Origin of the sequence: Prochlorococcus marinus XMU1412, from assembly GCF_017696315.1 — a bacterium.
Taxonomy (GTDB): domain Bacteria; phylum Cyanobacteriota; class Cyanobacteriia; order PCC-6307; family Cyanobiaceae; genus Prochlorococcus_A; species Prochlorococcus_A marinus_AF.
Window position 1 is genome coordinate 320,519 of sequence record NZ_JAAORJ010000004.1, and the last position, 113,129, is coordinate 433,647.

General features: G+C 31.5%; 138 protein-coding genes, 1 tRNA gene and 1 pseudogene (1 of these 140 cut by a window edge). 72 read left to right on the forward strand and 68 right to left on the reverse strand.

Going from position 1 to position 113,129, the window contains the following annotated elements; translation table 11 throughout:
- Together HA152_RS10010 and HA152_RS10090 are read left to right on the forward strand one after the other, a co-directional pair.
- Positions 1-478 (forward strand): EamA family transporter (locus HA152_RS10010; RefSeq protein WP_245211238.1); only part of this gene is annotated, 478 nt, incomplete at its 5' end.
- 77 nt (positions 479-555) lie between these two features.
- Positions 556-678: a hypothetical protein gene (locus HA152_RS10090; RefSeq protein ID WP_257470883.1), complete on the forward strand. Its 123-nt coding sequence runs from the start codon at positions 556-558 to the stop codon at positions 676-678.
- On the opposite strand, the gene HA152_RS10095 is transcribed toward HA152_RS10090, so the two are convergent.
- The gene (locus HA152_RS10095; protein WP_257470884.1) at positions 675-809 is read right to left on the reverse strand and encodes a hypothetical protein; all 135 of its coding nucleotides are present in this window, start codon (positions 807-809) and stop codon (positions 675-677) included. The two genes, HA152_RS10090 and HA152_RS10095, sit on opposite strands and share 4 nt — an antisense overlap.
- A 119-nt stretch (positions 810-928) precedes the next feature.
- On the opposite strand from HA152_RS10095, the gene HA152_RS10015 reads away from it, so the two are divergent.
- Both HA152_RS10015 and HA152_RS08190 read left to right on the forward strand, forming a co-directional pair.
- Positions 929-1,204 carry a cupin domain-containing protein gene (locus HA152_RS10015; RefSeq protein ID WP_209135385.1) on the forward strand — a complete coding sequence of 92 codons (276 nt, stop codon included), beginning with the start codon at positions 929-931 and terminating at the stop codon, positions 1,202-1,204.
- Positions 1,205-1,295: 91 nt separating this feature from the next.
- Complete coding sequence (locus HA152_RS08190; RefSeq protein ID WP_209135388.1) at positions 1,296-1,466, forward strand: hypothetical protein; 171 nt, start codon at positions 1,296-1,298, stop codon at positions 1,464-1,466.
- 65 nt (positions 1,467-1,531) lie between these two features.
- Here HA152_RS08190 and HA152_RS10100 read toward each other — a convergent pair whose 3' ends face one another.
- Positions 1,532-1,663: a hypothetical protein gene (locus tag HA152_RS10100; RefSeq protein WP_257008698.1), complete on the reverse strand. Its 132-nt coding sequence runs from the start codon at positions 1,661-1,663 to the stop codon at positions 1,532-1,534.
- Positions 1,664-1,946: 283 nt separating this feature from the next.
- On the opposite strand from HA152_RS10100, the gene HA152_RS08200 reads away from it, so the two are divergent.
- The 3 genes from HA152_RS08200 (at position 1,947) to HA152_RS08210 (ending at position 3,291) form a co-directional block, all read left to right on the forward strand.
- Positions 1,947-2,126: a hypothetical protein gene (locus HA152_RS08200; RefSeq protein WP_209135392.1), complete on the forward strand. Its 180-nt coding sequence runs from the start codon at positions 1,947-1,949 to the stop codon at positions 2,124-2,126.
- Positions 2,127-2,733: 607 nt separating this feature from the next.
- Complete coding sequence (locus tag HA152_RS08205; protein WP_209135394.1) at positions 2,734-2,901, forward strand: hypothetical protein; 168 nt, start codon at positions 2,734-2,736, stop codon at positions 2,899-2,901.
- 63 nt (positions 2,902-2,964) lie between these two features.
- The gene (locus tag HA152_RS08210) at positions 2,965-3,291 is read left to right on the forward strand and encodes a DUF805 domain-containing protein (protein ID WP_209135396.1); all 327 of its coding nucleotides are present in this window, start codon (positions 2,965-2,967) and stop codon (positions 3,289-3,291) included.
- A gap of 13 nt (positions 3,292-3,304) precedes the next feature.
- On the opposite strand, the gene HA152_RS08215 is transcribed toward HA152_RS08210, so the two are convergent.
- Entirely contained in the window at positions 3,305-3,631 is a 327-nt protein-coding gene (locus tag HA152_RS08215) for a restriction endonuclease subunit S (RefSeq protein ID WP_209135398.1), read from the reverse strand.
- 214 nt (positions 3,632-3,845) lie between these two features.
- On the opposite strand from HA152_RS08215, the gene HA152_RS08220 reads away from it, so the two are divergent.
- The 3 genes from HA152_RS08220 (at position 3,846) to HA152_RS08230 (ending at position 5,489) form a co-directional block, all read left to right on the forward strand.
- Complete coding sequence (locus HA152_RS08220) at positions 3,846-4,064, forward strand: M protein (RefSeq protein WP_209135400.1); 219 nt, start codon at positions 3,846-3,848, stop codon at positions 4,062-4,064.
- Between the two features lie 84 nt (positions 4,065-4,148).
- Positions 4,149-4,304: a hypothetical protein gene (locus HA152_RS08225; RefSeq protein ID WP_209135402.1), complete on the forward strand. Its 156-nt coding sequence runs from the start codon at positions 4,149-4,151 to the stop codon at positions 4,302-4,304.
- Positions 4,305-4,382: 78 nt separating this feature from the next.
- Positions 4,383-5,489 carry a fatty acid desaturase gene (locus HA152_RS08230; RefSeq protein ID WP_209135404.1) on the forward strand — a complete coding sequence of 369 codons (1,107 nt, stop codon included), beginning with the start codon at positions 4,383-4,385 and terminating at the stop codon, positions 5,487-5,489.
- Positions 5,490-5,492: 3 nt separating this feature from the next.
- On the opposite strand, the gene HA152_RS08235 is transcribed toward HA152_RS08230, so the two are convergent.
- A complete protein-coding gene (locus HA152_RS08235; protein WP_209135406.1) occupies positions 5,493-5,645 on the reverse strand; it encodes a hypothetical protein in 153 nt (50 codons plus the stop codon).
- 236 nt (positions 5,646-5,881) lie between these two features.
- Here HA152_RS08235 and HA152_RS08240 point away from each other — a divergent pair, with 236 nt between their 5' ends.
- Entirely contained in the window at positions 5,882-6,091 is a 210-nt protein-coding gene (locus tag HA152_RS08240; protein WP_146629779.1) for a hypothetical protein, read from the forward strand.
- Entirely contained in the window at positions 6,084-6,236 is a 153-nt protein-coding gene (locus HA152_RS08245) for a hypothetical protein (RefSeq protein WP_209135408.1), read from the forward strand. The genes HA152_RS08240 and HA152_RS08245 overlap by 8 nt, the downstream gene beginning before the upstream one ends.
- 127 nt (positions 6,237-6,363) lie before the next feature.
- Here the strand turns inward: HA152_RS08245 and HA152_RS08250 are convergent, their stop codons facing one another.
- On the reverse strand, positions 6,364-6,516 hold the full coding sequence (locus tag HA152_RS08250) for a hypothetical protein (protein WP_209135410.1): 153 nt from the start codon (positions 6,514-6,516) through the stop codon (positions 6,364-6,366).
- 189 nt (positions 6,517-6,705) lie between these two features.
- Between HA152_RS08250 and HA152_RS10105 the strand changes: the two genes are divergently transcribed.
- The 3 genes from HA152_RS10105 (at position 6,706) to HA152_RS08260 (ending at position 8,530) form a co-directional block, all read left to right on the forward strand.
- Positions 6,706-6,837, forward strand: a complete 132-nt coding sequence (locus HA152_RS10105; RefSeq protein WP_280634303.1) for a hypothetical protein — start codon at positions 6,706-6,708, stop codon at positions 6,835-6,837.
- 248 nt (positions 6,838-7,085) lie between these two features.
- A complete protein-coding gene (locus HA152_RS08255; protein WP_209135412.1) occupies positions 7,086-8,252 on the forward strand; it encodes a fatty acid desaturase in 1,167 nt (388 codons plus the stop codon).
- 116 nt (positions 8,253-8,368) lie between these two features.
- A complete protein-coding gene (locus HA152_RS08260) occupies positions 8,369-8,530 on the forward strand; it encodes a hypothetical protein (RefSeq protein WP_209135414.1) in 162 nt (53 codons plus the stop codon).
- A gap of 50 nt (positions 8,531-8,580) precedes the next feature.
- Here HA152_RS08260 and HA152_RS08265 read toward each other — a convergent pair whose 3' ends face one another.
- Complete coding sequence (locus HA152_RS08265; protein ID WP_209135416.1) at positions 8,581-9,198, reverse strand: DUF938 domain-containing protein; 618 nt, start codon at positions 9,196-9,198, stop codon at positions 8,581-8,583.
- Between the two features lie 581 nt (positions 9,199-9,779).
- On the opposite strand from HA152_RS08265, the gene HA152_RS08270 reads away from it, so the two are divergent.
- Both HA152_RS08270 and HA152_RS08275 read left to right on the forward strand, forming a co-directional pair.
- Positions 9,780-9,887 (forward strand): high light inducible protein, encoded by a 108-nt coding sequence (locus tag HA152_RS08270; RefSeq protein WP_011132751.1) that lies wholly within the window; start codon positions 9,780-9,782, stop codon positions 9,885-9,887.
- Positions 9,887-10,027: a high light inducible protein gene (locus tag HA152_RS08275; protein WP_209135418.1), complete on the forward strand. Its 141-nt coding sequence runs from the start codon at positions 9,887-9,889 to the stop codon at positions 10,025-10,027. The genes HA152_RS08270 and HA152_RS08275 overlap by 1 nt, the downstream gene beginning before the upstream one ends.
- A 603-nt stretch (positions 10,028-10,630) precedes the next feature.
- Here the strand turns inward: HA152_RS08275 and HA152_RS08280 are convergent.
- Positions 10,631-10,837 carry a high light inducible protein gene (locus HA152_RS08280; RefSeq protein ID WP_025959514.1) on the reverse strand — a complete coding sequence of 69 codons (207 nt, stop codon included), beginning with the start codon at positions 10,835-10,837 and terminating at the stop codon, positions 10,631-10,633.
- A 1,006-nt stretch (positions 10,838-11,843) separates the two neighbouring features.
- Here HA152_RS08280 and HA152_RS08285 point away from each other — a divergent pair.
- Positions 11,844-13,049, forward strand: coding sequence for an LptF/LptG family permease (locus HA152_RS08285; RefSeq protein ID WP_209135420.1), 1,206 nt, complete (start codon positions 11,844-11,846; stop codon positions 13,047-13,049).
- A 68-nt stretch (positions 13,050-13,117) separates the two neighbouring features.
- On the opposite strand, the gene HA152_RS08290 is transcribed toward HA152_RS08285, so the two are convergent.
- The 3 genes from HA152_RS08290 to HA152_RS08300 all read right to left on the reverse strand — a co-directional run bounded on the left by HA152_RS08290 (position 13,118) and on the right by HA152_RS08300 (position 14,939).
- Positions 13,118-13,702: a DUF1543 domain-containing protein gene (locus HA152_RS08290; RefSeq protein WP_209135422.1), complete on the reverse strand. Its 585-nt coding sequence runs from the start codon at positions 13,700-13,702 to the stop codon at positions 13,118-13,120.
- Positions 13,703-13,786: 84 nt separating this feature from the next.
- A complete protein-coding gene (locus tag HA152_RS08295) occupies positions 13,787-13,930 on the reverse strand; it encodes a hypothetical protein (RefSeq protein WP_199534085.1) in 144 nt (47 codons plus the stop codon).
- A 532-nt stretch (positions 13,931-14,462) separates the two neighbouring features.
- On the reverse strand, positions 14,463-14,939 hold the full coding sequence (locus HA152_RS08300; protein ID WP_209135424.1) for a carbon storage regulator CsrA: 477 nt from the start codon (positions 14,937-14,939) through the stop codon (positions 14,463-14,465).
- Positions 14,940-15,133: 194 nt separating this feature from the next.
- Here HA152_RS08300 and HA152_RS08305 point away from each other — a divergent pair, with 194 nt between their 5' ends.
- The gene (locus HA152_RS08305) at positions 15,134-15,514 is read left to right on the forward strand and encodes a DoxX family protein (RefSeq protein WP_209135426.1); all 381 of its coding nucleotides are present in this window, start codon (positions 15,134-15,136) and stop codon (positions 15,512-15,514) included.
- A gap of 27 nt (positions 15,515-15,541) precedes the next feature.
- Here the strand turns inward: HA152_RS08305 and HA152_RS08310 are convergent, their stop codons facing one another.
- Complete coding sequence (locus HA152_RS08310) at positions 15,542-15,736, reverse strand: hypothetical protein (protein WP_209135428.1); 195 nt, start codon at positions 15,734-15,736, stop codon at positions 15,542-15,544.
- 347 nt (positions 15,737-16,083) lie between these two features.
- Here HA152_RS08310 and HA152_RS10110 point away from each other — a divergent pair.
- The 7 genes and pseudogenes from HA152_RS10110 to HA152_RS08345 all read left to right on the forward strand — a co-directional run bounded on the left by HA152_RS10110 (position 16,084) and on the right by HA152_RS08345 (position 21,700).
- Positions 16,084-16,265 (forward strand): annotated as a pseudogene (locus HA152_RS10110) (DUF3804 family protein).
- Positions 16,266-18,446: 2,181 nt separating this feature from the next.
- The gene (locus tag HA152_RS08320; RefSeq protein WP_209135431.1) at positions 18,447-18,650 is read left to right on the forward strand and encodes a hypothetical protein; all 204 of its coding nucleotides are present in this window, start codon (positions 18,447-18,449) and stop codon (positions 18,648-18,650) included.
- Between the two features lie 76 nt (positions 18,651-18,726).
- A complete protein-coding gene (locus HA152_RS08325; RefSeq protein WP_187151187.1) occupies positions 18,727-18,882 on the forward strand; it encodes a hypothetical protein in 156 nt (51 codons plus the stop codon).
- Between the two features lie 263 nt (positions 18,883-19,145).
- Positions 19,146-19,286 (forward strand): hypothetical protein, encoded by a 141-nt coding sequence (locus HA152_RS08330; protein ID WP_209135433.1) that lies wholly within the window; start codon positions 19,146-19,148, stop codon positions 19,284-19,286.
- A gap of 813 nt (positions 19,287-20,099) precedes the next feature.
- Complete coding sequence (locus HA152_RS08335) at positions 20,100-20,246, forward strand: hypothetical protein (RefSeq protein ID WP_209091391.1); 147 nt, start codon at positions 20,100-20,102, stop codon at positions 20,244-20,246.
- A gap of 79 nt (positions 20,247-20,325) precedes the next feature.
- Positions 20,326-20,844, forward strand: a complete 519-nt coding sequence (locus HA152_RS08340) for a hemagglutinin (protein WP_209135436.1) — start codon at positions 20,326-20,328, stop codon at positions 20,842-20,844.
- A 1-nt stretch (position 20,845) separates the two neighbouring features.
- Entirely contained in the window at positions 20,846-21,700 is an 855-nt protein-coding gene (locus HA152_RS08345) for an LOG family protein (protein ID WP_209135438.1), read from the forward strand.
- 559 nt (positions 21,701-22,259) lie between these two features.
- Here the strand turns inward: HA152_RS08345 and HA152_RS08350 are convergent.
- Both HA152_RS08350 and HA152_RS08355 read right to left on the reverse strand, forming a co-directional pair.
- On the reverse strand, positions 22,260-22,418 hold the full coding sequence (locus HA152_RS08350) for a hypothetical protein (protein ID WP_209135440.1): 159 nt from the start codon (positions 22,416-22,418) through the stop codon (positions 22,260-22,262).
- A gap of 77 nt (positions 22,419-22,495) precedes the next feature.
- Positions 22,496-22,660, reverse strand: coding sequence for a hypothetical protein (locus HA152_RS08355; RefSeq protein ID WP_209135442.1), 165 nt, complete (start codon positions 22,658-22,660; stop codon positions 22,496-22,498).
- 299 nt (positions 22,661-22,959) lie between these two features.
- Here HA152_RS08355 and HA152_RS08360 point away from each other — a divergent pair, with 299 nt between their 5' ends.
- A complete protein-coding gene (locus HA152_RS08360; protein ID WP_209135444.1) occupies positions 22,960-23,130 on the forward strand; it encodes a hypothetical protein in 171 nt (56 codons plus the stop codon).
- Positions 23,131-23,157: 27 nt separating this feature from the next.
- Here HA152_RS08360 and HA152_RS08365 read toward each other — a convergent pair whose 3' ends face one another.
- Positions 23,158-23,466 carry a hypothetical protein gene (locus tag HA152_RS08365; RefSeq protein WP_209135446.1) on the reverse strand — a complete coding sequence of 103 codons (309 nt, stop codon included), beginning with the start codon at positions 23,464-23,466 and terminating at the stop codon, positions 23,158-23,160.
- 322 nt (positions 23,467-23,788) lie between these two features.
- On the opposite strand from HA152_RS08365, the gene HA152_RS08370 reads away from it, so the two are divergent.
- Positions 23,789-24,505, forward strand: coding sequence for a dienelactone hydrolase family protein (locus tag HA152_RS08370; RefSeq protein ID WP_209135448.1), 717 nt, complete (start codon positions 23,789-23,791; stop codon positions 24,503-24,505).
- Between the two features lie 183 nt (positions 24,506-24,688).
- Entirely contained in the window at positions 24,689-25,117 is a 429-nt protein-coding gene (locus HA152_RS08375; RefSeq protein ID WP_209135450.1) for a cupin domain-containing protein, read from the forward strand.
- A 68-nt stretch (positions 25,118-25,185) separates the two neighbouring features.
- On the opposite strand, the gene HA152_RS08380 is transcribed toward HA152_RS08375, so the two are convergent.
- A complete protein-coding gene (locus tag HA152_RS08380) occupies positions 25,186-25,563 on the reverse strand; it encodes a DsrE family protein (protein ID WP_209135452.1) in 378 nt (125 codons plus the stop codon).
- Between the two features lie 162 nt (positions 25,564-25,725).
- Positions 25,726-25,917, reverse strand: coding sequence for a hypothetical protein (locus tag HA152_RS08385; RefSeq protein ID WP_245211240.1), 192 nt, complete (start codon positions 25,915-25,917; stop codon positions 25,726-25,728).
- Between the two features lie 158 nt (positions 25,918-26,075).
- Here HA152_RS08385 and HA152_RS08390 point away from each other — a divergent pair, with 158 nt between their 5' ends.
- Positions 26,076-26,234: a hypothetical protein gene (locus tag HA152_RS08390; protein WP_209135457.1), complete on the forward strand. Its 159-nt coding sequence runs from the start codon at positions 26,076-26,078 to the stop codon at positions 26,232-26,234.
- 93 nt (positions 26,235-26,327) lie between these two features.
- Positions 26,328-26,510, forward strand: a complete 183-nt coding sequence (locus HA152_RS08395; RefSeq protein WP_025924847.1) for a hypothetical protein — start codon at positions 26,328-26,330, stop codon at positions 26,508-26,510.
- Between the two features lie 322 nt (positions 26,511-26,832).
- Here the strand turns inward: HA152_RS08395 and HA152_RS08400 are convergent, their stop codons facing one another.
- The gene (locus HA152_RS08400; RefSeq protein ID WP_209135459.1) at positions 26,833-28,125 is read right to left on the reverse strand and encodes a porin; all 1,293 of its coding nucleotides are present in this window, start codon (positions 28,123-28,125) and stop codon (positions 26,833-26,835) included.
- Between the two features lie 598 nt (positions 28,126-28,723).
- Between HA152_RS08400 and HA152_RS08405 the strand changes: the two genes are divergently transcribed.
- The gene (locus HA152_RS08405) at positions 28,724-29,080 is read left to right on the forward strand and encodes a hypothetical protein (RefSeq protein WP_025924859.1); all 357 of its coding nucleotides are present in this window, start codon (positions 28,724-28,726) and stop codon (positions 29,078-29,080) included.
- 466 nt (positions 29,081-29,546) lie between these two features.
- On the opposite strand, the gene HA152_RS10115 is transcribed toward HA152_RS08405, so the two are convergent.
- Together HA152_RS10115 and HA152_RS08410 are read right to left on the reverse strand one after the other, a co-directional pair.
- Positions 29,547-29,678: a hypothetical protein gene (locus HA152_RS10115; RefSeq protein WP_257470888.1), complete on the reverse strand. Its 132-nt coding sequence runs from the start codon at positions 29,676-29,678 to the stop codon at positions 29,547-29,549.
- Between the two features lie 4 nt (positions 29,679-29,682).
- Complete coding sequence (locus HA152_RS08410; RefSeq protein ID WP_025893323.1) at positions 29,683-29,865, reverse strand: hypothetical protein; 183 nt, start codon at positions 29,863-29,865, stop codon at positions 29,683-29,685.
- Between the two features lie 227 nt (positions 29,866-30,092).
- Between HA152_RS08410 and HA152_RS08415 the strand changes: the two genes are divergently transcribed.
- Positions 30,093-30,230 carry a hypothetical protein gene (locus tag HA152_RS08415; RefSeq protein WP_209091429.1) on the forward strand — a complete coding sequence of 46 codons (138 nt, stop codon included), beginning with the start codon at positions 30,093-30,095 and terminating at the stop codon, positions 30,228-30,230.
- Positions 30,231-30,364: 134 nt separating this feature from the next.
- The gene (locus HA152_RS08420; RefSeq protein ID WP_158078868.1) at positions 30,365-30,508 is read left to right on the forward strand and encodes a hypothetical protein; all 144 of its coding nucleotides are present in this window, start codon (positions 30,365-30,367) and stop codon (positions 30,506-30,508) included.
- 227 nt (positions 30,509-30,735) lie between these two features.
- On the opposite strand, the gene HA152_RS08425 is transcribed toward HA152_RS08420, so the two are convergent.
- A complete protein-coding gene (locus HA152_RS08425) occupies positions 30,736-30,930 on the reverse strand; it encodes a hypothetical protein (RefSeq protein ID WP_209135461.1) in 195 nt (64 codons plus the stop codon).
- 201 nt (positions 30,931-31,131) lie between these two features.
- Here HA152_RS08425 and HA152_RS08430 point away from each other — a divergent pair, with 201 nt between their 5' ends.
- The 4 genes from HA152_RS08430 (at position 31,132) to HA152_RS08445 (ending at position 32,339) form a co-directional block, all read left to right on the forward strand.
- Entirely contained in the window at positions 31,132-31,287 is a 156-nt protein-coding gene (locus HA152_RS08430; RefSeq protein WP_209135463.1) for a hypothetical protein, read from the forward strand.
- Between the two features lie 82 nt (positions 31,288-31,369).
- On the forward strand, positions 31,370-31,555 hold the full coding sequence (locus HA152_RS08435) for a hypothetical protein (RefSeq protein ID WP_025923503.1): 186 nt from the start codon (positions 31,370-31,372) through the stop codon (positions 31,553-31,555).
- Positions 31,556-31,705 (forward strand): hypothetical protein, encoded by a 150-nt coding sequence (locus HA152_RS08440; RefSeq protein WP_156095684.1) that lies wholly within the window; start codon positions 31,556-31,558, stop codon positions 31,703-31,705.
- 175 nt (positions 31,706-31,880) lie between these two features.
- A complete protein-coding gene (locus HA152_RS08445) occupies positions 31,881-32,339 on the forward strand; it encodes an EVE domain-containing protein (protein ID WP_209135465.1) in 459 nt (152 codons plus the stop codon).
- 6 nt (positions 32,340-32,345) lie between these two features.
- Here HA152_RS08445 and HA152_RS08450 read toward each other — a convergent pair whose 3' ends face one another.
- From HA152_RS08450 to HA152_RS08460, 3 genes are all read right to left on the reverse strand, one after another.
- On the reverse strand, positions 32,346-32,597 hold the full coding sequence (locus HA152_RS08450) for a DUF2811 domain-containing protein (protein WP_209135467.1): 252 nt from the start codon (positions 32,595-32,597) through the stop codon (positions 32,346-32,348).
- Between the two features lie 313 nt (positions 32,598-32,910).
- The gene (locus HA152_RS08455; protein ID WP_209135469.1) at positions 32,911-33,282 is read right to left on the reverse strand and encodes a DUF1818 family protein; all 372 of its coding nucleotides are present in this window, start codon (positions 33,280-33,282) and stop codon (positions 32,911-32,913) included.
- 2 nt (positions 33,283-33,284) lie between these two features.
- Positions 33,285-33,521 (reverse strand): DNA-directed RNA polymerase subunit omega, encoded by a 237-nt coding sequence (locus HA152_RS08460; RefSeq protein WP_079298258.1) that lies wholly within the window; start codon positions 33,519-33,521, stop codon positions 33,285-33,287.
- A 99-nt stretch (positions 33,522-33,620) separates the two neighbouring features.
- Here HA152_RS08460 and HA152_RS08465 point away from each other — a divergent pair, with 99 nt between their 5' ends.
- Positions 33,621-35,189: an Hsp70 family protein gene (locus HA152_RS08465; protein WP_209135471.1), complete on the forward strand. Its 1,569-nt coding sequence runs from the start codon at positions 33,621-33,623 to the stop codon at positions 35,187-35,189.
- Between the two features lie 7 nt (positions 35,190-35,196).
- Here HA152_RS08465 and pyrR read toward each other — a convergent pair whose 3' ends face one another.
- A complete protein-coding gene (pyrR, locus tag HA152_RS08470; protein WP_209135473.1) occupies positions 35,197-35,733 on the reverse strand; it encodes a bifunctional pyr operon transcriptional regulator/uracil phosphoribosyltransferase PyrR in 537 nt (178 codons plus the stop codon).
- A 137-nt stretch (positions 35,734-35,870) separates the two neighbouring features.
- On the opposite strand from pyrR, the gene gpmI reads away from it, so the two are divergent.
- On the forward strand, positions 35,871-37,493 hold the full coding sequence (gene gpmI, locus HA152_RS08475) for a 2,3-bisphosphoglycerate-independent phosphoglycerate mutase (protein ID WP_209135475.1): 1,623 nt from the start codon (positions 35,871-35,873) through the stop codon (positions 37,491-37,493).
- A 22-nt stretch (positions 37,494-37,515) separates the two neighbouring features.
- Positions 37,516-37,743 (forward strand): preprotein translocase subunit SecG, encoded by a 228-nt coding sequence (secG, locus tag HA152_RS08480; protein ID WP_011863548.1) that lies wholly within the window; start codon positions 37,516-37,518, stop codon positions 37,741-37,743.
- Between the two features lie 69 nt (positions 37,744-37,812).
- Here the strand turns inward: secG and groL are convergent, their stop codons facing one another.
- Together groL and groES are read right to left on the reverse strand one after the other, a co-directional pair.
- On the reverse strand, positions 37,813-39,450 hold the full coding sequence (gene groL / locus HA152_RS08485; protein ID WP_209135478.1) for a chaperonin GroEL: 1,638 nt from the start codon (positions 39,448-39,450) through the stop codon (positions 37,813-37,815).
- Positions 39,451-39,501: 51 nt separating this feature from the next.
- Positions 39,502-39,813, reverse strand: a complete 312-nt coding sequence (gene groES, locus HA152_RS08490) for a co-chaperone GroES (protein ID WP_002806275.1) — start codon at positions 39,811-39,813, stop codon at positions 39,502-39,504.
- 218 nt (positions 39,814-40,031) lie between these two features.
- Between groES and atpD the strand changes: the two genes are divergently transcribed.
- Entirely contained in the window at positions 40,032-41,492 is a 1,461-nt protein-coding gene (gene atpD / locus HA152_RS08495) for a F0F1 ATP synthase subunit beta (protein ID WP_011863550.1), read from the forward strand.
- Between the two features lie 40 nt (positions 41,493-41,532).
- The gene (gene atpC, locus HA152_RS08500; protein WP_209135480.1) at positions 41,533-41,937 is read left to right on the forward strand and encodes an ATP synthase F1 subunit epsilon; all 405 of its coding nucleotides are present in this window, start codon (positions 41,533-41,535) and stop codon (positions 41,935-41,937) included.
- A 3-nt stretch (positions 41,938-41,940) separates the two neighbouring features.
- On the opposite strand, the gene HA152_RS08505 is transcribed toward atpC, so the two are convergent.
- From HA152_RS08505 to HA152_RS08515, 3 genes are all read right to left on the reverse strand, one after another.
- A complete protein-coding gene (locus tag HA152_RS08505) occupies positions 41,941-42,417 on the reverse strand; it encodes a 30S ribosomal protein PSRP-3 (RefSeq protein WP_209135482.1) in 477 nt (158 codons plus the stop codon).
- A 106-nt stretch (positions 42,418-42,523) separates the two neighbouring features.
- Positions 42,524-42,682: a hypothetical protein gene (locus HA152_RS08510; protein WP_187151134.1), complete on the reverse strand. Its 159-nt coding sequence runs from the start codon at positions 42,680-42,682 to the stop codon at positions 42,524-42,526.
- Positions 42,683-42,735: 53 nt separating this feature from the next.
- The gene (locus tag HA152_RS08515) at positions 42,736-44,061 is read right to left on the reverse strand and encodes an aminopeptidase P N-terminal domain-containing protein (RefSeq protein ID WP_209135484.1); all 1,326 of its coding nucleotides are present in this window, start codon (positions 44,059-44,061) and stop codon (positions 42,736-42,738) included.
- A gap of 71 nt (positions 44,062-44,132) precedes the next feature.
- On the opposite strand from HA152_RS08515, the gene HA152_RS08520 reads away from it, so the two are divergent.
- The 4 genes from HA152_RS08520 to HA152_RS08535 are packed head-to-tail and all read left to right on the forward strand — an operon-like array spanning position 44,133 to position 48,634.
- On the forward strand, positions 44,133-45,116 hold the full coding sequence (locus HA152_RS08520) for a CNNM domain-containing protein (protein ID WP_209135486.1): 984 nt from the start codon (positions 44,133-44,135) through the stop codon (positions 45,114-45,116).
- Entirely contained in the window at positions 45,113-46,354 is a 1,242-nt protein-coding gene (locus tag HA152_RS08525) for a GTP-binding protein (RefSeq protein WP_209135488.1), read from the forward strand. Before HA152_RS08520 ends, HA152_RS08525 begins: the two co-directional genes overlap by 4 nt.
- A 7-nt stretch (positions 46,355-46,361) precedes the next feature.
- Positions 46,362-46,940, forward strand: a complete 579-nt coding sequence (locus HA152_RS08530; protein WP_209135491.1) for a nicotinate-nucleotide adenylyltransferase — start codon at positions 46,362-46,364, stop codon at positions 46,938-46,940.
- A complete protein-coding gene (locus HA152_RS08535; RefSeq protein ID WP_209135493.1) occupies positions 46,937-48,634 on the forward strand; it encodes an NAD+ synthase in 1,698 nt (565 codons plus the stop codon). The genes HA152_RS08530 and HA152_RS08535 overlap by 4 nt, the downstream gene beginning before the upstream one ends.
- On the opposite strand, the gene HA152_RS08540 is transcribed toward HA152_RS08535, so the two are convergent.
- From HA152_RS08540 to HA152_RS08590, 11 genes are all read right to left on the reverse strand, one after another.
- Positions 48,631-49,689, reverse strand: a complete 1,059-nt coding sequence (locus HA152_RS08540; RefSeq protein ID WP_209135495.1) for a DUF3326 domain-containing protein — start codon at positions 49,687-49,689, stop codon at positions 48,631-48,633. The genes HA152_RS08535 and HA152_RS08540 overlap by 4 nt on opposite strands.
- Before the next feature lie 27 nt (positions 49,690-49,716).
- Complete coding sequence (locus tag HA152_RS08545; protein WP_209135497.1) at positions 49,717-49,908, reverse strand: hypothetical protein; 192 nt, start codon at positions 49,906-49,908, stop codon at positions 49,717-49,719.
- Entirely contained in the window at positions 49,905-50,231 is a 327-nt protein-coding gene (locus tag HA152_RS08550; protein ID WP_209135499.1) for a 2Fe-2S iron-sulfur cluster-binding protein, read from the reverse strand. The genes HA152_RS08545 and HA152_RS08550 overlap by 4 nt, the downstream gene beginning before the upstream one ends.
- 16 nt (positions 50,232-50,247) lie before the next feature.
- The gene (locus tag HA152_RS08555) at positions 50,248-51,198 is read right to left on the reverse strand and encodes a F0F1 ATP synthase subunit gamma (RefSeq protein ID WP_209135502.1); all 951 of its coding nucleotides are present in this window, start codon (positions 51,196-51,198) and stop codon (positions 50,248-50,250) included.
- A gap of 19 nt (positions 51,199-51,217) precedes the next feature.
- Positions 51,218-52,735, reverse strand: a complete 1,518-nt coding sequence (atpA, locus tag HA152_RS08560) for a F0F1 ATP synthase subunit alpha (RefSeq protein WP_209135504.1) — start codon at positions 52,733-52,735, stop codon at positions 51,218-51,220.
- Between the two features lie 30 nt (positions 52,736-52,765).
- Positions 52,766-53,308: an ATP synthase F1 subunit delta gene (gene atpH / locus HA152_RS08565; protein WP_209135506.1), complete on the reverse strand. Its 543-nt coding sequence runs from the start codon at positions 53,306-53,308 to the stop codon at positions 52,766-52,768.
- Positions 53,308-53,820, reverse strand: a complete 513-nt coding sequence (locus tag HA152_RS08570) for a F0F1 ATP synthase subunit B (protein WP_209135508.1) — start codon at positions 53,818-53,820, stop codon at positions 53,308-53,310. The genes atpH and HA152_RS08570 overlap by 1 nt, the downstream gene beginning before the upstream one ends.
- A complete protein-coding gene (locus HA152_RS08575; protein ID WP_209135510.1) occupies positions 53,817-54,278 on the reverse strand; it encodes a F0F1 ATP synthase subunit B' in 462 nt (153 codons plus the stop codon). The genes HA152_RS08570 and HA152_RS08575 overlap by 4 nt, the downstream gene beginning before the upstream one ends.
- A gap of 68 nt (positions 54,279-54,346) precedes the next feature.
- Positions 54,347-54,592 carry an ATP synthase F0 subunit C gene (gene atpE / locus HA152_RS08580; RefSeq protein WP_002805169.1) on the reverse strand — a complete coding sequence of 82 codons (246 nt, stop codon included), beginning with the start codon at positions 54,590-54,592 and terminating at the stop codon, positions 54,347-54,349.
- Between the two features lie 164 nt (positions 54,593-54,756).
- The gene (gene atpB / locus HA152_RS08585; protein WP_209135512.1) at positions 54,757-55,482 is read right to left on the reverse strand and encodes a F0F1 ATP synthase subunit A; all 726 of its coding nucleotides are present in this window, start codon (positions 55,480-55,482) and stop codon (positions 54,757-54,759) included.
- A gap of 21 nt (positions 55,483-55,503) precedes the next feature.
- Positions 55,504-55,980, reverse strand: coding sequence for a hypothetical protein (locus HA152_RS08590; protein WP_209135515.1), 477 nt, complete (start codon positions 55,978-55,980; stop codon positions 55,504-55,506).
- Between the two features lie 268 nt (positions 55,981-56,248).
- Here HA152_RS08590 and HA152_RS08595 point away from each other — a divergent pair, with 268 nt between their 5' ends.
- From HA152_RS08595 to HA152_RS08605, 3 genes are all read left to right on the forward strand, one after another.
- Entirely contained in the window at positions 56,249-57,487 is a 1,239-nt protein-coding gene (locus HA152_RS08595) for an FtsW/RodA/SpoVE family cell cycle protein (RefSeq protein WP_209135517.1), read from the forward strand.
- A gap of 82 nt (positions 57,488-57,569) precedes the next feature.
- Entirely contained in the window at positions 57,570-58,226 is a 657-nt protein-coding gene (locus HA152_RS08600; protein ID WP_209135519.1) for a cytochrome c biogenesis protein CcdA, read from the forward strand.
- Positions 58,227-59,513 carry a cytochrome c biogenesis protein ResB gene (locus HA152_RS08605; protein ID WP_209135522.1) on the forward strand — a complete coding sequence of 429 codons (1,287 nt, stop codon included), beginning with the start codon at positions 58,227-58,229 and terminating at the stop codon, positions 59,511-59,513.
- Here the strand turns inward: HA152_RS08605 and queF are convergent.
- Positions 59,510-59,920: a preQ(1) synthase gene (gene queF / locus HA152_RS08610; protein ID WP_209135524.1), complete on the reverse strand. Its 411-nt coding sequence runs from the start codon at positions 59,918-59,920 to the stop codon at positions 59,510-59,512. The two genes, HA152_RS08605 and queF, sit on opposite strands and share 4 nt — an antisense overlap.
- Positions 59,921-60,098: 178 nt before the next feature.
- Between queF and HA152_RS08615 the strand changes: the two genes are divergently transcribed.
- Both HA152_RS08615 and HA152_RS08620 read left to right on the forward strand, forming a co-directional pair.
- Positions 60,099-60,344 (forward strand): hypothetical protein, encoded by a 246-nt coding sequence (locus HA152_RS08615; RefSeq protein ID WP_209135526.1) that lies wholly within the window; start codon positions 60,099-60,101, stop codon positions 60,342-60,344.
- Between the two features lie 24 nt (positions 60,345-60,368).
- Positions 60,369-60,707 carry a P-II family nitrogen regulator gene (locus tag HA152_RS08620; protein ID WP_025894986.1) on the forward strand — a complete coding sequence of 113 codons (339 nt, stop codon included), beginning with the start codon at positions 60,369-60,371 and terminating at the stop codon, positions 60,705-60,707.
- 1 nt (position 60,708) lies between these two features.
- On the opposite strand, the gene HA152_RS08625 is transcribed toward HA152_RS08620, so the two are convergent.
- Positions 60,709-61,521, reverse strand: coding sequence for a TlyA family RNA methyltransferase (locus HA152_RS08625; RefSeq protein WP_209135528.1), 813 nt, complete (start codon positions 61,519-61,521; stop codon positions 60,709-60,711).
- Between the two features lie 290 nt (positions 61,522-61,811).
- Between HA152_RS08625 and purB the strand changes: the two genes are divergently transcribed.
- Together purB and HA152_RS08635 are read left to right on the forward strand one after the other, a co-directional pair.
- On the forward strand, positions 61,812-63,107 hold the full coding sequence (purB, locus tag HA152_RS08630) for an adenylosuccinate lyase (RefSeq protein ID WP_209135530.1): 1,296 nt from the start codon (positions 61,812-61,814) through the stop codon (positions 63,105-63,107).
- 48 nt (positions 63,108-63,155) lie between these two features.
- Positions 63,156-64,541, forward strand: coding sequence for a class II fumarate hydratase (locus tag HA152_RS08635; RefSeq protein WP_209135532.1), 1,386 nt, complete (start codon positions 63,156-63,158; stop codon positions 64,539-64,541).
- A 10-nt stretch (positions 64,542-64,551) separates the two neighbouring features.
- Here the strand turns inward: HA152_RS08635 and HA152_RS08640 are convergent, their stop codons facing one another.
- Positions 64,552-67,278, reverse strand: coding sequence for a DEAD/DEAH box helicase (locus HA152_RS08640; protein WP_209135534.1), 2,727 nt, complete (start codon positions 67,276-67,278; stop codon positions 64,552-64,554).
- Positions 67,279-67,417: 139 nt separating this feature from the next.
- On the opposite strand from HA152_RS08640, the gene HA152_RS08645 reads away from it, so the two are divergent.
- From HA152_RS08645 to bioA, 5 genes are read left to right on the forward strand one after another with little or no spacing between them, the layout of a single operon-like run.
- Positions 67,418-68,557: an aminotransferase class I/II-fold pyridoxal phosphate-dependent enzyme gene (locus HA152_RS08645; protein WP_209135536.1), complete on the forward strand. Its 1,140-nt coding sequence runs from the start codon at positions 67,418-67,420 to the stop codon at positions 68,555-68,557.
- Positions 68,554-69,267, forward strand: a complete 714-nt coding sequence (locus tag HA152_RS08650; protein WP_209135538.1) for a hypothetical protein — start codon at positions 68,554-68,556, stop codon at positions 69,265-69,267. Before HA152_RS08645 ends, HA152_RS08650 begins: the two co-directional genes overlap by 4 nt.
- A complete protein-coding gene (locus tag HA152_RS08655; RefSeq protein WP_209135540.1) occupies positions 69,260-70,018 on the forward strand; it encodes a methyltransferase domain-containing protein in 759 nt (252 codons plus the stop codon). The genes HA152_RS08650 and HA152_RS08655 overlap by 8 nt, the downstream gene beginning before the upstream one ends.
- Complete coding sequence (gene bioD / locus HA152_RS08660) at positions 70,015-70,680, forward strand: dethiobiotin synthase (protein WP_209135542.1); 666 nt, start codon at positions 70,015-70,017, stop codon at positions 70,678-70,680. The genes HA152_RS08655 and bioD overlap by 4 nt, the downstream gene beginning before the upstream one ends.
- The gene (bioA, locus tag HA152_RS08665) at positions 70,681-71,982 is read left to right on the forward strand and encodes an adenosylmethionine--8-amino-7-oxononanoate transaminase (protein WP_209135544.1); all 1,302 of its coding nucleotides are present in this window, start codon (positions 70,681-70,683) and stop codon (positions 71,980-71,982) included. It abuts the gene before it with no gap.
- 8 nt (positions 71,983-71,990) lie between these two features.
- On the opposite strand, the gene HA152_RS08670 is transcribed toward bioA, so the two are convergent.
- Both HA152_RS08670 and HA152_RS08675 read right to left on the reverse strand, forming a co-directional pair.
- The gene (locus HA152_RS08670; protein ID WP_025889355.1) at positions 71,991-72,248 is read right to left on the reverse strand and encodes a DUF3143 domain-containing protein; all 258 of its coding nucleotides are present in this window, start codon (positions 72,246-72,248) and stop codon (positions 71,991-71,993) included.
- A gap of 16 nt (positions 72,249-72,264) precedes the next feature.
- The gene (locus HA152_RS08675) at positions 72,265-72,705 is read right to left on the reverse strand and encodes a J domain-containing protein (protein ID WP_209135546.1); all 441 of its coding nucleotides are present in this window, start codon (positions 72,703-72,705) and stop codon (positions 72,265-72,267) included.
- 89 nt (positions 72,706-72,794) lie between these two features.
- Here HA152_RS08675 and rsmG point away from each other — a divergent pair, with 89 nt between their 5' ends.
- Positions 72,795-73,508 (forward strand): 16S rRNA (guanine(527)-N(7))-methyltransferase RsmG, encoded by a 714-nt coding sequence (gene rsmG / locus HA152_RS08680; protein WP_209135548.1) that lies wholly within the window; start codon positions 72,795-72,797, stop codon positions 73,506-73,508.
- Positions 73,509-73,510: 2 nt separating this feature from the next.
- On the opposite strand, the gene HA152_RS08685 is transcribed toward rsmG, so the two are convergent.
- The 12 genes from HA152_RS08685 to rpsT all read right to left on the reverse strand — a co-directional run bounded on the left by HA152_RS08685 (position 73,511) and on the right by rpsT (position 88,803).
- Positions 73,511-74,704 carry an aldo/keto reductase gene (locus HA152_RS08685; RefSeq protein ID WP_209135550.1) on the reverse strand — a complete coding sequence of 398 codons (1,194 nt, stop codon included), beginning with the start codon at positions 74,702-74,704 and terminating at the stop codon, positions 73,511-73,513.
- 10 nt (positions 74,705-74,714) lie between these two features.
- On the reverse strand, positions 74,715-75,074 hold the full coding sequence (locus HA152_RS08690) for a ferredoxin (RefSeq protein WP_209135552.1): 360 nt from the start codon (positions 75,072-75,074) through the stop codon (positions 74,715-74,717).
- A 9-nt stretch (positions 75,075-75,083) separates the two neighbouring features.
- A complete protein-coding gene (locus HA152_RS08695) occupies positions 75,084-75,476 on the reverse strand; it encodes a DUF1257 domain-containing protein (protein ID WP_025946412.1) in 393 nt (130 codons plus the stop codon).
- The gene (locus HA152_RS08700) at positions 75,463-75,678 is read right to left on the reverse strand and encodes a DUF2997 domain-containing protein (protein ID WP_209135554.1); all 216 of its coding nucleotides are present in this window, start codon (positions 75,676-75,678) and stop codon (positions 75,463-75,465) included. The genes HA152_RS08695 and HA152_RS08700 overlap by 14 nt, the downstream gene beginning before the upstream one ends.
- 149 nt (positions 75,679-75,827) lie before the next feature.
- Positions 75,828-76,595, reverse strand: coding sequence for a HEAT repeat domain-containing protein (locus HA152_RS08705; protein WP_209135556.1), 768 nt, complete (start codon positions 76,593-76,595; stop codon positions 75,828-75,830).
- 212 nt (positions 76,596-76,807) lie between these two features.
- Complete coding sequence (gene rlmN / locus HA152_RS08710) at positions 76,808-77,854, reverse strand: 23S rRNA (adenine(2503)-C(2))-methyltransferase RlmN (RefSeq protein WP_209135558.1); 1,047 nt, start codon at positions 77,852-77,854, stop codon at positions 76,808-76,810.
- Positions 77,855-77,883: 29 nt separating this feature from the next.
- Entirely contained in the window at positions 77,884-78,036 is a 153-nt protein-coding gene (locus HA152_RS08715) for a high light inducible protein (protein WP_011863593.1), read from the reverse strand.
- 54 nt (positions 78,037-78,090) lie between these two features.
- Positions 78,091-82,191, reverse strand: a complete 4,101-nt coding sequence (locus tag HA152_RS08720; protein ID WP_209135561.1) for a DNA-directed RNA polymerase subunit beta' — start codon at positions 82,189-82,191, stop codon at positions 78,091-78,093.
- 35 nt (positions 82,192-82,226) lie between these two features.
- Positions 82,227-84,131: a DNA-directed RNA polymerase subunit gamma gene (locus HA152_RS08725; protein WP_209135562.1), complete on the reverse strand. Its 1,905-nt coding sequence runs from the start codon at positions 84,129-84,131 to the stop codon at positions 82,227-82,229.
- A gap of 38 nt (positions 84,132-84,169) precedes the next feature.
- Entirely contained in the window at positions 84,170-87,463 is a 3,294-nt protein-coding gene (gene rpoB / locus HA152_RS08730; protein WP_209135563.1) for a DNA-directed RNA polymerase subunit beta, read from the reverse strand.
- Positions 87,464-87,682: 219 nt separating this feature from the next.
- Positions 87,683-88,492 (reverse strand): TatD family hydrolase, encoded by an 810-nt coding sequence (locus tag HA152_RS08735; RefSeq protein WP_209135564.1) that lies wholly within the window; start codon positions 88,490-88,492, stop codon positions 87,683-87,685.
- A 17-nt stretch (positions 88,493-88,509) separates the two neighbouring features.
- On the reverse strand, positions 88,510-88,803 hold the full coding sequence (rpsT, locus tag HA152_RS08740) for a 30S ribosomal protein S20 (RefSeq protein WP_209135565.1): 294 nt from the start codon (positions 88,801-88,803) through the stop codon (positions 88,510-88,512).
- 120 nt (positions 88,804-88,923) lie between these two features.
- On the opposite strand from rpsT, the gene hisD reads away from it, so the two are divergent.
- Complete coding sequence (gene hisD / locus HA152_RS08745; RefSeq protein ID WP_209135567.1) at positions 88,924-90,210, forward strand: histidinol dehydrogenase; 1,287 nt, start codon at positions 88,924-88,926, stop codon at positions 90,208-90,210.
- A 6-nt stretch (positions 90,211-90,216) separates the two neighbouring features.
- On the opposite strand, the gene rpiA is transcribed toward hisD, so the two are convergent.
- Together rpiA and HA152_RS08755 are read right to left on the reverse strand one after the other, a co-directional pair.
- Positions 90,217-90,912, reverse strand: coding sequence for a ribose-5-phosphate isomerase RpiA (gene rpiA, locus HA152_RS08750; RefSeq protein ID WP_209135845.1), 696 nt, complete (start codon positions 90,910-90,912; stop codon positions 90,217-90,219).
- 65 nt (positions 90,913-90,977) lie between these two features.
- Entirely contained in the window at positions 90,978-92,108 is a 1,131-nt protein-coding gene (locus tag HA152_RS08755; protein ID WP_209135569.1) for a trypsin-like peptidase domain-containing protein, read from the reverse strand.
- 159 nt (positions 92,109-92,267) lie between these two features.
- On the opposite strand from HA152_RS08755, the gene rimP reads away from it, so the two are divergent.
- The 4 genes from rimP to infB are packed head-to-tail and all read left to right on the forward strand — an operon-like array spanning position 92,268 to position 97,921.
- A complete protein-coding gene (gene rimP / locus HA152_RS08760) occupies positions 92,268-92,735 on the forward strand; it encodes a ribosome maturation factor RimP (protein ID WP_209135572.1) in 468 nt (155 codons plus the stop codon).
- A 34-nt stretch (positions 92,736-92,769) separates the two neighbouring features.
- The gene (gene nusA, locus HA152_RS08765) at positions 92,770-94,173 is read left to right on the forward strand and encodes a transcription termination factor NusA (protein WP_209135574.1); all 1,404 of its coding nucleotides are present in this window, start codon (positions 92,770-92,772) and stop codon (positions 94,171-94,173) included.
- Positions 94,170-94,442 carry a YlxR family protein gene (locus HA152_RS08770; protein ID WP_209135576.1) on the forward strand — a complete coding sequence of 91 codons (273 nt, stop codon included), beginning with the start codon at positions 94,170-94,172 and terminating at the stop codon, positions 94,440-94,442. Before nusA ends, HA152_RS08770 begins: the two co-directional genes overlap by 4 nt.
- Positions 94,443-94,498: 56 nt before the next feature.
- On the forward strand, positions 94,499-97,921 hold the full coding sequence (gene infB, locus HA152_RS08775) for a translation initiation factor IF-2 (protein WP_209135579.1): 3,423 nt from the start codon (positions 94,499-94,501) through the stop codon (positions 97,919-97,921).
- A 13-nt stretch (positions 97,922-97,934) separates the two neighbouring features.
- On the opposite strand, the gene HA152_RS08780 is transcribed toward infB, so the two are convergent.
- Complete coding sequence (locus HA152_RS08780; RefSeq protein ID WP_209135581.1) at positions 97,935-98,174, reverse strand: DUF3493 domain-containing protein; 240 nt, start codon at positions 98,172-98,174, stop codon at positions 97,935-97,937.
- A 54-nt stretch (positions 98,175-98,228) separates the two neighbouring features.
- Here HA152_RS08780 and HA152_RS08785 point away from each other — a divergent pair.
- The 4 genes from HA152_RS08785 to HA152_RS08800 all read left to right on the forward strand — a co-directional run bounded on the left by HA152_RS08785 (position 98,229) and on the right by HA152_RS08800 (position 102,731).
- Positions 98,229-98,300, forward strand: a tRNA-Thr gene (locus HA152_RS08785).
- An 18-nt stretch (positions 98,301-98,318) separates the two neighbouring features.
- On the forward strand, positions 98,319-99,872 hold the full coding sequence (locus HA152_RS08790) for an ArnT family glycosyltransferase (RefSeq protein ID WP_209135583.1): 1,554 nt from the start codon (positions 98,319-98,321) through the stop codon (positions 99,870-99,872).
- A 41-nt stretch (positions 99,873-99,913) separates the two neighbouring features.
- On the forward strand, positions 99,914-101,005 hold the full coding sequence (locus HA152_RS08795; RefSeq protein WP_209135586.1) for a glycosyltransferase family 2 protein: 1,092 nt from the start codon (positions 99,914-99,916) through the stop codon (positions 101,003-101,005).
- A 106-nt stretch (positions 101,006-101,111) separates the two neighbouring features.
- A complete protein-coding gene (locus tag HA152_RS08800; protein ID WP_209135588.1) occupies positions 101,112-102,731 on the forward strand; it encodes a photosystem II high light acclimation radical SAM protein in 1,620 nt (539 codons plus the stop codon).
- Between the two features lie 15 nt (positions 102,732-102,746).
- On the opposite strand, the gene clpS is transcribed toward HA152_RS08800, so the two are convergent.
- Positions 102,747-103,064, reverse strand: coding sequence for an ATP-dependent Clp protease adapter ClpS (gene clpS / locus HA152_RS08805; RefSeq protein WP_209135590.1), 318 nt, complete (start codon positions 103,062-103,064; stop codon positions 102,747-102,749).
- 32 nt (positions 103,065-103,096) lie between these two features.
- Complete coding sequence (locus tag HA152_RS08810; protein ID WP_209135592.1) at positions 103,097-104,323, reverse strand: LL-diaminopimelate aminotransferase; 1,227 nt, start codon at positions 104,321-104,323, stop codon at positions 103,097-103,099.
- A gap of 297 nt (positions 104,324-104,620) precedes the next feature.
- Here HA152_RS08810 and HA152_RS08815 point away from each other — a divergent pair, with 297 nt between their 5' ends.
- Positions 104,621-106,447: an Rne/Rng family ribonuclease gene (locus HA152_RS08815; protein WP_209135594.1), complete on the forward strand. Its 1,827-nt coding sequence runs from the start codon at positions 104,621-104,623 to the stop codon at positions 106,445-106,447.
- Positions 106,404-107,021, forward strand: coding sequence for a ribonuclease HII (locus tag HA152_RS08820; RefSeq protein ID WP_209135597.1), 618 nt, complete (start codon positions 106,404-106,406; stop codon positions 107,019-107,021). Before HA152_RS08815 ends, HA152_RS08820 begins: the two co-directional genes overlap by 44 nt.
- Here HA152_RS08820 and HA152_RS08825 read toward each other — a convergent pair.
- The gene (locus tag HA152_RS08825; protein ID WP_209135598.1) at positions 107,007-107,525 is read right to left on the reverse strand and encodes a DUF1997 domain-containing protein; all 519 of its coding nucleotides are present in this window, start codon (positions 107,523-107,525) and stop codon (positions 107,007-107,009) included. The two genes, HA152_RS08820 and HA152_RS08825, sit on opposite strands and share 15 nt — an antisense overlap.
- 49 nt (positions 107,526-107,574) lie before the next feature.
- Between HA152_RS08825 and pheA the strand changes: the two genes are divergently transcribed.
- The gene (gene pheA / locus HA152_RS08830; protein WP_209135600.1) at positions 107,575-108,420 is read left to right on the forward strand and encodes a prephenate dehydratase; all 846 of its coding nucleotides are present in this window, start codon (positions 107,575-107,577) and stop codon (positions 108,418-108,420) included.
- A 1-nt stretch (position 108,421) separates the two neighbouring features.
- Here pheA and HA152_RS08835 read toward each other — a convergent pair whose 3' ends face one another.
- The 5 genes from HA152_RS08835 to fusA all read right to left on the reverse strand — a co-directional run.
- On the reverse strand, positions 108,422-109,357 hold the full coding sequence (locus HA152_RS08835; protein ID WP_209135602.1) for a methyltransferase domain-containing protein: 936 nt from the start codon (positions 109,355-109,357) through the stop codon (positions 108,422-108,424).
- Positions 109,358-110,014, reverse strand: a complete 657-nt coding sequence (locus HA152_RS08840) for an LON peptidase substrate-binding domain-containing protein (protein WP_209135604.1) — start codon at positions 110,012-110,014, stop codon at positions 109,358-109,360. It abuts the gene before it with no gap.
- 55 nt (positions 110,015-110,069) lie between these two features.
- Positions 110,070-110,390: a 30S ribosomal protein S10 gene (rpsJ, locus tag HA152_RS08845; protein WP_002807536.1), complete on the reverse strand. Its 321-nt coding sequence runs from the start codon at positions 110,388-110,390 to the stop codon at positions 110,070-110,072.
- Between the two features lie 100 nt (positions 110,391-110,490).
- Positions 110,491-111,690, reverse strand: coding sequence for an elongation factor Tu (gene tuf / locus HA152_RS08850; protein WP_025923574.1), 1,200 nt, complete (start codon positions 111,688-111,690; stop codon positions 110,491-110,493).
- 45 nt (positions 111,691-111,735) lie between these two features.
- Positions 111,736-113,129, reverse strand: partial view of an elongation factor G gene (gene fusA, locus HA152_RS08855; protein WP_209135606.1) — the 3' portion only. Its footprint extends 682 nt past the window's final position; only the last 1,394 of its 2,076 coding nucleotides appear in the window; its start codon lies off the right edge, out of view — the gene reads right to left on this strand; it ends in the stop codon at positions 111,736-111,738.

The following is a 113,129-nucleotide window of genomic DNA, read 5'->3' on the forward strand; positions in this document are numbered from 1 at the left end:
TCTCAAAAAAGGGAATAATTTTAAAGAGGAAAACTCCCCTTTCTCAGAAAAAAATAACTTTAAGATTTTTGCTTTTCCTTTTTTATCGGTTTTATGTGCTGTTCTTGGAGGTCTTTTTTCAAGAATGGTGTTCCTTCAAAGCAATTTATCTCCTTTCCTGACAACTGAGATAAGATTATTAGGTGCAATAATTTTTTTAATTACTATAAAGGGATTTAAGATTAATTTTTTCTTAAAAAACATAGAAAAAAAACAACGAAAAAGATTTTTGTTTTCAATAATTCTTGGAACAAATATAGGAATATTGCTACAACAAGTTGTTTTTAAAACCCTTCCCATAGGAGTAGGATGGGCATTATTAAGCACATCTCCAGTGATTTCCTTATTTTTTGCTAAGAATGAGGAAAGAGAAATTACAAAAAAAATAATATTTTTTACTTGTTTTTTATTTTTTGGCTTGACATTAATAATTCTTTAATTTCTGAGTTAATGTAAAAAATACTCATGTTAATAAAAAACAGATTAAATAAAATTATCCTATAAACACTCCAAACAATGAAAATTTTAAAGAAAAAAAGACTTGGCGCATTTGAGGTTTATGTTATTTTTCTAAGCTGCATTTATGCAGGCTTTATAGGTTATAAATCTTTATTAAATGTTTTATTTACTTGGAATTAATTAATTCTTTCTAATGATTTAATCAACTTACCACCATCTTGGTCATCATCATCATTTGAAGCAAAAAATAAGAAAAATATACCTAGAGAAGCTATAGATAGCGAAATTGACAATACAGAAATCTCATCCATAAATTAAAAATTTTTTTAATGATAAACGAAAAAAGATAAAAGACAGTAAAGAAATACACATTCTCGAAAATAAAAATTTCTTTTATTTGTAAAATAAAAAAACACATCCGAACTATTTCGTGAAAGTTCTAATATCTTCCCCCTGTAGTGCAAGCGTAATAATTCAGTATGGAATAAAAAGTTGGCCTATTTGGGAATGTGAGCCAAGCAAATTTCAATGGAATTATGATGATAAGGAAATTTGCTTAATTATTGAAGGTCAGGCGAAAATAAGTACCCAAAACGGTGACATTTACGTGATTGAAGCTGGAGATCTAGTTGAATTTCCTGCTGGACTAAACTGCGAATGGGAAGTAACCAAAAGTATTAAAAAACATTATCGATTGGGTAGCTAAATTGAAGAAAAAAGATTTTTTCTTCTTTACTGTTAAGTCAATGTAGATAAAATACGGTTAATAAATAATTCTCAAGAGGGAAACTAATATTATGACTTTTACTGATCAAGAATATTTTGAGGTTATCGAAAAAAACGAAACAGTAAAAAAGGCCTTTGAAAATATTAAGCAAATTTGCATTGATTTACAAAAACAAACAAATTGTCCTGAAGAGGATTTAAAAGATTTTCTTGAATTTCTTTCTAAACAATGGAATAAGTAATAATTAATAAGCCTTTTAAAATACTAAATTTAAAATTTCAATTTAGTTTTCTTACAGAAAAAGTTCTAATCTAATTCCTTTTTTGGTTTTGTATTGATACTGGAAGTTCCCTTAGCAGCAGAAACGAAGAAAAAGAAGCCTACAATTCCTGATATACCAAATATCGCAGCTAAAGGATCAAAAGTGAAAGAAAACATAGAATTTATAAAATCAAGATAAATAATAGTTTTTGAATCAAAATTGCACAATTATTGTTAAGTATAAAAAATAACAATCGCGCGATTCATTATGTCATTATTAGTTTCTCAGTAGGTTCAATAAAATTATTATTCAAATTCATATTAAAGAATAAAAATATCAATACATACCAAAGATCTATTAGTGCGACAAAGAAAAGTTTTTAAAAAATATTTATAGAAATATTGAACAACACCACCCTTGAGATCCACAATTGTTATTTCTTTAGATTAGTATTGCTACATGTCAGAACTGTACTCAGCTTCATCCTCAGTAAGTCCCATTACAGCAATATTATGGTGTCTTTACCCAATTGCTGTACTTGTAATCATTGAGCTTCTCCTAGGTGGTGGGTTTGATGATGATAACGACGACCAAGATGGTGGAATGCTTATACCTGCTTACTCTAGATCTAGCGTTTGAGATTTCTCTTTGAATTTAAACCTCAATCTCTGAATAAATTTCAGTAAATTGACTAATTATATTGATACAACTCTTGTTTCCCTTATTACACTTACCATTCTTATTATTTTTTCTCTCTCCTGGCTTTTGTTAAGAACTCTTAAAGAAGGTAGAAAAGCGCTAAAAGAAATAAATAAGAATAAACCTTGAATAACAAAAAAGATATTTAAAAAATATAACTTTGATTTGATTTATTAAGCTCTTAGATTTATAAACTTTACTAACACAAATATATATTCGTAATATTTAAACCTTTACAACATGAAAATTTGGGGAAATCATAAAAAACTTAAATTAATATTAGAATTCATGCTATTGCTGAATTAAAAAATTACCAATCTATTGATATCCCTTTTTTGTAAGGCTTTCTCTTATTAATTACATTGATAAATAGACATGCATCTAAATTCTTTACTTTATATTTTTTCCATATCTTTATTCATTTATATAATGGCGCTATTCTGGAGAGACTTACCAAATCAAAAAAAATAAATAATTAATATTAATTTTATTGCTTATCAAAATAAATTGAGTTATTAATTTAATATTGGATTTAATTTTTTTATAAATGTTGAAAGAATCTTCAAATAACAATAAAGACAATATATTCTCAGAAACTACAAGTATTTCAAAAGAAAAGATGATTTGCAAAGACGGATTCTGTTCATTACCAAATCAAGATGAGATCCCAAAACAAGATTCAAATGATATGAATTTATTTGATCCTATTTTGTAAATAAAACATTTTGATAAATTGAAGATTAAATTGATAGTGTTAAATTCTTTGAATTTTTAATTTATGCTTAATGACTTTTTAAATGCATATAAAGAGTTTTGGATTAAAGCTACAGATTTCAAGGGATTCACATCTCGATCGGACTGGTGGTTAGTTCAATTAGCGAATCTTATAATTTCTTTCTTAACTATCCCAATATTTTTAAAAACATTTGGTTTCAATGCTTATGGAATAGTTTGTATCATTCCTCAAATAGCTATTGATATAAGAAGAATCAGAGACTTTGGAAAAGATTGGAAATGGATCTTCATTAATTTAATACCTATATTCGGATGGATCTTGTGGTTTATTTGGTTAGGCTTTGGAAAGACAGGTAATGGGGAAAAATAAACTTATATAGAAATTAACTCTTTATTTTTTTTCTTTTTCTAAAATCTACAAATCTTATCTTGTTCCTTAACTCTATTTGTTTTTCAAGAATCCTAAACACATGCATCTCGCATTCGGTTAATTTAAGAAACTGATCGAGCGTATCTTTATCTTCTTCATCAAAATCTTCGAAAACTTCTGAAATAGAAATACTATTTTTAGAAATAAAATCCTCTGCAACATCTCGTGGATTCTTTCCTAATTCAAAATACTGAAAAGCTTCATAAGAATTAAGTTCTCTTGTTAACCATTTAAACCATGGTTCATTTTTATTACGTTTTTTATTTATGATTTTCTTCATGAAAATTTTTTTACTAGTTTAATCATTATTAGTTATTCATTCATTGTCAGCTGTACAATTACTTATTTTAAAAATTTAATTAAAGATAAACCTTATTTATTTTTTATAAAATGACTAGAATAATTAATTACCCATAAAGCATCGTAAAGAATAAGTATTTATTACTCATTTTTTTGTTTATGAGATAGCTAGAATTTATTTTTAAATAAATAAATTGTCAATTCCATTTTATGACTTTCCTGCGTCTCCAATTTTAATAATTGGTGCGCTTGGCATTGCAGTCGCAATAGCAGTTTTTTTTGTCTCTTACCAAAAATATTTCAATTCTCCTTTGAACAAAGAGCGTGCAGAAAAGAAAAAATCTTTAATTAAGAAACAAAAAGAATTAAATGAAAGATTAGAAAAAATAGAACAAGATTTAAAAAATTTATAAAAATTACTCTTAATAGATATGAGTTAATGATCTCGAATTCAAGACCTTAATTTTTTAATCAGGAATTTTGGTCTATAAGGAGTTATGGATAAGGATCATCTTATTGAATTAATTTCTAATAGTCTTCTTTACGAGAGCACAAATACTGACTCTACTAAGTATCTTAGTGACTTTAAAAATTACTTAGAAAGATTAAATCTAGATCAATTGAGAACTATGTCTAAAGAATTTATTCTTTAGTATGATTTTTAAAATATTTTATTGTTTATTAAATAATCAAAACTTTTTAAAAATTGTTAGTATCAAAAAAAAAGAATAATGCTTAAAGTAAATAGAAGTGATTTTTTAATAAAGCCATTTTTAAAAAGAAATAACGTTAGAGCTTCTTATCAAATTATTTCTACCATCTTCCCAATAATTTCTATTTGGTTAATAGTCCACCAAATAATTATTCAACCTTTTTCATTATTAATTAAAGGATTTCTATTAGTACCTTTTATAGTTCTTCTAACTCTGTTCTCTTCTCGAACATTCTCATTAATGCACGATTGCGGACATAATTCTCTTTTTGAAAAACGGAAATTAAACCGCTTTTTTGGATTTTTACTTGGCTTAGTTAATGGTATTCCCCAGAAGTCATGGTCAATTGATCATGCATTTCATCATAGAAATAATGGAAATTGGGAAATTTACAAAGGGCCGATAGATGTTTTAAGTCTTGAAGATTATAAATCCCTTACAAAAAGAGAGCAAATATTATATAAAGTAAGTCGAAATTGGATTATGCTTTTCCCTGGGGGTTTTTTTTACTTAGTTTTAAAACCTAGATTAGGACTGGCTATTATTATTTTTAATTTCACTAAAGATATATTGGAAGAGACTTTTATCAAAATAAAAAACGGAAAAATTTATCAACTTCTAGCTATTAATTCAAGAGTCAAACCACCTTTTTCTGATTATGGAGATAATTTTAGTGAACTATGTGAATTAGTAATTAATAACATAGTAGTAATAATAGGTTGGATTTTTATGTGCAAATGGTTGGGGGTAGTTTTTTTCTTATCATTTTATTCCGTGGTATTAACCTTATCAGCAGCAATTTTAATATGTGTTTTTTTCGTACAACATAACTATAAAAATGCATATGCTAAAAATACAAAAAATTGGGATCTCATCGATGGAGCGATTTTAGGTAGTAGCAATTTAGATATCCCTAATTGGCTAAATTGGTTTTTAGCAGACATATCCTTCCACAGCATTCATCATCTCTCTGAGAGAATCCCAAATTACAACTTAAGAGCTTGTCATAAAGCAAACATTCATTTGCTTCAAAAATCCAAGTTCTTAAAAATAAGGGATTTTTCAAACTGCTTCAAATATATTATTTGGGATAACAAAAATGAAAAATTGATTCCAATAAGCTAATACCTAATTCAACCTTCTTCTCAATTTTCTTTTTAGAGGAATAGTGCTATATGCATGAGTACCAATAGATGGTGGCAAGTCATTCTTTAAAGGATGCATAAAAGCATTTGCCATACTCTCTAACATTTTCGAAAGCCAATTAATTAATGATTTCATTTGAAAATCTAAAAGTGTACTTTTTTATCTTCTAACTAAATTACTTAAAAGTAAATCAGTCTTTATGCTGATTTTTTGAAAGATTAACTTATAAAATTAATATTAAATAATTAAAAGTGTTTTTTTCTTTTATCTTTTAAAAAATAATAATACTACCTTTTTAAAGGCAAACCAGGTGAAATATATCTTTAGTAAATAATACTTATTTTTTCTAATTCACTTAATAAATTAAATTATTGAACATAAATTCGTGCTATATCTCTATTCCAAATAAATTAGACAATATTATGAATGATTCATTTGTTTCTACCAACCAAAACACAGAAATAGATTCTATTAATTCATATTTTGAGTGTATTACTGAATGCAGTATTGTGGATGGTCATCAAGAATGTATTACTCGTTGTTTAGAAGTTCATTTAAAGGGGGGTGAGCAAAATGAATAAAAAAAATTCACCTCAAAGGAAAACAACTTTAAAATGGAACTCGGATGGAGAGCTTTCCGAAATTGATATGCTAAGAATTTTAGAAAAAATATCATCTCATGATCTTAATCAATGTGAATTAACATGCGATTCTGATACAAATTAAGTTGTGTTTTTAAATATTTTTAGCAATACTGCTGATAAAAAAGCAGCTTAAGGGATTTTTGTAATATATCAATTTTAATGAAATAGATTTCAATTAAGATTTAGAATATTTCAAAATAACATAGGTTTTATTTCAAAAAATTAATTTTAGAACTACTAGTTTTCTTTAAGAATGTTTTACTAATTTCTTTTTTTGTTAGTTGAATTGGTTTTACAAAACCTGAATCACCGTGGGTTGGACAATAATAGGTCATAAGCATCCACTTTTTTTCTTCATCCATAACTAATTTCTTTATAAATTATGATTAAGTTAATAGGATGAATTATGAAAAAATTGATTTTTTTTAATCTTTTTTTCTTTTTTACTTAATAATTTATAAAAATTTTGAATCTATTCTCACAAAATAGATATAAATACGCATGACTTTAAAAAAAAATACTGCTATCTATAAATAAATTCAAAATTATTCATGTCTCTAGAATCTATATTAATGGTAGTTGCTCCAATCTGTATTTTTACCGTAGGAGTTATTGTTTTACCTATTTTAGTAAAGCCACGTAAACAATCAGGTTTACCTAAGAGGTATATACGCGGTCTTTAAATTAATTAAGTTTTAAAAAAGAAGAGCATAGACAATCAGCATTAGAAAGAACGAAATAATTAATAAGATTGCGATAAAAGAATAAAATGAAAAATGTTTGGCACAAATAGTTTTATTTGCAGATGAAATTAAAATCCCAAAAACTGTATCGAAAAAAAATTATAAATTCTTTTCATTATGAGATCCTGTGATGGATAATAGAATATATAAATTCACTTTTATTTAACAAAATAATTAACAAAAAAAATTTGAGTAAAATAAATTTTTCAGGTCTTAAAGGCCAAGCGCTTGTAATAGAGGATAAAGATATTCCAAGCATAAAAGAATTTCAGGATATTATTCCAGATCACTTCTTTAAGTGCAATACCAAAACTTCATTGAGGTATCTTTTACAATCAGCTTTAATTCAATCATTAGTAGTTGCGATAGGGTTATCTATACCATTTACCCCCAAAATGATCCCAATTTGGATTATTTATGCATTACTATCAGGTACCACTGCAATGGGATTTTGGGTAATTGCCCATGAATGTGGACATGGAGCATTCTCTAAAAACAAGACATTAGAATCTATAACTGGTTATTTACTACATTCATTACTTCTAGTGCCTTATTTTTCTTGGCAGCGTTCTCATGCAGTTCATCATAGATTCACAAATAACATAACCAATGGAGAAACTCACGTACCTTTAGTAATTAAAGGGAATGGAGTAACAGAAAAAGTTGGCGGAGAAAAAGAATTACATTTTTCAAATTCCTTAGGTAAGAAAAATTATGGAATTCTTCAACTTGTTTTACATCTAATATTTGGCTGGCCTGCTTATTTACTTACGGGAAGTACAGGAGGTGTTAAATATGGAACTTCAAATCATTTTTGGCCAATTAAACCATTTTCTAAAGCATTATGGCCATCAATATGGGCCAAGAAGGTTTGGATATCGGATATTGGTGTAGGTTTGACATTGTTAGGAACTGTTTATTTAGTTCTAAAGTGTGGAATATTTCCAGTAATTGCTCTATATTTTGGTCCTTTATTAGTGGTTAATTGTTGGCTAGTAGTTTATACATGGCTTCATCATACAGATTCTGATGTACCTCATCTCTCAAATACGGAATTTTCCTTTATGAGAGGTGCATTTCTCTCTATTGACAGGCCTTACGGTAAAGTCCTTAATTTTCTTCACCATAATATAGGTTCTAGCCATGTCGTTCATCACGTATGTCCAACGATCCCTCATTATCATGCAAAAAAGGCAACTGTCTTAATTAAAAAAGCCTTTAAAAAAGCATATCTTTTTAATCCCGATCCAATACACAAAGCACTATGGAATATTGCTTGCAATTGCGTTGCTGTTAAGTCAGATATCAAGAGAGGAAGATATATATGGCAATCTTCGTACAAAATGGTGGATTAAAAATATAAAAAGCATCAATTCTTTATCACATTAATTTACGCAAATCTGAAAAGAATATAAAAAAATTAGTAATAACAAATTTTTCATCTTAGAAAATACAAAAATAAAATTATCCTATGAGTGGTGACAATTTGCATGGTAAGCAACCTATAAAATTTTATTCGGAAAAAATAACACTTACAAAAGTTGAATTATTAGAAAGACAGTTAAATTTAAGCGAAAAAATTTCAGATTTAGATCAAAAGCATAAAGAATGGAGCAAAAAACTATTAGGTTGATCATCTTTTATGATGAATTTTACTTACTTTTTATATTTCTATTTGCCTGATCAAGAAACTTTTCTGTAAATTATTGAAAAATTATTTGCAGGCATACTAATAATATCCTCTTGAGAAAAACCATTTTTCTTACTCTCATCACAAACTTCCTCAAGATTTTTAATACCCCAAAGATCATTTTGCATTTTTAATGAATTATCGAAAAAATAATTACTTTCACTTGTATGCTTTCCACAAATTTTAAATGGCCCATACAAAATCAAAAATTGTCCCTTATTGAGTAATTTTCTTGACTCTCTAAAGAGTGCTACAGTACAAGACCACTTTGCTACATGAATCATATTTATAGAGACTATTCCTTGCAAAGAATTAGCTAATATCAATGGAATTTTCCAAGGAACTTTTTCTACATCAATCTCAAGAGGCTGGGGCATTTTCTTAGTTAAGTCTTCATACTCAATCCAAGAACTTATACTTTTTCTATGCACTAACTCTGGGTCACTTGTTTGCCAAATTATTCCAGGGAATCGTTTTTGAAAAAACACTCCATGTTCACCACTACCACTCGCGATTTCCAATACTGAACCTTTTTTTATAATTCTGGATAGTACATCACCAATGCAGTCTCTATTTCTTTGAGTTGCCGAAAAAAAAAGTCTATTATCCAAAATTAAAAAAAATTGGGCGCTTCAGTAAAAATAATAATTCTAAAATCCTTGATTATTTAACCTTTCTCAATTTAGGAGTCTTGAAAAACATTATTTTAAGGCTAAAGAATAATATTGAAATTGTAAGAGCAGGCAAGATATAAAGTATTAAATCAGAACTCATTAGAGAAGGAATCCTTCCAAAAATTAAATGCATGTAGTAGGTCGCGAATGACATAAATTCATATATATCTAATTTATTAATAGCAATTATTTGAATTCTAAAAACTACTTTTAGTCAAAAATCAAAAATTCTCAAAAAAAAGAGTCAGCCTGTATCCCTACTAGCTGACTCTAATAACATATTAATTTAAATTACCTCTAAATGAGGATATAGCTCTAAAAAAACAAGGTGAAAAGCTTATATTTATTTTTTCAAATTTAAAAAATCAAAACAAAAATAAAAACATCGATAAGGTATATTTCGACACATATATGTAACAGTATTTTAAATTTTCCTGATAATGCAAGGAATAAACCCTGATTTTTCTTTACATTATTAAATAATTATGTTATATTTGTTAACAAATTACATAAACAAAATGACTCCAGAAGCAGAACGTTTTAATGGTTGGGCAGCAATGTTAGGTTTCGTTGCAGCAGTTGGTGCGTATGTCACAACCGGTCAGATCATTCCAGGTTGGTTCTAATGAAAAATAACGAATCAAAATTAGTTGAAAAAGAAAAAATCGTTGCTGAAAAGCTTAACGGTAGATTCGCAATGTTAGGTTTTGTTGCTCTTGTGGGAGCATATTTAACTACAGGTCAAATCATTCCTGGTTTTATCTAATATAAACCTTTTAAAATTTCATAAAAAAGTCTAATTTAAAATTAAATTAGGCTTTTTTTAACGGAATTTTTTTGATAATAAATTGTCTTTATTAATTAAAGTTTGAATAATACTATTTGCGACAAAAAAGTATGCTGAAAATCAGCTTAAAAACAATATTTCGTTACTAATAATTAGAGTCAGAGTTTTTCGGGTCAATTTTATAAACTATATTCGCGGGAAACGAATCAAACTAGGAAAGTTTATTAGCAACAAACTGAAATATCATAATTTTAATTCTAGAAAGCTAAAGAAGGAAAATGATATTTTAAAAAACAATTTAAAATGAAATATTAATTTGATTATTCTTCTTTTTTAAAACTTAAATTTATTTGTTAATTGATGCTATCTTTTATCCAGATAATTCGAGAATTTAATGAGAGTAAAGCTTGAACCAGAGACAGCATTCATTGGCAAAAAGTTTGCTTATATATTTCTAGGAATAATATTTAGCCTAAATGCCATAACTTTTATTTGGTTTTTCTTATTTTCAAATTTAAATTAAGAAATAAATTTTCGTTTAAAACAGTTGAATTATGTAGCTTAAAAAAAGTTATCTAGGTACTAAAAAACTCCTGGAATGATCTGACCGGTTGTGACATAGGCTCCCAATAGTGCAACGAAACCAACCATAGCCCATCTTCCATTTACTTTTTCTGCATTTTGAGGATATCCATCGTAAGAAACAGTTTCATCAATATAAGGCCTAGTTTCTGATGGGAACATATTCTGTCTTCCACCTGATTCTGTTGTAACTCCTGATTTTGTCATTAAAAAGATAATAATTGTTAACTAAAGTAACACAAATATTAACTTATGTAAACCAAATTTTCCAATGATTTTCCTCTGATTATTTAAATTAGGGGTCAATATGTGACATTTCTGTTAAAGAAAAATTAACATGCTGCATTTTTTTTAATCAAACCACTTTTTATTATCAAATACGCAATCAATCTTTAAAAATAAGCATTTATACTCACACTAAGTAATTTTACTTAGTAAAATAGTTAAAGCATTTAGGAAGTGCTTAGCTGGTTAAATCGGAGATTCTGAATTAACTAGGTCGTCATGAGCTTGCCAGTGGGATACCTGCAGGCTCTTTCAAATTTTAAGAGCAAACAAATATACTAAGGACGCAAATAATTAATTGACCTGTAAGATAAATTCTTGAAGATTAGCAACTAATGTCAAAGCACCATTTATTTGCTAAATAGAAAATAGACTGAACATAATGTATGTCTTTAGATTTTATTCTCATACCATCTTGTATATTGATTATCCTTTTCCTTTTAAATCGAGAAAATATGTTCTACAAAAAAAATAAAAAGGTTAAATAATATTATTATTCTAAAAAAAGCTTAATACTAAAGATCTAGAGATTGTACTACTTATTTTTTTTCTAAAAATAAGAAAATTTAAAACGCATACTTTAATAAAGTTTGAAAACCCTAGAGAATTTAGTAGAGAAAACTATACCAACTTTTTTCTTAAAATTAATTTGTCCCAATATAGTTTTGCATTACTAATTTGAATTAGTTTTTGTTGGCAGTGTATGCAATTGCATTCGTATGTGAAAGTTTTATTTTTCATGCATTAACTCTTTTTTTAAAGAAAACAAATTTCTTATTTTATTGCAACTGTTAATAAATTTTTTTTCTAATTTTTTATTGCAATTAAAGAATTAAAATATTTTTCTTAACTATCAATTTTATATTGGTATCTAAATCATTGATATTTTATAATATTAAAAAGGCAGTAAAAAACAAATAAATTTCTTTTGAAACTTTCAAATCAATCACTAATTAAAAAAACTATTAATAAAATAATTTCTCCTTGGTATTTACTTCCCTTACTAGATAGATGGGTATTAGGTCAAATAATCCCTCCCATGATATTTGCAATTTCTGCTTTTACAGTTATTTCATTATCAGTTGGGGTAATGTTTGATCTTATAAGGAAAATAGTTGAATTTGGTTTACCTTTATTCTTAGCTTTAAAAGTTCTTTTTTTTAGTTTACCCAGTTTTTTAGTCTTATCATTCCCTATGGCAGTTTTACTTTCAACATTATTAGCCTACGGAAAATTATCAAGCAATTCTGAATTGTTGGCATTGAAATCTTTGGGTATAAAAACTTCAAGAATCATTTCTCCAGCTATTGCTCTTTCAATATTTATGACAGGGTTAACTTTTTACTTTAATGATAATTTGGTTCCTGCGAGTAATAGATTAGCTGAAACAACATTAAGAGCAGGCATAGGAAGTTCTTTTAGCGCCGAACAAGGAAAAGATAATATTATGTTTTCAAGATATGGATCTAGGATAAGTGCATCAAATAAAAAACCTACAAAAACAAATACTTATCTTACTCATATATTTTATGCTTCATGGTATGAAAACAATATTATGGAGGGAGTTACAGTTTTAGATTTTTCGAGAGAAGATTTTCAACAAATCTTAAAGGCAAAGAATGGATTATTTGACAAAAAAAGTTCTTCTTGGATATTTTCTGACGGGAATATTGTATCAATTGATCCAAGCGGACAAACTACAAATATTCAATTTAAAGAATATACATATCCATTTGTTGAAGGTCCCATGGAGCTAGCAAAGGTGCCTAAAGATGCAAATGAAATGACTTTAAAGCAGGCTATACAAGCAGAGAAGATTTATGAAAAAACTGGAAACTTGAAGGAGGTAAGAAGAATTAAAGTCCGCATTCAAGAAAAATTCACTCTGCCTTTTGCATGCTTGGTCTTTGGTTTAATAGGAAGCAGTCTGGGATCTAAATCTAATTTAAGATCTTCAAAAAGTCAGGGATTTGGGTTGAGCGTAATTCTTATATTAATTTATTATGTTATGTCATTTTTATTTAGTTCGTTCGGAGTAAAAGGTATTTTATCTCCAATTTTTGCTGCATGGTTACCTGTCTTAATTTCTCTTGGAGGTGGAATTTATTTATTAAGAAAATCAAGTTCTTTCTAAGATTTTAAGTACATAAATAAGAACATACATAACAAAATTTTTTTGCAAGTAAATAGATTCTTAAATCTTTATTTCTCGTCTATTTTTTGATAACCATACCAATCAGGATAGTTGTTTTCTTGAATAAAGTTATTATCTGGAGTTAATTCTATTTCCCAATTACCTATCTTTTTTATTTGTTCACAATCATCGAAACTAATTAACATTTCTAAAGAAGCAAGATCATCTTTATGCTTTTTTTTACACCCAATAAGCCATTTAGACTTAGCTATATTTTTTGCCTCTAATTTATTAGAAGCTATAACTAATCCAAACTCATGTTTTTCCATCATAGAAGTTGGATTATAGCCTCCAATATTGACAAACCATAAATATTTTTTGGCATTATTTTTTTTTACTAATTGCTTTTTTCCTATTTTATACTTTTCAATATTTTTTAAATTAATCTTATGACCATCCACATATTGTATTTTTTTATAGCTATCAATATGCAAACCTTTTGAGGATCCAAACCAATCCTTTCTTAAAGTATCGAATGAGTCTTCAATTTTAGATCCAACAACCCATCTAACATCATGTAGTTCAATATTGGCTTTTTCTGCTCTACCTCCAAGTACAACCAAATAAAGAAAATTATTTTTTAATATTTTCACTTTTAATAAATAAACTTAATTTAAACTTTAATTAAAATTCTAAAAATTTAGCTTATAGATAATTTTACTAATTCAGAGATTCTGTTAATTAAACCAACCTTTTTTCTTTTCTTTAACTTTTGGTGAAGTCTGAATCTTAGGCTCTTCGTCTACTCTACCTTTAATAATCATTAAGGGAACTATTGCCCATAGAGCTAAAAATAATATCCAGAATAGGTAAATGTTCATAATATTAAAAATCAATAAAATCATAATAAAATTAATTAAATATGATTCGTGAGTTTCTTTTTAAAGTTCTAATTTAGATGTATAATCAAATATTTATTTTTAATGAAAGCTGCATAAAATGTCTAATAAATTTTATATAAATATTATGGTTGTCTAAAAAAATTTTAAAAAGTAAAAATTAGAAATTTCTATCCAGTAATAAAAAAAATCGCACTCATCAAAACCACTGCTTTGCTTCAGGATATTTAGAGTGCATATATATAATGGCACTATAAAAATTTTTTCGTGAATCTTTTTAAATCATACGTTGCATATCTAAAATAGATTAAAAAATTAATAGATTAATGAAAAAATGTGATTTATGTCATAAGCCAGATAAAACTCATTACAGAGTTAAATCCATAATTCATACGAACTGGATTTTTTGTTGTAAAGAATGTTGGAATCTAATTTCTACACATAAAAATTATTCCTATGGCGGAACTAGAAAGTCAAAATAAATTAATTTTATTAGAAAAAAAATTTTTACTTTCTAAAAAAAATCATTAATTTCTTTTTTTATAGATTTATATTCTAAATTAATTCCTTTAATAAATTCATCTACTTCTTTTTTAGTATTCTTATATTCATTTATTTTTCGTTTGGTATTCTGATAGAAAATTGATTCAAATTTTCCTGGACTTACCTCCTCAATCCAATATCCTGCTAAACAATAAATTTTGTTTGGAACAAAAGTAATAATAAATAATTTTTTGGAATTTTTATATTGATCAATTATCTTATTAGCGAAAGTGCCTTTAGTTTTTTGAGTCCCATATATAGCAAAGTGTTTTGCTAAAGATCTAAAATTCTTAGATAAATTTTTATTTTTTTCTACTGTATTTCTAGAAATTATTTTTTCTAAAGAATAACAATAATCCAAAAAATTAGTATTTTCTTTTTTTGAAGGATATATAGTTATTAGGGAACTTAAAAGTAAAAAAGAAGTTAAAAGAAATTTTTTAAACATTTATTTAATTAGATTTATTATTTCATAAATATAAAAAGACAATTCATAAATTAATATTGATTAGCTTAAAAAGATTCACATTAATTAAAAGATTTCTATTAATTTAGCTAAACTAGTTTGAGAAAAATTTACAAGTATTTCAGACTAATTAAGTATTTATCAAACGTATAAAATTTTTTTCTTATAATATGGCTATGAAAATTTCTTTATTGAAAAATAAACGGATAAAATCTTTTTTAGATTTTTTTTCAAGAGTATCAATTTCAGCAATATTTATCTCAGCCATACCAGGTAAAATAAATGATTTTGAAACAACAGTTGAATATATCTCTTCAAAAGGCATTCCTCAACCAATTTCATCTATTCTTCTAGTGGGAGCCATTATATGTCTTATCTTGGGTTCTGGATTTTTTATATTTGGAGAAAAACAAAAAATCGGTTCGGTCTTTTTATTACTATTTCTTATTCCAACAACAATAATTTTTCATGTATTTCCATTCCATCAAAGAGCAGTATTTATTAATCTCGGATTGATAGGTGGATTAATTATTTCTGCAATAAGGGAAGCAAAATAAATATCTCAATTAAAGAAACCTAAATATTTATTTCCCCTCTCTTAATTCTGGGAAGCAATTCGTAATATGAATTAATTCATAAACCTCTTTGCTATCGTATTTTTTATTAGGAATTCCACTTCCCACCTCTATGCCTTTCTCTTTCATCTTCTTTAAAATCAATTCTTGTCTTTGCATACTTGACATAGACTTGAATCTTTTAGTTCGTTCTTCTTTATTCACTAGATTTTAATTTTAGTTAAAATTTATTGTTAAGGTTATATCAATTAGCGATTCATTAAATAAGTAAGAAAGCCAGTAAATGTAAGTAATTTAAATCCAATAAAGAAAGGCAAATATTTTTTGACCTTTTTGCCAACGGGCAATAATTTGTTTAATGAATTGATCATGATTTACATTAAAAATCTAATTATTTAGAACATCCTAACGAATTTTTTTTAGAATTATTCCATTTCAATTTGTACATTTAAAACAGTAGATCTAAACTAGAAGGGTTACGTTCCTTTTTTTTTATGAATGATGAAGAAACAATAATTTCATTATTAAATGAGTTTACTAATCCAAAAAAAATGGCCTCATTTTTTGTTGACAATGCTACTCTAGATTTTTTATTCATAAGACCGAGTGGTAATCCTATAGATGCAAAAGGGTTCGAACAAATACGTCAATTTTTAAAAAAGTAAATAATGTTTGGAAAATTCACTGGATGCAAAGATCTACAGGGAATTCAGATTTATCATTATGGGATTAGCAAAGTTAATAGCTCTTTTAATGATGCTACTACTTGTAGGTATTTCTTTTATTGGTTTAATTTTTTATTTTATAAAATAAACACATCAAATAAAGAATACCCATTAAATATTTCTTTTTTTAGAAAACAATTACTTCGTTTAATAAGTTATTTGATTTTCACGTAAAAATAAAAACTTTAGACAGACTAACGCCTATATCTAATGCTAATAAAGCAATTAGTAACTTACTCATTTTTTAGAACTCTCAACTATTTTTTTGTAAAGTTCTTCAGAAATAGGTTGCATAACCTTTCAAAAATCTAGTTTCAAATTAGTTATTTTAAAATTAATTTCTAGTTACTAAATATACGAATATATAAATTTTTAAATAGGTAAAAAATATCTCATTTATAAGTTCTTCTTATAACGCATTAAAAAGTACTGTTTTCAAAAACTTCAATAAATATTTAACTTTTTTAAAAAAGAAATTAGAATCCTTATTTCATATAAATAGATCCTCTATAAGTTAGCTTTATTACCTTTTCTTCTTGTTTTCTACAATATACGAATGACTTTCCATTGAAATACATGTTTACCATGTTGCAGCTCCTAAACTTGCTCAAGTCCCCGTCCTATGGCTTGAGTCGTACTGCGGTCTATCAGATGGTAGATCGGACGATTTTGTAGTATTCACTACAATCTATTTATAAAGTATTTATACTTAGATGTCAACAATTAATAAAAACTAAACTTCAATTTAGAATTAGATTCTGCTCTTAGGAACTCCCTAAAAAGAATATAGAACATATAACTACGAGTAACTCCCATAAAAACTGAAACAAATGCTAGAACTACACAAATAGGACAATGTGGGAATCCCATTATTTATTTTCCAATATAATTTTCAATTCAGCTTCTGCATTGAGAATATCAATTCTATTCTTAAGTAGTTTAAAAAATTTAATTATATTTTTCAAAATTAAACCTTCTTTAGGCATCAATAATAATATTATTTTAAAAATGAATATATCAATGAGCAAAAATACTGAATCCATTGAAAAAACATAATTTTTGTAACCTATTTATACAATAAACAATAAAAACGTATGTTCAGATAATCTTGATCAATTAACCAATAAGGGCTAATTCAGAATCAACCACAATAATTGGTGATCTAGTTAACTTGCAGTGATATTTTTCTTTTGCTAAAAAAATAAAGCGGGCTAAAGTCCAATACTCCACGAGGATTTAGTCCCCTGCCTAAAAGCTTAGAGTTCAAATTTTTCTTTTTAATATGCAACTATGCTTTATAAGGCAAATATCTTGATTGCTTAATAAATTTATTTTGTATATTGCTATTACAAAAATGATTGGTTTACTTAAATTAGTTACTAAATCCTCGTGGAGAAAGCTTTAGTAAATTTCTTTTACTTGTTACTAATAAGATCAGCCGAATCTCATTATGGAGAATCATTTGTATCTGTAGAAGTTCCATCTAATTCAATCAAAAGTTTTTCTTGATTTTAGAAAGTTTTTAATACTTAAATTCATAGCTTTCTGAACATTCAATAACTATTTTGAGTTAAGTTGGTTAATTATCTCTATTGCAAATAAAGATAAGGTTGTTAATCTTGCACTTAAAGAATAAACTTAATTTCTTAAACTGATGCAATTTGATCATTTAAATTTCAACGAAGATGATGGCCTCATGTCAATAGAAGATTTAAGAGCTTTACGTCTTCAAAAAAAGAAAATTGAAAGTGATAAGAAAGCCAGGAAGTATATCCTGGATATAAATCAAAGATATAGGAAAATGAGTACCCGCAAAAGTAATAGCTTTTTAAGGAATATGAACCCTTTTAAAAAGGCCGCATAAATTGTTAATCATGATTTTGTTAATTTGTTTAACTTTGCAACTTTCAGAGTAAGATTTTAATGGTGTTTCTTTGGAAGAGTTTCACCAAGAGGGGCCAGTTTTTGGCCCCTTCTTTGCGGAGATATTTTTTAATTGAAACTCGTTATAAAATTAAAGTAATACTTTCCTAGAAGGCGAAAGTGATGTAAATCTTTTGTTTAACGTTTTTTATTACCACTTAATGAAAACTCTATATCTTAAACTAAATCCTCTTATTAAAAAATAAAAGTTTTAGCTTATGGATCATTTCCCATAATTTATTGAATTTTTTCATTTGCGATTTTTAATGGCTTCACCTACAAGTTGGGAATTCTACAAAGAAGTTGAAACTAAAATTCTATGGGTCAATATTTGTACCCAAAATTTAGAAGGAGTAGCTATTTCGATCAATAAATGGTGGAAGACAAGATATCCAGGATACAAAATCAGAATAGTTTCTAAAAAAGAATTTGAGCTAGTAAAAATGCAAGCTGAGAAAAAGGAGAAATAAAATTATTCTTTGGTAAAAATTAATGCTGAATATATAATTTTTGCAGCTATTATAGGATCAATAAATTAAAGAACAAATGAACTCGGCATTTGCAAAAGTCTCAAATTTGAAAGTTAACAGGGCTTCTAAAATAGCTATTACTCTCGCATCATCAACTTTCTTTTTGTATGCCTTAGGTCAAGCACCAATTTTTAAAAATATTCTTGCAGGTGTCTTCTCTTGCTCTGGCTAAATAAAATACTTTTTTTAGAGAAGCTAAAAAGCTAAAATAGACTATGATTGACAGTCGATCTAAACTTAGAGGGATAAACCCCTCTTTTTTAATGTTTAATAGATTTATTGCTGAAAAGATAATGACTCTTCTTATTTCTCTTATCAGCTGATGAATATTTCCCCGCACCTATTAATTGATGCTGTGATATTAAGCGCTGCCCTTACGATAACTTTGGTATTAAGAGCAAAAGGTAATGCTGCCAGAAAAGAAAAAGAAAATAAATGATTACAAAAGAAGAAGAAAAAGAATTTAAAAAACCTAAATTATATAGATTTTGGAACTTTCTTATTTATGGAAGTTCCATAGCTATTGGAGTTTTCTTAGTTTATTTATATTCTGCTTATATCTTTATAAATAAATGACTTACATCTACGGCATAGCGATTACTTATGGGGTAGTGAGTCTTTTATTGCTTGGTGGGTTTGCATACTTTACTTTTAAAATGAGACGCTAATTTTCATATCTTCTCCAATAAAGATTTATTAGATAAATTTTTTGATTTTTGTAGAGAATATCAACAAGAAATTCCACCTCAGAAGATGGCTGAGATTTTAAGAGAATATGTAGATAGATAAGATGAATGGTAGCTACTGGAAGACCTGAGAAGGCATTAAGAGAATAAAATTTCTAGCAAAATTTATACAAATTTTTTTAAAGTTGGAATAAATTTTTTGAAGATAATTTCCTTGCAATTATTCATAATTTGAGGTTTTTTTTGATCCTTAATCCGTACAATTTTGTTCCTCTAACCGCACACATAAAACTTGAAATTTACTATTCAAATGAATTAGAACATAGTTGTAGTCAAGGGTAATTCTTATGGCACTAAATGACACATTTACTATCCAGGAAATTAATTTGGATAAAAAAGACCTTTCATTTGATAATAAGCTCAAAAAAATTGAAGCTTATTGGAATACCGAATGTGCAGAACATCCGAGTAACAACCATTGCAAGATTTTTTGTGATTAAAAACTTTAACTTTTAGGTATTCTTACGCTTGATTTTCACATAATACCCGTACTAAATAATAATCAGATAGAAAGGAGGCCAAGCAAATGACTAATTTAGGTATAGAAATTTTATTTTGGACAATTTTAATTTCTTATCTGGGATTAAGGTTTTCTCAAACTTGGAATGGATTCAAAAAACAGTATTAATTAGGAGAATAGAAAATGAAACTACAAACTCAGTTCACGGTTCCAAACAAAAAATTAAAAGATCTTGATTATGTTAAAAAAGTAGATTTTTTAGAAGAAATTTTAAATAAAGAATGTATAGATTATCCAAATCAAGAAGATTGCCTGGTTTGTTGCAATTAAAAATCAAAAAATAGCTGTTTTTTAAAAGTAATTAATTTTTTATTAGTATTTATAAATTTTCTAAAAGGGAGCTAGCACTATGGAATTAAGATTCTTCCCAATAAATATTTTTAGAGAGACTCCAAAAGTCATATTCTTCGATGCAGGCATAGATAGTTCTAATGGTTCTGATGTTGTGATCCATTCTGGGGAAGCTATATCTCCTCCAGATGATTTAAAAGATGAGCAATATTACGTTCACAATCATCAAATTGACCACAATTTAGTTATCACTGGAGAAAGGACATTTGTTTTAATAAATCCTTCCTGGGATGAACCTCATCATGTGATTTATTTAAATAGATCTATGGGAGCATTAGAAATTCCTATAGGAACTTATCACAGATCTATCTCAGGGAAAGAAGGTAGTATTGTTTTAAACCAACCCAAAAGGGATAAATTTTTTGATCCTTCTAAAGAATTTACCCCTCAAAAATTAGACAAAATTAATTTAATTAAGGCAAGAAAAAGTCCGCCTGTTTATTGGATTTACGAAAATAACAAAATCAAAAGAGTCTTTTTTAATCCTTTAGAAAGAAAAGTTAAAACTCTTGTTTGAAATGAAAAAAAATATATCCCCTAGTAATAATTTAAAAAACCTGAATTTAATTATTAATTCTGATACTTATAAATTGGCTCACGAAGATATTGATTTACTTAGCCGAAATGAAATGCGTGGAGTCAGAATGCTTCTTGAAATTACTAAACCAGATTTAATCCTTGAAGAAAATAAAATTCTTTCAACAATAATTATTTTTGGAGGCGCAAGCATTACAGAAGAATCAAATACAAAAAAGAGACTTGAAAATATAGAGGAGTTGATTAAAAAAAATCCTAAATCGATACTTTTAAAACGAAATTTAAATAGATTAGAAAATTTGCTTCTAATGAGTCATTACTATCAATCCGCAAGAGAGTTTTCTAAACTTGCTTCAATTAGTAATCAAAATAAAAACTGTAATTCTCACGTGATTGTGACAGGTGGGGGGCCTGGAATTATGGAAGCTGCTAATAGAGGTGCATTTGAAGCAAATTGTAAATCTATAGGGTTAAATATCAGTCTTCCTAATGAGCAAATCCCTAATTCTTTTATAACACCAGGTCTTTGCTTTAAGTTTAATTATTTTGCATTAAGAAAGATCCATTTTGTCATGCGATCTGTGGCTGCTGTATTTTTCCCTGGTGGTTTTGGAACTCTAGATGAATTATTTGAACTATTGACACTTTGTCAAACAGGAATGAAAACTAAAATCCCAATCATACTTTTTGGTAGAGAGTATTGGGATAAGATAATTAACTTTGAATATTTAGCTGATCTTGGATTAATTGAAGATGAACATTTAAATCTTTTCCAATATGCAGACACTGCATCAGAAGCATGGGAAATTATCAATTCAGCAAAAAAGCCAGCCTAGAAAACTACAAGCTGAATTTCTAACAAATGTAAAAGAAGATTGATTAATAAGAATTTGATAGTTTGTTTTTCATACTTTCAATTTTATTGATTAATTCATCTAACCATTCTGTATTATTTTGCTCTTGTCTTTTATGGCTCTGACTTTTTTGAGTACTCATAAATTTCTTATATTAAGATTGTCCATTTAATATATCTTTTAAAATTACAGGAATCAATAAGCAATATTACCAAATCAATTGATAAGACAAGCTTTAGTAGCATTTCATACAAACCTAACCAACACAAATTAACTAAGAAAATCTAAATCTCTTCAGTTAAGTATTTTCTACGATGTTTTTATTTGAGATTCTGATTTGAATTAGAATAGAGTATAGATGTTCCTATGGAAAAATCATTTCTAAATTTTATTTGTTGGATCCTATTAAAGTCAGCTGAAAGTTACTACGGAGATTCATTAAAAACAGAAATACCTTATACACCTTATTTTTAGTTTTGGTGAACCTTAACTTTTAATATTAGATCTCTAGTTTGAGAGTTATTAGTTTGGAATTCATTTATCAAAAAACACAATATGGGTTACTTATAGATTCACTACAAAATAATCTCTTACGTTGAATTTCTTTTATTGATTTTGAATAAATATTAGCTGTAAGGATCGCTCCAAAATTAACTAAAACTACAATTAAAAGAAGTAGCTCAATTGCGAGGTTGGTCATAATATTACCCTCCTTAAATTTATATTAAAACCCTATAACGTCAAAATAGGTATTGAATAGAGTTTAAATTCCTATTTTTAGCCATCGAGATTTTTTGGTAATGGTCTAGGTTCACAATTTTCGACGCATTCTTCTAAAGACTTTTCAGAATTACTATTAATTTCGCAACTACGAAGACAATCATAAAAGGCATACTTGGGATCTAATTCATTTTTGAATTGTTTATTTCTAAATGTATTCATGATCAAACTCCCTTTGATTTTTTTTCAAGTTGATTAATTAATTTATCCAACCAAAGAGTGTTGTTTATCTTTTTTGTGTTTTTAAAGTATTTCGTTTTGAACGTACTCATTAAGTTATACCTCGATCAGTGGATCCAACTTAGGAGTAATAATTTAAATTTCCTAGAGCAAAAATACTGATTATGAATATAGTGAAATAATTAAAACCGCCTAATTCATGATTGATATTTTAGGTATTACAACTCTTGATTCTTTTATATAACTCATACTAAATAACTTCAAAAAAAAGAATGTAAATTATGACTTACAGAAATCTAATTAAAAATAAAATTCAACACGTATTTGGTGTTTTGTTTGATTCTTGCTCAATTAAGAGACAACTAACTGATTCTCAAATGGAATGTATGCAATTCGGAATTTGTGATTATGCTCCAAGACAAGTTGAGGAAGTTCCGTTTTTTCATTATTAATTTGAATTCATTTAAAACTAAAGGCAATTAGCTCCTCCTCACCCAATCAGGAGATCCACTAAACCAATCAGCAAGATCATCATTTTTGGGATCAAAATGATTTTCAGTTTCTAAACCATCAAGGCCAAGATTCTGTATGAGTCCATTTATTCCATCTGATTTTTGCTTGCCATATCTCCTCAAGCTATTAGCTTTCTTTAGCCATGTCCATATACTTGAATTATGTTTTGCAAACTTTTCTACATAAATTCTTTCTTCCAATGCGACAGGTTCATCTAATGAAATCCTCTTGACAATATCCTTAATTTTTAAACGAGTCTGGTTGGTTAGAAACATATTCATAAAAGAAGTTAATGTTTTATAAAAGTTTTTTTTATGAATGTCTTGTCAATCTTTATTTCAAGAAAAAGTATTTTTTAGAGGCTTTTCAAGGACAAATATATGTATTTAGCAACAGGTACATTTATTTGGTAAAAAAGACTACTTAATTTGATTTATATAACTTATACATAAACAACTCCTGTATAAGTTTCTCTACTTAATTTAAGATTTAATTTATAAAATTGAATAAGGAAATTTTACATTTACAATCAATCTAAACTAAGAGGAACATAACCCTCTTTTTTTTCTGACAAAAAAATTTTTTATTTAATCACTAATGAAAGGTCAATGGACAAAAGTTTATAGTGGTGATTTACCTCTTAGATCTTGGTGGGTAGATTCAGGTAGTGACTGTAAATATATATCTATAGTTTTACCAGAGGTGTTTGGGATAAATCACTGGATAAGAAGTTTTTCTGAAAAATTAGCCTCACAAAACGTACCTGTATTAGCATTACCTCTTTACGGAAGAACAGCTCCAAAATTAGATTTGGGATATAGCGAAAAAGAATTGAAATTAGGAAGGCACAATAAAAATTTAACCACTTTAAAAAATATTATTGAAGACGTTTCTGCAGCCATAAATTGGGTTCAAGAAAAATATCCAAAAAAGAAAATCTCAATTATTGGATTTTGTTTTGGGGGTCATGCAGCACTTATAGCTTCTTCTTTAAAAGGAATAGAAAGTACATTTTGTTTTTATGGAGCTGGGGTCACAGTACCAAGAACCGATACTAATTTTGCTCCTATAGACTTGCTTGAAAAAGTTTCTGGAAAATTAAATTTCATTTGTGGTTCTTCAGATGATTTAATTCCCTTACAAGATAGGTTAGAAATTAAAAAAAGATTTAAAAAACTAGATCCTTTAGAAGAGAGATTTATTTATGTCGAAGTTAAAGGTGCTGAACATGGTTTTATGTGCGAGGAAAGAGAATCCTTCCATAAGGATGCATCATTAATTGGTTGGAATTTATTGATGAAAGAATTTAATTAATAAAATTCATGAGAATGATTTTGATCAGTATCTGTACTAAATTATTTTCAAAAATTTAATACCTTTATGAAAAACTTTAAAAAAGGTTTTAGATTAAATTACTTGAAAAGTTAAATCAAGTGCTGTCAAAAATGAAAAAAATAAATACTATAAGTCTAAATAATTTTCTAGAAATTCAAATTCATGATGAAAAATTTATTAATAGCATTTGTTTTTGCATTAATGCTTATCAACCCTAATATTTCTATAGCTGCAGAATCTCCCGTTGATGTACAAGAGGTCTTTGTAGGTTCTGAGACTATGGATGGAGATGCTCTTAAATACCCAAAAGGAAAAGCAGAAATAAGATTACAAAGAGTAGAGTTGGCTGAAGGAGGGATAGTTCCGCTCCACTCTCATCCAATTCCATTATTAGGAAATGTTGAGCAAGGTACGATAGTTGTCAAAAGACAAGGGATGGAAGATCTTACCTATACAGCAGGTGATACTTTTATAGTTGGTCCAAAGACACCAAAACATACAATGGGTAATGCAAAAACTGATAATGCAATAGTTTGGTTCGCAGCAATAGGAGCAAAAGATGTTCCAATTTTAATCCCCGCTGAAGGATAAATTTTAACCTTGAATCAATTATTTTTGATTGTCAGTCAAACTACAAAAAGGAGCAATTAGCTCCTTTTTTAATAGCAAAGTACGCTATCCGCTTTAATTGATTCTTCAACTAGAACATCAGGCATAACAAACTCTGCAGTATATCCATCTAGAAGCTTCTCATCATAACCCCTAGATTTAGCAGACATTCCTGAGACATATATGGTAATTTTTGAATTCTTTAAATTTTGAAGATGTTCGTATAAATCTCCAGTACCTTGACCAACTATTTCACCAGCTTTTTTGCAATTTAATATTTGTACCCCGTCTCCTGCAAGAAAAAGAGTTACTTTATGATCGTTTTTTTCTGCAGTGAGGGCAACCAATAAACCTAAAGTTACTTTATTTTTGTATTCTAAACCGCTGTAAATATGTACTAAAACGGTATTATCAGTAATGATAGACATTTAATCCTCCCTAAAATTTGTTTTTATATCTTAAATAAAATCTATTTTCATTAGCTGTTTTTTTATGAAACGCTTACTACTTGCATAGCAAAAAGCTAGTAATTGATTGTGGATCTACATTAAACAATAGACAATCCTCTTTTTTTTAACTTTTTCTTACCGTTATTCTGCTTCTTCTTTAACTTCACTGTCGTTTAACTCTTCCACTTTTAGTTCCTCTTTCTTAACTTCAACTACTTTTACCTTTGGCTCTTCCGCTTTAACTTCAACTACTTTTGCTGCTATAGATTCAAACTTACCTTTAACAAAATTTACTATGAAGATTAAGATTGGAACATGAGCTAGACCACCCATTATCACTTTAGTTTCTGTAAAATACATTTGTAAGTTAATGAGAACTGAAACATTTAAGCATAAATTTAATTTGATAATTACTTATATTAAGTAGATATTAGGAGAAATAATCAATTGACAGGCGATCTAGAATAATCTGCAGTTAGAACCTTTTTGATATGAAACTTGAGTCGATTTCAGTTGCCGGAAAAGATGCAAATCAATCAGGAGTTGGTAAAAAATTTTTAATAATATCAATTTCTATCACAGTATTATTAAATCTTTCAATCGCAATTTGGTTTTTCATGAATGATATGGGTAGATTTTTAATTAAATGAAAAAAATACTATTGCCAGTAATAGTAACCACGGGGATTATTTATGGCTGTGGATTATTTTGGTTATTTTGGCATTACTAAAGGAATAAATTGAATGACTAATAAATGGAATGATAAATCTTGGCAAAAAGATTTCTTGAACATGAAGTCACATTCACCTGCTGATGCAAAGCTATTAATGGGAGGTGTAAAAGGATTGAAAGATGCTTGGCGTCTAGGTGTTCTGCATGTTGAATACGAAAAACTAAAGAAGATACAAGATCAACAGCAACAATAAGCTCTCTAAAAAGAGGTAAAGAATTAATTACCCCATACCACCCATCACTTTCCTAAATAGATAATTTGATGGATAATTAACCTAGAATTGAACGTTTTTAATATTCTGTTCACACACCGTTCACACATTGCAGTTTTCTTCTAAATTATTGATATGACTGACATTAATTACTGGCTAATGAAAAGTGAGCCAGTATTCATAGCAATGGATTTCAAAAACCCCTAAAAAAATGTTCACGATATGTTCACGATTTTTAAGTTTAAAAAAGCATTAAAAAAGCAGCTTTAGAGCTGCTTTTTTTATTTATTAATTTACTAATGAATTAAAACTTAAAAATGGTTTCAAAGGCATAAACTGTTTCATCATACAAAAGCCAATCATCGCCAGTTCCACCGTTTTTGATCGTTGTTCCATTACCATCATTTAAGTTTGAATCAACATAATAGATTCCTCCCTTTACACTTACTGCATCATTGACATCATGAGTGTAATAAAATTCGAAAGTATCACCTAAATTGTCTACAGTTCCATTGGTATTTAGAAAATTTATATTTTTCCAACCACCACTTATTTTATTATTTTCATTAAATTCATAATCCATAGATAATGTGAAATAACTGAATTGATCAGCTGGTACTCCTATATCTGCGTCAATAACTTCTATTCCTATATTTGTAGTAAGTTTGTCTTTAAGTGTCCAATATCCTCCAACTGTCCAAGTGCTTAATTGCAGAGTAGATACTCCATAATAATCCATATAATATTGTGCAGTTTTATCATTAAGATCCCAAATCTCATCATATTTTGTATATATAATTCCACCTCCAAAATTCTCTGCATCATAACCTGCCATTAATGTTCCCATATCAGCACTCTCTTTAGTCAAAATTCCAGTATTAGTACCAGTAACTGATAATAAATTTGCACCTATATTAAATCCATTATCATAGACTCTAGCTATAGAAATACCTGTGCCTTTAATTCCTGGCAAGGTCCAAATATTATTTCCAGCTGCGTTACCTGAGAAATAAAAAGAATCAGAATATTTAGTTGTTGTTGTTGCTACTAGATCATCTTGCGCTAGTAATGGACCAACAGCAACATCCCATTCTAAGAATGGGAAAGAGTAATACATCGAAGAAACTGACAATTGATCTGTATTAGCAACAACATTAGTACTATCTAGTAATAGTAATCCCGATGAATTACCAGCCTCAATTCCGATAAATAAATTATCTTCTCCGTTAAAGCTCGTATTTAAATCAAGATTATATGAATAGTGAGCATTAACTGCTTCTGAAGTCTCAGTATAAACAGGATCATGATTCTGAAGTCCCCCAATTACAAATGAAACAGATCCATTCAAATTTGTTGTTTGAGAGAAAGAACCGGCTTCAAATTCATTAATTGGTGTTTTTATACTTTTAATAATATTTTTTGTTGTTGCAAATTCTTCATTAGCAAAAGTCTTGGTATTTAATTGTTTTTTAGAAGATGACTCGTTTCGAGCATAATTGTTCATCTCATCAAGATTTATCACAGATGCAGCAGCCGTAATTGGTGTTAAAAGACCTAATAAAGCTTGGGTAGATAGTAAAACATTAAAAAGTTTCATGAATTTCCTTACACGAAATTTTCTCACTCAAAATACCACATACAAACCAAGCCTCATATTTTAAGTTGAATCGAACATATTTAAACTTATCTGTCTAGAAAACTCATGACCTATCACTTTCATAAATAGGAACTTTGATGGATAATAAATTTATACCCAAAAAAGTTTGGATAACACGTCATCCAAGCCTTAAAAATCGCCGAGATCCCTTTATATGACTGAAGAAAAGTTTTGGCTAATGAACCATGTACCAGCTTGATATAACTAGGTTTTTTGAAATTTATAAAATTTTATTCTAGCAAAATTCTAGCAACACTAATAAATATAAAGCATCCATTGAGGTAAAGATTTAGGATAATTTGTGATTGACATTCGATCTAAACTTAGAGGGATAAAACCCTCTTTTTTTGATGAGAAACAAATTTAAAAGATCAGCTTTTTTTGATATGTCTGATGACCTTTTCTATCGAATATCATTAATAGGATTTTTAGTTGTTTTTAGCTCAATGGTATTTTTCCTAACGAAATATAGAGAAAAAAAAGTTAATAATATAAGCCAGATTTCCATAACTGAACAAATTTAATTTATAAAGCAGTAATGCAAAGATTTATAATTTCACCGTTATTTGCTTTATCTAGGTTTTTTATAAATATTTACGGAATATTTTTAAAGTTTTTTCTTCAATTAAATGGTGGTTATTGGTCAAGAATTGGTTTAGCCGAAAATATTACAGAGGAAAGAATTAAAAAAAGAAGATTTTATATCCTGCCTTTTTATATTCTTCTAGCTTTATTGTTTGGATTACTATCTGCTCTATATTGGTATTTTGTTATTCTTCATGTGCCACTTTCAATAGAAAGATATTTAAGTCCATTGAATAACAATATTGCTTTAATAATTGCTTTTGCTACTTTCTTTGGTTGGCTTTATATTCTTTGTAAAACAAACAAATAAAATGCTTACTGAGAGATGATGTGGTCCGCGGATTAAAGATTTAATTAATCATGATTAAATCATTCTTAAGGATTCATGCAAAATATTTATGACCGATTAATTTGTATTTACGACAGTTCTGGTGATCGACTCGACCAAGGTTGACCAACTAGATCTTCACTAATCCATGGTCTGCAACACCAAGGTAAATTAACTTATCTAACCTTTACGGTAAGAAAGTTAAGTGATCAGAAATTAATCTTTCGGGATTAATTCTGAACTATCTTAAAAATAAAGTAGTTTGTAAAGCATGAAGAAGTGAGTAATCACTTTTACATTCAAAACTAATTTCTAAGAAAATTTTTAATCTGATTATTAAATAGATCTCCTTTCTGTCGTCACCATTTAAAAAAGACCTGTAAAAGGGTCTTTTTTTATGTCTTAAATTTTATTTATTTACTGTTAATCCACAAATAATTAAATATTTTTATCTCGCTCTTTCGCGATCAGTTAATGCTTTTTCAAAAGTAAAAAAGAAAGTACAAATGCTATTCAATGCAACCAACAAAAGAACTACTGATCTTCCATGTTGATTTAATTGAAGTGATCTTTGAATCATACTTTTAATAATCTTCATTGTAATCGGATGGACTACCAGTTAAAGAACAAACAACTGATTCCTCTTTTTTCATTTCTTTTATTTCCATTATTGGTCTGCCCATTTTCTTAAGAACATCTATATCTTCTTTAGTCTGACAGCGTGCAATTATATTTCCTTTTTGATCAAAGCAACTGTAGTAAGTCATTTTATTAAATGCAATTTAACGTTCATGGTTGATTTCAGTTGCAGCAACGCAACCGACTCATGACAACCATATTTCTAATTTAGGTCAGCCATAGATTTAAATGGCTAAAAAAACATACCTTTTTCCGTACCTAAATGTTCCTCAAACCGCACACATTAGATACGCAGTGTTTTAGTCAAATCAATTAGAACAAAGAGGTAGTTAAACGAATATACAAAGGAGAATTTATGAGTGGAGATTTTGAGACTCTTGAAATTAATCAACCAAAAATTAAATATTTAAAACCAGAAGATAATACAAAATGGTTAGACAAATTAATTAATAATATTAAGGACATGAAGAGGAAGATATCAAAAGATTCTTAGAAATTCAAGAAAGAAACTTTTTTATTTGACCTTTAGTTTGAATGAAAAGAAATTCAAAAAAGAATTTAAATTTTGTATTTAAGGTAACCGCTTTTTTGTGAGCATTATTCAGAATAAGAGTCCGACTATTTTTTATGCAAAAAAATTTAGATGAAAATTCTTATGAAAAAAGAATTGAAAATATAGAAAAAGGAAAATCTTATTTAAAAAGTAATGGATTTTTCAAATCAAAATCTAATCTTTTCGAAGACATACAAAGATTTATCTATAAAAGGTAATTTAAAAAATATTTTTTACTTTTGATTAATTAAATCTCTCCATAAGCAAGCCATCACATAAAAGAAAGAAAGACTTGAAAAGGTAAAGAGAAAAAAAGAATGGGTCAATTTTCTATAACTAAATTAGACCAAATAATCCTGCAGTAAAACCAACAGCCGAAAAGAATGTGAACTCAATCAAATCTCTTGGGGCAGAGTTCATAAATAAACCAATTTGAGTCATGGTTTTATGACTTGAGAGAATCTTTTAAATCAAACTTTTCAGCTTTTTCAATTTGACACTCAGTATCATCTTCAGCACATTTGATTTCAGCTTTTTTGTTCATGTGGCCACTACAACCGCCTGCTATAACTGGTAAACCGGTCGTAGCCGTAAAACCAGTTAAACATGCAAAAGCTATATAAGGAAAAAGTCTTTTCATTTAATTGTTACTTTATGTAAATTTATTATGTTGCATAAAAAACTCAAGTGTGAGTAGCTGATAATTCGCGTGCACCCTATACCAATCATCTAAAGTGATTTAGCAAACCTATGAGTTTTATATTTATCTGAGTATTTTTACTTATATGTTGAGTTGAAGACTTTAAATAATTAATGTTTGTTTTGGGTTTATATATAAGTCATGGATAAAGAACATTTAATTGATTTAATATCTAGCAGCATTATTTCTGAGATTAAAGATCTCGAAATTAATGAGGAAAAATTGATTGCAAATAATTATTTAAATAATCTGAATTTAAATCAGCTTAGAATAATTTCTAAAGAATTTATTTTGTAATTTTTATTGAATATTTATTTAAATAAATGAGATTTTCTTTACTATCATTTGAATTTTAATAAGTTAATACCTTTTAATTAATATGAATGATTCAGAAGAATTTAAACCTAGCCTTAAACAAATAAATGAGGATATCAGACCTACATGGGAAGATATCAAAAAACAATCAGAAGTTTTAGTTAACAAACTTGGTTGCCCTAGATCATTTGTAGGAGGGATGCTTCATGCAATAGCAAGCGACTTCTCTGATATGAAAACTTGGGAATAAATGAAAAACTTATTACTTACACCACTTTTCAAACTATTCAAAAAAAGCACTTTTCTCTTATCACTAAATCAAAACTCGTGCCCTGTTTTAGATGCTGAAGACATAAAAAAGCAAGAACAGAAAGAAGCTATTGAAAGGTTGTACCCGTAAACTTTTAACAGAAATGATCAGATCATATATACGATGCAGCACGGTCCTATGCACCCCCATGCCACCCATTACTTTCCTAAATAGAAGCTTTAATGGATAATGATTTTATAAAGGCAAATCTTATATTTCATTCACGATTCATTCACGATTTGCAATATTCTCCTAATCCCTTGATATGACTGAGATAAACTACTGGCTAATGAAGAGTGAGCCTGATGCTTACAGCATAGATACTCTAAAAAATGACGGTGTAACTTTATGGGATGGAATAAGAAATTATCAGGCTCGAAATTTTATGAGAAAAATGAATAAAGGAGATAAAGTTTTTTTCTATCATTCGAATTGTAAACCCCCAGGTATTGTCGGACTTATGGAGGTAATAGAGCTAAATATTGTTGATCCTACTCAATTTGATCAAGATTCAAAATATTTTGATCCAAAATCGAAACCTGATAATCCGAGGTGGGATTGTGTAAAAGTAGAATATAAATTTAAATCAGATAAGATTTTAAGTTTACCTGAATTAAAGACTTTATTTAATGAAGATGAGTTATTAGTCGTAAAAAAAGGAAATAGATTATCTATAATACCTGTCAGAAACGACATCGCAAAAATACTACTAGAAAAAATATAAAAATTTTTAATCCTCAAAATTCATCGAAAACATATTGCCAATGTAGAGTCTCGTTAAATCCCTAGTTTGAAATCCTTTTTGCATCAAAAATCCTGCAATAGCAGCTTGTATTATCCTGTATTGATCCCAGTTAGGATGCTCCTCAACGAATTCTTTCATAGCCTTTTGAAGATTTTCCTGAAGTTCACATTTGAAACTTATTACTTCATCTTTATGATTTAATACTTTTGAATTTTTGTCGTAATTTAATTCTTGCATATTGAAAAAACTTTTTGAAATTTAAATCTACAAGATGTAGTTTTCTCCAAAATTACTAAATCGTCAACAAGCATTATTTAAGAGACAGTCTCAAGTTATAGAATGACGAGAATTCAGTCATAAATAGGGTAGTCATGGAAATTAATTTTGTAAAATTAAACTTTACTCAAATATAAAGATTTATGTAAGATCAGAAGTTTTCCACATGCTTTAGATAATCAGATATTTTAAAAAAAAATACTGTGGAAAAGTTGTGAAAAAAATTTTTTTGGAGGGGGAAATATTTTCTAAAATTTCCAAATTTATTTATCTTTTAATCCATTGATTCCCACATGTTTTTTATTTCATAAAATAAATTTTGTGCAATTGGTATCGGCCAATACATTTCAAAGGATCTAGTTTGGTCTTGACTTTCAAAAACAAACCTTAAACTCCATTCATTTTTTTTTCCCTCTAAATGAATATACCAAGGTAATTGTTCTAATTCTAAAGTAATAAATTCTTCATCCATTAGTTCATCTTTGATAACTAATAGTTGTTCATTAATTCTTAACAGTAGAAGGTACAGTGAATTGAATTCACTTTTTTGTAACTCGATTGACCAATTGTCTACACCAATCAAAAAGCAAAATTTGCCTTTTTTTAAATCTTTAAGTAATCTCCATCTTTTTTGGTCTTTTACCAAAATTAGCCTGGAAGTAAATCTGGTTGATCCTGCTCATCACTTAGTTCAATAATTGACCTTTGAACAGGTTTAATAGTTGATTCTTCTAATAAGCCATCAAAATCATCAAAACGTCTTTGTTTCGCTCTGAAAGCAATTTTCACTGTAGTTAAATATCTATTAGTTGATTTTCTTATCAAGCTTTCGCCTCTCTTTGCAAGATCATTAGAATCAATCCCTGTATTATTGGATATGTTCATTAAAAATAAATTTTTTACTATAAAATACATTTTACAGTTTATTCGACCGTTTCAAAACATAAATTACAAAAAGAACTTAATTAATTTAAATAATTTCATATGGAAGAAAGTTTATCTGGAACACTTGCTATCGATTTAGGGAACACTAATACTGTTGTTGCTTTTCAAGATCAAAAAGATATAAATTCTGTTTTAGTTGAAATACCGAATATTACATCATCTCCAGGAGTTATTCCTTCAGCAGTTTGGTTCGAGGAACCTTCAAAGATTACTAAAATTGGTATTAGTGCTCTAAAGATGAAAGATAATACAAATTCTGATTTATTTTTTCATTCGAACTTTAAAAGATTAATTGGAAATTCTATTGAAAAAAATAACCAAAAAAACATTTTAAACCCTAATGAATGTGGCGAAAAATTTTTTCAAATTTTGTGGGCAAACATTCCGCAAAAGTATGAGATCAAAAGACTTGTTTTAACTGCCCCGATAGATACATATAAGGGATACAGAGAATGGTTAATTAACCTTTGCGAAGAAATATCTGTAGATGAAATAGCCCTTGTTGATGAGCCTACTGCGGCAAGTTTAGGCATAAATGTACCATTTGGCTCAAAAATTATGACATTAGATATTGGAGGAAGTACAGTCGATATGAATATAGTCAAAATAGAAGGAGGAGAAGGAAAATCTGGTCCAATAGCTGAACTTTTAAAATTTAAAGGTAATGATGTAAGCTCAATTTCAAAACAAAAAATAAGGTGTGCTGAAATAATTGGAAAAACAGGCTCAAAAATTGGTGGGAAAGATATTGATCAATGGATAGTTGATTATTTTATTCCAGGTAATAATTATATTAATAATCTTTCAAAGGCAGAAAAAATAAAATGTAAACTCAGCTCATCTGTAATCAAATATGAAAATAAATATCCAATAAAATTATTTACTGAACAAAATAAAGAAAATGAATATTACCTAAGTAAAGAAATATTTGAGAAAATACTCATTGCCAATAATCTTCTTAATCACCTCAACTCTTTACTAAAAGATTTATTAAATCAAGCAAGAGGTAAATTTTGCACAGTTGAAGACTTAAATGCAATTGTTTTGGTTGGTGGAGGAACTCAAATACCATTGATTAAAGAATGGATAACAAAAAAAATTCCGAAAATTCAAATAAAGACGCCACCTCCTATTGAATCAATAGCTTTGGGTGCTTTAGCAATGACCCCTGGGGTAAAAATTAAAGACATTTTGAACAAAGGATTATCTATAAGATTATTTAATAAAAGAGAGCAAAAACACTTTTGGCATCCTATTTTTTGCAAAGGTCAAACATGGCCAACAGAAACACCCTTTAAACTGATCCTTCAAGCCAGTAAAAAGAATCAAAAAATATTCGAAATAATAATTGGTGAGACACAAAAAGAAAGAGCATATGATGTTATTTATGAAAATGGATTACCAAAGTTATCAGAGATTCAAAATGAAGAAGAAATCATAAAATGGGACAAAAAACCATTTAAAATATTGTTAAAAAATAAATCTAATACTGGGGAAGACACCTTAAAACTTTTTTTTAAAATTACGAAAAATGCTGATTTATCAGTTAAGTGTTTCGATATTAAAGATGAATTTTTTGGAGAATATAATTTAGGAAATATCTTCTGAAAGATAGCTATTCAAGGAAAACTCCTTCTTCATTATCAACATTATTTAAACGTAAACTAATACTTTCAATTTTACTAGTTGGCACTTTTTTACCACAAAAATCTGGTTGAATAGGTAATTCTCTATGACCTCTATCTACCATTACTAATAACATAACTCTTTGAGGTCTGCCCCATGAATACAAAGCATCCATTGCAGCTCTTATTGTTCTACCTGTGTAAATTACATCATCTATTAAAAGAATTTCTTGTTTCTCAATAGGAGTTGGAATATCTGCAGCTTGTATTAGACGAGTTCCAACTCTATTTTGGTCATCTCTATAAAAAGTTGGATCAATTGTTCCTTTTCTAACTCTTAAACCTGTTCTAGAGAATAATTCCTTTTCTAGCACTTCGGTCAGCTCAATTCCTCTAGTCGGGATACCAACCAATAGAAGGTTATCCAGTTTTTTTACTTTTTCGATAATTTCGCAAGCTAAACGCGAAATGGTTTTTCTAAGCTCAACTTCAGTAAGTATTACGATCTTTTTTGTCTTCTTGGACATGATTTATCAAGAAATAAAATTAATCTAATATTTTCATAAATTAGCAAAAGCTAACTATGTTAAATATAAATTGTTAAAGAGTAACGTTTGAAGCTAAATTTAAGGTTGGATCAGTTAACAATGAATTTGATCTAAATATGTCAAAGATTAGCAGCAAAAATATAAAAAGATTAAGTGTTCCTCAGAGCCCTGTAGTTCTTGCAATACTAGATGGATGGGGATATCGAAAAGAAAAAACAGATAATGCCATAAAAAGTGCCAGTACACCAATCATGGATTCATTATGGCATGCTTACCCCCACACCCTTATAAGTGCTAGTGGATCTGAGGTAGGCCTCCCAGATGGTCAAATGGGCAATTCAGAAGTAGGGCACCTCACAATTGGTTCGGGAAGAATAATACAACAAGAACTTGTAAGGATTACAAATATTGTAAAAAATAATCAACTAGGCTTGATAAATGAGTTAAAAGAGATGGCTGATTCATTAAAGAAAAATAATTCTACTTTGCATATCACGGGATTATGTTCCGATGGTGGAGTTCATAGTCATATCGATCATTTATTAGGTTTAATAAAATGGGCATCTGATAATAAACTTAAAAAAGTTGCAATCCATATTATTACTGATGGAAGAGACACTCCTGCAAAAAGTGCCTCGAAATATCTAAAGCAAATAGAATCATGTATAAAAAAATTTAACGTAGGCGAAATAGCTTCCATATGCGGAAGATACTGGATAATGGATAGAAATCTTTTATGGGATAGAACAGAAAAAGCATATTCTAATTTGACTGATCCTGATATTCAAATAACAAATATTTCTCCCAAAGATTACATAGAAAAAAGTTATGCAAAAAACATTACCGATGAATTTATAGAGCCCATAAGAATGTCTGAAAACTATCTTAAAGATGGGGATAGTTTGATTTGCTTTAACTTTCGTCCTGATAGAGCAAGACAAATAGTCAAATCCCTTTCGATCAATGAATTCTCAGACTTTGAAAGAAAAAACTATCCAAATCTAGATTTTGTTACTTTTACTCAATATGATCCGAGCTTTCCCGTTAAAGTTGCATTTCCTCCTGAATCACTCAATAATTTTATAGGCCAAATAGTGTCAGAAAACGGACTCAAACAATACAGAACCGCGGAAACTGAAAAATATCCTCACGTAACATACTTTTTCAATGGAGGAGTTGAAATACCTTTACCTGGAGAAGAGAGACATTTGATTCCATCTCCAAGAGTCGCAACTTATGATATGGAACCCGAAATGTCTGCGGAGGAATTAACTATTAGTTGCTCTAAAGCAATTAAAAGCGGGAATTATGCTTTTGTTGTAATCAATTTTGCCAATCCTGATATGGTTGGTCATACAGGCAACATGGATGCAACAATTAAAGCTATAGAAAAAGTAGATAAATGTGTAGGTCAAATAGTTAATGCTACTGGAGAAATGGGCGGGAGCATTGTAATTACAGCCGATCATGGTAACGCAGAGGTAATGAAAGGATCTGAAGGAGAACCATGGACAGCACACACAATAAATAAAGTTCCATTAATTTTGATTGAAGGAGAAAAAAGAAAAATACCAAATATGGGAAATGAAATTAATTTAAGAGAAAACGCGGGCTTAGCAGATATTGCTCCCACTTTATTGCAATTATTAAATCTACCAATACCAAGAGAAATGACAGGCAAATCGCTTATTCAAGAAATTGAATTAAAGGGTTATAATAAGGTGGTTCAACACGTTTAAAGTTAATAAAATTTTTTAAACAATGATTCAAATTATTAGTTGGATTTGGGTATTTTCTGGAGTTCTTCTCATACTCTTAGTTTTACTTCATAGTCCTAAAGGTGATGGAATGGGAGGAATAGCCGCCAGTGGAAGCTCAATGTTCAACAGCGCAAGTAGTGCAGAAGCCTCGCTAAACAAAATAACTTGGACTTTTTTAGTGATATTTTTGTCTCTCGCAATTATTCTTAGCGCTGGTTGGATTTCGTAAAAGTTCAATAAAAAAGGGACCATTTTTGAATGATCCCTTTTAAAAATTTATTAAAAAACTATTGTTTAGTTAGTAATCGAAGTCGCCGCCCATCCCCGGAGCGCCTGCTGGAGCAGCTGAATCTTTTTTCTCAGGTAGATCTGCAACTATACATTCGGTGGTTAGAACCATTCCTGCTATTGAAGCTGCATTTTGTAATCCTGAACGTGTAACTTTTGCAGGATCAACTATACCAGCAGAAGACATATCTACATATTCTCCAGTAGCAGCATTGAATCCATCATTAAATGGTTTAGTTTTTACATTTTCAGCAATCACAGCTCCGTTAGAACCTGCATTCTCAGCAATTCTCATAAGAGGAGCAGTAAGTGAAGCTTCAACAATGTTAGCTCCAATTAATTCCTCTCCATCTAAATTTTTATCAGCCCATTCTTTTAAAATAGGAGATAAATGAGCGAGAGTTGTTCCTCCTCCAGGTACAATTCCTTCTTCAACAGCTGCTTTTGTTGCATTAATAGCATCCTCAAGACGAAGCTTTTTATCCTTCATCTCAGTTTCAGTAGCAGCCCCAACCTTAATCACTGCTACTCCTCCAGCTAATTTAGCCAGACGTTCTTGAAGCTTTTCTTTATCATAAGAGGAATCTGTTTCATCCATTTGCTTCTTAATTTGATCACATCTAGCTTTAACTGCTTGCTCATTTCCTTCAGCTACAATAGTTGTAGTTTCTTTATTGATAGTTATTCTTCTACCAGTTCCGAGCATATCTAAGGTAGCATTCTCTAGTTTCAAGCCTGCATCTTCGGTAATAAGTTGTCCATTAGTTAAAACGGCCATATCTTCAAGCATGGCTTTTCTTCTATCGCCGAATCCAGGAGCTTTTACTGCAGCAACATTTAAGACGCCTCGTAATCTATTAACTACAAGAGTTGCTAAAGCTTCTTTTTCAATATCTTCTGCAATAATGACTAGTGGTTTACCAGTTTTAGCTATTTGTTCCAAAACGGGAACTAAATCTTGCACTAAGGCAATTTTTTTATCAGTCAGAAGGATATATGGTTCATCTAAAACAGCCTCCATTCTCTCTGTGTCAGTTGCGAAGTAAGGTGAGATATAGCCTTTATCAAAACGCATCCCCTCAGTAACTTCTAATTCAGTAGTCATTGATTTTCCTTCTTCTAAGGAGATAACACCTTCTTTACCAACTTTATCCATAGCATTGGCAATCATTTGACCAACTTCTTCATCGTTTCCAGCTGCAATGGTTCCACATTGAGCTATAGCGTTGCTATCACTGATAGGTTTGGAATTCTCTTGAATTTTACCAACTAGAAATTCAGTCGCTTTGTCAATACCTTTTTTCAAGGTTATTGCATTAGCTCCTGCAGCAACGTTTCTCAAACCTGCTTTAACCATGGCATGAGCTAAAACAGTGGCTGTTGTGGTACCATCTCCAGCTGCGTCATTAGTTTTTGAAGCAGCTTGTCTGATTAAGGCAACACCTGTGTTTTCAATGTGGTCCTCCAATTCGATTTCTTTTGCGATTGTGACACCATCATTGATTATTTGTGGAGCACCAAATTTTTTCTCTAGTACAACATTTCTTCCTTTAGGTCCAAGCGTTACAGCCACAGACTCAGCAAGGATATCAATTCCTCTCTCGAGCGCTCTACGAGCTTGCTCATTGTAAATAATTCTTTTAGCCATGTTTAGGCAGTGATTTAGTAATAAGTTTTAATAATTTTTGAAACAAATATTTTAGCTTACTACAGCTAAAATATCCTTTTCTGAGAGCAAGACATATTCATCTCCTCCCAATTTAATGTCTGTGCCAGCATATTTGCTGTACAAAACTTTATCGCCAATACTCACTTCTGGAGTTTGTCGAGAACCATCGTCATTAAGTTTGCCAGGGCCCACCTGAGCAACTTCTCCAACCTGTGGTTTTTCTTTAGCTGAATCAGGCAAAAGGATGCCCCCAGCAGTTTTTTCCTCAGATGCGGAAACTTTAATAAATATTCTATCTCCCAGTGGTTTTACTGTAGAGACTGTAAGTGAAACAGCTGCCATAGATTAATGGAGGATCATGATTGAGACGCTTTGCGTCATAAAAATGGAAAGAGAAGTTCTCCATCCGTATCATCAACAACATAATCTGCAAAGCGGCAATTAAACCATACTTAAACTGTGCGGGTGGCCGAACCCATTTAACGAATCTACCCATTAGGTGGTAGTATTTTCGGATTATGAGCTGTTTAAATCAGCTATTCATCACCAATCAATAACAAATGGTAGCAACTCCATCAACTTCTTCACAAACAAAAGGCGTAGTACGTCAGGTAATTGGTCCAGTTCTAGATGTAGAATTTCCAGCTGGAAAATTGCCTAAGATATTAAATGCTTTAAGAATTGAAGCTAAAAATCCAGCCGGACAAGACATAGCGCTCACTGCAGAAGTCCAACAGCTCCTAGGTGACCATAGAGTAAGAGCAGTGGCAATGAGCGGCACAGACGGCCTTGTAAGAGGCATGGAGGCAATCGACACAGGAGCACCAATATCTGTACCAGTAGGAGAAGCAACTTTAGGAAGAATATTTAATGTTTTAGGAGAACCAGTAGATGAGCAAGGTCCAGTGAATACAAAAGATACTGCTCCTATTCATAGAGCTGCGCCAAAGTTAACTGACCTAGAAACTAAACCAAAAGTTTTTGAAACTGGCATCAAAGTTATCGACCTTTTGGCTCCTTACAGACAAGGAGGAAAAGTTGGATTATTCGGAGGTGCTGGTGTTGGGAAGACAGTTCTTATTCAAGAATTAATTAATAACATAGCAAAGGAGCACGGTGGAGTTTCTGTTTTTGGAGGTGTAGGCGAAAGAACTAGAGAAGGGAACGATTTGTATGAAGAATTTAAGGAATCGGGAGTTATTAATGCAGATGATTTAACTCAATCAAAAGTTGCCTTGTGTTTTGGGCAGATGAATGAGCCACCTGGTGCGAGAATGAGAGTAGGCTTATCAGCACTTACAATGGCCGAACATTTTAGAGATGTGAATAAACAAGACGTCTTGCTTTTTGTTGATAACATTTTTAGATTCGTTCAAGCTGGTTCTGAAGTATCAGCTTTACTTGGAAGAATGCCTTCAGCTGTAGGATACCAACCAACTTTAGGAACTGATGTTGGTGAATTGCAAGAAAGAATTACATCGACACTAGAAGGCTCAATAACATCTATTCAGGCTGTTTATGTACCTGCAGATGACCTAACAGACCCTGCTCCTGCTACAACGTTTGCACATCTAGACGCTACTACTGTACTTGCGAGAGCTTTGGCTGCAAAGGGAATTTATCCAGCGGTTGACCCACTAGACTCAACAAGTACCATGCTTCAACCATCGGTTGTAGGCGATGAGCATTACAAAACTGCCAGAGCTGTCCAATCAACTTTACAGAGATACAAAGAACTTCAAGACATTATCGCAATACTCGGTTTAGATGAGCTTTCTGAAGAAGATAGATTAACAGTCGATAGGGCCAGAAAAATTGAAAAATTTCTCTCACAACCTTTCTTTGTAGCAGAAATATTTACAGGAATGTCTGGTAAATATGTAAAATTAGAAGATACCATTGCTGGTTTCAATATGATTTTGTCAGGTGAATTGGATGATTTACCAGAGCAGGCATTTTACCTGGTTGGTAATATTGATGAAGTTAAAGCAAAGGCAGAAAAAATAAAATCAGAAAAATAAATATTTAAATATATTTTTAACCTTCAATAATTTTAAATTAATGGCAATTTCTCTAAAAGTTTTAGCTCCTAATAAAAATGTTTATCAAGGCGAAGCTGAAGAAGTAATCCTTCCTAGTACTACTGGTCAACTAGGTATACTACCAGGACACATCTCTTTAGTTACTGCTATAGATATTGGTGTTCTAAGGCTAAGAATGAATTCCCAGTGGAAATCGATAGCTCTTATGGGAGGCTTCGCTGAAATTGAATCAGATGAAGTTATAGTTTTAGTAAATAATGCTGAAATTGGTTCTGAAATTAATGTTCAAAATGCTGAAAAAGATCTTAAAGAAGCAAAATTAGCGATTAGCAAATTTACTGAAAATGAAAAAAATCCAGAGAAAATTAAAGCTTTGAAAGAGGTCTCAAAGGCTGAAGCTTGGATTCAAGCTGCAAAGAACTAATACTTAAGCGGTTCCACAAAAAGTTACTTCAGGAAACTTTAATTTGGCTTCTTCTAATCTTTTTGTTTTACCTTCTTCTTGCCAATAATTTATTACTTCAGTAGCTTTATTCAATATCTCTACTCTTTCGTTATCTGTAATCCAACCTTTATTCTCAAGCTCACTTTTTAATTTTTCCCAAGCATCATCTCTTGGCCAAAAATAATAAGCAGTAAGTGGACTCGGGCCTCCACCTACTATTTGATCGACTGCTAAAGCAACATTATCAGGTAACCACAATACTTTAATGATAAACCTTCCTTCGTCAGGCTTAGGGGTATAACCAGTAGGTACTCCATCTTCATCAATGGTGGCAGCTGCTAATACAGCTGTGGCACCCATCATACCTGAATTAGGAGAAGAATTTTTAGACTTTGGGGCATCACTGTTTTTTCCCTTTTTTTCTGTTGAATTTTGATTTAACTTATCTGATGAGGTCATTCACTTGTTAATGTTTAATAAATAATTTATCAGTTTATGGTCACATTTTGATTGATTTATTCAAAATTTCTTGATTTTAGTTATTGATAACATTTAAACAGGATTTTTATCTATCATGAGATACTTCATAAAAGTCATAAATAGTAGCTTCCAATGAATCCCAAAGATCTTTAGGAATATCGTTTTCTTCCGCAAACATGCCAAGCTGACTAGCTAAGCCTCTTGCTTGGGATAATTTCGAATCATATGAATCGGACTTGTTCATTTTTGAACTCTAAACTTTATAAAATAAATCTATTGAATATATTAAGTCAAATTTTAAAATTCTAAATCAGAAATTTCTTTTAGTGCAGCAATACTTAAAACTTCTGGGTTTGCATCTTTGACTAGAACATCATCTTCTATTCTTATCCCTATGCCTTTCCACTTCTCGTCTATTAGAGGTTGTCCCTCAGGGACTGGAATCCTATCACTTATATAGATCCCAGGTTCTACCGTAAGAATCATTCCATTCTGTAATGGCACTTCATAGTCTCCCATTCTGTATGCTCCAACATCATGAACATCTAAACCGAGCCAATGTCCAGTTCTATGCATGTATAGATGTTTATATGATTGATTCTCTATTATCTCCTCCGTGGTGCCCGACAATAAACCAATTTCCTTTAATCCTTCTATCAAAATTGTTAAAGCAACATTATGAACAGTACTTGAATTTGATCCAGTTACGGCACTTTTAATTGCATTTTTCTGCGCTCTTAATACAATTTCGTAAATATCTCTTTGCTCTTTGGAAAATTTTCCACCTATTGGGATGGTTCTTGTTATGTCACCATTATAATAATCAGTCAATGAGCAGCCAGCATCTACCAACAATAAATCTTCTTTCTTCAATGGTGAGTTATTGGAAGTGTAATGCAAAATACAGGCATTATCTCCCGAAGCAACAATGGAGTTATATGCTGGTCCTCTTGCCCCTTTTTCCAAAAAGAATCCCTCTAGAAGACCCTGAATTTGCCTTTCATTTTTTTTTGTTGAGATAGATTCTCTTACTAGTTCATGAGCTTCTGCTGAAATTTGTATAGCCTCTCTCATTCTGTTAATTTCAAATTCACTTTTAATTAATCTCATCTCATTTAAATAAATTTCTGGAGATTTTATAGAATTTGCACCAATACCTGATCTTGATCGATTTTCAAGTTGTTGTGAAAATATCTCGAGTACTATTTTCTCAATCAATGGATACTTACCTATTGAAAAAACAAGCTCATCGGCACCATTTATATAACTTGGAAGTAAATCTCTTAGTTCGGATATCGAGTGAGCCTTGTCAGCCTTAAACTCTTCTTCTGCACCTTCTAAACCCCATCTAAAGCCATGCCAGACTTCACTTATAACATCTTTGGGAGCGACAAACATAATAAATCTCTCTCCCTTTGGCTTATGCGACAAGAAAAGAGCAATTGCATCCGGTTCATCGAAACCAGTTAAATACCAAAAATTACTATCTTGTCTAAACGGGTATTCACAATCGGCATGATGCTTTACGAGATTAGCTCCTGGGATAATGGCAGCTTTTCCATCTAATTTATTTAAGAAAATTTCTCTTCTTTCTTCAAAAACTTTATAGTCAGGTACAAACATTGTGTATTGGCGTGTTTAAAAAAAAAATGGAAGAATGAATTAAAACAGATTTAGTACCTAATCTATTTTAAATGGAACCAAATGTTTACGGTTTACTTTTACTCATATTAGTCATTTTAATTGGATCAGCATGTTGTTCGGGTGTAGAAGCAGCTTTTTTAGCTGTAAACTCAATAAGAATTTTAGAAATTGCCTCAAAACAAAAGCCAAAAAGTTCTGCAAATCAACTCCTAAAACTGAGAAAGCATCTTGGACGGACACTAACTGTAATTACTATTACTAATAATGGATTTAATATAATTGGCAGTCTTCTTTTAGGAGTATACGGAGCCTTGGTAATTAATAGCAGTTTTGGTTTAACCCTTTTTTCAATAGCTTTTTACATACTTGTTGTTTTAGTAGGAGAAGTACTACCCAAAGCTCTTGGTACAAGATTTTCAGTTCAAATAGCATTATTATCTGTTCCTATTTTGAGAATATTAAATACTTTAATGAGGCCATTCTTAATATTAATTGAACAGATATTTCCAGTTATTACAGCAGAAAACGAAATTTCAACTGATGAAGAAGAAATTAGACAAATGGCAAAAATTGGAAGTCAGAAAGGTTTAATAGAAGCTGATGAGGCAGCAATGATATTCAAGGTTTTTCAATTAAATGATTTAAAAGCTAAAGACTTAATGACCCCTAGGGTATCGGCACCTTGTCTTGATGGGTCTTCAAATCTTGATGCAATTTCAAAACTTATAATGTCTGATAGCTCTCCATGGTGGGTTATTTTGGGAGATAAAGTTGACAAAATACAAGGGGTAGTAAAGCGTGAAAAAATGTTGGCAGAATTAATTAATGGAGAAAATAAAAAATTATTATCAGAAATTTGCGAACCAGTGGACTACATTCCTGAAATGATTAAAGCAGATCAATTATTAACTAAATTTGACAAGAATCATAAAGGAGTGAAAGTAGTAGTAGATGAATTCGGGGGATTCGTGGGAATTATTGGTGCAGAAGCTGTGTTATCTGTATTAGCAGGTTGGTGGAAAAATAAAGCATGAAACAATTTAAAATTAAAGATAATTATTTACTGTTAAAAAAATGGTGGGAGACTATTGATCTCACCAATTATGAAAAAAGTTTTCTTAATAGAGAAATAATTTCTTTTAATCAACAACTTTTAAGACTCAAAGAAAAAAAAATAAGAATTGGCGCATATGGTAAATCAGGTGTAGGAAAATCTTCTGTCTTAAATTCTTTATTAAAAAAAGACATATTCAAAACAGATATTATTAATGGGACCACAAATGAAATACAATCTGAAACTTGGACTCTTAAAGATCAAACACTTAATAGTTTAGAGTTAATAGATTCTCCAGGATTTGATTTCTGCAATATAAAATTCCCAGATAAAGTTTACTCTTATATAAATCAGTCAGACCTTATTTTATTTATAGTTTCAGGAGATTTAAATAGAAATGAGTTAAGCGAAATCAACTCTTTTATAAAAGATGGAAAAAAAATTATTGTAATCTTAAACAAAATCGATCTATTTAATAAAAATGAATTAAAAGAAATAATTGAAAATATAAAGTTTAAGCTTCCAAAAGATTTAAATATCCCAATAATTACTAATAATGAAAACAAACTTGAAAATTACATAATAAAATTAATAAATCAATATGGTGAGATACTATTATCACTAAATTCTATTCAATTAGCTGACAAATTGTTTCTGCAAATAAAAGAGCAAAGATTGAAAAAAAGGCAGAAATTAGCTCAATCAACTATTGGTAAATTTTCGACTATAAAAGCATCTGCAGTAGCTCTTAATCCTTTTATTTTATTTGATGTTGCTGGTAGTTTCGCACTAGATACTGCATTGATTAGCGAGTTAAGTAAGATTTACGGCTTAAAGTTGAAAGGTGAATCTACAAGAAAAATATTTAAAAATATATCCATTAATAATTTATGTTTGGGAGTCACTCAAGTCGGAGTCCATACCTCTTTCAACCTTATTAAGAAAGTAATTCTATTAACAGCACCTTTTACTAACGGGCTTTCATTATTACCCTATGGACCCATAGCAATTATTCAAGCAGCAATCGCGATGCATTCTACAAAAATCCTAGGGAAATTAGCAGCAAAAGAGATATTTCTTAGAAGCAAAACTTCTTTTATAGAACCAGCTGTTATGATCAAAAATTTGACTTTTAATGACCAAGAGATTTTTAATCACATAAATATTTATTTTTCAAATAGAAATTTAAATAATAATTTTATTAGCATTCTGCCTTAAAACTTAAATGGGAAAAAGCATTGCATTATTTGGTACCAGTGCAGATCCACCTACCATTGGGCATAAAAAAATACTTGAAGAATTATCCAAAATATATGCTTTTACAATTGGTTATGTTAGTAACAACCCCCACAAAAATCACAAAGAGGATATCTCAATTCGTAGCCATTTATTAAAAACTCTTATTGAAGATTTAGATAATCCTAAAATTTTATTTAATCAAAGTGTTAGTAGCCAATGGGCAGTAGAGTCAATTAAAAAATGTAAAAGGATTTATGAATTAAATAATTTAGATTTTGTTATTGGGAGTGATTTAATTAAAGATATTTTCTACTGGAAAAATTTTGATAAAATTACTAATGAGGTTAGTTTTTTAGTAATTTTAAGAGAGGGATATCCTGTGGAATCAAATACTCTTAAAATGTTAGAAACTTATAAAGTGAAATTTAAGATTTCAACAATAAAAATCCCAAACATTTCAAGTTCTAAGCTCAGATCAAATTTTAATTATTCTAATTTACCAACTTCATTAATAGATATTGTTAAAAAGAATAATTTATATGAATCCACTAAATTAGTTGAATGAAATTTTTACTTGCTCAAATTAATCCAGTTGTTGGTGATTTAGAGGGTAATGCAAAAAAAATACTTTGTACTGCTTCGAAAGCTAGCTCAACTTCTGCTGATTTAGTTCTTACTCCAGAATTATCATTATGGGGATATCCAGCAAAAGACCTACTTCTAAAAAAAAATTTAATCAAAAATCAATATCAAATTCTTGACCAATTAGCCTTAGATATTAATAAAAAATATGGAAATTTGAGCATCACAGTAGGGATAGCTGAGATAATAAATGATTCTTTTTTCCCAAATCTTTATAATTCTATTGCGATGCTTGAGCGCGGTGAATGGAAAATAATTGCTCGTAAAATTATTCTTCCCACCTATGAAGTATTTGATGAGAAAAGATACTTTAGATCAGAAGAAAAAGTTTCCGTATTAACAAAAGAAATTAATAATAAAACTTGGCGACTTGGCTTTACTATATGTGAGGATTTATGGGTCAACAAAAATATAGAAGGTAGAGGAATTCATAAAAAGAATCCTATTTTTGATTTAAAGAAAAAAAAAGTTGATATCTTAGTGAACTTATCGGCCTCCCCGTATACCTTCAAAAAGTTAGAGCTTAGATCCAAAGTTTCTAGTTTTGCTGCTCAATATCTTCAAGTACCGCTGATATATGTAAACCAGATTGGAGCAAATGATAATTTAATTTTTGATGGAAATAGTTTTATTCTTGATAAGAATGGATCTAAAATTAAGCAATTAAAATCTTTTGCAGAAGACCTCTCCAGTTGGGACATTGAACAAACAAAACCTCAAAAAAATAAATTTGAAAAGTCTGAGATATCATCAATTTTTGACGCATTAGTCCTTGGTGTTAGGGATTATGCTCAAAAATGCGGTTTTAAAACAGCTTTAATTGGACTAAGTGGTGGCATTGATTCAGCACTAGTTTCAACAATTGCGACAGCTGCTCTTGGCAGTAATAATATTTATTGCGTCTCAATGCCCTCTAAGTGGAGCTCATCTCATTCAAAGAGTGATGCAAAAGATTTAGCGAAAAGATTAAAAATAAATTTCAATAGTATCCCAATTGAAAATCTGATGAGCTCTTTTGAAGAATCTTTTATGAATACCATATCTTTCGAGATGGCTGAAATAACAAATCAAAATATTCAATCAAGAATCAGAGGAACGCTTCTGATGGCTTTAGCAAATCAAGAAAAGCATTTATTACTTTCAACAGGAAATAAATCAGAGCTAGCTGTAGGATATTGCACACTTTATGGTGATATGAATGGAGGATTATCGGTAATTGGGGATTTATATAAAACAAATGTTTTTAAATTATGCAATTGGCTTGATAGTGAAGATTCAACTAATCATAGAAAATCATATATGTTAGATACTAATGTAGATTTAATTGGAAAAAATATACGTACGAAAGCTCCAAGTGCCGAATTAGGTCCTGATCAATTAGATACTGATTCTCTTCCACCTTATTCTATTTTAGATAATATCCTTAAAGGAATTATTGAAGAGAAAAAAGATTTAAAACAACTAGAAAAAGATGGTTATGAAAAAGATTTAATTGTACAAATTATCTCACTCATAAAAAAAGCGGAATTCAAAAGAAAGCAGGCTCCTCCAATCCTAAAACTAAGCAGTCAATCATTAGGAAGTGACTGGAGAGTTCCCATAGCAATATCTTATTAATCACTATAAAAACACTGTTGGATTTTTTTTAAAGGCCGTTTAACTGCATCAAGGTTGATACCTCTTTTGATAGCAAGAATTATGCCTGCAGCTTCTAAATAATTATCCACTTCAAAAAGATTGGGATAATCATAAAACTCATTTGTCACTTTCAATGTATTTTGATTTTTTACAGAGATAATATTTAAACCTTTTTCAATCCCTGCTAATACTGCTTCCCCACCTAGTGCCCCATTAGGAACAACAATAGATTCAATCTGATCAGGGTGTATTGAGATTGATTCATTTTGAGCAGGCAATTCAACAATGTCAGGTGCATTGCTTAACCCAATCAGCACTGATGGTAAAAAGGTGTATCCTATTTCCTCTGCAGCTGCACGAGGATCTAAATTTTCATTCAATTCAATCGGATTTAAAGCAGGTGCGTGAGCACAGGGAACTTTTAACAATTTGCTAATTAAATGACTTATAACTGCTTCGACTCCAGAAATAGGATCAACCCCTTTCCCCTCTCTATAGATATTTGTGTCTAAAGAATCTGAATCATCTGGAAATTTTGCCACAATTGCTATTGCAGTAACTCCTTTTTCTATTAAACATTTTCCAGCATCAATTAGAGAATCAGGATTTTCAATTGTGCCACCACTGATTTTTGAAGAATCTGAATCAATAACTATGTTTAATGGCTTTTTTGTAATCACATAAGAATGAACATTAATCCCTAAAGTAGAAACACAAGCATCAGCAACTTGTAAATGTCTCACTAACATTTCTTTTTCAATGGCTGAATCAAAAATTATCCCAATTTTCTGTTGCTTTACCTTTTTTAGAGCGATTTCTCCTTTAGCAAGTCGGTCTAAACTATAACCCTCAACATAAAAAATATTTTTATCTTTTTCAGTAAGAGTACCACCATTCATAACATTTGGATGAGTAATTAAACATCCACTTGCCGATGCTAATAATTTAGCGGTAGGAAGTGCATCTCCAGCAAAACCTCCTACTTCACAACCAATACCAGTTGGAACAATAAATATTGTTGGTGAATTTTCCATCATTAAAAATATTACAATTTATATTTTTTAATTAGCTAAAACAGCTTTAATTCTAAGTTTTTTTGTTCCAAAAGAGTCAATAGTATTTTGAATATCCACAATTGACCATCGAATTACATCACCTTTTTTTTCTAAATCTGCAATGATAAATTCCCTCAAATTTTTTAATTTTATTGAAACTGGCCAATCTAAATAAAAATCAACTGAAATTAATTTCATTTTTGATATTTACCAAATTGATCATTATATAAATCATCTTCTACTTCTTTACCAATAACGATATTCAAATCTGACTTAGGATATGCCACACACAAAAGTGCAAAGCCCTTTTCCCTTAAATCATCATTTAATCCCATAGCATCTTCTTGATCTACAGATCCTTTTAATATCATGGATGCACAATCTGTACAAACTCCTGAACAACAACTGCTTGGTAAATCTATTCCATTCATTTTTGCCGCTGAAATAATATCTTGATCTTCAGAACATAGAAAACTAAGCGTCTTTTGTTCGAATTGAACTTTTATATTGTATTCAGGCATATCCTAAATCTTATTACTAAACTGCTGAACCGCCTACAACTTCTAATATTTCTTGAGTAATAGCTGCTTGTCTTGCTTTGTTATACGTTAGATTCAAAGTACTTGCTAATTCCTTAGCATTATCACTCGCGTTATTCATTGCAGTCATCCTGCAAGCGAGTTCTGAAGCTGCCGACTCTTGAAGAGCTCTTAGTACCTGATTCTGTAGATATAATGGTAATAACGAATCTAATAGTTGATCAGGACTTTGTTCAAAAACAATATCTGATGGCAACTTCTCTGATTCACTTTTTTCAATATTTGATTTTTCAACAAGTAACTTACTATCCTTTGTAGTCAACCTAAAAATTTCATCGTTTTCCTCAGCAATTCCTTGAGGGTCGAGTGGCAATAGTGTTTGAACTACAGGGGCGCAGCTAACTAGAGTGATAAATTTCGTGTAAATAATTTCCACCCTATCAGAATTTTCTGAAAGAAATTCAGCTAAAATCTCATTTGTAACTCCTTCAGAGTCCTTAACTGTGGGTACCTGTTCTAGTTCTTTAAAAGTACTTTTAATTACATATCTATCCTTTCTATTTTGAAAATATCCAATAGCTTTCTTCCCTACCAAAATTAAATTTGGCTGATACCCTTGTTTAACTAATTCTGCATATCTTACTTCTACCTTTTTGATAATATTTGTGTTGTAACCACCGCATAAACCCCTATCCGCAGTTATGCAAACCAAGGAAATGTTCTTTACTTCTCTCTTGGATAATAGAGGAGAGTCTACTGCCTCAAATTGTACTCTAGATTGAATATTTTCTAAAACCCGTGCAAGTTTATCTGCAAAAGGTCTACTCTTAAGAACTTGATCTTGAGCTCTCCTAACTTTTGCAGCTGCAACAAGTCTCATGGCCTCCGTTATTTTTCTTGTATTTTTAACGGAAACGATTCGATCTCTAATCTCTTTAAGATTTGCCATTGTATCTCCTTAAATAAATTTAAACTGTGGCAAGCATTGATGATTTAACTTCATTTATCACCTCTTTTAGTGTCGCTTCTAATCCATCATTTAATTTCTTTTCTTTAAGAATCTCTTCTATAAATTCTGCTTTATTTAACTTTAGGTATTCTCTAAGTTCAGTTGCAAATTTAGTAACATCTTCAACAGGAACCTCATCAATAAGACCTTTAACTCCTGCATAAACAACTGCAACTTGTTCTGCAAGGTTTAGCGGAGAGAATTGAGGTTGCTTTAATAACTCTCTTAGTCTTTTGCCTCTTTCAAGTTGTTGCTGAGTTGCTTCATCAAGATCAGATGCAAATTGAGAGAAAGCAGCTAGTTCATCAAACTGTGCAAGTTCTAATTTTAAAGTTCCTGCAATTTTTTTAATTGCTTTTGTCTGTGCAGCTCCTCCAACACGACTAACAGAAATACCAACATTAATAGCTGGTCTTAATCCTGAGTTAAATAAATCTGCACTCAAGAATATTTGTCCATCCGTAATTGAAATAACATTAGTTGGAATGTAAGCTGAAACGTCCCCTGCCTGAGTTTCAATAATTGGGAGCGCTGTCATAGAACCCCCTCCCATTGCATCAGAAAGTTTTGCTGCTCTTTCTAGTAATCTACTGTGCAAGTAGAACACGTCTCCTGGATAAGCCTCTCTTCCTGGTGGCCTTTTTAAAAGAAGAGACATTTGCCTGTAAGCTTGAGCTTGTTTTGTTAGATCATCATAAATAACTAGTGTTGCTTTACCCTGATACATAAAATGTTCAGCAATTGCTGCACCAGTATAAGGTGCTAAGTACTGTAAAGCAGCTGGCTCTGAAGCTCCTGCACTAACTACGACTGTATAATCTAGGGCTCCTCTCTCTCTTAAGACCTCTACGATGTTTGCTACTGATGCTGACTTCTGACCAATAGCTACATAAACACAAACTACGTCTTGACCTTTTTGGTTAATTATTGTGTCAATAGCAATTGCAGATTTTCCAGTTTGTCTATCACCAATAATTAATTCTCTTTGACCTCTTCCAACAGGAATCATTGCATCAATAGATGTAATACCTGTTTGCATTGGTTCATGCACTGATCTTCTCTTGATTATTCCAGGAGCCATTTCTTCAATCAACCTATTATCACTTGTTGGAATTTCCCCTTTCCCATCTATTGGTTGTCCGAGAGGGTTAACAACTCTCCCCTGCATTGCTTCACCAACTGGAACAGATGCGATTTTACCTGTGGACTTAACGTTACTTCCTTCTTGGACACCAAGTGCCTCTCCCATTAAAACGGCTCCAACATTATCATCTTCAAGATTTAAAGCTATACCTTCGGTACCATCCTCAAATTCCAACAACTCACCTGCCATGACCTGATCTAAGCCATATATTCTTGCAATGCCATCACCAATTTGCAGAACAGTTCCTACATTGCTAACACTTACAGATTGGTCGTAATCAGTTATTTGTTGTTTTAAGATTGAACTGATTTCATCAGGGCGTATAGATACCATGGATTTAAGAATTAAAGGTTGATTTAAAAGTTACTTGGAAAGAGTTAAGCCAAGTTTTCTAATTTGTGAAGCAAGGGAAGCATCAATTACTTTTGATCCTACACTGGCGACGAAACCACCAATAAGAGATGGGTCGATTTTAGTTACAAGTTCTAATTTTTCTGTTCCAGCAATATTGATGATCTTTTCGGTAATTAAACCTTTCTGTTCATCAGTAAGCTCGACTGCAGAAGTAACAGTTGCCAAAGCAATATTACTATTTTCTCGGTAAATCTCTAAAAATCTATCAAGAATTGAAGTAAGGATTCCAATTCTTTGCCTATCGGCCAATAATTTTAAGAAATTTAGTAAAGAAGAATTAACCTTATTTGAAAAAATTTCAATAATGATTTTCTTCTTAGCATCTGTCTCTAAAATAGGAGAGGATAGTGCCTTCTCCAATTCAGGGGAATCATTTATTAATTCCAAGAGTTGTTTAACCTCAGAAACCATCTCTTCAGTTTGCGAATTTTCATTCACAACTTGAAGTAATGCTTCTGCGTATGGTGTAGTAACTGAATTTAAAAGTGGCATTAGTTCACCTCAATATTATTAATTGATTGAGTTACCAAATTTTCTTGTGTTGATTTATCAAGTCGATTTGGGAGAGAATCTAAAGCTTTCTTAATTGCCAGTTCAACAGCTTCTTTTCGAAGTTGAGAAATTGCTCTGGATGCTTCAGAGCTCTCATCAGAGATTGCACTTTGTTTAATTCGTGCCATCTCCTCTATAGCTTTTTTCTCACTTTCCATTCTGATTGATTCAGATCTTTTAAGGGAATCTGCTTTTATTTGAGAAGCTTTTTCTTCTGCTGAAGATAAATCTTTCTTCGCCTTTTCTAAAGCTTGAGTTGCATTTAGGAGTCGATCTTCAGCATCTTTTAATTCAAGAAGGATTCCTTCTCTCCTTTTTTGAAGCATTTTACCTAGGAAACCAGGCAAAAATTTATAAAGACCGAAAACTACTACAGCCCAGTTAAGGATATTAGTTTCGAATAAATTGAAATTCAATCCAAAACCTTCTGTAGCTAAAAGAGTTAAATTCATTTTTCTAGAATCAATCTATTAACAATAAGTTCGCTTAGATCATCAGCCTGTTTAGAAAGTTGATCCCGAGCAGCAGATGTCTGACTTTCAATTTCTAGTCTTGCTTTTTCTTTTGAAGCATTTGCTTCATTGTTAGCAAGTTCTAGTGCTTCTTTATAGAGCTTGTCAGACTCATCCTCAGCTTCGCTCACAATTCTTTGAGCTTCTGTACGAGCACTTTGAAGCTGAGTTAATAAATCAGCTTCTAATTTTTTAACCTCAGAAAGTTTATTTTTGGCCTCAATAATATTATTACTTACAAACTTTTCTCTTTTTTCTACAACTTTGCCTACAGGCTTAAAAAAGAGAGAATTTAATATGTAAGTAAGCGCAACTACTTGTATCGCCATTAGAGGCAAAGTGGCATTTATATCAAATAATCCACCTTCTGTAGCACCAAAAAAATTAAAGGCCAACATATGATTCAGTTGAAATTAAAAAATTATATTTAAATATTGCTAATAAGGATAAGAAGCAATATTAACTTTTAGGAAAAAGGATTCGCAAAAAGTAGTACCAAAGCCACAACTAATCCGTAAATTGTTAATGACTCCATGAAAGCGAAAGATAAAAGAAGAGTTCCTCTGATTTTACCTTCAGCTTCTGGTTGACGGGCAATACCCTCAACAGCACCCTGAGCTGCGTTACCTTGTCCAAGACCTGGGCCAATAGCACCTAGACCAACTGCTAAACCAGCAGCTACAACTGATGCAGCGGAAGTAATCGAATCCATAATTTTGAAATAAAGAGCTTAATACTTGTGATAATCTTTGTTGTCATACACGCTTGGACATCCTTTCTTTTAAGAATGGGTCTGATATTTTCAGACCTACGCGATTAGATATTTTGCCAGATTACAGACCCTTTGTAAAAGTGTCTGAATGTATTAGAAGAAAGCTAATGATGTTCTTCAACAGCTTCTCCAATGTAGTAGGCCGCTAAAGTTGCGAAAATCAATGCCTGAATTGCACTAGTAAATAATCCTAAGAACATAACAGGTATTGGGAGAATTAGCGGGACTAAAAAGACTAGAACACCAACTACAAGTTCATCAGCCAAAATATTTCCAAATAGCCTGAAAGAAAGTGATAAAGGTTTAGTAAAGTCCTCTAGAATTTTGAAAGGAAGCATAATTGGAGTTGGGTGAACATAATATTCGAAATATCTCCAACCCTTATTGCTTAAACCTGCATAGAAATAAGAAAGTGAAACCAATAAAGCCAAGGCTATAGTCGTATTGATATCTGCAGTAGGTGCTCCTAATTCTCCACTTGGTAACTTAATCAATCTCCAAGGAATTAAAGCCCCTCCCCAATTACTAACAAAAACGAATAAAAATAAAGTGCCTATAAATGGCATCCAATCTCTATATACTTTTTCACCTATTTGAGTCCTAGCAAGATCTCTTATGTAATCCCAAAGAAACTCAAGCAAGTTTTGAAGGCCTTTAGGATCATTTTCCATTTTTTTAGTTCCTAAAGAAATAAAAACTAATAACGCTCCTAATAAAATCCAAGATGTTAAAAATACCTGCCCATGAATTCTGATATTTCCAATTTGCCAATAAAGATGTTGACCAACTTCTAATGCTGCAAAATTTGTTAGCAAGGAATTAAAAAACATTTGTTTTGAATAAAAATTTACTTAAGAACGTGAAAAATAAAGAATGAGTGAAGGCTTATAAATAAAAAAACCTATCATCGCAGGAAAAATATCCAAAGATCCTAGCTTGCTCGCAAAAATAAAGAGGCAAACTGGAACTAATAGTTGCAATTTTGATACACCTGATGACTCTTTACCAAGTTTCCCTATACTTTTGGCAAGCAAACGTAGGTAAAAAATGCCGGCAATTGCACCTATAAAAATACTAAAACCATAAGTAAAACCTAGAAAAATTCCAGTTATTGATGCTAATAAAATAGAAAAAATAAAAGTAATTCCAAAAATTGTTAATTGCAATTTTGTGTATTCATCATTTTGAGAAAGCAAAAGATTTATTTGATTGGCAATGCCAGATTTACTTTCTTTGATGATGGAATTATTCAGGGATTGAGGAAATTGAACATTCTCATTAGAAGGATGCTCAAGTTTTTTTCTATTTGAGTCCACTGATGTGAACATAGTTTAGAAACCCCCCTCTGAATGGTTTGAAGTAAGTATATAAACTCACGGAATCTATCACGGAGAGGTACCTTTTAGCTAGTTTTTTTCTATAAAAAATTAATTCTTAAGATTTATGATTAATCTATGGACCACTTTTTACTTTTTTCTTCAAAAATAAAATTTATTCAAAGTCATCTTTTTAATTGCTTTAACACTTTAAAACGTTAATAAAAGACTTGGCAAAATCTCAATTAAACGTCTCAATAGTACATATACTTCTAAAAAATTGGAGATAAGTCAAGAAAAAATAAAATACAAAAGAATTTCTAAAAGAAAAAAAACCTTTAGTTATAATTACAAAAAAAATTTAGGCAATTTATTAAGAGAGTCTATTTTTCCATTACCTTGGACTATATGGCCTTATGAGGCAAAAATCCTCATTGTCCTCATTGGAATTTGGTCAATATTAGGAATATGCATACTAGGATCATCAAGTTGGTGGGTAGCTAGTAGGGAAATGGGACATTGGGCTTATTTCCTTAAAAAACAAATCTTTTGGACAATTCCAGGAATTGGTCTATTTTATTTCGTACTTAATACAAACATTAGAAATCTTTTAAAGTTTTCAAGAATTATTTTTTATGTTTTATTATTTTTGATTTTCCTTACCAATTTTACTGGAATTACAGTTAACGGATCTTCAAGATGGCTTGTCCTTGGCAATTTACGTCTGCAGCCATCTGAATTAATTAAACCTTTTCTAATTCTAGAAGCTTCTAATCTTTTCGCACATTGGAATATAGTAAATAATGATAAAAAATTAATTTCAATAATATCATTTGGTTTATTAATTTTATTAATACTAAAACAGCCTAATTTAAGTACTGCATCATTAACTGGAATTCTTCTTTGGGTAATGGGTTTATGTGGAGGAGTAAAACTTAGCTCTCTTTGCTCATTTGCTTCAATAGGATTCATTACTGGATGTATCAGCATCCTTAATAACGAATATCAAAAACTTAGAGTGACTTCATTTATAGATCCTTGGAAAGATCAACAAGAAAATGGATTTCAATTGGTTCAGAGTTTGTTAGCTATAGGTTCAGGTGGTCTATTTGGCCAAGGTTTTGGACTTTCTATCCAAAAATTACAGTATCTACCTTTCATGTATACAGATTTTATTTTTGCCATTTTTGCGGAAGAATTTGGTTTATTGGGGTGTACTTTATTCTTAGGATTTTTAGCAATATTCTCTTACATAAGCCTAAGAATTAGTCTTAAGTGCAGGAACAACTATACAAAATTAGTTGCTATAGGATGTGGTGTATTGTTGACAGGTCAATCAATAATGCATATTGCTGTAGCAACAGGTTCAATGCCTACTACAGGCTTACCACTACCTTTCATTAGTTATGGTGGCAATTCATTAATAGCGTCTTTTTTTATTGCAGGGATGTTACTGAGATGTTCATTAGAGTCAACAGGATTGATTGGTATGATTAATACACGAAAGACTCTTAATTAGTTAGAATTTAAGGGATTTAATTCAAGTTATCGAATCATTTAATTTAGTTATTTCAGAATTATCTCAAAAGGGTAATCTGCTCATGCAGAATGGTCTTAATAGTCCTGGTCCATTTACTATATTTTTGGTTTTCAGCGCAGGACTTTTAACAAGTCTTGGGCCATGTTCATTATCATTACTTCCAGTGACTATTGCTTATATAGGAGGAACAGAGAAAAATAAATTCAAACTTATTAGTTTTTCAGGAGGAGTAGTTTTTTCGCTTGTTGCACTGGGGGCTGCGAGTGGATTCTTAGGTAAAATATATGGGCAAATCCCATCATATTACACTTCACTTGTTGCTCTAATAGCAATAATAATGGGTTTAAATTTATTAGGAATCCTAAAGTTTCAGTTTCCCAATGGACCTGATCTAAAAATAATAGAGGACAAGATACCATCCTTAATAGCACCTTTTACAATAGGAACTACTTTTGGATTAGCCTCTTCACCTTGCATCACTCCAGTTTTAGCAACTCTTCTAGCTTGGGTATCTCAAGCTAAAAACCCGATAATCTCAATTATTTTTTTATTTTTCTTTGGAATAGGCCAAGTCACTCCATTAATTGTTGCTGGAGCCACAGCAGAAAACTTAAAAAAATTTTTAGAACTAAGAAAATTTAGTCAAATAATTCCCACCTTAAGTGGAATATTTTTAGTAGCACTAGGATTATTAAATTTATTTTCAAATTGGATTTAAATGATTATTTTTAAGAATCTAATTTTAAAAATATCAAGTTTAAGATTCGCAATATCACTGATAATTTTCATAGCTATTTCCAGTGGCATAGGTACTTTTATACCTCAAGGTAGTAATCATAAATTCTATATTGATAATTTCGATAGCGCTCCCATTTTTGGATTTTTAGATGGAGAAAAAGTCTTACAACTTCAATTGGATCATATATATACAAGTTTTTGGTTTTTATTTACATTAATTCTTCTTTGCATCTCCCTAGCAGCTTGTAGTTTCAGAAGGCAAATCCCTTCATTAAAAGCTTCATTAAAATGGGTTGAATACAAGAGCGAAAAAAAATTTAGCAAACTGCAATTAACGTCAAGTTACCCAATCAATCAAGATGGAGACCTTATATCAATAGTTGATTTACTACTTAAAAAAAGAGGATGGAAAACATACAAATTTAAAAGTCATATTTCTGCAAGAAGGGGTTTAATTGGAAAAATCGGTCCTTTAGTTGTACATATCGGATTAATAGTTTTACTTATAGGTTCGGCATATGGAAGTTTTACAAGTCAATCAAAAGAACAATATTTACTTCCTGGAGAAAGTTTGGATCTTGTTAATGAAGGCACAAACTCAAAAGCCAATGTGAAATTAGTCGATTTTTCTATAGAACGAGAAAGTGATGGTATACCCAAACAGTTTATTTCAAAGTTAAATTTTTCTTCTGAAGATCTAAATTTAAATGCAATGAAAACCGCCAAAGTTAATCACCCAATAAGGTTTAAAGGATTAACTATTTATCAAGCTGATTGGGCAATATCAAATGTTGTTTTAGAAATAGATAATATCCTTTACCAATTACAATTAAGGGAGATTCCGGAAATTGGCAATCAAGTTTGGGGAGTTTTAGTTGAATTAGGATCAGATACAAAAAAAAATTTCCTTTTAACGATAGATAATGAAAATGGCCCACTTAAAATTTCCAATACAGAAAATTTTTCCGGGAATAATCTATTTATCAGTGACAATCCTTTAGAAATTAACTCTTCAAAAGTATCTCTGAAAAAAATAATCCCCAGCAGTGGATTAATAATTAAAAATGATCCGTCTATACCTTTTATTTACTTTTCTTTTATTTTAATAATTTTTGGAACAATAATAAGTCTTATACCAACTAACCAATTATGGATTCTTGTAAATAATGAATCACAAAAGCTATTCATTGGAGGTCTTAGCAATAAAAATCTAGTTGGTTTTAAAAAAGAATTTTTTAAATTATCAGAAGAAATAAAAAAATTTTAATTTTTTTTCTGTCCGCTAAAAATATTTAACTGCATAGAAACATTACCTCTAGGGTTAAATGCAGCATTTAAATGTATCCAGTGAGGCGAGCCCTCATTCACTAAATCATCCATAATTCTATTAACAACTTCCTCATGTGAAATCTTTATATCTCTAAAATTATTAATATAAAGCTTTAAAGACTTCAATTCATATACTCTAAAATTTGGTTGATAAATAATATTTAGCTTTGCAAAATCTGGATAACCAGAAAAAGGGCACTTACATGTAAATTCAGGTAACTGGATAGAAATTTCATAAATTCTTTTCTTATTTGGATTCTCGAAACAAATTATTTTTGATTCTTCAATCATTCTTTCACCATAAAGTGGTCTTTGTGTCGAATCATCTAATTTAGCTGTACTCATTTTTAGTAGAACTTATTTACTAAAACTATATATAAAGATCAAAATCTGCAAAAATCTCAACAAGATTAACTATTACAATTGAATAAGCCAAAAGCTGTTAAATCTTATTTTTGTATCATACATAACATTCATATTGTCGGTTAAAAGGGTTATATGTGTTTAGTTCAAGGAAAAATTAATGGACATTTGTTTGATAACTATCGATAACAATTTAAATAAATCCCTGCAACCGAAAAGTGCAATTGGAATGTTATGGCTTCAAACACACTTTGACAATGATCAGTGGGAAGCATTATCAAATAGTACAGTAGTAATTTCTGAAGAAAACTCTCAATTATTAATCGAAGACGCCACCAATGCAGGCCTTGATATTAAATGTTTTTCTGATATTTCAATCTTTGATGTTTTCCCAAAAAACAATTAAAATAGGAATATTCAAACTTTAATCATGAAGAAAATTGAAGCAATCATACGTCCATTCAAATTGGAGGATGTAAAAATTGCATTAGTAAACTCTGGTATTGTTGGAATGACAGTTAGTGAAGTCAGAGGTTTTGGAAGGCAAAAAGGACAAGTTGAAAGATATAGAGGTTCCGAATTTACTGTTGAATTCCTTCAAAAACTCAAAGTAGAAGTTGTCGTAGAAAATGAAAAGGTTAATTCAGTCATAGATGCGATTGCTGAAGCAGCAAAAACTGGAGAGATCGGTGACGGAAAAATATTCATCACATCTATTGATTCTGTTGTGAGAATTAGAACTGGCGACAAAGATGAAGAGGCTCTTTAATTCAAAGAGTTTCTTTTACTAAATTTTGTATATATTCACTATTAATACTTTTATTTGATTGACTTCCTAAGGTCATCCAAGCTAGATATTCATGATTCCCAGCAGGACCTACCAGCGGAGAAGCTATCAAATTCTTTATATTCCATTTGAAATTCTTAGCAGCATAGATAACAGACTCTATAGCCTCAGTATGGAATTTAGGATTGCGAACAACACCTCCTTTACTGACTTTATCTTTACCTACCTCAAATTGGGGTTTAATTAAAAATATTCCCTCAATACAATCACCTTCTAATAAATTACTAATAGATTTAAAAACTAACTTTAATGAAATAAAAGACAAATCAGCAACAACAAAATTTGGTAATTCATTACTTCTAGATAAAAGATCATTAGGTTTTAAATTTCGAATATTAGTTCGTTCAAAAAGTATGACTTTTGGGTTATTTCTAATCTTCCATGCAGTCTGTCCATAACCAACATCTATCCCATATACTAACTTTGCTCCTTGTTGCAATAAGCAATCAGTAAATCCCCCAGTAGAGATTCCTGCGTCAATACATATTTTATCTTTTACTTTAATTTCAAGTTTATTAAAGGCCTCCAATAATTTTTCGCCGCCCCTTGATACAAACATAGCTTCGGAATCAATAAAAAATTCAGATCCAATTAATACTTGTTGTCCAGGTTTATCCCATACTTTTCCATTGATATCTCTAACCTTGCCCGCAAGAATTAAACCTTGGGCTTTTTGACGCGTTTCACATAAACCAGTTTTAAGAAGATAAAGGTCTAATCTACTTTTTTTAATCATCTATTAATCAATAAAAAAAGACTGAATAATGAACTTCTTTAAGATTAAGATCCAAATTCTTTAATACCTTCCAATTTTAAATAAGAACTAAAAAATTACCCATTATTAACGAAAAGAATAAAGAAATAAATGCAAACATTTTTATATTTAAATTTACTTAATTAGCCAGAAAAATGTTACATAAGAAAATAATAGCCAGGCAAATATCTTCAATGGCAAGTACATCTTTAAGGTATAGAGCAATAATTCGATTTTGGTTATAAAGTTTAAATTGATAATTAATAAAAATTGTGATCGAGCGTTACACATTACCCGAAATGGGGAAAATCTGGACTGATAGCGCAAAATTCCAGAGTTGGCTTAAGGTTGAAATAGCTGCATGTGAAGCAAACTTTTCCCTGGGAAAAATTCCTGAGAATGCCATGAAAGAGATACGTTCAAATGCAAAGTTTGATGAATCTAGAATTACAGAAATTGAGAAAGAAGTTAAACATGATGTCATAGCATTTCTTACAAGCGTTAATGAATTTGTAGGAGATTCTGGAAGATACATACATGTTGGTATGACCAGTAGTGATGTACTTGATACTGGCTTATCTCTTCAGTTAAAAGATTCTTGCGAATTGTTATTAGAAGAAATTGAGAAGCTAGAAAATGAAGTCAGATTATTAGCAAGGAAGCATAAAAATACCTTAATGATTGGCAGATCTCATGCAATTCATGGGGAGCCAATTTCCTTCGGTTTTAAACTTGCTGGATGGTTAGCAGAAATAATAAGGAACAAAAAAAGATTGTTAACACTAAAAGAATCTGTAGCTATTGGACAAATAAGTGGTGCAATGGGAACTTACGCTAATACAAATCCCAAAGTAGAACAAATAACTTGTAAATTACTTGGCTTAAAGCCAGATACAGCGAGTACGCAGGTCATATCGAGAGACAGGCATGCAGAATATGTTCAAACTATTGCACTAGTTGGCGCGTCTCTAGATAGATTCGCAACTGAAATAAGAAATTTACAAAGAACTGATGTTTTAGAAGTTGAGGAGGGCTTTACAAAAGGGCAAAAAGGAAGTTCTGCCATGCCTCATAAAAGAAATCCTATTCGAAGTGAAAGAGTAAGCGGTCTAGCAAGAATTTTGAGGAGTTACGTCTTAACAGCACTGGAAAATGTTCCACTTTGGCACGAAAGAGATATAAGCCATAGTTCAAATGAACGCATCATGTTACCTGACGTATCAATCTGTTTGCATTTTATGCTCAGGGAAATGAAAGATATAGTAAGCAATTTGGAAGTTTATCCAAAAAATATGCTCAAAAATTTAAATATATATGGTGGTGTAATCTTTAGTCAGAAAGTTTTACTTTTGCTTGTAGAGAAAGGGTTGTCTAGAGAAAAGGCTTACAGTTTAGTACAAAAAAATGCGCATCATGCGTGGAATACCGAAAATGGGAATTTCAAACAAAATATAGAGAGAGATAATGAAATAATGGATTTTATTGATCAAAGTGACTTAGAAGAATGTTTTAATCCTTCAATTCATCTCAATAATTTAAGTGTAATATGGGAGAAGTTAGGTATCTAGGATTACTGAAAACCTTATCTAAGTTAAACCAGTGTTTTCAGAGGAATAATGACAAAAAACTTTAGGATTGAAAAAGATAGTATGGGAACAATAGAGGTTCCCACTCAAGCTTTGTGGGGCGCTCAAACACAAAGATCGATAAAAAATTTTTCTATTGGAGAAGAATTAATTCCAATTGAATTAATTTATTCACTCACCCTTATAAAAAAAGCTGCTTCAATCGCGAATTTCAATTTAGGGTTAATAGATAAAAGAAAAAAAGATTTGATTGTAGAGGCATGTACAGAAATACTTGATGGACTTCATGATTCACAGTTTCCATTAAAGGTTTGGCAAACAGGAAGTGGCACGCAGACAAATATGAATGTTAATGAGGTAATTTCAAATATTGCAGCATTAAAAACAAATTCAGAGCTTGGTAGTCATCAACCAATTCATCCTAATGATGATGTAAATAAATCTCAGTCAACTAATGATACTTTTCCTGCTGCTATTCAAATATCAGTTGTTAATGAAATAATCAAAAATTTAGTTCCAACGATACGAGAACTTACTAAGATTCTTGATAAAAAAAGTGAACAATGGAAAGACCTCATAAAGATAGGAAGAACCCATTTTCAAGATGCAGTGCCCCTTACTTTTGGGCAAGAAATATCAGGATGGTCAGAGCAACTTAAAGATGCTGAGAATGCAATTACTATAAGTCTGAATGAATTGTATTTTTTACCTTTAGGAGGAACTGCAGTTGGAACAGGTATTAATTGTCCAAAAGGATTTTGTGAAGAGTCTATAAAATCAATTTCCGATGATACTAATCTAATGTTCTATAAATCAAAAAATAATTTTTCTATCATGGCCTCTCATGATCGTCTAGCTCAAGTAATGAGTCAGATAAAAATATTAGCAGGTGCATTATTTAAAATTTCAAATGATATAAAAATTCTATCTTCTGGTCCAAGATCAGGAATATATGAATTAATTATTCCTCAAAATGAACCTGGAAGTTCTATCATGCCGGGTAAAGTGAATCCAACTCAATGTGAAGCCTTATCAATGGTTTGTACTCAGATAATGGGTCTTGAATATGCAGTCTCAATGGCAAATTCTAGCGGTACTTTACAGATGAATGAATATAAGCCTCTAATTGGATTTAATATTCTCACAAGTTTAAAATTACTTAAAAATGTAATAGAAAACTTCAGAATAAATTTAGTTGATGGGATGGAACCTAATCAAAAGAAAATGAAGTTAAATTTAGAAAATTCACTAATGTTGGTTACAGCCATAGTGCCAAAAGTTGGTTATGAAAAAGCAGCTAAAATTGCAAACCTTGCCTTCAAAGAATCATTAAATTTAAAAGAGGCAACACTTAAATTAGGTTATTTAAACGAAGATGAATTTGATGAAGCAATGAATATCAATTCAATGATTTGATTAAAAAAATTTAAGAATTGTTGTCAATTCTTTTTGTTGCAGGATTAATATCTTCAGAGACTTTTATAAGATCATTAGATTCAGAAACAGGAAAACGATTAATAGCTTTTAATGCTAGCTTTGCTTTGCTTTTTAATTTATTACTAACACCAATACAGTATTGCACTTGAGAAAGGACATCAATTGATCTTCTAATAATCCTCACTACATCACCTTCGTCTAATGAAGTATTAAAAACCAAGTCTTTCCATTTTTTTCCTCTAGCCCATTCAGAAATAATTCCAGTCAACTCTGTTTCTAAATAGATAGGGATTTCAATATGAAACTTATTTTGTTGAAAAGAGACTAATTTTCTTAAACCATCTAATTCATTAAAAACATCTATTAATTTTAAAGAAGGCTTGAAATTACACCAAAGATTAGGCCTTCTTACATCAACACATATAGCTTGAATAATTGCAGCTAACTCAGGAGGATCTAAATCGTCTAAATAACCACTAACTAAAACAAGACCAATCCATAATTCATTTTCACTTCTTATTGCACCCACTGTTTGACCAACTTCTGTCAATTCCAAATCATTTAAACAACCAAAATGATTCAAAATTTGTATCAAATCGGTAAAAGTTCTCCAGTTATGATTTTCTTTATCCTCAAGAAGTTTTTTTCTAATATTTATTTCTTGTTCAACATCAATAATTCTTTTTCTATATTTCTTTAATTTCTTGGAGTCTCCAAATCTGTGTGCAGGATGATCAGTAACTGTTTCTTCTAAATTATTAATTTGTTGCTGTTGTGCCAAAACTTCCGTTGTCAAATCATATTGTGGAGTTTGTAAATCATTTTTTTTAGAAACTTCAAAAATTCGATCCGCATAACACTGCGACATATCATCTCCCCTAAATACCTCTCCAGAAAAATACATCTTTGGCACTTCAAGTCCTAAGACATCAATTGCATCCAAATCATTAAAAATACTTACAATATATGAGGGTTTTATAAGAATAAATAAATTATCAATTGTCAAACACAATAAACTCTTAATTTTTTGGGATTCATATATTTTCTTACAAATTAATCCTGGAACAATTTTTCTTTTCATTTGAGGAGCTTTGATTGAAATTAAGCTTCCATCTTCAATATATGGGAGTGCATTAGTTATCTCTTCTGATAATTTTTCTACTGATTGTTTTTCTAAAATTTTCAATAGTCTTCTCTCTTCTTTAAGACGATTTCTTAATTTTTCGTATGCATCAAAATCTTTCCATGAAACGTTAGATGTAATTTTTTTTAATTCAATTAAATCCTTATCTAATTTTTCAAGAATTATATTCTCACCTGATGATTCACCTAAATATAAAAAACTACCAAAACTTCTTTTAATTAATTCTTTAGACTTCTCTAAAGTATAACTTTGTAAAAGATTAAGTACCATTCCATAGCTAGGAGTGAATTGACTTTCTAAAGAATTTGGTTTGCTAATCGCCAGTGCACTTGCTTCTTTGGCACCTTCGAATCTTGTTTGTAATGTAACAACATATCCCTGGGTATCTTTTCCTCTTCTTCCAGCTCTTCCTGACATTTGCAAAAATTCACTGCTAAATAATAATCTATGCCCATCTTCTGTCCTTTTTGATAAAGAAGAAATAACAGTTGTTCTTGCGGGCATATTTATTCCTGCAGCAAGAGTTTCAGTTGCAAAAACAACTTTTATTAAACCTTGCTGAAATAATTCCTCAACCAATTCTTTCCATGCAGGCAATAATCCAGCATGATGAGATGCAATACCGCGTTTTAATGCCTCGCATTGAGATTTATCTTTAATTGCTTCCTGATTATTTTTAAGATAAACATCTAATTTTTGAGATATCATACTTGCTTCTGAATAACTTACTAAAGTTAAATCTTTTATATTCTCAATTGCCTTGTCACATCCTCTTCTACTAAAAATAAAATAAATAGCTGGCAACATATTTCGTTCAGCTAGTTTCGAGATCACAAAGCCAATTGAGGGAGACTTTGGTTGCATTATCCTACCCACTTTCCCTCTTATTTTCTGCCCTTTAGGAGCTCTCCAAATCTTACAGTTTGGATGAATTCCATTACCTTTATTATTTAAAAGTGGATGAAGACCTTTAACACTACAAAAAATAAAATCAAGTGGTACTGGTCTCTTATCACTATTAATTAGTACTGTGGGCCCATGAACTTTTTCTATCCAATTTTGTAATTGATCTGCATTTGCTATTGTTGCTGATAAAGCTATTATTTGAGTTCTACTAGGGCAATGGATTATAGTTTCCTCCCAAACTGTGCCTCTTTGGGGGTCATTCATATAATGACATTCATCAAGAATTACAGATTCTAAATTTTCTAAGGGATCATCAAATTCATCAAATTCGCCATAAAGCATGTTCCTAAAAATCTCAGTCGTCATGACTAAGATTGGTGCTTCTCTATTTATGCTTATATCTCCAGTTAAAAGACCAACTTTATTCTCACCATATTGATTGGCAAAATCTCTAAACTTTTGGTTTGATAGGGCCTTTAAAGGTGTTGTATAAAAAACTCTACTGTCATGAGATAAGCCTCTATATATAGCAAATTCACCTATCAATGTTTTACCCGAACCTGTTGGTGCTGTTAACACAACAGAATTTCCGCTATTAATAGCTCGTATTGCTTCTAATTGGAAATCATCTAGCGGAAAGGGGAAATATTCCTCTAAATTAAGCAATAATTGTGATTGAAGAGAGGATGAGTTAACTTCTTAATATATGATCTATATAGATATTAATAAACAAAAAATACCTTGCAAACTTTAATACTAAATCTAAATCTTTTTAATTAAATCCACTATATTTTATTTTGCCAAAATGAAAAAAGTAAAAATTCCAAAAAATAGAATCCGTAAATTAAAAACATTTTCTTTAGGTAAAAAATCCTTCGAACTTCTAAGTTTAAATTCGCAAAATAAAAAACTTATAGACTTATGCAGTAATGATTATTTTGGATTAAGCAGGGACAAAGATTTAATAAAAGCTGCTTACGAAATAAGCTTGTTAGAAGGCATCGGTTCAGGAAGCTCTAGGTTTATTACAGGTTCAAGACCAATACATAAATTATTAGAAACAGAACTTGCCAAGTGGCTTGATCAAGAGAAAGTATTACTTTTCCCAAGCGGATTTCAAGCAAATATAGCCGCTATCCAGGCTTTAGCAAAAAGAAATAGTATCGTAATAGCAGATAAATTGATCCATAACTCTTTATTGGTTGGAGTCAAAGCTGCTCAAGCAAAACTAGTTAGATTCTCACACAATAATTTAAAAGATTTAGAAGACAAAATTATTAAATCTGACCCCACAAAAAATTCCATTTTAGTTGTTGTTGAATCTCTTTATAGCATGGAGGGATCAATTGCTCCGCTCAAAGAAATAACAGAAATTTGCAAAAAAAATAGTGTTCAATTATTAGTTGACGAAGCTCATGCAATTGGGATCTTGGGCCCTGAAGGCAGGGGTTTAAGTTTTAATTGTCGTTCAGATATAAATATGATTACTGGAACTTTTGGAAAAGCATTTGGTAGCGGTGGAGCTTTCATCGCTTCCAATTCAGAAATTGGAGAATATCTTATTCAAACAAGTGGTGCATTTAGGTATACAACCGCACTTGCGCCATCTTTGGCTGCTGGGGCACTAGAAGGTTTAAAAAAAATTATAGAAAATAAAGAATGGGGTAATGATTTGTTATCTTCTGCTAATGTATGGAAAGATGAAATTATTAAAAATTTTAGTTTTCCAGTTCACGGAGATTCTCACATTTTATCAGTTATTGTTGGCGAAGAAGAGAAAGCAATTTATCTACAAAAATATCTCGAAGAAAATGGGTTTTTAGCAATTGCGATAAGACCTCCAACTGTTCCAGTGGGGCAATCAAGAATCAGAATAACAATACGAAGAAACTTAGATTTTAATTTGCTAAATAATTTCATTGCAGTATTAAAAGAGTTTAAATGAAACAAATTATTACTCAACATGGGTGGGGACTAAATAAATATTTCTGGGATGATTATAAAGTTGATTTTTTAAATAATAATTGGCATTGGCAAGATAATGAAAGGGGCTATTTTTCGACAAATAATTATCAAGCAAAATGGATTAAAAGCGAATCTAAAAAAGAAATCAGAATGACTTTATGTCATTCATTTGGTTTTCATTTAATGCCAAAAAAAATTTTAAAAGAAGCAACTCATATTGTTCTTATAAATTCTTTTAATAATTTTCTTCCTCTAAGTAATAAGAGAAACTTTATTTTGAGGTCTCTAAAAAGAATGGAAACAAAAATCATAAAAGATGAACCTAAGGATATGTTGAAAGAATTTATATATAGATCATTTATGCCAAATCATATGAATAATAGTTTTAAAAATATCTTTTATAAAAGTCTAGAGAGTTTAAATAAAACTCTTCTTTTAAGTGATTTAAAAGAACTTTACATCAATAGAGATTTTCCAGTATTTTTAAGAAAAGATTGCAAAGTTATTTTTATAAAATCAGAAAATGATTTGATTCTTGACAACGAATCAAATAATAACTTTTTAGATTCCTTAAATAAAACACTTGAAAGGAAGCCAATTTTAATTAAATTAGCTCAACAAGGTCATTGCTTGAATAATTTAAATTTATACGAGATCTTACGTAATACATTTAACGATCGAAATGGATAGTAAAAAGTGGAACGAGAAAATACAAAATAATTTTAATGATGCTGCATATCAGTATTTAGAGCATTCAAATATTCAGAAAGTTTTTGCAAAAAAGATTGCTCATCTTATTAAAGAATTAAATCCCCAAAAAAAAGGTGAATGGATAGATCTAGGATCAGGACCAGGACTATTAGCAGATGAAATAGAAAAAATATCTTCCCAAAAAGTATCCAGAATTGATTTCAGCAAAAAAATGCTTCTTGAGAATAAATTATCTAGAAAAAAAATTTTATGGGATTTGAATAATGATTTGCCTTCTGAAATAAATAACTGTTCTCTATTAACATCTAACTTTTGTATACATTGGTTAAACAACCCAGAAAAGATAATAAAAAATTGGTTTAGCAAATTAACACCTGGAGGTTTTTTAATCATTTCATATCCAACAAAAGATTGTTTTCCTGAATGGAAAGATACTTGTAAAAAAATTGATATTGAATATAGTGGTCTTAATTTCCTTTGCTCTAAAGAATTATTAAAAGATTTCAAATCAACTGAAATACATTATTCAAAGCAGTTTAATTTTCTTGAAAATTTTGAAGATGTGTATAAACTTTTTAGAAGCATTAAAAATGTAGGAGCACAATCAACAAACTGTAAACGAAAAACAGTGAAAGAGTTAAAGAAAATTCAAAAGTTTTGGCCAAAGAATTACAATAATACAGTGAACCTTTCATGGCAAATTGAGATTCAAATAATAAAGAAATTATGAATAGTCACAAAAATATTTTCAAATTTATAATTTGTGGAACAGATACTGATATTGGGAAAACATTAATAAGCTCTTTTTTCGTTAAAGGATTAAATTCTTTTTATTGGAAACCTATTCAAAGTGGGATTGAATTGCAAACTGATAGTCAAACTGTTGAAAAACTTGCACAAGTAAGTAAAGAGAAAATAATCAAAGAAGCTTATGTCTTTACAAAACCTCTATCTCCGCATTGGGCTGCTGAAATAGATCAAAAAGCTATTAACTTTGACAACTTGAGATTGCCAAAAGTGCAGGGCTCCCTAATTATAGAAACTGCAGGTGGATTAATGGTTCCAATAACACGCAATTTTTTGCAAATAGATCAAATAAAAGAATGGAATCTTCCGGTAATACTTGTATGTAAGAGCTCACTTGGCACTCTTAACCATACCTTGCTTAGTATTGAGGCCTTAAAACGAAGAAATATTGAGATTATAGGTTTAGTAGTTAATGGCGAAAAACACCTAGATAATCCAAAAACTCTAGTTGATTTTAGTGGTATTCCTTTAATTGCTGAATTTCCTTACATCGAAAAAATGGACTCAAATAATTTAGATATACTATGGGAAGAACTAGACATCAAGAATAAGTTGATCTCACTATTAAACACAAAAATAAGTTAAATGAAATCTTTGGATTCAAAAACTCCAAATCAAGATTGGCACCCAAATATTTGGCCACCTTTTACGCAAATCAATAACAGCAAACCGCAGATAGAAGTAACTCATGGTAAAGATGCCCTCCTATTTACTAAAGATCCTGAAAAAGAACTAATAGATGCAATTAGTAGTTGGTGGGTAACTCTTCATGGTCATAGTAACGAATATATTGCGGATGCCATTTTTGATCAATCAAAAAAACTTGAGCAAGTTATTTTTGCTGATTTCTTACATCCACAGGCAAAAAAATTAGCAGAAAGACTTAGTGAATTAACAAAACTAGAAAGATTATTCTTTTCTGATAACGGTTCTACTGCTGTGGAAGTCGCTTTAAAAATTGCCTTCCAATCATGGCAAAATAGAGGAGAGACAAGAACTCAAATAGTAGCTTTTGATGGCGCCTATCATGGTGATACATTTGGCGCAATGGCTTTAGGTGAAAGAAATATTTTTAATGAGAATTTCGATAATCTTATGTTCCCAGTTAGAAGAGTCCCATGGCCCTCAACTTGGATGAACGATGAAGAAGTAGAAAATAAAGAATATAAGGCGATCCAAAAATTAGAAACTCTACTTAAAACTCCCACAGTTGCAGTAATCCTTGAGCCACTTGTTCAAGGAGCAGGAGGGATGAATATGGTTAGGCCTCAGTTTATAAAAAAAGTTTCAGAAATTATAAAAAATAATAATTCTTTGTTAATTGCCGATGAAGTATTGACTGGGTTTGGAAGATGTGGAACCCTTTTTGCTTTTCAAAAGGCAAAAATCATGCCTGATTTAATAAGTATTTCAAAAGGTTTAACTGGTGGATTTTTACCGATGGGAATAACTTTATGTAAAGAAAAAATTTTTCAATCCTTTATTGATGATTCCCCAAGAAAAACTTTTTGGCATGGACATAGTTTTACTGCTAATCCTTTAGGTTGTGCTGCAGCAAACGCTAGCCTTGATTTATTAGAAAAAGAACCACAAAAATACCTTTCATTTGAAGAAAAACATTTATCTCATCTAATTAAATTTAAAAGCTTAGCTTATATAAAGAAGGTAAGGGTTTCTGGCACAATTGCTGCCTTCGATTTAGATATTGGGAACAAAAAAGGTTATTTCAATAATATTGGGAAAGAAATAAAGAGTCTTGCAATGGAGCAAGGTTTATTCATTAGGCCCCTCGGGAATGTTATTTACCTCTTACCGCCTCTCTGTATAACAGATGATCAATTGGGGAAAAGTTACTGGATAATAAGGCAAATCTTAGACAATCTTTAGATAGCATTTTAAGGTCCTTGCAGTATTGCATTTTCCACATCTTCTCTATTAATGCAATAGGAAAATAGTCTTTTAGTTTCTTGTCCTTCACTTTCCCACATAACACTTAAATCTTCTTGTTCAAAAATAATAGTTGCATTCCAATTTGAAAGTAACAGATACCATTTAGATGGATTATTAATATCCTTCACAGCACCTAAATCAGTGAGCCACAATTCCAATGATTGCAGTGAATTTTGATTGATAGGTTTTTTTGAGGGATTCACAGACTTTTTTAAAAAATTATTTAATTAGCCAAAGCGGTATTGTCTCTAGTTCTTTTCCAGTAAAAGAAGCAATAAAAATTGAACCAATTAAACTTATAGAAATGATGATAATTAAAAGAAACAACGAAAACAATTCTCCATTCGAAAAAGGTCTTCTATTTCCTATTAAATTTTGATTATTAGAATCGATTACTAAATTATTTAAAACGTTAGTATTCTTTGTAATCCTAGAGTTTTCTTTTAGTTTGTCATCATATATCTTCCTTAAATTACTATTATTTAAATGTTCATAAGCTTCAAGAACTTCTTGAAATTTACTTTTAGCAACGTCTATTTCTAATGAAGTTGTATCGGGATGCAACTCAATAGAAAGTTTACAAAATGCCTTTCTTAATTCATGATTGGATGCATTTTCATTTACACCTAAAATTTTGTAATAGGAAGTTTCCCCTTTCAAAATAATCTTTTATTAATAATGTAATTCTAATAAATTTTTACTAAATAGAATGTATTTAATGGATGGTTAAAATTCATATTTATAACGAAATGAAAAAACAAAACATTCCAAAAGAAATTCTTTCCTTAATAACTGAAGAAGAAATAAATTTATTTCAAGAGTTACAAATTAAAATTAAAGAATTAAATAATAAGACCAATCTCACAAGATTAACTGATGGTAATGATTATTGGGTATCCCAAGTTTTTGACAGCATTTGGCCATTCAAAGCTTTCACGAATATTAATTTTGATAATAAAAAATTTTTAGATATTGGATCAGGATGTGGCTTCCCAGGTTTAGCTTATGCAATAACTCATCCTAATTCTGAGATATACCTAATTGATTCTTTGAAAAAGAAAACAGATGCAATAAAAATTTTGGTTGAGCAGATCAATTTCAAAAACAATATTCATGTAATCAATGATCGTGTTGAGAATTTAGCCCACCTATCGTCAATGAGAAATAATTTTAATATTGCAACAACTAGAGCGGTTAGTAACCCATCAACAGTTTCAGAATATATACTACCAATGTTAAAAAAAGAAGGGTTTGGAGTTTTATATTGTGGAAAATGGACGAATCAAGAAAGCAAAAATCTAGATAAAACTTTAGAAATATTAGAAGGGAAAGTTAAAGATAAAAAAGCGATACTATTACCAAGAAATAAGGGCACCCGAAATATTATTCTTATTCAACCAAAGAATTCTTGTCCTGAAATTTATCCAAGAAAAGTTGGCAAACCTGAAAAAAATCCATTATGAAATTATTTTCTTGATAATCTTTTAGCATTCTTATCTCCAAACTTTTCTTTTAAATTTCTCAATTTTTTTATAACTTTTTTTGGATTTATATGACCTTCTAATACTTTCAATAATTGCCCTTCAGAAACATCTACATCTAGTAAATTCGCGTTGAATCCTGGGAACCAGTGGCTTCCATTACCAAGCAATTGATATCTAGCTCTTGCATATCCTTCCATACCCAACCAATCAATTAAATTTGAAAGCCAAAGAAGAATAGGAATATTAATATTTCCCGGAGTATATTCCCAACTTGGTAAATTTCTATTCCAATTTTCATGCCACTCTAAACCTAAGGAATGAATTGATTCCTGCCTTAATTTGTTAATTATCTTAGGCACATACTTCTCAGATTCTGATAACAACGAGACAGCTTCTAAATGCAGAGCAAAATCTGTCTCTTTGGCAATGCCGACACTCAAAGTATGGACATTTTGATTTCTTAAGCAAAAAAGATCATTAAAAACTATAGGATGAAGTGGTTTACAAAATTCCAACATTTTTCTCGAGGGAGTATGAAGATGTCCCCCTTTATCAGTAGGACTTATTATGAAAACCCCAAGATCATGCTTATTGGCTAAATTAATAACCTTTGTATTTTCCTGATTAATGAAATACCAGTGCAAATTTACATAATCAAATAAGTTTGTTGATATGGCCTTTTCTATAAGTGAAGATTCTCCATGGGTTGAAAATCCAATAGATCCAATTAAATTTTCTTTTTGAAAATTCCTCAAAATATCAATGCAACCTCCATCTCGAATAGCCTGATGTAAATGTTCAGCAGTATTGATACCATGTATTGCTAACAAATCAATTTTTTTAACTTTCAATTTTTCAATACTAGATAATACATCTCGCTTAAAAATTTCCGGATCACTATTTGGTGGAATCTTTGTTTGGATTATATTTGGGATTTTCTTAGTATTCTTAAAACACATCCCTAATTGCACCTCAGAAGTACCATAGTACTTGGCGGTTTCTACATGACTTAAGCCATATTGTGTTGCAAGATCTAATATATTTTCTACTTTATTTTGTTCTTCGTATGAAACCTCAGAAAAATCTAATTGATCCCAACTTTTTTGAAATCTCATACAACCTAAAGATAAAACAGGAATCTTCAGATTGGTTCTACCAAATCTACGATATTGCATCTTTTGGATATTAGTGCTTATTAATTCTCGGTGGCTTTCCAAATGTTTGAAACATATCTCTATCAAGACTATTCTCTAAATCATCTAATTCTTCAAATTTGACCCAATGAATACAATCAACAGGGCATGTATCTATTGCTTCTTGTATGACATCAGAACTATCTCCATCTTGCCTAATAGCTCGACTTCTACCATGAAATTCATCAACAGTGAAAGTGTTCGAAGCGACGTGAACACAGTACTGACAACCAATACACTTTGCTTCATCAACCCATACAGCTTTTTCTGCTAACTGACCACCTAAAACGGGCTCATAGCCTGTAATCTCAATATTTTCTTCAGTATTATGAAATGGATCCGTAAAATCCATATCCTGAAATTAGTTTTCCCATTTGGTTAAGACCAATTCAATAGAACCATCATTTTTATTTTTTTGCTCTACGATTTGATATCCATCTTCTTGTGTTTTTGAAATGATTGTTTGGTAAGCATACATTTGTGTAACTTTTGAGATAAATCTTTCTACTGGAATCTCAAATTTCCATAGATCGAGATCAGTAACTAATTCATATGCATTAGAATTGTTATCCCATTTAAATCCAACTTGGGTATCACCAGGTAAATTCATACTTATATCAACTGCTGTGAATTGACCTTTATATCCTTTTACAAACTTTTCTTCTTGATTAATACTATAACCAAAATGATTCAAAGCCTTAATTAATGGCTCTACTTCTTTGAGCTGAGTTTTAATTGTACTAAAGTGTGACATTAGATTCGTTATTTAATTGTGTTAAGTTTTCACTTTGATTAGAGATGAAAGCATCAGAAGTTTTATTTTTAACTGTTACTTTACCGAGAGACTCTTCAAGATTTCTTGTAGCTTCATTGCATGAATTACCAGTAAATCCCTCAACAGTCTCTTCAACTCTTCCGTCTTGATGAATTTTGAATCTCAATGTTTTTTGAGGCATTAAATTCAAGTACTGAGTACTTTTACTTTATATAGAATAACGAAATTTTTTTGTTTCAGTTGGTACAAGTTAATTAATTTTAATTTTTATATTGAATATCTGATAAATAAACTTTTTCAGTAGAGTGCTTATAAAAAAAATTAAGAAATTTAGTTATAAAAACCTTGCATTCCCATTGAATCCAAAGCAGTTTTTGCTTCTTCCATAACGGAGGGTTCTTTATCGAAAAGAGCTATCTTGGTACATTCATCAACGAAACTTTCTTGAAATGTATTATTTAATTTTTCGTACAATCTACACAATGACCAGATGCAATTACTTCTTACACCTGGTTCATTATCTATTTTTAAACTTATTAAAAGTTGATCTGCTGCCAATTGAGCATTTTTCAAAGAAACATTCCCGATTTCAGCTAAAGAACTAGATGACCATAACCTTACCGCAGCTACATCGTTCTTCAAAGCATTTATTAATGGCTCCAAAACAATTTGATTATCATAATTAGCTAAACTCCATGCCGTCGCTCTTCTGACATAAGCATTATCGTCAGTCTCCAAAAGACTAACAAGTTTCTCTACCGCATTAGGACATGGATTACGACCCAAAGCATATACAACACTCATTCTTTCGACAGGACAAGGTTGATCAAGTAATGGTAACAAGAGGGGGAAAGATCTTGAATCTCGATATTCACAGAATATTCTTAATCCCTGTATTCTTTCTTCTCTATTACCTTTTAACATTTTTAATGCTTCATTACACTCCTGAGTTATGTTTAAACCTTTTGGGAAAGAATCTTCATCAATTTGTTCTAAAGGATCTATTTCAATTTCTAAGGCCAATTCTCTCGCTAAAACGTCTGGATCAACAGCGATATCAACTAAGCTTTCTTTATTAGGATCCTTATTTTTTGTCATTTTAAAAACTAAAAATATTAATTTATGGGGGCAGGTGACATCATATCTCCTGGCAACCAAATTCTGGCACTGACCGCAAAGAAGGCAATCCCAAAGAGTGAGACGATAGCGAAAGGTAAAATTTTTGTCTTAATAAAACCCAAAGATTTAAGATTAATTAACACAATAATAACCTGTTTAAGAGACTTTTAAAAAATTTTTTTTAGATAATATTATTTATTTTTTGCATTTTGTCTTAGCTGACCACATGCAGCATTTTTATCTAGACCTCTGCTTTTTCGCAAGCTAACAGCGATGCCATTGTTAACAAGTCTAGATTGAAATAATTGGAGATTTTTTAAAGAGGTTCGTTGAAATTCAACTTCGTCAATTTGGTTATACTGTATTAAATTTACGTGACATTGAAAACCTTTCAGCAAATTACTCAATTCATAAGCATGTTCTAATTTGTCATTCACCCCACGTAGCATTAGATATTCAAAACTTACCCTCCGACCAGTTTCTCTTACGAATTTCTTACAGTCTTCAACTATATTTTTGATTTCATAGTTTTTTGCACTAGGTATTATCGTCTCTCTTGTTTTTTGATTTGAAGCATGTAGGCTAATCGCTAATGTAAATTGACAATTACCCAAAATTTGAAAAGACTTTGCTGATAATTTACTTATCATTTTTGGAACAGCTACTGTGCTTACAGTTATCTTTCTCTGACTGATCTGAAAATCATTATTTATAGATCTAATTGAAAAAAGTAAGTCATCAATATTCAATAAGGGCTCGCCCATACCCATGAAAACAATATTAGTCACTTTTTTTTTCATTTCATGTTCGATAAATAAAATTTGATCTAAAATTTCACTTGCTTTTAAAGATCTCTTTAAACCCTCCTTGCCAGTTGCACAAAATTTGCAGTCCATTGGGCAACCAACTTGACTAGAAAGACAAGCAGTTAATCTTTTTTCAGTTGGTATACCAACGCACTCAATACTTTCATTATCATCCGTAGAAAGTAACAACTTTAAAGTACCATCGTTAGCTAAATTTCTTTCTTTAATAATCAGCTCACTAATCTTAAAACCATCATCCTTTAACTTATTTCTAAAATCTAAAGGTAAAACTTCTATTTGATCAATATTTTTGTTCTTATTTCTATAGTTATAAATCCAGTTATAGATTTGGCGACCCCTAAAAGCAGCCTGACCATAATCTAAAGCTACATTCTCTAAATCATTAATACTACTTCCAAGAAGATTTTTCAAATTTAGTAGTCTTTATTTTAAAACTATTTTCACCATAACAGCAAACCATGTTTTAGGAAGAATTCTGTAAGAATAAGGGCAATAAAACCAATCATGGCCATTCTTCCATTAAGTCTTTCATTATAAAAATGGAATCCATAACGAGGTAATTTTCTTTTGGGTACAATCTCTGGCTTAATCATCACTTACAAATTTAAAAATCTATTCTAGTCACTAAAAATTATAATAGATAATATTTATTCATCAGAAAGAAGACCCTCCTCCTGTAATCCCTCCAATGCGGCAGGATCAGGTAATTGATCTTCAGAGAATTGATTTTCAGCATTAGGCCTTGCAAAGGCCGCAAAATTACTCGAAGAAGGATCTATTCCATGTCGATTTCTCGTTGTCTCCAAATCTTCATCACTAGGATCATCAAGTATTGCAGTAGAGCTTACGGCAGGTGATTGTGGCATATCAACTGTATAATCTGGCCTTAAGTTCTGTGCTCTTCTGTAGCCACCAGATTCTTCTGCAAGAATATCGGGATGAGGACCAGCTTCTGAGGATAATTCCTCCACAAAACCGCTAAAACCTGTACCTGCAGGTATTAATCTACCGATGATAACATTTTCTTTTAAGCCTCTTAACCAATCAGATTTACCTTCAATAGCAGCTTCTGTCAGAACCCTTGTTGTTTCTTGGAAAGATGCTGCTGAAATAAAACTATCTGTATTGAGAGAGGCTTTAGTAATACCCAACAAAACGGGAGTAAATTCTGCTGGAGCTCCTCCTGTAATTGCCATTGCTTGATTTGTATCTTCCACTTGTCTCAACTCTATGAGTTCACCAGGCAAAAGAGTTGTATCCCCAGCATCTTCTATACGGACTTTACTTGTCATCTGTCTAACAATAACTTCAATATGTTTATCATCGATTGCTACACCCTGCGACTTATAAACATTTTGTACCTCACTTACCATACTTCTTTGTAGTTTTGATATAGATATTCGAGCTGCATCTATCAGAGGGTTTTGATCTTTTAAATCATTGAAATAGCAATCTAATAGTTCATGTGGATTAATTGGACCATCAGTTAAAGATTCTCCACCTTGAACTTGTTGTCCATCACTAACCATTATATTTTTACCAATTGATAGTTGATATTCATTAACTAAATCATCTTGTTCAATAACTGATAAAGAAACTGATTCTTCATCATTACCTTGTTTAATCTGAACAATTCCAGATTTTTTACATAGAATTGCTGAATCTCTGGGTCTCCTAGCTTCTAGTAACTCTTCAATACGAGGTAATCCTTGTACAATATCTCCAGTTTTCTGTCTTTCAAACACAAGTAGAGCTAAACCATCTCCCCTAAGAACCAAGTCTCCGTCTTTAACATGTAAAACTGAGTCAGGAGAAACCATATAAGGCCTGCCAAGTCTTAAGGTTACTGAACTATTAGAAATCTCCTCTATTTCTCCACAAGAAGTTGATTTTACAGAATTACTAATAGGATCACCATCAACTACACGATCACCAACTTTAACTACTGCTTTACCACTAATTTTAATTTTAATTTTATCTTCTTCTCTTTCAACAATTAACCTTCTTATTGGCTCATCATCAACAACATTTGGTAATTGAACCAATCCCTTCTCTTTACAAAGAATTTGAGTGGTAGCTATTACATCTCCTGCTTTTACTACTTGATTATTATTGACTTGCAGTTCTGTATGTGTTGAGCCATGACTGGAGTCAGATATAGTATCTCTTCTTACAAGAATAGACTCCAATATTACTAAATTTAATCTATTGATTGATGCATCATTTTCATCTTCAATCGACTCTACGTCTATAGTCATTTGAGGAGTAGCATCAAAGCTTTCAATACTTAAATGTGTTCTAAGTAATTCAACCCCTTCAACTGACTTTATCAATTCACCGTCTTTATAGGTAAGCCTTTGGATAGCTTTTAAGCCTAAATGTGGACCTTTTTCCTGCTTAACATGTGATAATTGTGGTAATTCCGCCTGGTCAGGAATAGTAAATTCTTCAACAGTTCTTAATAGCAAGCCTCGACATTTAGGTGTTTCTAATTTTTGAACAAATAGAATTTCTTTATTATCAACACCATCAAGTATCTTTTCGCCTGGATTCACAAGAATTCCTTCTTCTGTAAATCTATTCAAAACTTCTTCATCATCACACTCATGAAATGTTCCATTTCTTACAGTTATTTCACGAAGAATATCATTTTTTTCCGTAACTGTAACGATGCCTGACGTTTGACTAAAAATATCTTTTACAACTTCTGTTCCAGCTTCAATCCATTTCATATCTTCAATCATTAGAAGAGATATGTCCTTATTGATTTCATGTGTCTCTTGCGGAATCCAGAGCAATGTCCCTCCTTGACTTACTTCAAAACCATTTTTAGATGATCTCGCTTTTTTAACACTTAATCCCGGTGCATATTTTACTAGACCGCCAGTTTTTGTCCTGAACCTTTCATCCGTTAAATCTGCTACTACCTCACCATTACTGATTTTACTTCCCGGGGAAATGTTTAAACGATAAGATGTACCATCACTAGATTCCAAATTATATATTTGACCTGAGTGAGTAGATTCTTCAATTAATTTAAAATTAGTTAAAGACATTGAAGTAGTAACAATTTGAACTTCTCTTGAATCTCCTATTGATTCCCTTAATCGAACTTGTCCTCCAAACTCACTTGATTGACTTGCTTCTGCCAAAACTGTCCCTTCAACTACAGATTTTCCAGATGATATAACTGGTCTCGCATTTGGTGGCAAGTTATAAACATCTCCAGCTAAAACCCACAATCTGCCCAATCTTTGAGCTTTTAAGGTAATATTACCCTGCCTATCTGTTACCTCCTTTGGTTGAATAACCTTGTCGTACCTAACTTGACCAGCCAAATCACAAATCACATCTTTAGTTGCTTTTTCAACACTCTTTTTCACGGCTCCAGCAGTAATCTGAGCAACAGTTATGTCAGAACTAATTTCCTCACCGTCATCTACAAATAAAAGTGATCCACTAGAAACTTCAATTTTTTGAGCTTTGCCAGAATTATTTCCTTGAGGAACTATCTTGAGTATGAAATCAACTTCTGCTTGTTTAGCTTCTACGCCATGTGGAGTTCTATAACCTCTAACCTTTGCTTTTGAACTAAATTCAACTTTACCAGAAATTTTTGATCTTACAACTCCACTTTCGGCAGTTGATACACCCCCAGTATGGAAAGTTCTCATTGTCAATTGAGTTCCTGGCTCACCAATCGATTGAGCAGCAATAATTCCAACTGCCTCGCCTAAATCAACCAAATGATTATGAGCCAACGCCCATCCGTAGCACCTCCTACAAACGGATCTGTTAGCTTCACATGTTAAAGGGGATCTTATTTTTACTTCACTAATAGATGCTTTCTCAATTTCTCCTGACAATGAAGGATCTATAGCAGTGTTTTGAGAAACAACAAGGTTTTCTTCAGCATCAAAAATATCCTCAGCCGTAAGCCTACCAAGAAGTCTTGCTCCAAATTTACCATCTTCAGCTTCAACAACTATTGATCGTTCTGTTCCACAATCTTCTTCTCTTACAATTACATCTTGAGCAACATCAACTAATCTTCGAGTCAAATAACCAGAATCCGCAGTTCTTAAGGCAGTATCCACCAAACCTTTCCTTGCTCCATAAGAAGAAATTACATATTCAGTAACAGTAAGTCCTTCTCTAAAATTAGTTCTTATTGGCAGGTCAATGATTTCTCCTTGTGGATTAGCCATCAATCCCCTCATACCAACAAGTTGTCTTACCTGAGACATATTACCCCTTGCTCCTGAGTTAGCCATCATCCAAACGGAATTTAGTGGATCATTTTGATTAAAATTATTTTTTACAGCATCTACCAATCTTTCATTAGTTTCAGTCCAGGTATCTATAACTTTTGTGTGCCTTTCAACTTCGGTAATTTCACCAAGTCTATAGCATTCTTCTGTGGCAGATATTTGCTCCTCAGCTTGTCCTATTAAATCTTGTTTAGCTTCAGGAACTTTTAAGTCATCTACTGAGATAGAGACCGCAGCTTGGGTAGCATATTTAAATCCTAAATCCTTTAGATTATCTGCCATGGCTGCAGTTATAGCTGTTCCATGAGTTTTATAAGCCCAAGAGACTAAATTTTTTAAGGCTCTCTTATCAACTACCTTATTTTTAAATGATGGGGGCGTTTTAGCGAGAGCAGGCATTGTAACTGGATTGTTCTTTTTTGAGTTTTTAGTAGTTTTACGTACTCTAGATGTTTTTTTAGATTTAGATGAAGTCATGATTTTTTAAATAAATGAAAAATAGTTTTTAAAGATTACGTTTTAGATACAGAATCGATGATGGTATAGTTCATAACTACTCGCCCAACAGTTGTTAGAACAAATCTACTTATTAAATTATTATCAGAGTCAAATCTGTCCCTTCTTAAATTCCAGATTTCTAGTCTTGAGCCATCTTCTAGCTCTTGAGTTTTTTGTGGGCTACGCATTTCGTCTTCATCCTCAACTTCTCCATTAAATCTAACCCAAACCCATTCATGCAGTCTGAGTCTTTTATCTTCAAAGGCAAAAATAACATCTTCTAATGAAGCAAAAGTAGTCTTATTATCTCCGAATTCTGGTTGTTGATAATTCGGTTGCAAAGCCGTCAGATAATAAGACCCTAAAACCATATCTTGTGATGGAGTCACAATTGGTTCCCCAGTAGCAGGAGAAAGAATATTATTACTAGCCAACATAAGCATGCGTGCTTCAGTTTGTGCCTCTAAAGCTAAAGGAACATGAACTGCCATTTGATCTCCATCAAAGTCAGCATTGAATGCAGGACAAACTAAAGGATGAAGTTGTATTGCTCTACCTCCAACTAATTTCGGTTCAAAAGCTTGAATTCCTAAACGATGCAGCGTAGGGGCTCTATTTAAGAGAATTGGATGACCTTCAATAACTTCTTGAAGTACCTGCATAACTTCGTCATCAGCTTTTTGTATTAATTTTTTTGCGGCTTTAATATTATTCACAATATTTTGTCGTATCAATCTATGGATTACAAAAGGCTGAAAGAGCTCTATGGCCATTTCTTTTGGGAGACCACACTGATGCATTTTTAATTTAGGACCCACAACTATTACAGATCTTCCTGAATAGTCAACACGCTTTCCAAGTAGATTCTGTCTAAATCTTCCTTGTTTTCCTTCAATAATGTCACTTAGGGACTTAAGAGCTCTATTATTTGCTCCAACAACAGTCCTCCCTCTTCTTCCATTATCAATAAGAGCATCAACTGCCTCCTGAAGCATTCTTTTTTCATTTCTTACTATAATTTCAGGAGCTAAAATTTCTTGAAGCCTAGCTAGTCTATTATTTCTATTTATAACTCTTCTATATAAGTCATTTAGATCTGAAGTTGCAAATCTTCCTCCATCAAGCTGAACCATAGGTCTAAGATCAGGAGGTATAACTGGTATTGCGTCTAAAACCATCCATTCTGGTTTTGCATTAGTTGCAATGAAATTATCAATAACTCTTATCCTTTTTATAAGCTTTGCCCTCTTTTGACCTTTGCTACTAGAAATTTCTTCTCTAAGCTCCTCAGCAACCTGGTTTAAATCAAGATCCTCAAGTAATTGCTTCAGTGCCTCAGCACCAATTCCAACAAAAGGTTCATTTTCAATAGTTGAATCTTCTGCATAAATTTCATCTTCAATTTCCAGCCACTCATCCTCTGTGAGTAATTGCTTATATTTAAGTTCTTTATGATCACCTGGATCTAAAACGACATAACAATTAAAATATACAATTTGTTCTACATCCCTAAGCGGAATATCCAAAAGTATTGCAACGTAACTAGGGATTCCTTTCAAATACCAAACATGGGAAACTGGCGCAGCGAGTTTTATGTATCCCATCCTATGTCTTCTAACTCTACTTTCAGTTACTTCAACTCCACATCTCTCACAAACAATTCCGCGATGTCTTACCCTTTTGTACTTTCCACAATGGCATTCCCAATCTTTAGATGGCCCAAAAATCTTTTCACAAAACAATCCATCCATTTCTGGTTTAAGTGTTCTGTAATTAATAGTTTCAGGTTTCGTAACTTCACCAACTACTTGTCCATTGGGCAATGTCCTCTGACCCCAATCCATTATTCTTTGAGGAGAAGCTATTGAAATTTTGACGTAATCAAAGTGATTTTCAGTTCTTAAGTTGCTGTTTGTCATTTTTGGCGAATTTAAATTAAAAGGTTTTAATTGAGTATTTAATCTTCCTCATATTCAGAGGTTCCGAGTGATTCATAAGTCGGCCTTGATGGAGTATTTCTTCTCGGATTGATATCTTGCATTAAATCTACCTCTTTTCCTTCGTCTGTATAAACCCCTATATCCAAGCCAAGAGATTGTAATTCCCTCATAAGAACTTTAAATGACTCAGGAGTGCCTGGCCTTGGGATCGGTTTACCTTTTACGATCGCATTAAGCGCTTCATTTCTTCCTTGCATATCATCAGATTTAACTGTTAACAATTCCTGAAGAGTATATGCGGCTCCATAAGCTTCAAGAGCCCATACTTCCATTTCTCCAAGTCTTTGTCCACCTTGCTGAGCTTTACCGCCCAAGGGTTGCTGCGTAACTAAAGAGTAAGGTCCAGTGGATCTAGCATGAATTTTATCATCCACCAAATGGACTAATTTGAGGAAGTGAGAGTATCCGACAGCAACTGGCTGATCGAAAGGTTCCCCTGTTCTACCATCTTTAAGTAATAACTTTCCAGGATCCTCAGGATTGTAAACCCAAGCTTTTCCTGGCTGTTTTGAAGCTTCCTCTAAAAATGCTTGAACAGTTTGATGTGATTTTTCAGCTCCATACATTTCATCAAATGGAACAACTTTAACCCGGCAATTTAAGTTAGAAGCTGCCCAGCCCATCAATAATTCAAAAACTTGACCTACATTCATCCTACTTGGAACTCCTAAAGGATTAAGAACTATGTCCACAGGGGTTCCATCAGGTAAATAAGGCATATCTTCTCTTGGTAAGATTCTGCTAATAATTCCTTTATTTCCATGCCTCCCAGCCATTTTGTCACCAACTTGAATTTTCCTTCTCTGAGCCACATAAACTCTAACAACCATGTTGGCTCCTGGGGGTAATTCATCACCTTGTTCTCTAGTATAAATACGGACATCCAAAACCCTTCCCTTTTCAGTTTTAGGAACTCTGAGAGAATTATCTCTCACATCTCGAGCCTTTTCACCGAAAATAGCTCTTAACAGTTTTTCTTCAGGTGGCTGGTCTGATTCCCCTTTTGGAGTCACTTTTCCTACGAGAATATCTCCACTCTCGACAAAAGCACCAATTCTAATAATTCCCATCTCATCAAGATTATTCAAGCTTTCTTCCGAGATATTAGGAATCTCTCTGGTGATTTCTTCAGGTCCTAACTTCGTTTGTCTTGCTTCAATCTCATATTTTTCAATATGTACTGAGGTATATAAATCATCAGTTACCATCCTCTCGCTCACAAGTATGGCATCTTCATAGTTGTATCCCTCCCAAGGCATGTAAGCAATTAAAACGTTTTGGCCTAGGGCTATTTCGCCTCCTTCACATGCAGAGCCATCTGCCAAAACCTGGCCAGATATAACTTTATCTCCAATTTTAACTATGGGTCTTTGGTTAAGGCAGGTATCTTGATTTGATCTTTGATATTTCTGAAGATAGTGAAAGTGTTCATTACCATGCTCATCTTTAACGACAATCTCATTAGCGTCTACATAAGATACAGTTCCATTAACTTTTGTTATGGGAACCATTCCCGAATCTCTCGCAACTTGAGATTCTAAACCTGTACCAACTAAAGGACGTTCTGGCCTTAGCAATGGAACAGCTTGGCGTTGCATATTTGATCCCATTAGAGCTCTATTAGCATCATCATGTTCCAAGAAAGGAATGAGTGAAGTAGCAACTGAAATTACTTGAACCGGAGAAAGCTGAACGTAATCAACTTGATGAGGAGGGACTTTTTCAAAATCCTGTCTATATCTTACTGGTATTAGATTTGCAATTATATTGCCGTCCTTGTCAGTCGCGACATCTCCAGGAGCCACCCTACACTCATCTTCTAAATCTGCAGAAAGATAAACCGGATTACCTTCCTTATTAACTTTACCGTTATTAACTTCCCAAAAAGGTGTTTCAATAAAACCGTACTCATTAACTCTTGCGTGGGTAGCTAAAGAATTTATAAGCCCTGCATTAGGACCTTCAGGAGTCTCGATAGGACATAATCTTCCATAATGTGAAGGATGAATATCTCGTACTGCAAAGCCTGCTCTTTCTCTAGTTAAACCTCCTGGACCTAAAGCTGAGATTCTTCTCTTGTGTGTTAATTCAGCTAGAGGATTAGTTTGATCCATGAATTGACTTAATTGACTGGAGCCAAAAAATTCCTTTATTGCAGCAACCAAAGGTTTGGGATTGACTAGTTGAGCGGGAGTCAAAGAATCTGTTTCTCCTACAGTCATTCTTTCTTTGATAATTCTCTCTAAACGATTAAGTCCAACCCGAACTTGATTTTGAAGAAGTTCTCCTACAGATCTAACCCTTCGATTACCAAGATGGTCGATATCATCCAAACTAGCGCCGCCAATATCCAATTCAAGATTAATTAAATAATCAATTGTAGAAAGAACATCTTCATGTGTAAGCGTTCTAACTTCGTCTGGTACGGTAAGTCTCAATTTTTTATTAATTTTATATCTACCAACTCGGCCTAAATCATATCTTTTGGGATCAAAGAATCTACTGTGTAATAGCTGTTGCCCGCCGGAAACGGAGGGTGGTTCACCAGGACGTAGCTTCTTGTAAAGCTCAAGTAATGCTTGATCTTCTGAATTAATACCCTCTTCATTAGCTGACTCAATTGAGTTTTGATAAAACTCGGGATGCCTAAGTTTATCGACCACATCATTATCTGAAAGACCCATAGCTCTCATAAGAACATGAGCATTAATTTTTCTAGTTTTATCAACTCTCACAAAAAGTAAATTATTTTTGTCAGTCTCGAATTTTAACCATGCTCCTCTATTTGGGATAACGCTAGCGTTGTATGTTCTTCGACCATTTTTATCCAGCTCATCTTTGAAATATACTCCAGGACTTCGAACAATTTGATTAACAATAACTCTTTCGGCACCATTAATAATGAAAGTTCCCCTTTCAGTCATTAATGGTAGTTCGCCAATAAATACTTCTTGTTCTTTAATTTCCCCTGTCTCTTTATTAATTAACCTGCAAATTACATACATCTGAGATGCAAATGTAGCGTCCCTTCTTTTCGCTTCCTCAACGTCATGTCTAGGTCTTTTTAACCTGTACTCTTCTCCGATAAAATGTAATTCTAATTTACCTGTGTAATCAGAAATGGGGGAAAAATTTTGTAATTCTTCTATTAAACCCTTTTCCAAAAACCATTTAAAGCTTGCTCTTTGTACTTCAACTAAATCTGGTAGATAAGTAGCTGTTTTTGCTACCTGTAAAGCGCTACTGCTCATCCAAGAAAACCTGCGATTTTGTGAGATTTACTATTTACTTTTAATCTACTTAATAATTAGTTCTTTAACTTTTCAATTAATATGAGATCAACCATTAAATCTCGATTTCAACAAAAAACATTTAATAAAGAAGAATTAAATTTTGTTTAATGCTGATAAATCATTTATTGCGTAAGTTAAATTTTAAAAATTAAGAAAAATTTCCAGTAATTCCTAATACTAACAGTTGCTACGTCTACTTAACAAGTCAAATTTAAACAAATCTTCAGCATTCTTATATGATTCTCTAGCAATTGTTCTTAATTCAGTAGATCTTAAATCTGCCATAAAATTGGCAACATTTTCAACAAACGAAGGTTCATTCCTTTTACCCCTATGAGGAACAGGAGCTAAAAATGGTGAGTCAGTTTCAATTAAATATTTATCATTTGGGACTATTTTGGCGCACTCATGAATTTCATGTGCTTTTGGGAAAGTTACTATACCACTAAAACTGATGTAAAATCCAAGATTCAAAAATTGCTGCATTTCTTTTGGTGTTCCTGTCCAACAATGAAGTACACCATCAGGACATTTTCCTTTTTTAGAGAGATCACTACATATCTCAATCATTTCATTTGCAGCATCTCTGCAATGGATAATTACTGGCAATTGAAGTTCATAAGCTAACTCCATTTGCGGAATAAGTGCTTCAATCTGCTGAGTTTTATTTTCATTTTTAAAAAAATCCAAGCCTAATTCTCCAATTGCTACAACTCGTCTATCTTCTAGAGCTGATTTTCTTAGAAGAGATTTTGAACTTTGTTCCCATTTTTTTGCTTCTAGCGGATGCAAACCAACTGAATAGTATATTTCATTAAATTCATGGGAAATTTTTTTCAACTTTGGAATTTCTGTTAATTCACAACAAGCATGCACTAATTTTTTTACACCTCTTGAACGCAATCTTAAAACAACATCTTCAAGATCTCTCTGAAAATTTTCAAATATCAAATGACAATGGGAATCTATGAGTTCTATATCGCTCATGATTATGATCTATCTTTTTACTTAGTGGTAAGAGTAATTTTTACAAAATTGTTGATTTTCGATTTTTTATTAGCACCATTGTTCTTGTGAAGGACATTTTTTTTAACTGCTTTATCAATTAAGCTAAAAGCTTTATTAAGACTTGTTTTTACTAAATTTCTATTATCCTCGTTAGGGTCTTTTTTAAATTTTTCGCAATTCTCTAAGGTTTTTTTAGTTAAAGTCCTAACAGTAGATTTATATGACTTATTTATTAAACGATTTCTTTCGGCAATTTGTATTCTCTTTTTTGCTGAGTTGTTGTTGGCCACAGAGGGTGCATTAATAGAAGATTCTTATCATAACAAATAAATCGTCTAGTAATCAATCATATATAATTTAGAAGATATTAAATTGGGTTTTGAGCCTTTCTATTTGAAAAAATTAAGCAAATGAAGATCATAAATAATAAAAAAGAAGCTATTGAAGAATTAAACAGGATTTCTACTCGAACTAATTCAGATAACAATAATAAGATAAATACAATTGTTGAAGAAATTCTTAAAGAGGTAAAAATTTCTGGAGATATAGCAGTAGAAAAATTTACAAAAAAATTTGATGGTTTCGACCCTGACCCTATGCAAGTGAGTGCGGATCAAATAAAAAATGCATGGGATGAAATTGATAATAATTTGAAGCACTCACTTGTGGTAGCTCATAAAAGAATTCAAAAATTCCATGAAAAAGAAATTCCCCAATCTTTCACTATAAAAGGTGAATATGGTGATACCGTCCAAAGAAGATGGAGACCAGTTAAAAAGGCAGGTATTTATATTCCTGGAGGTAGAGCTGCTTATCCAAGTACAGTATTGATGAACGCTATACCTGCAAAAGTAGCAGGAGTAGAAGAAATTATAATGGTATCTCCCGGGAATCAAAAGGGAGAAATAAACAAAACTGTTTTAGCTGCAGCTCACTTATCAGGTATCAATAAAGTATATAGAATTGGAGGAGCTCAAGCAATTGGTGCTTTAGCATTTGGCACAAATCAAATCAATAAAGTTGATGTTATTTCAGGTCCAGGGAATATATATGTTACAACTGCGAAAAAACTCATTTATGGCTCTACAGGGATTGATTCTTTAGCTGGTCCAAGTGAAATATTAATCATTGCAGATGAAACAGCTCAAACCGCTCACATAGCATCTGATCTACTAGCGCAAGCAGAACATGATCCTTTAGCTTCATCTGTACTTCTTACTACATCAAAGAACCAGGCAGAAGAAGTTCTAGAAGAACTTTATAAAAAAATAGATGATCATCCAAGAAAAGAAATTTGCATGGAATCAATAGAAAATTGGGGTTTAATTGTGATTTGCAATAATTGCGAATCATGTGTTGAACTAAGCAATAACTTTGCCCCTGAACACCTAGAAATTCTTACTGTAGATTCAAAAAAAATTCTTGCAGGTATAGAGAATGCAGGAGCAGTATTTTTAGGAAAATGGACCCCTGAAGCTGTTGGAGATTATCTTGCTGGACCAAATCATACTTTACCCACGTCAGGAAATTCTAGATTTAGCGGTTCTTTGGGGGTTGAAACTTTTATGAAAAATACTTCAATAATAGAATTTAATGAAGAAAGTTTAAAAGTTAATAGCCTTGATATTATTAATCTCGCTAAAAGTGAAGGCTTACATAGCCACGCTAACTCTGTACAAATAAGATTTGAAGATTAGCTTGCTTTAGCTAGCTCTTGAGGGTGAGTAAACCATTGGAGTGTTATCTTCAATTTTACCAACTAATACTTTGTCAGTTAGATCAACGAATAATCCATTTTCTAATACTCCTGGAATATTATTAATCTTCATTTCAGTGTCTTTTGGATTCTTAATACCATCATTAAATAATACATCTAGGATGAGGTTGCCTTGGTCAGTAACAACTGGGCCAGCTTTTTCAATAGCCATTCTTAAAGAAGAACTGCCATTCATTTCTGAAATGACTTCCTGAACTTGCTTCCAAGCATTTGGAAGAACTTCTACAGGTAAAGGGAAAGATTGATTTAGATTTTGTACAAGTTTAGTTTCATCAACAACAATCAACAACTTATTAGCTTTAGATGCAACTAACTTTTCTCTAACATGGCATGCTCCTCCTCCTTTTATTAATTGAAATCCTGGATCAACTTCATCTGCTCCATCAATAGCTAGATCAATTTGAGATACTGAAGCTAAATCGATAAGCGGGATATCCAGTTCAAGAGCTAAAACTTCTGATTGAAAAGAAGTTGCAACACCTCTTATATTCTGGAGTTTCCCAGAACGCATTTCATCCGCAAGACTTTTTATCATTAACGCAGCTGTAGATCCAGAACCTAATCCAAGAATCATGTCACTCTCTACTTCCCTAATTGCTGCATCAGCAACTACTTGTTTCATTTGAGTTTGTGAATCCAAAATCTTTTTATCTAATTGTTATAGATTATTAAATTTCAATGGGTGCTTTATGTCAAACCTGGGAGAGGTTCTGGTTTGATATTTATCTGTATCTCTTTATTATCTCTCAAAATATTTAATAGAAATACTTTTCCTATCTGAGCTTTTTCTACTTCATCTAGTAAAGTTTTAGGCTCATTTATAGAGATATTTTCGGCTGCTATTACTAAATCGCCTCTTCTTAAACCAGCTTTTTCAGCGGGGCTATTAGGTATTACTGATTGAATTAGAGCTCCATTTCTTTCAGGTAATTGCACTAGAGAATTGGGATCTCGATTATGTTCTTTAGCAATTCTAGGATTTAAAGAAATTAATTGTACCCCTAAATATGGATGAATAACTTCACCATTTTTGAGTAACTGATCAGAAACACTTTTAGCTAGATTGATGGGAATCGCAAAACCTAAACCAGCTCCAGGGCCACTTCTTACTAAAGTGTTTATTCCAATTACCTCGCCATTGGAATTTATGAGTGGTCCCCCAGAATTTCCTGGATTTATTGCCGCATCAGTCTGAATAAGATCCAACCTTTTATCCGAAAATCCTAAACTATTAATATCTCTATGCAGGCTGCTTACAATCCCTAAGGTGACCGTTTTTTCAAGACCATAGGGAGTACCAAGAGCTATTGCCCAATCCCCAACTTCAAGATCTTCAGAATTTCCAAGTGGAGCAAAATCAGAATAAGTATCTTCATCTATTTTTACTAAAGCAAGATCAGTTACTGTATCCGTGCCCAAAACTTCACCATCGCAAACAGATCCATCTGCCAAAGTAACAGAAACATTATCGACTCTTTCTACGACATGAGCGTTTGTAAGAACCAAACCATTCTCATTAATGATAACCCCAGATCCTTGCCCTCTTTCCCTTTCAGGAGTAATACCTTGCTCGCCAAGTAAATCCCTTAATAAAGGGTCAAGTAAAGTAGGATCAAATTGTTGCCTCTCTACCAAACGCTCAGTGTCAATTTTTACAACTGCAGGGCCAATATTTTTAACTGCGGATGATACGAAATTATGATTTTCAAAAGAAGTTAAAGCTAAAACTTCAGCATCTTGAAAGAAATTGAGTATGCAAAAACAAATAACAATGAATGTTTGGATTAAATATATAAATTTAATCTTGAGATACTTCATTTTATTAAAAGTTTTTGAGTTTATTTAATAAATCTAATTGAAGAAAGAGATTATTGTTGTTTTTTTGTTTACATCCATAAAATGCAAATTTTTAAATTTTTCTATAGAAAAAACTTCTTAATGTGTGAAAATAAATTTTAAATAAATTTATAAATAAATTTGAATAAAGAAAACAAAAGTAAACTAGAAGCTTTATTAGCAATAGTTGCTAATGAGCGTAATTTAGAAATCTGCGGGTTAAATTTGCAAACTAATAAAAATCCAATTGTTATTGAAATAACTATAAGAAAAACTAATGGGGATGACATTTCCTTAGACGATTGTGCGCTATTTAATACCCCAGCATCTGACGAAATAGAAAAATCAAATCTTTTAAATTGTTCATATGTGTTAGAAATTAGTAGTCAAGGGGTCAGTGATGAACTAACCTCAGAAAGAGACTTCAAAACTTTTAAAGGTTTTCCAGTTAATGTTGAGTTAAACCAAAAGAATTCAAAAATAAAATTTCTTAATGGTTTACTTTATGAAAAGTCTAAAGATTATTTAGCCATTAACATAAAAGGTAAGATTAAAAAAATCCCTTTTGATGAAGTACTAAAAATTAGTCTTTGTACATTAAAAGATTAATTATTTTCAACCATTATTCAATTTCCCATCATAGATGGCATTAGTTATTCTCCCAGGTTTAAACAATCTCATTGAAGACATTAGTGAGGAAAAAAAGTTACCTCCTAATATCGTGGAATTAGCCTTACGCGAAGCTTTATTAAAAGGATACGAAAAATATAGAAAAACTTTTTACATTGGAGTTAACCAAGATCCATTTGATGAAGAATATTTCAGTAATTTTGATGTTGGACTAGATCTAGAGGAAGAAGGTTATAGGATATTATCAAGTAAAATAATTGTTGAAGAAGTTGAGAGCGAAGATCATCAAATATCTCTTGTAGAAGTTAAACAAGTAGCTGATGATGCACAAATAGGTGACACAGTTGTTTTAGACGTTACTCCAGAAAAAGAGGATTTTGGGCGAATGGCTGCTTCAACAACAAAGCAAGTTTTAGCCCAAAAATTAAGAGATCAACAACGAAAAATGATCCAAGAAGAATTTGCGGATTTGGAAGATCCTGTTTTAACTGCAAGAGTTATAAGATTTGAAAGGCAATCAGTCATTATGGGAGTTAGTTCGGGTATTGGTAGACCTGAAGTAGAGGCCGAACTTCCCAAGAGAGATCAATTACCAAATGACAACTATAGAGCAAATGCAACTTTCAAAGTATTTTTGAAGGAAGTTAGCGAAATTGCAAGAAAAGGTCCACAACTTTTTGTAAGTAGAGCAAATGCTGGTTTAGTGGTTTATTTGTTTGAAAATGAAGTCCCAGAAATTCAAGAAGGCACAGTGAAAATTGTTGCTGTTTCAAGAGAAGCCAACCCTCCTTCAAGAGCTGTTGGGCCAAGAACAAAAGTAGCGGTTGATAGTGTCGAAGAAGAAGTTGACCCTGTAGGTGCCTGTATTGGAGCTAGAGGAGCAAGAATTCAACAAGTAGTAAATGAATTAAGAGGAGAAAAAATTGATGTTATTAAATGGTCATCCAATCCAATACAGTATATTTTAAACTCTTTAAGTCCTGCGAAAGTCGATCAAGTAAGACTTGTAGACCCAGCAGGGCAACATGCGCACGTACTAGTTCCTCCTGATCAATTAAGTCTCGCAATTGGTAGAGAAGGTCAAAATGTAAGACTTGCCGCAAGATTAACTGGTTGGAAGATTGACGTTAAAAATTCACATGAATACGATCAAGAAGCAGAAGATGCTGCAGTCTCTGAATTAATCATTCAAAGGGAAGATGAAGAAAATCTCCAGAGAGAAGCTGAACTAAGATTAGAAGCAGAACAAGCTGAGCGTGCAGCAGAAGATGCAAGATTAAGAGAGCTTTATCCCCTTCCCGAAGATGAAGAAGAATATGAAGAAGCCCAATATGAAGGAGAAGAATTCACAGATAATGATCCATTAGAGACTGTTCAAGATACTGAGATATCTGCCAAAGAGGAGAAAAAACGGTGATACAACAAATCCCTGTATTTCGTGTATGCATTTCATGTAGAAAAACATATAACCGGAAAGATCTTTTAAAGATTACTAAAGATTATAAGCAAGGCATCATGATTCAAAAGGGAATGGGGAGATCAGCTTACATTTGCAAGTCAAAAAAATGCTACTCAGATTCCAAGATCAAAAAAAAGCTTCAAAAAGCTTTAAAAACATTTTTAGAACCTGAATTTGTTGAAATTTTTGAAAAAGAAATTACAAGCTACAATAACAATCCCCATTAAGGGAATATAATTAAATTAAATCCTCTTCAATTTCGAAAGAGTACAAATCAGATTAAATGACTATCAGCGATAAAATCAGAATTTACGAACTTTCCAGAGACTTAAATCTGGAAAATAAAGATGTACTGGATGCTGCTCAAAAACTTTCAATTACAGTAAAAAGCCATAGCAGTTCTATTAGTGCAGAAGAGGCAAAAAAAATTAAAAATCTTATTAACAAAAAGAATTCAGATAAAAAAATACTTTCCATTAATAAACCTTCAATTAAAAAAGATAATTTCAAACAAAACAAAGAAGATAAATCTCCTTTTATTTCTCCTAAAAAAGGGAAACCTCTCAAAGATAATTCAAACATAAAACCCTTATTGATAAAACCACTTAACAAGCCTGAGAGTGCAAAAATAATTTCAAATCAACTTCAAAATCCCAATAAACCTAATATTATTAATAGTTCACAATCTCGAGCAAATCTTACAAATACAAATAATAAACCTTCACAGAATTTAAACCAAGATAAAAAAACTCTCGAAAATAACACAACCCCACCTATCAAAAGTCCGGCAAAACCACCTATTCAATTAATTGCAAAGCCTAAAAATATAAATAATAATGTTAAATCTAATGAATCTTCCCAGAACATCTCAAGTGCAGGGGATAAAAGACGACTATCAAACAAACCTGATCAAAATACTAACAAACCTACAACAAAAAATTTTAATAATAGAATAAAAACCCCTGAGCTCGTAGGAGCTCCAATAAGAAGAGAAGATCCCAAAATAAATCCTAATAAACAAAATAATAATGATAAGCAAAACATTGCTTTTAAACAAACTGCCTCAAACAGACCTGGTTCTCCCAATAGACCTGGCATGCCCAATAGACCTGGTTTAAGAAACAAACCTTCAGATCAAGGCAGGCCTGGCTCATTTAATAGGCAAGGCAATCCTAATAGACCCGGTTCTCCCAACAGAACTGGTATGACCAATAGACCTGGTTTAAGAAACAAACCTTCAGATCAAGGCAGACCTGGCTCATTTAATAGGCAAGGCAATCCTAATAGACCCGGTTCTCCCAACAGAACTGGTATGACCAATAATAGGGCTGGTTCTCCCAACAGACTTGGCATACCCAATAATAGGCCTGGTTCTAAATTCAATGGCCAAAATTCCTCTGGGATAAGGAAGCCAGTATCACCTAACGAACTTTTACAACTTCAAAAAAATAATAACTCACAGAAAGACAACCTAGGTGTAAAGAATAACGCAAAACAAAATATCGATGCACCTAAGCAGAAAGCCAAAGCGCCTAATAATCGTCCAAATGCTACTCCAAGTTCCAAAAAACCTCCTCATAGAACATTTTCAAATAGTTCAAAGAAACCTGGGAAGACAGACTGGGATGATAGCGCAAAACTTGAAGCATTAAGAAGTAAAAATATCCAAAAACAAAGGCAAAAAGTTCATATTATTGGTGAAAATGATGATTCATTAACATCTGAAACCAGTGGATATTCAGGCGAGAAAATTTCAATTTTATCAGCAAGTCTGGCGCGTCCTAAGAAAGAAAAGTCTGAAGAAACTAAATCTCAAAAATCTATCAAACAATTTAAGAAGAAGAAAAAAGAGACCACAAGACAGAGGCAGAAAAGGAGAGCAATGGAATTAAAGGCTGCCAAAGAGGCCAAACAAGTAAGACCTGAAATGATAATAGTTCCCGAAGATAATTTAACTGTTCAAGAATTAGCTGATAAATTAAGCCTTGAAAGTTCTGAAATAATAAAATCTCTTTTCTTCAAAGGCATAACGGCAACTGTCACTCAATCACTTGACTTAGCAACTATCGAAACAGTAGCAGAAGAATTTGGGGTGCCTGTTTTACAAGATGATATCCAAGAAGCTGCTGAGAAAACAGTTGATATGATTGAATCTGATGATATTGATAATCTAATTAGAAGACCTCCTGTTATTACAGTGATGGGTCATGTAGATCATGGCAAAACAAGTCTTTTAGATTCCATCAGAGCATCAAGAGTAGCTTCGGGGGAAGCAGGGGGCATCACTCAACACATAGGAGCTTATCAAGTTGAATTTGAACATGAATCTCAAAAGAAAAAATTAACTTTTCTTGATACCCCTGGTCATGAAGCCTTTACTGCAATGAGAGCAAGAGGTACAAAGGTTACAGATGTAGCAGTTCTTGTAGTTGCTGCAGATGATGGTTGCAGACCTCAAACACTAGAAGCTATCAGTCATGCAAGAGCTGCAAAAGTACCAATTGTCGTTGCAATAAATAAAATTGACAAAGAAGGGGCTTCACCAGACAGAGTAAAGCAGGAACTATCAGAAAAAGATTTAATTGCTGAAGATTGGGGAGGCGATATAGTGATGGTCCCAGTAAGTGCTATCAAAAAACAAAACATTGATAAATTACTCGAAATGATCTTATTAGTTTCAGAGGTAGAAGATCTACAAGCTAACCCTGATAGATTTGCAAAAGGTACAGTTATTGAAGCCCACCTAGACAAAGCCAAAGGGCCTGTAGCTACCTTATTAGTACAAAATGGAACCTTGAAATCTGGAGATGTTTTAGCTGCGGGCTCAGTTCTTGGAAAAATTAGAGCAATGGTTGATGAACATGGTAATAGAATCAAAGAAGCAGGACCATCATTCCCAGTGGAAGCGCTAGGATTCAGTGAAGTACCCACTGCAGGAGATGAATTCGAAGTCTACCCTGATGAGAAAACTGCTCGAGCCATTGTCGGAGAAAGGGCAACAGATGCTAGAGCCACAAAATTAGCTCAGCAAATGGCCTCTAGACGAGTCAGCTTATCGTCATTATCAACTCAAGCAAATGATGGAGAACTAAAGGAGTTAAACCTAATTCTCAAAGCTGATGTTCAAGGTAGTGTTGAAGCGATATTAGGATCATTAGAACAATTACCAAAAAATGAAGTTCAAGTCAGAGTTCTACTTGCTGCTCCAGGAGAAATAACTGAGACAGATATAGATCTCGCTGCTGCATCTGGGTCAGTAATCATTGGGTTTAACACCTCATTGGCTTCTGGCGCGAAGAGAGCAGCTGATGCTAATGACGTTGATATAAGAGAATATGAAGTAATCTATAAACTCTTAGAAGATATTCAGTTGGCCATGGAAGGGTTACTTGAACCCGATCTTGTCGAGGAATCATTAGGGAAAGCTGAAGTTAGAGCAACTTTTGCAGTCGGCAAAGGAGCTATTGCAGGCTGCTATATACAAACTGGCAAATTACAAAGGAATTGTTCGCTGAGAGTTACTAGATCAGAGAAAGTAATATTTGAGGGTAATTTAGACTCTCTAAAAAGAGCTAAAGATGATGTAAAAGAAGTAAATACAGGATTTGAATGTGGAGTTGGCTGTGATAAATTCTCTTCATGGATTGAAGGAGATGTAATCGAAGCATTCAAATTTGTCACCAAAAAGAGGACCTTATCACAATAATTAAACATCTAGCTTATTTTTCTCTACTTCTGTCAAAGATTAATAATGTAGGAAATATTACACAAGCACCCAACTGTATAAGAAGGTTATTTTGCTGTAATTCAGTTCCGCTTGCAATTCTGAAAAGCATTATTAGAAGTCCCAAAAATGCAGAACCGCTAAAAGCCACCCACAATATTCTTCTCAATCCCTTGAAAGGAGCTTGGGACTCCTTTAATAATTTCTTTTTCAATTCAGGATCTATTTTTGACATAAATTCTTTCAATTATAAGATTAAGTCTATACGAAAAATTCAATATTTTATTCTGCCGGTATAGCTCAGCGGTAGAGCAACTGTTTCGTAAACAGTAGGTCATTGGTTCAATTCCAATTATCGGCACTTACAAAGCAAATTAAAATGATTAATAAAATTTTAAAATTTAGATATCTTTTTAAAGTATTTGTTTTTATTCCTCTTATATTTTATTTTGGCAAAAGAAGTTATATTGCGTTTGATGAAGGTTTCTATGCACTACAAGCTAGATGGATATTAGAAAAAGATAACTGGACAATTCCACTTTGGTGGGATCAATATGTTTTAGATAGAACAATAGGATTACAGTTTTTAATAGCAAAGTCACAAGACTTATTTGGAAGAAATATTTTTTCTGCATATCTACCAACAACAATAGCTTCAATATTGATGCTATTTGCAACTTATAAATTACATGAAGAATTATTTAATAAAAAATATGCAATTATATCTCCATTAATCCTTGCAACTACATATCTATGGTTTGACTACTCACACTTAGCCACTCAAGATATTATTTATTCTTGTTTAGTAACTATTGGAGTATTAGCTTTAGTCAAAATAAAAAGTAAAAATAACAAATTCTATATTCTGCTTTTTGGAATTTGGATTGGTTTAGCTTTTATGATGAAAACTTTTTTGGTTTTTGTACCGTTATTATCACTCATACCATATATTGTTTTAAAAAAAAATTTTTTATTCATCAAATTCTTTTGGTTAGGACTACTAATTGGATTTATTCCTTTTTTATTCTGGACGTTTTCTATAAACCCTTATTTAGAAAAAAATATTATTTTTTACCTAGTAGAAAAGTTTAACTTTCTATCAAGTAAAAATACTTTTACAAATCCTTTCTATTATTATTTTTGGAATGTCCCAGCAACATATCTGCCATGGAGTTTTTTCGCAATTATTGGAACGATATACAATATCTCTCAAAGTAGAGAGAATAAATATATACTTTCTTTCTTCCCCTTCATTTTACTTGCCATCCTTAGTATTTTCTCTACAAAAACACCCTACTATACTCTACAAATCTCATCTATTTTTTCATTAAATACATTTGTAGGAATAAAATATTTGTTCAATTCTTATAAATACAATCAGTTTTTTATATTCTTGACTTCAAAAATAATTCCATTATTTATATTTGCCCTAATTTTCACATATTATTATTTCTTTAAAGATATAATTTATTTTAATACAAAGGAAAATACATTTATAATTTTAGGATTATTATCTTTCGGCTTATCTTGGTCATTAATAAAACATAAAAATTCATTCAAAGAAATATTAATAACTCTCATAATTGGACCTTACCTATTCACTTCATTTATTTTGCAATCAGGTTTATTCACTGATAGATCTAGAGAACTAAGAGAGAAAATGGAATATGTTTCATCCCTTGATTTAGTAAAAAATCAAACAATAATGGTTGATAAAAAAGGAATGAATGACTCTAGATCGCAATCAAAAATTATAAGGATTTCTTTATCAACTCCAAAGTTAGGTGGGGGAATAGAAAGTCTTAATCAGTTAAAAAAATCTGAATTAGCATGGACAACTGACCTTAAAACAATAAAAAATAATGATAATTATTATGAAGTGATATACGAAAATGATGTTTTAAATCCATGGAAATTAGTATTAAAAAAGTAAATAATCCATATATAATAAGTTGTCGTATGTAATCTTAAATAATGAGATCAGTTAATAGTTGGGATTTAACTAATAATAAACTTCATCAATTATTCAAAGACAATAAAGAATTTATTTCTATTAAAGTCCGTGGTAATACTTGGGAGCCAATCACTAGATGGCTAAGATTAGATTCAAGAATTTTTAGAGAAACTACAAGCAAAGCGAGAATAACTTTATGCGATATCGAATCTCTAGCAGAAATTTATAACTATAGATCAATTAGATGGAAAGCAAAAAAACTAACTCCTATTCCCACTAAGGCAATTCCACAATCTATAAAAAATATTTTTCGGAAAATACCAATCATAAAACAACTCGCCTATGAACTCGAAATAGTTTTTTATAAATATAGTGAAAATATTTCTAAACATTTAATATCAATAGTAATTCCGGCAAGAAATGAAGCTGGTAATAAAGAACTTTTAATTAATGCTTTAAATAAATTCAAAACTATACCCAATAAATTAGAAATTATATTTGTTGAAGGTAATAGCAATGATAATACATATGACATATTGAAAGAATTAAAAGAAAATTTCTCAAATTTTTTTAAGATATCTCTTTTAAAACAAACTTCTAAAGGGAAGAAAAATGCAGTCGTAGAGGGATTTAATATTTCTTCAGGTGAGACTCTCGCCATAATTGATAGTGATTTTACTGTAGATATTGATGACAGTATTGCAGCAATTATGGAATCAACCAAAAATAAAAATATCCTTATTAATTGCACCCGAACAACTTTTCCAATGGAAAAAGATGCAATGAGATGGGCAAATTATATAGGAAATAGGCTCTTCGCAATTTTTCTATCAATTCTCATAAATAAGTCTGTATCGGATTCACTCTGTGGAACAAAAGTTTTTTCAAGAAAATTCTTTAAACTTATGAAACAAAATGGAAGTTGGGATTCCAAGTCTGACCCATTTGGAGACTTTACAATAATATTTGAAGCTGCAAAGAATAACATTAAAATTTTAAATTATCCTGTTAGATATTACGCTAGAAAATCTGGAGCACCAAATATATCTAGATGGATAGATGGATTAAAACTTTTTAAAGTATGCTGGATTTATATGATTTCTGATATCTGAATTAAATAAAATTTTCACGAGTATTTTCTTAGGATTTTTAATTTCTCCAAATTAGTAATAAAGTAGTTAGATTCTTAAGGTGAATAAATTCATTAAATTTCATAACATGAATTTTAATTTGAAGTTCGAAAAATTAAATAAAAAAAATTACCAAAGAAATCACTATGGAAAAGTACTTACTGTAAGATTGCCATGTAATCCAATATTTCCAATAGGACCTATTTATTTAGCAGACCATATTCATAAATGTTTTCCAAGTTTAGAGCAGCAATTCATTGATCTAGCAATCATTCCATCTAATAAAGTTTCCAAACATTTAGCTAGAAAAATAGATCAATTCAGACCACATCTAATCATTTTTTCTTGGAGAGATATACAAATTTATGCACCTGTTGATGGTAGAAGTGGAAATCCCCTACAAAACTCTTTTGAAGTTTTCTACTCAAAAAATATCCTAAAAAAAATTAGAGGTTCTTGGGGAGGATTAAAATTAATTGCATCTCATTATGGAGAAATATATAGAAATACTTCTTTAGTCAAGATGGGACTAAAAAGAGCACAAAAATATAATAAAAATGTAAAAGTAATTTTAGGTGGTGGTGCCGTTAGTGTTTTCTATGAACAATTGGGGAATCTACTCCCAAAAGGAACTGTTATTTCAGTTGGAGAGGGAGAAAATCTCATAGAAAAAATTATTAGAGGAGATTCAATAGAGGAAGAAAGATGCTACATTGCTGGACAAAAACCTCGAAATAAATTAATACATGAACAACCTTCAGGCACTATTAAAACTGCCTGCAACTATAAATATATTAAATCAATATGGCCTGAATTCGATTGGTATATAGAAGGTGGCGATTATTACGTAGGGGTACAAACAAAAAGAGGTTGTCCTCATAATTGTTGTTTCTGTGTTTACACAGTCGTGGAGGGGAAGCAGGTTCGCATTAATCCTGTTAAGGAAGTAATCAAAGAAATGAAGCAATTATATGATCTTGGAGTAAGGGGATTTTGGTTCACTGATGCACAGTTTATTCCAGCCAAAAAACATATAGAAGATGCAAAAACTCTTTTGCAAGCAATTAAGGACCAAGGCTGGGATGATATAAATTGGGCTGCATACATCAGAGCAGATAATATTGATGCTGAGCTAGCTCAGCTTATGGTGGATACAGGTATGAGCTACTTTGAAATAGGTATCACGTCGGGATCTCAAGAACTTGTTAGAAAAATGAGATTAGCTTATGACCTTGAAACTGTATTAAATAATTGCAGAATGTTAGTAAAATCAGGTTTCAAGAATCATGTTTCAGTCAATTATTCATTTAATGTTTTTGATGAAACGCCCAGCACCATAAGACAAACAATTGCTTACCATCGAGAATTAGAAAATATTTTTGGTAAAGGCTTAGTTGATCCAGCTATATTCTTTATAGGTTTGCAACCTCATACTCTTCTTGAGAAGTACGCATTGGAACATAAAATTTTGAAGCCAAATTATAATCCAATGAGCATGATGCCATGGACAGCGAGAAAACTTCTTTGGAATCCAGGAGCACTAGGGAAAAAACTTGGTCAGGTTTGCTTAGAAGCTTTTGATAATCCAGAAGACGAATTTGGCAAAACAGTTATCGACATACTTGAGAGAGAATATGGAAAGTCCTCCTTAAAAGAATCCCTAAAAGTCCGTCCTTTATCAGAAAGGAAATTAGCTCATTCTAAATAATAAATTCAACCGTTATTAATCCTCTTTCTCAATTGAACTAGAAATTCCTTTAGATTTTAATGATTCTGAGTAGAATTCTGCTGGCTCTAAATCACAAACAATTACTAAACCCACACCCGTATTGTGTGCTTCAAGCATTATGGCGATAGCATCTTGTTCACTTAATTGCGGGACAACTTCTCTCAGTGAAATAGTGACATACTCCATAGAATTAACTGGATCATTATGAAGTAAAACCTTATATTTTGGAGATTTATTTTTTAATTCAACAGGTTTCTTTTCAATCACTGCTGAATTATTATTTCCACTTTGTTCTAACTTTATTGATGGCATTAAATTTATTAGAGTACAAATTTTAATAATAATTATATATCAATTATTCTTTCCATTGCATCGAGAACGTTTGATCTTGAGTTAAATGCTGACAAGCGAAAATAACCCTCTCCTGCCAATCCAAATCCGCTCCCAGGTGTTCCCACTACACTAACTTTTTGAAGAAGGAAATCAAAAAAGTCCCAAGATGTCATTTGATCTGGAACTTTAATCCAGATATAAGGTGCATTTTCCCCACCATAAACTTTATATCCTGAATTCTGAAGTTTATTTTTCATTATTTTTGCATTTTCCATATAAAAATCAATTAAACTTCTCACCTGTGTCTTCCCTTCAATAGAATAGACTGCCTCTGCTCCTTTCTGAACAATATAACTTACTCCATTGAACTTTGTAGATTGTCGCCTATTCCAAAGAGGCCATAACGCTATTTCCTCATTTGTTGAGCTAAATCCTTTGAGATTTTTAGGTATTACTGTAAAAGCACATCTAACTCCAGTGAATCCTGCATTCTTTGAAAAAGATCTAAATTCAATAGCACAATCCTTTGCTCCCTCAATCTCATATATTGAATGTGGAATATCATTATCTTGAATAAATGCTTCATAAGCTGCATCAAAAAGTATTAGAGATTTGTTTTGAAGAGCATAGTCAACCCACTTTTTCAAGTCTGCTTTATTAATAGTTGCTCCAGTCGGATTATTAGGAAAACAAAGATATAAAATATCAACTTTTTTTTCAGGTAGTTCTGGCAGAAAGTTATTCCCCTCGTTTATTGCAAGGTATGTCAATCCTTGATAAGTACCATTTTCAAGAGAATCACCAGTTCTGCCTGTCATAACGTTACTATCTACATAAACTGGGTAAACAGGATCTGTTACAGCAATTGAATTATCTTTGCCAAGAATATCTAAAATATTACTACTATCGCATTTAGAACCATCAGAAACAAAGATTTCGTCAGGTGTAATTTGACAGCCTCTCGAAATAAAATCATGCTCAGCTATTTTTTCTCTGAGCCAAGAATAACCTTGTTCTGGTCCATAACCTCTAAAACCATCTGTTGTTCCCATTTCATCTAAAGCTTTACCCATAGCCTCTATACATGCTCTAGGTAATGGTTCTGTAACATCTCCAATACCAAGCTTAATAATTTCAGCACTCTTATTTGATTGAGAATATGTTTTTACCCTTTTAGCAATTTCAGGGAATAAATAGCCTGCTTTGAGTTTTAAATAATTTTCGTTTACTTGAACCACTTTAGATAAAAAATTTCACCAATATTAGAATAATGTATCAACGTGCTTTAGTGGTGATTAGATGTTAAAATTATTTTGGTTATGATTAATTTCAGATATTATCATAGCTATGAATTCAATTTCAATTAGTTTGAAAATCGTTTAAAGCTTTATAAATAGCAGAATTTAATCACTATTAACTTTATTAATTTTAAAAAGTAAAAAATAAAGGCTATAAAAACTCTCTTTATTAAAAGATAAAACCTAATTCTTTAATTTAGATGATTTTCAAAATCCAAATCATTCAGAATCAACTATATGTCTCAGCAAATTATCATCGCTGAGCAGGCTCGAATAGCAGCACTACTCACAGATGATCGAGTTGATGAATTAATCGTCGCACAAGGTCAATATCAAATTGGCGATATTTTTTTAGGAACAGTTGAAAATGTTCTCCCTGGCATTGATGCCGCTTTCATAAATATTGGTGAAAGTGAGAAAAATGGATTTATCCATGTTTCAGATTTAGGTCCACTAAGACTCAAAAAAGGGGCTTTTGGAATAACTGAATTACTAGAACCAAACCAAAAAGTTCTAGTTCAGGTAATAAAGGAACCCACAGGATCTAAAGGTCCCAGACTAACCGGAAGCATATCAATCCCTGGAAAATACTTGATATTACAGCCATATGGCCAAGGAGTAAATATTTCAAGAAAAATAAATACAGAAACAGAACGAAGCCGTTTGAAGGCTCTTGGGGTTTTAATAAAACCACCCAGCACAGGCTTGTTATTTAGAACAGAGGCTGAAAAAATAAAAGAAGAACTTCTAATTGAAGATTTAGAACAATTAATTCAACAATGGGAAAATGTACTAAAAGTTTCTGAAGCTTCTAATCCGCCAAATTTGATAAAAAGAGATGATGATTTCTCTCTTAAAATCCTAAGAGATTATATTAAAGAATCAACTAAAAGCATAATTATTGATAATAAATTTTCAGTTGCAAGGGCAAAAGATTTTTTAATAAATTATGAATCTGATATAGATATTGAATTTCACGATAACAGTTTAAACCAACATATTTTCGAGAAGTACGAAATAAAGAAAACAATTCAAAAAGCTCTCCAGCCGAGAGTAGATCTTCCTTCGGGAGGTTATATCATTATAGAACCTACTGAAGCTTTAACAGTAATCGATGTAAACTCTGGATCATTTACAAGATCCGCGAATTCAAGGCAAACCGTTTTGTGGACAAACTGCGAAGCAGCAGTTGAAATCTCAAGACAAATGAAACTAAGAAATATTGGTGGAGTTATAGTAATAGATTTTATTGATATGGAATCTAGAAGAGATCAATTTCAGTTACTTGAGCATTTTACCTCAGCAATAAAAGATGATTCTGCTAGGCCTCAAATAGCTCAGCTAACTGAATTAGGCTTAGTAGAATTAACCAGAAAAAGACAAGGTCAAAATATATATGAATTATTCGGTAAAAAATGTTCTACATGCGATGGTACCGGACATGTAGAAAATATTTTAAATCACGAAATTTCTAACTTCAAAATTAAAAATATTGAAAATAAATCTAATCAATCAAACAATCTAAAAGCTATAGATACAGATACATATCAATCAACTGATGAGCAGGAAAAAATAATTGACAAGGAATTAATTAACTCCAAAGATCTAATTAAAGATAATTCTTCTAATAAAAAAGAAAAAGAGAATGATAATGATAATTTGAACCAATCAAATTCAAAAGAAAAAAATATAATAACAGTTGATCTTACAAATGAAGAAAAAATTGTTTTCAGTCAATTAGGTATTAACCCACTTATAAAGTTAGGTAAAGAATATCTCACCAGCAATAATTTTGTACGTTTAAAAGAAAGTAATAAAGAAACGGAAAAACCCTTAGATAATAAAAAAACAAAAGCAAAACAAATTAAAAAAATCTCAAATTTGGGAGAAGATAATATTCAAATTAAAATTGAAGCAAATGCAAATTCTAAAGATAAATCAACAAATAAAACTAATGAAAATAATGAAGTTGTATTTACAGATAAAAAGGACGAAGTTGAACTTACAGATGAGATAAACAATGCAAGAAAAAAAAGAAGAAGATCTTCAGCAAGCATTGAATAAAGTATTCGAAGTTGGAATAGACGAAGTTGGACGGGGAGCAATTTTTGGTCCAGTTTTTGCAGCAGCTGTAGTATTAACTGAAAAAAATAAATCCATCTTAAAACAATTTGGAGTAACAGATAGTAAAAAACTAACTCCCAAAAAAAGAAAATTACTTTTACCAAAAATTTTATTACTCTCTTCAGATTATGGAATTGGGCAATCTTCGGCCAGAGAAATAGATAAGTTAGGTATCAGGAGTGCGACAGAACTTTCAATGATAAGAGCTTTAAAAAAATTAAAAGAAAAGCCATCTGAATTAATAATTGATGGTCCCTTATTATTGAGGCCATGGGACGGAATTCAAAGAAACATAATATCTGGAGACGCAAAGTTTATCTCGATAGCTTCAGCAAGCATAGTTGCCAAAGTTTCTCGCGACAATCTAATGGAGAGGTTAGAAAAAAACTACTCAGGATACTTGATATTCAAAAATAAAGGTTATGGAACCAGAGAGCATCTTTCATTAATAAAAAAAAATGGAATAACTAAACTTCATAGGAAAAGCTTTTTAAAGAAATCAAATCTTATTTAATTCACACCAATCTAAAAAATCTTTCACGAGTTGCTGTTGAACCCTTGACTTTATACCCAACAGAATCCCATTTAATACCGAATGACCAGTAGATTCCAAAATTTTCCTTGGTACCAGCTTCAGTAGAGGGGGTTGGCTTACAGATACTCCAAGGAGCGCCTCACCTTCTAAACCAATATCAGTTGCTTCCAAATTCGCTTTCAAAATAAGATTAAAATCATCTATCATCCCCAAACCATCCAATGTACTTTCAAGGGCACTCATTTTTAAAATTCCATCTTTATTTTCTACCGCAATTGAGACAACAGGGTTAATATCTAATTGAAAAACCTTAAAACTTGTTACTGTATACTTATATCTACCTACCCCTTCTGCTACTAATTTTTTGGAGTCTAGCATTGCTCCAACAACTCTTTCTTCTTCCAAAAGATATTTAGAAAGATATTCTTTATTACGTGTTACAGAAAGCTTGAGTTTCTGTTTAGCATCAAAAGACAATAACATTTTCTATATTCCTCCAATGCTTATTTGATCTCTTTTTTTACAATTAATCATGCGCAAACAAGTTGCATATTTAGGTCCTCAAGGAACATACGCAGAAAAAGCAGCCCATATATTATCAAAGCTTGCCAATTTTCAGACACCTATATTTGTACCATGTAATGGGTTACATTCGGTCATTAAATCAATAGCCTACAACAATTGTGATGCTGCTGTAGTCCCTATAGAGAATTCTGTAGAAGGTGGAGTTACAGCTACTCTGGATGCCCTTTGGAAATTCCCTGAAATTTTTATAAATAAAGCAATTGTTTTACCTATAAAACATGCATTAATTAGTGATGGAGAACTTTCAAACATTTCAGAAGTATTATCTCATCCTCAAGCATTAGCTCAATGTTCAGAATGGTTATCTGATAATCTTCCAAATGCAATTCCTCTCCCAACAAATTCAACATCAGAAGCTGTCAATATGATCAAGGGGAGCAAATTCAGAGCTGCTATCGGTTCAAAATCATTAATTCAAATTGAAGGACTTAAAGAATTAGCCTTTCCTATTAATGATGTTCCAGGAAATTGCACTAGATTTGTTTTATTGAGCAAGGAATCAAGTTCAAATTTAGCTAATATTGCCAGTTTTGCTTTCTCATTAATTTCAAATAAACCAGGTGCTTTGCTTAAAGCTATAAATTATATTGCAGATTTTGGATTTAATATGAGCAAAATTGAATCTAGACCTTCAAAAAGAGAATTAGGTGAATATATAATTTATGTTGATTTAGAAATCAATGATCAAAATAATATTAAAAATTTACTTGAATTAAAAAATAAGTTAAAGCCACTTTGTAAGAATTTTGTAGACTTTGGAAATTATCTTTCTGAAAATATTGAACTAGATTAATTTACCCTCTACATTTATAAACTCCAAACTCCATTAAACCTTTTCTAAATGCCCAATTCATGAGAAGTATTGTTGGAATCTCTCTAAGCGACTTAACTATCGCAAATGGGCCAAGTGACAAAATTACAAAGGGCCTTCGAATGCCTTCAAAAATGGAGTCGTACCATGAAGGATTTGTATAGGAATTCCAATTTTCAGAAATAACTCTTCCTGAACTATTTTCGTTAGTGCTAAGAATGTTACTAAATTCGTTAATGCTAATAAAATTAGGATGTACCCATTGTTCAAGTAATTGATTGAGAACTAACTTTTCAAAAAATGATGGGGGGTATGCCCTAAGGTCTCTTGAGTTCCAATCAGCCAGCGCGAAAAACCCTCCAGGTCTTAGAGTTCTCAGCATTTCATCTGCAAACCTTGTTTTATCATTCATGTGTGCACCAGCCTCAACACTCCAGACGGCATCAAATGAACCATCTTCAAATTTTAAATCCAAAGCATCCATAACTTGGAAGTTGCAATTTAGCCCATTAGGAGTAAGTTCTCTTGCTCTTTTAACTTGAGCCTGACTAATTGTAATGCCAGTGACATTAAACCCATAATATTCTGCAAGAATCCTAGAACTTCCCCCTATTCCACAACCTACATCAAGAATCCTTGATCCCTGGGGTAATTTATCTAAACCAGTCCATTTGACTAATTCATGAACAAACTGAACTTTAGCCTTTCTAAAATCAATATTTTTTTTCCCTGAGGGATAAAAACCCAAATGTATATGTTCTCCCCATAATCTCTCAAGTAATTTATCCTGAGTCCAAGCATCATATGCAGAAGCTACTGTACCGGAAGAAATATATTTTCTAGCATTATTGCTCCATATTATCGATAGGACTATAAAGAATAAAACTATTAAAAAAAAAGGGAATAATAATTCAAACATTTAATTTTCTTTTATATCTGGAAAACTCTCTTTCAATGCTGTTCTTGCTGCAAGTTGTTTTCTTGTATGATCAAGCATTTCATATTCTCTTTGCAGACGGGTATAAGTATTTCTCTCTTCAAGAAGTCTTTGCTGTTCTTCCGCAACAGGGCCTCCCAAATGAGCTCCTATCCAAAATGATAAATCCATTGGGTTTTCAGGTAATTTATCAGGTAGATTTTTATTTGTATTAGTCAATTTACTCGTTAAATTAATAACATCACTAAGTGCTTCTTTAACTGAATCTTTTAGAGAATCTAATTTTTGAAAGTCATCAATATTATCATCACTAATCCAACTAACCATTGCAGAACAAAATGGAGTTGAACGGGTAATTTCTAAGACTTGAAATCTTTGTTGGCCAAGAGTGATAATATTACTTCTCCCATCCTCGGCAGTTTGATGTTTTAAAATTTGTGCGCAACATCCAACGTTAGCCATACTTTTGGTTGTTGGATCCCACTTAATCACTCCAAACATAGAATCACTCTCAAGGACAGATTGGAGCATAATCCTGTATCTAGATTCAAAAATATGTAAAGGCAATACTTCTTGAGGAAAAAGGACTACCTCCGGCAAAGGAAATAAAGGTAATTCCCTTACAGAGAGTTCTCCCATTTAAACCTCATTACATATTTTTATACTAATCAATTTAGGGCAATTTCGGGATTTATTAAAGTTTAACTTCTATATCTACACCACTAGGGAGATCTAGTTTCATTAAAGCATCAATAGTTTTTGCAGAAGGACTGTAAATATCTATTATCCTTCTATGTGTTCTTGTTTCAAAATGCTCTCTAGAATCTTTATCGACATGTGGTGATCTTAATACACAATAAATCTTCCTTTTTGTAGGTAAAGGTATTGGACCTATTGCTGAGGCAGAGGTAGTATCAGCAGTTTGGATTATTTTGTCGCAAGATAAATCGAGCATTCTTCTATCAAATGCTTTGAGTCTTATTCTTATTTTTTGTTGTGCAATTGAAGCAGTCATAGTTTTAAATAACTCTTAGTAAAGGGTCATTAATTAAAATGACCCTTATCCATAAACCTATATTAGATGATTGAGGTTAAATTTTAAAAATTCAAATTTATTATTTGAGAATTTTAGAAACAACTCCAGCACCGATAGTACGTCCACCTTCACGTATGGCGAATCGCATACCTTGTTCAATAGCTACTGGACAAATTAATTCTCCAGTCATCTTAATTCTGTCTCCTGGCATAACCATTTCAACATTAGAGCCATCATCTGAGGTAAATGCGGTTATTTGGCCCGTCACATCAGTTGTTCTGATGTAGAACTGAGGTCTATATCCTGCAAAGAAAGGAGTATGTCTTCCACCCTCTTCTTTTTTGAGAACATAAACTTCTCCTTCAAACTGAGTATGAGGTGTAATAGATCCTTTCTTCACAAGAACCATTCCTCTCTCAATATCTTCTTTCTGGACACCTCGTAAAAGTAAGCCAACATTATCGCCGGCCATACCTTCGTCAAGAAGTTTTCGGAACATTTCAACTCCAGTAACAGTTGTTACTCTTGTATCTCTTATTCCAACTATTTCTACTTCTTCTCCAACCTTAACTTTACCTCTTTCAATTCTTCCAGTAGCAACAGTTCCTCTACCAGTAATTGAGAAAACGTCTTCAACTGCCATTAAGAATGGTTTATCAACTTCTCTTTCTGGTTCGGGAATGCTGGCATCAACTGCTTTCATTAATTCTTCAATCTTTGATTCCCAAGTAGAATCACCTTCGAGAGCTTTTAAACCTGAAACTTGAACTATAGGAATGTCATCTCCTGGGAAGTCATAACTATCTAACAGTTCCCTAATTTCCATTTCGACAAGTTCAATGATTTCTTCATCATCGACCATATCGCACTTATTGAGAGCAACTACAAGAGCAGGAACTCCAACCTGTTTAGCTAAAAGAATATGCTCTTTTGTTTGAGCCATAGGACCATCTGTAGCTGCGCAAACTAGAATAGCTCCATCCATCTGAGCGGCCCCTGTGATCATGTTTTTCACATAATCAGCATGTCCTGGGCAATCGACATGAGCATAATGTCTGCCTTCAGTTTCATATTCAACATGAGCTGTATTAATGGTAATGCCACGCTCTCTTTCTTCAGGAGCACCATCAATGTCTCCATAGTCTTGAGCTTGAGCTTGACCTTTTTTAGCTAATACATTTGTAATAGCAGCTGTTAGTGTTGTTTTTCCATGATCAACATGGCCAATAGTACCTATGTTGACATGTGGTTTGTTTCTTTCGAACTTCTCGCGAGCCATTTTGAATTAAAGAATCGAGGGTTTAAGAGTGTTTTAGTTTAGAGATCAGGAGTTGCCCTGATTCTTGGAAATGATAGCTTCAGCAACATTACGAGGAACTTCCTCATAATTTGCGAACTCCATTGAAAATATACCCCGACCTTGAGTCATCGATCGGAGTTGAGTGGCATAACCGAACATTTCGGCTAAGGGCACTTTGGCCTGTACCTTAGACAATCCATCATCAACAGATTGTCCTTCTACTTGACCTCTTCTAGAAGAGAGATCACCAATTACAGATCCAAGAAAGTCGTCAGGACTTTCGACCTCAACTTTCATCATAGGCTCTAAAAGAACAGGATTGCATTTTTTAACCCCGTCTTTAAAAGCCATGGAACCTGCAATTTTGAAGGCCATTTCAGATGAGTCTACATCGTGGAACGAACCATCGACTAGTGTTACTTTTACATCAATGAGTGGATAACCGGCAAGAACACCAGATTCACAGGTCTCTTTCATTCCATTAGATGCAGGACCAATATACTCTTTTGGTACAGCTCCTCCAACAATTTTGTTTACAAATTCAAAACCTTTACCAACTTCAGCAGGTTCCATTTCAATAATTACATGACCATATTGACCTTTACCCCCAGTCTGTCTTGCATATTTACCTTCACCTTTAGAACTAGACCTTATAGTCTCTCTATATGAAACCTGTGGAGCTCCTATATTTGCTTCAACTTTAAATTCCCTTAACATTCTGTCAACTAGAATTTCCAGATGCAACTCACCCATACCCGCAATAACAGTTTGATTTGTCTCAGGATCTGTACTAACCCTAAAGGTTGGATCCTCTTCAGACAAAGCAGTTAAAGCTTTTGATAATTTTTCCATATCGCCTTTAGTTTTTGGCTCAACAGCTACTGAGATAACTGGTTCAGGAATAAACAATGTCTCCAAAACTATTGGATCTTCTGTATTACACAATGTGTCACCAGTTGTTGTGTTCTTAAGACCTAATACAGCTCCTAAATCCCCAGCCCTCAATTCATCAACCTCCTCTCTTTCATCAGCCTTTAGAATCACCAATCTAGAAATTCTCTCTTTAGCATCCTTAGTAGAATTCATTACATAACTTCCCTTCGAAAGAACACCTGAATACATTCTTACAAAAGTTAATTTCCCATAGGGATCTGACATTACTTTGAATGCTAATGCACTGAAAGGAGCATTATCATCAGAAGGTCTAATATCTTCTTTACCACTTGGCAAAACACCTTGTATTGGTTTCACATCAACTGGAGCTGGCAAGTAGTCAACTACAGCGTCTAATACAAGTTGGACACCTTTATTCTTAAAAGCTGAACCGCATAATACTGGAACCAATCCGTGTTTTAAAACACCTTCCCTAATACCTTTTTTAAGTTGTTCTTCAGATAATTCACCAGTTTCTAGAAATA

Bases quoted from the DNA above. Each gene is read 5' to 3' on its own strand.
- HA152_RS10090 (WP_257470883.1), top strand. From the start codon at position 556: ATGAAAATTTTAAAGAAAAAAAGACTTGGCGCATTTGAGGTTTATGTT.
- HA152_RS10095 (WP_257470884.1), bottom strand. From the start codon at position 809: ATGGATGAGATTTCTGTATTGTCAATTTCGCTATCTATAGCTTCTCTA.
- HA152_RS08190 (WP_209135388.1), top strand. From the start codon at position 1,296: ATGACTTTTACTGATCAAGAATATTTTGAGGTTATCGAAAAAAACGAA.
- HA152_RS10100 (WP_257008698.1), bottom strand. From the start codon at position 1,663: ATGTTTTCTTTCACTTTTGATCCTTTAGCTGCGATATTTGGTATATCA.
- HA152_RS08200 (WP_209135392.1), top strand. From the start codon at position 1,947: ATGTCAGAACTGTACTCAGCTTCATCCTCAGTAAGTCCCATTACAGCA.
- HA152_RS08205 (WP_209135394.1), top strand. From the start codon at position 2,734: ATGTTGAAAGAATCTTCAAATAACAATAAAGACAATATATTCTCAGAA.
- HA152_RS08210 (WP_209135396.1), top strand. From the start codon at position 2,965: ATGCTTAATGACTTTTTAAATGCATATAAAGAGTTTTGGATTAAAGCT.
- HA152_RS08215 (WP_209135398.1), bottom strand. From the start codon at position 3,631: ATGAAGAAAATCATAAATAAAAAACGTAATAAAAATGAACCATGGTTT.
- HA152_RS08225 (WP_209135402.1), top strand. From the start codon at position 4,149: ATGGATAAGGATCATCTTATTGAATTAATTTCTAATAGTCTTCTTTAC.
- HA152_RS08230 (WP_209135404.1), top strand. From the start codon at position 4,383: ATGCTTAAAGTAAATAGAAGTGATTTTTTAATAAAGCCATTTTTAAAA.
- HA152_RS08235 (WP_209135406.1), bottom strand. From the start codon at position 5,645: ATGAAATCATTAATTAATTGGCTTTCGAAAATGTTAGAGAGTATGGCA.
- HA152_RS08245 (WP_209135408.1), top strand. From the start codon at position 6,084: ATGAATAAAAAAAATTCACCTCAAAGGAAAACAACTTTAAAATGGAAC.
- HA152_RS08250 (WP_209135410.1), bottom strand. From the start codon at position 6,516: ATGGATGAAGAAAAAAAGTGGATGCTTATGACCTATTATTGTCCAACC.
- HA152_RS10105 (WP_280634303.1), top strand. From the start codon at position 6,706: ATGTCTCTAGAATCTATATTAATGGTAGTTGCTCCAATCTGTATTTTT.
- HA152_RS08260 (WP_209135414.1), top strand. From the start codon at position 8,369: ATGAGTGGTGACAATTTGCATGGTAAGCAACCTATAAAATTTTATTCG.
- HA152_RS08270 (WP_011132751.1), top strand. From the start codon at position 9,780: ATGACTCCAGAAGCAGAACGTTTTAATGGTTGGGCAGCAATGTTAGGT.
- HA152_RS08275 (WP_209135418.1), top strand. From the start codon at position 9,887: ATGAAAAATAACGAATCAAAATTAGTTGAAAAAGAAAAAATCGTTGCT.
- HA152_RS08280 (WP_025959514.1), bottom strand. From the start codon at position 10,837: ATGACAAAATCAGGAGTTACAACAGAATCAGGTGGAAGACAGAATATG.
- HA152_RS08295 (WP_199534085.1), bottom strand. From the start codon at position 13,930: ATGAACATTTACCTATTCTGGATATTATTTTTAGCTCTATGGGCAATA.
- HA152_RS08300 (WP_209135424.1), bottom strand. From the start codon at position 14,939: ATGTTTAAAAAATTTCTTTTAACTTCTTTTTTACTTTTAAGTTCCCTA.
- HA152_RS08305 (WP_209135426.1), top strand. From the start codon at position 15,134: ATGAAAATTTCTTTATTGAAAAATAAACGGATAAAATCTTTTTTAGAT.
- HA152_RS08320 (WP_209135431.1), top strand. From the start codon at position 18,447: ATGGCTTCACCTACAAGTTGGGAATTCTACAAAGAAGTTGAAACTAAA.
- HA152_RS08325 (WP_187151187.1), top strand. From the start codon at position 18,727: ATGAACTCGGCATTTGCAAAAGTCTCAAATTTGAAAGTTAACAGGGCT.
- HA152_RS08330 (WP_209135433.1), top strand. From the start codon at position 19,146: ATGATTACAAAAGAAGAAGAAAAAGAATTTAAAAAACCTAAATTATAT.
- HA152_RS08335 (WP_209091391.1), top strand. From the start codon at position 20,100: ATGAAACTACAAACTCAGTTCACGGTTCCAAACAAAAAATTAAAAGAT.
- HA152_RS08340 (WP_209135436.1), top strand. From the start codon at position 20,326: ATGGAATTAAGATTCTTCCCAATAAATATTTTTAGAGAGACTCCAAAA.
- HA152_RS08345 (WP_209135438.1), top strand. From the start codon at position 20,846: ATGAAAAAAAATATATCCCCTAGTAATAATTTAAAAAACCTGAATTTA.
- HA152_RS08350 (WP_209135440.1), bottom strand. From the start codon at position 22,418: ATGACCAACCTCGCAATTGAGCTACTTCTTTTAATTGTAGTTTTAGTT.
- HA152_RS08355 (WP_209135442.1), bottom strand. From the start codon at position 22,660: ATGAATACATTTAGAAATAAACAATTCAAAAATGAATTAGATCCCAAG.
- HA152_RS08360 (WP_209135444.1), top strand. From the start codon at position 22,960: ATGACTTACAGAAATCTAATTAAAAATAAAATTCAACACGTATTTGGT.
- HA152_RS08365 (WP_209135446.1), bottom strand. From the start codon at position 23,466: ATGTTTCTAACCAACCAGACTCGTTTAAAAATTAAGGATATTGTCAAG.
- HA152_RS08370 (WP_209135448.1), top strand. From the start codon at position 23,789: ATGAAAGGTCAATGGACAAAAGTTTATAGTGGTGATTTACCTCTTAGA.
- HA152_RS08375 (WP_209135450.1), top strand. From the start codon at position 24,689: ATGATGAAAAATTTATTAATAGCATTTGTTTTTGCATTAATGCTTATC.
- HA152_RS08380 (WP_209135452.1), bottom strand. From the start codon at position 25,563: ATGTCTATCATTACTGATAATACCGTTTTAGTACATATTTACAGCGGT.
- HA152_RS08385 (WP_245211240.1), bottom strand. From the start codon at position 25,917: ATGGGTGGTCTAGCTCATGTTCCAATCTTAATCTTCATAGTAAATTTT.
- HA152_RS08390 (WP_209135457.1), top strand. From the start codon at position 26,076: ATGAAACTTGAGTCGATTTCAGTTGCCGGAAAAGATGCAAATCAATCA.
- HA152_RS08395 (WP_025924847.1), top strand. From the start codon at position 26,328: ATGACTAATAAATGGAATGATAAATCTTGGCAAAAAGATTTCTTGAAC.
- HA152_RS08400 (WP_209135459.1), bottom strand. From the start codon at position 28,125: ATGAAACTTTTTAATGTTTTACTATCTACCCAAGCTTTATTAGGTCTT.
- HA152_RS08405 (WP_025924859.1), top strand. From the start codon at position 28,724: ATGCAAAGATTTATAATTTCACCGTTATTTGCTTTATCTAGGTTTTTT.
- HA152_RS10115 (WP_257470888.1), bottom strand. From the start codon at position 29,678: ATGATTCAAAGATCACTTCAATTAAATCAACATGGAAGATCAGTAGTT.
- HA152_RS08410 (WP_025893323.1), bottom strand. From the start codon at position 29,865: ATGACTTACTACAGTTGCTTTGATCAAAAAGGAAATATAATTGCACGC.
- HA152_RS08415 (WP_209091429.1), top strand. From the start codon at position 30,093: ATGAGTGGAGATTTTGAGACTCTTGAAATTAATCAACCAAAAATTAAA.
- HA152_RS08420 (WP_158078868.1), top strand. From the start codon at position 30,365: ATGCAAAAAAATTTAGATGAAAATTCTTATGAAAAAAGAATTGAAAAT.
- HA152_RS08425 (WP_209135461.1), bottom strand. From the start codon at position 30,930: ATGAAAAGACTTTTTCCTTATATAGCTTTTGCATGTTTAACTGGTTTT.
- HA152_RS08430 (WP_209135463.1), top strand. From the start codon at position 31,132: ATGGATAAAGAACATTTAATTGATTTAATATCTAGCAGCATTATTTCT.
- HA152_RS08435 (WP_025923503.1), top strand. From the start codon at position 31,370: ATGAATGATTCAGAAGAATTTAAACCTAGCCTTAAACAAATAAATGAG.
- HA152_RS08440 (WP_156095684.1), top strand. From the start codon at position 31,556: ATGAAAAACTTATTACTTACACCACTTTTCAAACTATTCAAAAAAAGC.
- HA152_RS08445 (WP_209135465.1), top strand. From the start codon at position 31,881: ATGACTGAGATAAACTACTGGCTAATGAAGAGTGAGCCTGATGCTTAC.
- HA152_RS08450 (WP_209135467.1), bottom strand. From the start codon at position 32,597: ATGCAAGAATTAAATTACGACAAAAATTCAAAAGTATTAAATCATAAA.
- HA152_RS08460 (WP_079298258.1), bottom strand. From the start codon at position 33,521: ATGAACATATCCAATAATACAGGGATTGATTCTAATGATCTTGCAAAG.
- HA152_RS08465 (WP_209135471.1), top strand. From the start codon at position 33,621: ATGGAAGAAAGTTTATCTGGAACACTTGCTATCGATTTAGGGAACACT.
- pyrR (WP_209135473.1), bottom strand. From the start codon at position 35,733: ATGTCCAAGAAGACAAAAAAGATCGTAATACTTACTGAAGTTGAGCTT.
- gpmI (WP_209135475.1), top strand. From the start codon at position 35,871: ATGTCAAAGATTAGCAGCAAAAATATAAAAAGATTAAGTGTTCCTCAG.
- secG (WP_011863548.1), top strand. From the start codon at position 37,516: ATGATTCAAATTATTAGTTGGATTTGGGTATTTTCTGGAGTTCTTCTC.
- groL (WP_209135478.1), bottom strand. From the start codon at position 39,450: ATGGCTAAAAGAATTATTTACAATGAGCAAGCTCGTAGAGCGCTCGAG.
- groES (WP_002806275.1), bottom strand. From the start codon at position 39,813: ATGGCAGCTGTTTCACTTACAGTCTCTACAGTAAAACCACTGGGAGAT.
- atpD (WP_011863550.1), top strand. From the start codon at position 40,032: ATGGTAGCAACTCCATCAACTTCTTCACAAACAAAAGGCGTAGTACGT.
- atpC (WP_209135480.1), top strand. From the start codon at position 41,533: ATGGCAATTTCTCTAAAAGTTTTAGCTCCTAATAAAAATGTTTATCAA.
- HA152_RS08505 (WP_209135482.1), bottom strand. From the start codon at position 42,417: ATGACCTCATCAGATAAGTTAAATCAAAATTCAACAGAAAAAAAGGGA.
- HA152_RS08510 (WP_187151134.1), bottom strand. From the start codon at position 42,682: ATGAACAAGTCCGATTCATATGATTCGAAATTATCCCAAGCAAGAGGC.
- HA152_RS08515 (WP_209135484.1), bottom strand. From the start codon at position 44,061: ATGTTTGTACCTGACTATAAAGTTTTTGAAGAAAGAAGAGAAATTTTC.
- HA152_RS08520 (WP_209135486.1), top strand. From the start codon at position 44,133: ATGGAACCAAATGTTTACGGTTTACTTTTACTCATATTAGTCATTTTA.
- HA152_RS08525 (WP_209135488.1), top strand. From the start codon at position 45,113: ATGAAACAATTTAAAATTAAAGATAATTATTTACTGTTAAAAAAATGG.
- HA152_RS08530 (WP_209135491.1), top strand. From the start codon at position 46,362: ATGGGAAAAAGCATTGCATTATTTGGTACCAGTGCAGATCCACCTACC.
- HA152_RS08535 (WP_209135493.1), top strand. From the start codon at position 46,937: ATGAAATTTTTACTTGCTCAAATTAATCCAGTTGTTGGTGATTTAGAG.
- HA152_RS08540 (WP_209135495.1), bottom strand. From the start codon at position 49,689: ATGGAAAATTCACCAACAATATTTATTGTTCCAACTGGTATTGGTTGT.
- HA152_RS08545 (WP_209135497.1), bottom strand. From the start codon at position 49,908: ATGAAATTAATTTCAGTTGATTTTTATTTAGATTGGCCAGTTTCAATA.
- HA152_RS08550 (WP_209135499.1), bottom strand. From the start codon at position 50,231: ATGCCTGAATACAATATAAAAGTTCAATTCGAACAAAAGACGCTTAGT.
- HA152_RS08555 (WP_209135502.1), bottom strand. From the start codon at position 51,198: ATGGCAAATCTTAAAGAGATTAGAGATCGAATCGTTTCCGTTAAAAAT.
- atpA (WP_209135504.1), bottom strand. From the start codon at position 52,735: ATGGTATCTATACGCCCTGATGAAATCAGTTCAATCTTAAAACAACAA.
- atpH (WP_209135506.1), bottom strand. From the start codon at position 53,308: ATGCCACTTTTAAATTCAGTTACTACACCATACGCAGAAGCATTACTT.
- HA152_RS08570 (WP_209135508.1), bottom strand. From the start codon at position 53,820: ATGAATTTAACTCTTTTAGCTACAGAAGGTTTTGGATTGAATTTCAAT.
- HA152_RS08575 (WP_209135510.1), bottom strand. From the start codon at position 54,278: ATGTTGGCCTTTAATTTTTTTGGTGCTACAGAAGGTGGATTATTTGAT.
- atpE (WP_002805169.1), bottom strand. From the start codon at position 54,592: ATGGATTCGATTACTTCCGCTGCATCAGTTGTAGCTGCTGGTTTAGCA.
- atpB (WP_209135512.1), bottom strand. From the start codon at position 55,482: ATGTTTTTTAATTCCTTGCTAACAAATTTTGCAGCATTAGAAGTTGGT.
- HA152_RS08590 (WP_209135515.1), bottom strand. From the start codon at position 55,980: ATGTTCACATCAGTGGACTCAAATAGAAAAAAACTTGAGCATCCTTCT.
- HA152_RS08600 (WP_209135519.1), top strand. From the start codon at position 57,570: ATGCAGAATGGTCTTAATAGTCCTGGTCCATTTACTATATTTTTGGTT.
- HA152_RS08605 (WP_209135522.1), top strand. From the start codon at position 58,227: ATGATTATTTTTAAGAATCTAATTTTAAAAATATCAAGTTTAAGATTC.
- queF (WP_209135524.1), bottom strand. From the start codon at position 59,920: ATGAGTACAGCTAAATTAGATGATTCGACACAAAGACCACTTTATGGT.
- HA152_RS08615 (WP_209135526.1), top strand. From the start codon at position 60,099: ATGGACATTTGTTTGATAACTATCGATAACAATTTAAATAAATCCCTG.
- HA152_RS08620 (WP_025894986.1), top strand. From the start codon at position 60,369: ATGAAGAAAATTGAAGCAATCATACGTCCATTCAAATTGGAGGATGTA.
- HA152_RS08625 (WP_209135528.1), bottom strand. From the start codon at position 61,521: ATGATTAAAAAAAGTAGATTAGACCTTTATCTTCTTAAAACTGGTTTA.
- HA152_RS08635 (WP_209135532.1), top strand. From the start codon at position 63,156: ATGACAAAAAACTTTAGGATTGAAAAAGATAGTATGGGAACAATAGAG.
- HA152_RS08645 (WP_209135536.1), top strand. From the start codon at position 67,418: ATGAAAAAAGTAAAAATTCCAAAAAATAGAATCCGTAAATTAAAAACA.
- HA152_RS08650 (WP_209135538.1), top strand. From the start codon at position 68,554: ATGAAACAAATTATTACTCAACATGGGTGGGGACTAAATAAATATTTC.
- HA152_RS08655 (WP_209135540.1), top strand. From the start codon at position 69,260: ATGGATAGTAAAAAGTGGAACGAGAAAATACAAAATAATTTTAATGAT.
- bioD (WP_209135542.1), top strand. From the start codon at position 70,015: ATGAATAGTCACAAAAATATTTTCAAATTTATAATTTGTGGAACAGAT.
- bioA (WP_209135544.1), top strand. From the start codon at position 70,681: ATGAAATCTTTGGATTCAAAAACTCCAAATCAAGATTGGCACCCAAAT.
- rsmG (WP_209135548.1), top strand. From the start codon at position 72,795: ATGAAAAAACAAAACATTCCAAAAGAAATTCTTTCCTTAATAACTGAA.
- HA152_RS08685 (WP_209135550.1), bottom strand. From the start codon at position 74,704: ATGCAATATCGTAGATTTGGTAGAACCAATCTGAAGATTCCTGTTTTA.
- HA152_RS08690 (WP_209135552.1), bottom strand. From the start codon at position 75,074: ATGGATTTTACGGATCCATTTCATAATACTGAAGAAAATATTGAGATT.
- HA152_RS08695 (WP_025946412.1), bottom strand. From the start codon at position 75,476: ATGTCACACTTTAGTACAATTAAAACTCAGCTCAAAGAAGTAGAGCCA.
- HA152_RS08700 (WP_209135554.1), bottom strand. From the start codon at position 75,678: ATGCCTCAAAAAACATTGAGATTCAAAATTCATCAAGACGGAAGAGTT.
- HA152_RS08705 (WP_209135556.1), bottom strand. From the start codon at position 76,595: ATGACAAAAAATAAGGATCCTAATAAAGAAAGCTTAGTTGATATCGCT.
- HA152_RS08715 (WP_011863593.1), bottom strand. From the start codon at position 78,036: ATGATTAAGCCAGAGATTGTACCCAAAAGAAAATTACCTCGTTATGGA.
- HA152_RS08720 (WP_209135561.1), bottom strand. From the start codon at position 82,191: ATGACTTCATCTAAATCTAAAAAAACATCTAGAGTACGTAAAACTACT.
- HA152_RS08725 (WP_209135562.1), bottom strand. From the start codon at position 84,131: ATGACAAACAGCAACTTAAGAACTGAAAATCACTTTGATTACGTCAAA.
- rpoB (WP_209135563.1), bottom strand. From the start codon at position 87,463: ATGAGCAGTAGCGCTTTACAGGTAGCAAAAACAGCTACTTATCTACCA.
- HA152_RS08735 (WP_209135564.1), bottom strand. From the start codon at position 88,492: ATGAGCGATATAGAACTCATAGATTCCCATTGTCATTTGATATTTGAA.
- hisD (WP_209135567.1), top strand. From the start codon at position 88,924: ATGAAGATCATAAATAATAAAAAAGAAGCTATTGAAGAATTAAACAGG.
- rpiA (WP_209135845.1), bottom strand. From the start codon at position 90,912: ATGAAACAAGTAGTTGCTGATGCAGCAATTAGGGAAGTAGAGAGTGAC.
- HA152_RS08755 (WP_209135569.1), bottom strand. From the start codon at position 92,108: ATGAAGTATCTCAAGATTAAATTTATATATTTAATCCAAACATTCATT.
- nusA (WP_209135574.1), top strand. From the start codon at position 92,770: ATGGCATTAGTTATTCTCCCAGGTTTAAACAATCTCATTGAAGACATT.
- infB (WP_209135579.1), top strand. From the start codon at position 94,499: ATGACTATCAGCGATAAAATCAGAATTTACGAACTTTCCAGAGACTTA.
- HA152_RS08780 (WP_209135581.1), bottom strand. From the start codon at position 98,174: ATGTCAAAAATAGATCCTGAATTGAAAAAGAAATTATTAAAGGAGTCC.
- HA152_RS08790 (WP_209135583.1), top strand. From the start codon at position 98,319: ATGATTAATAAAATTTTAAAATTTAGATATCTTTTTAAAGTATTTGTT.
- HA152_RS08795 (WP_209135586.1), top strand. From the start codon at position 99,914: ATGAGATCAGTTAATAGTTGGGATTTAACTAATAATAAACTTCATCAA.
- HA152_RS08800 (WP_209135588.1), top strand. From the start codon at position 101,112: ATGAATTTTAATTTGAAGTTCGAAAAATTAAATAAAAAAAATTACCAA.
- clpS (WP_209135590.1), bottom strand. From the start codon at position 103,064: ATGCCATCAATAAAGTTAGAACAAAGTGGAAATAATAATTCAGCAGTG.
- HA152_RS08815 (WP_209135594.1), top strand. From the start codon at position 104,621: ATGTCTCAGCAAATTATCATCGCTGAGCAGGCTCGAATAGCAGCACTA.
- HA152_RS08820 (WP_209135597.1), top strand. From the start codon at position 106,404: ATGCAAGAAAAAAAAGAAGAAGATCTTCAGCAAGCATTGAATAAAGTA.
- HA152_RS08825 (WP_209135598.1), bottom strand. From the start codon at position 107,525: ATGTTATTGTCTTTTGATGCTAAACAGAAACTCAAGCTTTCTGTAACA.
- pheA (WP_209135600.1), top strand. From the start codon at position 107,575: ATGCGCAAACAAGTTGCATATTTAGGTCCTCAAGGAACATACGCAGAA.
- HA152_RS08835 (WP_209135602.1), bottom strand. From the start codon at position 109,357: ATGTTTGAATTATTATTCCCTTTTTTTTTAATAGTTTTATTCTTTATA.
- HA152_RS08840 (WP_209135604.1), bottom strand. From the start codon at position 110,014: ATGGGAGAACTCTCTGTAAGGGAATTACCTTTATTTCCTTTGCCGGAG.
- rpsJ (WP_002807536.1), bottom strand. From the start codon at position 110,390: ATGACTGCTTCAATTGCACAACAAAAAATAAGAATAAGACTCAAAGCA.
- tuf (WP_025923574.1), bottom strand. From the start codon at position 111,690: ATGGCTCGCGAGAAGTTCGAAAGAAACAAACCACATGTCAACATAGGT.